We start from the raw sequence: 112,654 nt of genomic DNA, 5'->3' as shown, positions 1-112,654 counted from the left end.
AACGACTATCAGGAATATGGTTGTGCATTTAACAACCAGTTGCATCCAGCAGTGCTGGAACATCTGGTATCAAAACTAAGGGCCTTTGAGTAAGTTGGATTATCCAACCAGCCGAGCCTATTGCGGTTCGCCGGTTTTATCGTATTTCAATTCAAGATAGCGGCCACGGATCGACAGATTGTCGATATCGCCTTTGGCTATCTGTTGCGTCACACCGGAAATTTCCCTTGCAATCAACGACAAGCCACTGATCAGCTGTTCATCGGGTGAGTTGCCGCTGTCGTTGCTCTTTTTTCGCATTGGTTCTGGTATGGCGCGATAGCCGGAAATGAGTTCTGGCAGATGTTCGCCCATCAACTTGCGCACCTCATAAGCCGCAGGTTCACCTTCATCGAGTTTTTGCAGCTGCGGTGACAGCATATCCAGCTGGGTACCAATATCGTCAATGATCTTCACCGCCGGCCTGGGTAACGCAGGACGCTGGGATTCGAGCCAAATCTCAGTTTTGCCTGCCAAGGTTTTCAGGTCCGATTGAACCAAAGTGGAGGGCGTCGGAATCTTCATCTTGGGAAATTTCATAGCGGCCCAGATTCCACCAGCGATTAGACCCGCAGAAATCATGACGCCCCAAAAACCGATTCCGTTCAATATTCCGCCAACGACGCCAGCTCCGACCAACACCCCGACAGTGACCACCGCGGCACGGGCCAATTTCTTGCGAAAATGGCCACGTTTCAAGCCCTTGGACCGCTCGCCGATGGATTCTGCGAATTTATAACTGCGATAATAGTTCGCGGCATTGTCATAAATCTGCTGATTACTCTCGCTCATGCGTCTTATTCCTCAAGAGCGCTTAACGGGTTTTCGGATGGTGCTTCGAGAGCCGCCTTATCCTGCCCCTCGGCCCGCGCTATATACCCTTTTGATTTCTCTATCTCGCTAGACAAGGAATTCACGGTGGTCTTCATATTTTCCAGCGCCTTGATCTTGAACGTGTCGATATTGTCCATTGTGTCGTAAACATTCTGGAACGCGCGTTGCAGCGTTTCGAGCGGAATCGTCGCCGACGCCGCTTGCTCGTGGATCTGTGCCGTCTGGTTCTTCAACATATCGCCCGTGCTGTCGATGATACCAGCCGTCGTCGTGTTCAGCGCTGTCACTTGATCAAGCACCAATTTCTGGTTTGTCAGAGCCTGCGCGACGGTAACGCCGGTGCGCAGCGCGCTTACGGTCGTCGTGCTGGCGCGGTCCACACCCTTGACCAGCTCAACATTGTTCTTCTTAACAAGATCCAGCGCCAGATAGCCTTGCACGGTCACTGCCATTTGCGTCAGCAAATCCTGTGTCCGCTGACGTACGTAGAAAAGTGCGCTTTCCCGGATCGCTTTGGCCTTTGCAGGGTCGGTTGCATCCAGCTCGGCGGCTTTGTCTTCCAGACGCTGGTCCATCACTTTGGACACGTGGATCATTTGTTCCAGCCGGCCCATCGCCGCCCAGAGATTTTTGCGCTCCACATCAATGGCCGCGTTATCCATCAGCAGTTCGTCTTTACCGCCCTGCAGACGGTTCAATATCGAAGAAATATGCCCCTGCGCACTCTTATAGCCGTCAAAATAATTACGCAGCTTAGAACCAAAGGGAATGATGCCGAATAATTTGCGTGGCGCGAGCAGATTGCCGCGCTTGCCTGGATCCAGGTCTTCTACCGTCCGGCGAAGCTCGGTCAGATCGGCACCGATGCCGGATTCATCGTCCATGGTACGAATGGGACGGTCCAGAAAACGGTTGGATTGCCCAGCGGCATCAGCAATTTCTTTGCGGCCCATATTTGTGATCTGGTCAACTTTTTTACCAAATTCCGGGCTATTTTCATCCTGTGCGACAAGATCGTCGATAAAACCATCGACCTTCTCTTCCAGCTTGGACTTGATTTCATCGCCGACCGGAACAAGCCCAGCCGCCTTTGTTGGCGAAACGGCAACAACCGGATCAGGCGGAGTCAGGGTCAAATCTTCGGTCGCAGTAATCGTCTCGGTGGCCATTGGCTCAATCTCCATATAGCTGTCTCTAGCACAGCGCTCCCATCATAAATGGATGCAAATGCAGCACTTTTCAAGCGTTTCCCAACTGTATTATTAAAATAGTACAGTTAATGCAAGATTACACGACAGCCTTCTTGTCTTTTCAACGATTTGGCTTGCCCCAAACGATTATCCCTGCAGGGCCGTTTCCACAGCTGGCGCGATCCGTTCGACAATGATATCGATGCCCTCGGCATTGGGATGAATACCGTCAGGCAGGATCAGGTCTGAACGTCCCACGACGCCATCCATGAAAAAAGGATAGAGGCTAGCCTCATATTTCTTCGCAAGCGCTGGATAAATGACATTAAACTGGTCACTAAATTCTTTCCCGAGATTGGGCGGGGCCAGCATACCGGTCAGCATCACGGGAATGTCACGGTCGGACAGTTTCTTCACCATCGCCTCCATATTGGCCCGCGTTTCCGACGGTTTCAGGCCGCGCAGCAAATCGTTGCCCCCTAGTCCCAGCAATACCAAATCCGGTTTTCTGGGCAGGCTATCAAGTACGAAATCCATGCGCCGCAAGCCAGCGGCAGTTGTGTCACCTGACACGCCGGCATTGTGAACCTTTACATCCTGACCGGCTGCATTGAGTGCTTTTTGCAGTTCTGGTGCAAAGCCCTCGTCAGGGGCTAATCCATAGCCAGCATAGAGGCTATCGCCGAAGGCCAGAACCAAGGTTTTTGCTTCTGCTACCGGCTGATCAGAATTTTCACTGGCTGTTGGTTTTTCTTCAACTTCAACGGAATTTTCATCCAAGACCGGGCCACAGGCAATCAAAAGTTGAAGAATTGCAAAGCAAAACCCATATGTCATAAACCTGTTCAACATTCGGATACACCTTCCCACCATGTTACAAAAAACCGCCGCAACCAGCGACGCCGCTAATACCAAGCCTCATATTGCCATTGATGCGCAAAATGTCACCCTCTCTTTAGGAGAAGGCGATGCGCGCGTGGATATTTTGGGCGGTATCAATCTGGCGATTGAGTCCGGTACCACCGTCGCCCTCCTGGGGCCATCGGGCTCCGGCAAATCCTCGCTGATGGCGATTTTATCCGGGTTGGAACGTGCAACCGGCGGGACGGTAAACATCGCTGGTGCCGATTTTGGTGCAATGAACGAGGATGAACTCGCAATCGCACGCCGAGGCCGGGTTGGCATTGTCTTGCAAGCTTTTCACTTGCTGCCAACGATGAGTGCGCTAGAAAATGTCGCAGTCCCATTGGAGTTAGATGGCCAGGCAGACCCTTTTTCCATTGCAGCCAAAGAACTGGAGGCCGTTGGTCTCGGTGATCGTCTCGGCCATTATCCCACCCAATTGTCAGGCGGCGAGCAACAGCGTGTTGCCATAGCCCGGGCCATGGCGTCGCGGCCTTCCATCATCTTTGCCGACGAGCCCACAGGCAATCTGGACGGAGCAACAGGGGAAATCATTATCGAACTGTTGTTCGAACGCCAGAAAGCCAGCCAGGCAACTTTGCTTATCATTACCCACGATCCCGAACTGGCCAAACGCTGCGACCGTATTGTCGAATTGCGTGACGGTATGATTGAGAAAGACAGCGCGCAAAAGCTTGCAAAATCATGAGTGCTAATCTCTCGAAAGCCTGGACCATTGCTCGGCGTGACTTGCGCGGACGCTTTGTTGGCTTGCGCCTGCTCATTGTCTGCCTGTTTCTCGGCGTGGCAACGCTGGCGGCGATTGGCAGTCTTACCAGTGCGATTACCGATGAACTCGCCAATCGCGGCCAATCGATTTTGGGTGGCGATTTGGAAATTTCGGTCGCCCAGCGCGAAGCGACGCCAGCAGAATTGGAAGCTCTGAAAGCGACGGGCGAACTGTCCGAAACCTTGCGCATGCAGGCCATGGCGCGATTGCCCGATGGCAGCGACACACAATTGGTCGAGTTGAAAGGCGTCGATGCCCCCTATCCGCTTTATGGCGATTTTACTTTGGAAGATGGCACAAATGCACCGCCACTGGGACCCAGAGAGATATATGTCACCCCTGCCCTGATCCAGCGACTATCGCTGGCTATTGGCGATGACATAGCCTTTGGCGAAGCGACATTCACAGTAAGCGGTGTGATCGGCGACGAGCCCGATCGGCTGAGTGAAGGCCTCTCTCTCGGGCCGGTTGCCATTACGTCACTGGAAGGCTTGCGCGCCACCAACCTGATTCAGCCTGGTAGCCTTTTTCAAAGCAAATATCGATTGAAGCTACCCGCAGAAGTCGATCCCGCCGAACTGGGTGAAGAGCTGGAAAAGCAGTATAAAAACGCTGCCTGGGAAGTCAAAACCCGCGACAACGGCGCCCCCAGCACACGGCGCTTCATTGAACGCATGGGGCAGTTTCTAACCCTCGTCGGTCTCGCATCCTTGGTCATCGCTGGCATTGGTGTTGGCAACGGTGTCGCGTCCTATTTGCGCGGAAAACAAGGCGCAATCGCAACGCTCAAGATATTGGGCGCGGATAGCGCTATGGTTTTCCGCATCTATATGTTCCAAATATTGGCCGTGGCCTTGGTTGCGATAATCGCCGGTTTGCTCGTTGGAGCGATTGCCCCCCTTGCCATCATTCAGATCGCCGGTGACGTTTTGCCGATCAGACCGGAATTTGCGCTCTACCCGCTACCGCTGATTGTCAGCGCTGCCTATGGTATATTGATCGCTATCATCTTTGCGCTGCCGCCACTTTCACGAGCCAAATTGATTCCAGCCGCCGGTCTGTTTCGGGGCGAAAGCCGGTCATGGCGAGAAATTGACAAACCGACATGGGTCGCCGTTACACTGGCTGTTGCTGCGATTGTCGCGCTGGCCGTCGGAACCGGACGCGAACCGATTTTCTCGCTAGCGTTTATCGGTGCAGCGCTGGGAATATTGCTATTACTCAGCCTGCTCGGTATCTTGATCCGCTGGCTCGCCAGCAAAGCCCCGCGCCCAAAACAGCCCCTGCTCCGCTTGGCATTGACCAATCTTCACCGGCCGGGAGCACAGACCGGGCAGTTGGTTGTCGCCTTGGGACTGGGCCTGACGCTCTTTGCTACACTGGCTGCGATCCAGACCAGCCTGACCAATGAAATCCGGTTTAGTGTCCCGCAACAGGCACCCAATTTCTTTGTTCTCGATATTCCAGTGGAACGGGCTGACGACTTCAAGAATCTGGTCACGGCGAGCGCGCCTGAAGCTGAAATCAACATCGTCCCGACACTGCGCGGTATTATTACCGAATATGGCGGGCAAGTGGTTGCTGAACTGGATGAATTGCCGGAAGGCGCATGGGTTTTACGCGGGGATCGTGGCCTGACCTATAGCGGCGAACTTCCCGAAGGCAGTGAAATTGCCTCCGGCAAATGGTGGCCCGCCGATTATAACGGTCCGCCACTGGTATCCGTTGACGAGGAACAGGCAACCGCATTGGGGCTCAAGGTGGGTGACAGCCTGACCGTCAGTTTGCTCGGCGTGGAGATCAAATCAACGATTGCGTCTTTGCGCAGGATTAACTGGCAGAATTTCGGTTTTAACTATGTGTTGGTTTTCCCACCCAATGTCTTGGCCAACACGCCGCATAATGTCGCTGCCACCATCCAGTTGGACGAGAGCAAAGAAGATGGTTTGCTAGGATCACTCCCGCGCGAATTCCCCTCCATCTCCATGGTCAAGGTAAAGGAAATCGCATCGCAGATCGGAACGATATTAGACCAGATGGCAACCGCCATTGCTTCCGCCGCGTCCATCGCGATATTCTCTGGCATCGCGGTCCTGATCGGTGCCATTGCGGCTTCCCGTCAATCCAGGGTTTATGACAGCGTAATCCTGAAACTGCTCGGGGCGACCCGATCACAGATATTGTCGGCACAGGCAATTGAATATGCTGTATTGGCGCTGCTGTTATCAGCCGTAGCGCTCGGGCTTGGTCTGCTTGCCGGATGGTTTGTTATCACGCAGATATTCGAATTTACCTGGCAGCCGGATTGGATGGTTGTAATGGTCACCTTGGCGGTCGGCGCGATCATGACATTGGGTATCGGATTGCTCGGATCGATACCGGTTCTATCGGCCAAACCGGCACGCGCTCTGCGCGAGCTCTAGCTTGTTTCGCCTTAAAGCTTCGAAAGGCGCACGGCCAAGGGAGCGGAGAGGATAAGGCTGGTGAGATGATAGAATAAGAGCGGGATCAGCAGCAAGCCCGCAGCTTCTGCCGGAAACAATATCGCAGCGAGCGGTGCACCCACGGCAATGCTTTTCTGCGCACCGCCGAATAGCAGGGCCTTGCGGTCATTGATGACAAATCCTGCAACGCCTCCCAAGAGCCAAGCACCACCAAAGGCAAAGATCAACAGCGCGGCAATTGCTAGGGCGACGATCAGGAATTGATCACCGGGCACCTGGTTCCAAATACCCGCGGCCACCGCACCGGAAAAGGCAACATAAACCGCCAGGCTGATGGCAATCTTGTCAGACCATCCAACCAGACCGGAATATTGTGCCACCCAAGGGCGGGCCCACTGCTGGATCAATTGTCCTATCACGAACGGTAGCAGCAGCATTGTCATGATTTTAATAAAAGAGGCGCCCGTAATCACGATGCCGACCGAACTGGCCAGCAATGCAAAAAATACCGGAGTGATAACAATAGAGGATAGATTGACCGTCGCAGCCGCGACCACGGACGCACCAACATTGCCTTTGGCAATGGCAGTATAGCTTGCTGCAGACTGGATCGTGGACGGGAGGCAACCAAGATACAGAAAACCCACTGCGATCATTGACGCAATATAGCCCTCCAAAATTTGCGACAGGACAAGCCCGGCCAAAACCATGGCACCGAAAACAAAGCCGAAAACGGCTGACTGCAAACGCCAATTGCGAAAACCGGCTATAACCTCCTGGCGATCCAGCCGTATGCCGTGGAGGAGAAATATCCAGAAAATACCGGCCGAAACTGCAAAGGAAGCAATGGGTTTCGCCGATCCGGTTACTGGAACCAATGTCGCCAGAAGCACAGAGCCGCTGAGCAGCCAGATAAACTTGTCGTTCAGTATCAGTCTTATGGTTTGCATTGCGCCCCTGCCAATGCTCCAGCCTGCTATAGGACGCAAGTCCAACCAGCGGATATTTTAGGAATGATCGCAAGAACATGCGCGTTTCATTCTGCCTGCGAATCCGGTAATGGGATCGAAATCCCGTCCATCTTGGCAGACATCGCCTGTTAACTTCGAATCCGATGCCAGATCGCGCGTATCAGATCCACCGCCAGCTTGGGGGATGCTTTCAAGACGGTCCAGGGATGACTGGCAAGAGCCTTGCCGAGTAATTTGACATCAAAATAATACCAGTCGGACAGGATCCTGTGCACCATTGCCTTGGCGCGCAGTGCCCGGTCATTAACCTGTTCCAGTTCCCGCATCAGCACTTTTGTTACCAACTGGCGGATTTGCTGGCTGCGCTGATCGGTAAGGCTTCGCGCATGTCGGCGGTACAGGTATAAGTCGGCTTCAACCGGGATCATCCGAAAATAATGCGCTGCGCGCATCCAGTAATCATAGTCTTCTGCGCCAAATAGCCGTTCGTCATATCCGCGAAGCTTCTCCGTGACCTCTCGTCGATAGAGAAAAGCAGCGCCGACAACATTGCCGAACCAACGCTCTTCAACCGGACGCGGCGGCACATAGCGCAGAATTTTCTCGTCATCATCAATCACGCTGTAGCCCGCGTAGACAAGGTCAACATCAGGTTTGCGAGCCAGTTTTTGAACCAGTTCGGTCAGCATATTGGGGCGCAATATGTTATCGTCGCTTGTCCAGCTGTGCAGCATCCCGCGCGCTTCTCCAAAGCCGCGGTTCAATGTGGCGGGCAATCCCAAATTCCTGTCGTTCGACAAATGTCTGACACGCGGATCAGCCGCTGCATGGCGGGCAATAATGGTACTAGACTCATCAGTAGAAGCATCATCAACACATATAAGCTCCCAATCCGAATATTCCTGCTGCAACACCGATCGAATCGCACTATCGAGATAGCGCGACCCGTTATAGATTGGCATCACGATAGTAACCGTCGGATTACCTGCAATAAATGATGAATCAGGCTGTGTTTTCATATTGCGGCTATGCTATAGTTATCGAGCCAAGAATTGTTGATAGCCCATCTATTCTAAGATAGAATTTCATTTTTCAAGTTCGAACGATAGACTTTATCAAAGCCGGTTTCTAATGTTGCGGCGCAGCACAAAACAGGTTAAGGGCGCAGCGAATATAAGGTTGGCGCAAACGCCCCCTTTCCTCTTCTTACGGCAGAATTTGATATGTCTCTTCGCAATATTGCAATCATCGCGCACGTTGATCACGGCAAAACCACCCTTGTGGACCAGCTTTTCCGCCAGTCCGGCACCTTTCGCGACAACGAGCGTGTCGAGGAACGCGCGATGGACAGCAATGACCTGGAAAAAGAGCGCGGCATCACGATTCTCGCCAAATGTACTAGTGTTGACTGGAAAGGCACACGTATCAATATTGTCGATACACCGGGCCATGCCGACTTTGGCGGCGAAGTGGAACGGATCCTGTCGATGGTCGATGGCGTTATCCTGCTGGTCGACAGTGCCGAAGGCGCAATGCCGCAAACCAAATTCGTGACCGGCAAGGCGCTGGCCCTTGGTCTGAAACCGATTGTTGTCGTCAACAAGATTGACCGCCCCGATGGGCGAGCAGAAGAAGTACTCGACGAAGTGTTCGACCTGTTCGTCAATCTCGATGCCAATGACGAGCAACTGGATTTCCCGACGCTCTTCGCCAGCGGCCGTAACGGCTATGCCGGCGATACTCCCGAGGTTCGCGAGGGTGATTTGTCACCATTGTTTGACAAGATTGTCGAGCATGTGCCTGAACCGGACGTCGATCCTGACGCCGATTTCAAATTTCTTGTCACATTGCTGGATCGCGACAACTTTGTTGGCCGCATCCTGACCGGCAAGGTCGAAAGTGGCAAGATCGACCTCAATGCTCCCATTCATGCCATTGATATGGATGGTAAAGTTGTTGAAACTGGCCGCGCCACCAAGATCATGGCGTTTAACGGTCTCGAGCGCGTTCCCGTAGAAAGTGCCAAGGCGGGCGACATTATTTCACTGGCAGGCCTGACCAAAGCAACTGTGTCCAACACGATCTGCGATCCTTCTGTGACGGAACCGATTGCGGCGCAACCGATTGATCCCCCAACTCTATCGATGCGCTTTGCTGTCAATGACAGTCCTGTGGCTGGCCGCGAAGGCGATAAGGTTACGAGCCGGATCATTCGCGACCGACTGCTTCGTGAAGCAGAATCCAATGTCGCCATTAAAGTAACCGAAAGTGAGGACCGCGACAGCTTTGAAGTCGCTGGTCGCGGCGAATTGCAGCTGGGCGTTCTCATTGAAACGATGCGCCGTGAAGGCTTTGAGCTGGGCATTTCCCGTCCCCGCGTGCTGTACCGCGAAGAAGACGGCAAACGCCAGGAGCCTTATGAAACAGTCGTTATTGACGTGGATGATGAATATAGCAGCACCGTTGTTTCCAAAATGCAGCGTCGCAAAGCGGAATTGACCGAACAGCGTCCCTCCGGCGCTGGCAAGACCCGTTTGACCTTCTCCGCGCCTTCTCGCGGTCTGATCGGTTATCATGGCGAATTTCTGTCCGACACACGCGGCACTGGCCTGATGAACCGTCTTTTCGAAAAATATGGCGAATATAAAGGCGTGATCGAAGGGCGCCCGGTTGGCGTCCTGGTATCGAACGGCACCGGCGATACGGCGGCTTATGCGCTGAATATGCTCGAAGAGCGCGGCGTCCTGTTTATCGGCGCGCAAACGCCGGTCTATGAAGGCATGATCATTGGCGAAAATGCCAAGCCCGGCGATCTGGATGTCAATCCAATGAAGTCAAAGGCGCTCACCAACTTCCGGGTTTCCGGAAAAGAAGACGCCATTCGCCTGACCACACCAAAGGTCATGACGCTGGAACAGGCCATTGCCTATATCGACAATGACGAGCTGGTCGAAGTAACACCAAAGAATATCCGCCTGCGCAAACGCTATCTCGATCCCAATGATCGCAAGAAAGCAGCGCGCAAAGCGGAAGCGGCCTAAGACGGCAGACTGTTGCATCATGCGCTGAGATGGATCATCATCAGCGCATGACAGCAAAAATAAAACGGCTCCTAAGTTTGAGCTGCCTGGTGGCAGCCTCAATATCGCTCACAGCCTGTTCTGCCGATATGGCAGCCGATACCAGCGCTGCAGATGGCAGTGATGCCTGCCGTGATCATCCGCTGGCCTTGCAAGTTCTCGGCTCCGGTGGCCCGATAGCGGACGATCACCGCGCCGGGTCCAGCAACATAATATGGGTTGATGGCAAAGCCCGACTGCTGATTGATGCAGGCAGCGGTACGTTTGTCCGCTATGGCGAAGCTGGGATCGACTTCAACGATCATGATGCCATCCTGCTCACTCACTTGCACGGTGATCATGCCAGCGGTCTGCCTGCTTTGCTCAATAACGGCGCTTTTTCGAAACGGACAGCTGGCCTTACGATCGCAGGGCCAACCGGAAATGGCCAATTCCCATCAACCAGCGAATATCTCGATGCGCTGATTGGCAAAGAGGTCGGCGCTTTGCGCTATTTGCATCCTTATCTCGAAAAAAATGAGGCCCTGCCCCGTTTGACGATCCGAGACATTGATACGGGCAAAAGCGGCCTTCAAACCATTTGGAACGAAGGCGGTCTGCAGGTGAATGCGATTGCGGTTCATCATCTTGATGTCCCTGCAGTCGCCTATGTTGTTCGTGCCAATGACAAGACGATAGTGCTTGCGGGAGACCAGAGCTTTCTCAGTGAAGATTTTGTTGCCGCGCTGTCCGATGCCAAACCAGATTTGCTGGTGATGCACAATGCCATTACCATGGCGGATGGACAACCACGCGGTTTGCACCGCGATCCGAAATCTATCGGAGAAACCGCAGCAGCGCTTGATGCGCAGACCTTGTTATTGACCCATCATATGCAGCGGGCCGTAACAGCCCAAAACGAAGTGAATGCAGCGATTGCGGATAATTATGGCGGGCCCGTTTTACTCGCAGATGATTTGTCTTGCTATCCGCTATGACCGGGAAATTCGATGAGGCAATCAGAGCCCCGTTCTAACCGAAAAATGGGATCTAGAATCCTGACCATGACGCGGTTCAACTTTGCTCGAATTTGGGCTTTCCTACATGCCAGAAGTTACATATGAGGAACTATGGAATTTAAATTGTTTTATATGAACGTTGTAGGCGTAGTTTTTAACCATGGATATGAGAGAAATTTTTGATCGATTCTGTGTAGAAGCTGTATAATGATGCATGGCCTTGTAAAGTTACTCAGTCCAAAACAAGCCAGTACTGCCGGTCGTATGGCTGCGAGAGGTAAAATAGAAGCTTGATTTTCGACTTGGGCTGCCTAGGCTTGCAATCGATAAAAAGGAGGGGAAGAATGATGGAATGGATGTTGATGCCGCTGAAACGCTATGCGGAGTTTAGCGGTAGATCTCGGCGCAAAGAATATTGGATGTTTTTTCTGTTAAATGTCATTGTTTTATTCGGATTGGCGATAGTCGGCGGCATCCTGGGGGCATTCACTCCCGACGCGTCCGGCGAAATGGGATTGGGCGGTGGACTCGTGCTGGGTCTGTTTGCCCTCTACGCGCTCGCCATTTTCATTCCTTCGCTGGCCGTCCAGGTTCGCCGCTTTCACGATCAGGACAAATCTGGTTGGTTCGTGCTGCTTGGCTTCATTCCCTATGTTGGGGGTATCATTGTCCTCGTCTTTATGTGCCTGGAAGGAACCAAGGGCAAAAATCGCTTTGGCGATGATCCGAAGATGAGTGACAATGTCGGTGACGTATTTAGCTAAATATTGATTGGCTTCTGCCAGATTAAGCTCAGTATAACTTGAATTTCGATGGGGTTGTGGCAAAGCGCCACAACCCTTTTTTGGAGAGATAGAATAATGACCGACACGCCCGATCAACCGGAAAATGAAACCAAATCCGGCCCGGACACCCCCCCAGACCATCTCGCGATCAATCCACGCAGCAAATATTATGGTGGCGAATTGCTCGAGCGAGGCATTGGCATTAATTTCCGTGGAGCCCGCAAACACAATATCGAAGAATATTGCGTGTCAGAAGGTTGGGTCAAAGTTCAGGCCGGCAAAACCATGGATCGCAAAGGCAATCCGCTTCTGATCAAATTGAATGGCGAAGTCGAAGCCTGGTTTGAAGACCTTGGCGACGATGCACCAAAGATCAAAAAGGGCGCGTAGGCGCAGGTAGGCGATCAATGACACCCCAGCGCATTCAATATCTTATCGCGCTGGTATTCTTCATACTCGGCGGATGGGCTATGCTCTTCCCGCAGCATGTCATTGATACGGTATTTCTGCCTGAATATCGTATCGGCGGGCGCATATTGCCATTTATGATGGCCTGTTTTGGCGCGCAGGCTCTACTGGCCGGGCTTTTTGCCGCTTTTGCCCGCTTCACTGCAACGACATTTCTGGTTTACGGCATCGCTCTGCTGCCCTTTTTCGGGTTCAATTATTACTTCACCTTTCATGACCCCGTGTTCACCAGCATGGGGTTGATTGACGCTTTAGGTAATATCGTCATGCTGCTGCTCTGCTATGCCGGATGGCGAAAACTCAGGGCGGCCGAACAGACCGACAAGCAAAGGAATTAAGCAATGGACTTTACCGACAAGACAGTCTGGATCACCGGTGCATCGTCAGGGATCGGAGAAGCGCTTGCTAAAGCTTTTGCCGAACAAGGTGCCCATATCATTCTCTCTGGTCGTAGGGTTCAAGCCTTGGAAACCGTTGCAGCAGACATTTCGACTGATACACTGTTGCTGCCGTTTGAGACGACAGATTATGACGCCCTGCCTGCCAAGGTTGCCGAAGCGAAAAAGTGGAAAGGCCGCGTTGATGTGCTCGTCAACAATGCAGGGATCAGTCAACGCAGCCTGGCGCTTGATACCGACCCCAACGTTCACCACCAGATTGTCAATGTTGACCTGCTGGCCCCTATTTGGCTGACCCAACTTTTACTACCGCATATGATCAGCGCAGGCGGCGGTCATATTGTCGGGATCAGTTCGGTCGCTGGACGTATTGGTGTGCCGCTTCGCACCGCCTATTGTGCCGCCAAACATGGCTTGATCGGATATATGGACGCTTTGCGGGCGGAAACGGAGACGCGGCACAATATCCATGTCACCAACATATTGCCGGGCTCTATCCGCACGGACGTCTCCCGTAATGCCCTGACAAAAGATGGCTCCAAGCGCGACAAATCCGATGCCGTGATCGACAATGGCATGGAGCCGGCAGAATGTGCGCGGCAAATACTCGAAGCTGTTGCAAACAAGGTACCTGAGCTGATTATTGCCGAAGGTCCGGAACTGATGCTGGCCCAATTGCGACATAGCGATCCGGAAAAACTGTTCGAGATGACTGCTGGTCTTGGCGCGCAAATTGCCGAGAAATATGAGGCCGGAGACGACGACTAATGGCTTTGGTTCTGCTCGAAAAAGCGGATGGTATCGCGACGATAACGCTTAACCGGCCCGAGGCTATGAACGCGTTATCCCATGCCTTGCGCACAGAATTTTTCAACGCCTGCGAAAGCGTAAAGGCGGATAAAAATATCCAAGCTGTAATCGTGACCGGCCAAGGCGATCGTGCCTTTACTGCGGGTCTGGATTTGAAGGAACTGGGGGTATCTGGCCTCGGCGCTGCAACAGATCAAATGCCGTCCAGTAATCCGTGCAGGGCGCTGGAACAGCTTGAGATCCCGGTCATCGGCGCCATAAATGGCGTCGCCATTACGGGCGGTTTCGAACTGGCGCTGGCTTGCGATATTCGCATTGCTTCGACCAATGCCCGCTTTGCTGATACCCATACACGTGTGGGCGTGATCCCCGGCTGGGGCCTGTCACAAAAGCTGTCGCGCCATATTGGTTTATCGCGCGCTTGTGAGCTTAGTTTTACCGGCCAGTTTGTTGATGCCGATACCGCCTGTAATTGGGGCCTCGTCAATCATGTCTATGAACCGGATGAATTGATACCTGCGGCGCGGGCCTTAGCGGCCGATATGACAACGATTGATCCGGAATTTCTCAAGACTTACAAAAAGCTTATTCTGGATGGCTATGACCGCAGTTTCAAGGATGCCATGGCTTTAGAGAAACAGGTCACCAACGCCTATAACGACGATGTCAGTGCTGAAGCGGTTGAGCAACGGCGGTTGGCTGTCATCCAGCGCGGTCGGTCTCTGAAGAGCTGACCATTGCTTCATGCATGATGAAGGATATGATCTGCGATCGTGCCAGTTTCGCTTCCCTGATCGGTAACAGCATCCAGACATGCTGCATCTGGTCTCCAACGTAAAGGGTTAGGGGAATATCCTGCTTGTCAGCCTTTGCCTTCAAGCGCAGCGCATCGGCATAAAGCAAGTCATGGCTGCCTGCAAAAATGGCGATTGGCGGTAACATGTCAATGGCTGCAAATAGCGGACTCACTGGAAAAGTCGCTGGATCTTTGCCCTCACCTGCCCAAAACTGGCCAGCGGTTCGCGCACCTTGTACCGATAGTAAGACATCATGCTTCTCTAGTTCTGGCTGCAATGGATCACTGGCCGTCGCATCCAGCCAAGGCGAGAGGAGGATGATCTTGCCCGGCATCGGCTTCCCCTGATCGCGCAGCATCTGGGTCAGTCCGAGACTATATCCGCCACCGGCGCTATCACCCATAATCGCGATATTCTCTGCGCCATATTTAGTGACTGCCCGATCATAGGCCTGCATAACCACAGGGTAGCTTTGTGACCAGTCATGTTCTGGCGCTAGCGGGTAGAGAGGAACTGTAGCGCTCGCTCCAGTGGCCTTGATCAGCCTTTTGATCATCATCCAATGGACGAACACGATATGAAACGCATAACCGCCGCCATGCAGATAGAAAATATGGCGTTTGCTAGCGCCTTCCTTCGGTTCAATTTCATAAACCTTATGATTATCGATCTGATTTTCAATTATTTGGCAGTGTTTCCTGATCCACCTGCCCGGGCGAGCCGGACCGTGTCTCCGGTCCCGCGCCAGGAATTTCATGCCGGTATCATAGTCTGCCAAACGCTCCTGAACCTTCAGCAAGCGTAAGATGAAATTGATCAATCGCGCGCGTTTACTGATCACCCGGCAGCAGCCTCAAGATCAGCATTGATGAAAGCCGCAATCTGCTGGCGCGCTTTCTTAGCTTCCGGAATTGGGAATAGCATCCAGACATGCTGCATCGCTGGATACTCGAAATAGTCCAATGACAGGTCGGCGGCTTCCGCTTTCTCCTTCAGTTTTCTGGCATCGGGCCAGAGCAGATCAAATGTCCCGGTAAACACAGCAATCGGTGGAAGACCTGAAAGCTTTCCAAATAGCGGACTAACCGGAGGTAATTCGACGTTACCGCTTTTGCCTGCCCACCATTCACCTGCTGCACGAAGGCCATCAATGCCCAATATGCGATCCTTCTTCGATAATGCCGGCTGCATCGGATCGGTCATGGTGACGTCAAGCCATGGCGAGAGCAGGACCATTTTATGCGGCGTCGCCTTGCCCTCATCCCGCAGCATTTGTGTCAAGCCAAGCGCAAAACCGGCACCAGCACTGTCGCCCATGATGATGATATTATCCGCGCCGACCTCTTCAACCAGCTCGCCATAAACTTGCATCATCCAATCATAGCTTTGTTGCCAATCATGCTCCGGCGTTAGTGGATAGCAAGGTGCAACAACCGCCGCGTCCGTGCGATGGACCATCTCCCCCAACAATGTCCAATATCCCGGCTGCATGTCCAGAACATAGGCGCCGCCGTGAATATAAAGAATACGGCGATGGCTTCCGGATTTTGGAGACAATGTGAAGATGGGGTGCCGGTCTTTGACGGTTTCAATGACATCGAATTTGCGGCGCAAAGCCTTACCCGGTACAGCGACCTTCTTCGTGCGTGCTTTCGCAGTGCTAGCCCGTAGCTTCGCCTCATCGGAAAACACCGCCTTTAAACCGGTCAGCGGAAGGACCTTGGCAAGCAGCCGCGCTCTTATGCTCGTCATGGCGCGGCTCTAACCCGGATTGCCTTCCATTTGAGGGACATTGGGGTCGATCGTGACCCAGTTTTGCGAACTTTTGGTCCAGAAATGCACTTGCGGGTTGAGATCGCCGGTATCATCCAGAGTTCCTGCTTTTACAAAAGTCATGCCGGGTTGTGTTGGTAGCGTGGAAAACAATGGCGAGCCACATTTCCCGCAGAAATGGCGTTCAACGATGTTTCCCGTTTCGCTGGTATCTTCGTAGGTTGTCAGGTCGCCCTGAATGCTTAGTTGATCATTAGCCACACCGAATAAAACCGAGTAAGCGCTACCCGACTGGCGCTGGCAGTTTTTGCAATGACAGACACCTGTCATTTGCAGCTCTCCACTGACGCTATAGCTGACCGCCCCGCAAAGACATTTTCCTGTCATCGTCATTTTAATCTCCCCTTTATGCGGCTTTTCGTACGAAAACCGTTCCTGCTGAATATCCTGCGCCAAAAGAGCAAATAAGTCCAATATCGCCATTGGACAGGTCTTCGCTATGTTTATGAAAGGCGATAATTGATCCCGCCGATGACGTATTGGCATAGGTGTCCAGTACTGTTGGACTTTCATCATCATTGGCTTCGTGGCCAAGCACGCGCTGCGCGATAAGCCGATTCATCCCGGCATTGGCCTGATGCAACCACATGCGTCGCAGGTCAGAACCTTCGATGCCCAGTTTCTCGGCCTGATCCATAATCATTTGCGCGACCATCGGAACCACCTCCTTGAATACTTTGCGCCCTTCCTGAACAAACAGTTTGTCCGCATCATCCCGTGTCTCCGGGCTGGTCCGATTGAGGAACCCGAAATTGTTACGGATATTGTTGGAAAATTGTGTCTTTAATTTGGTCCCTATAATTTCCCAATGCTCTGCCGGTGCGATGTCTTTCGCTTCCACCAATATGGCGGTCGCCACATCACCGAAAATGAAATGGCTATCACGGTCCCGCCAGTTCAAATGGCCTGAACAAATTTCCGGGTTAATCACTAAAACCGATTTGGCACTGCCCGAGCGGATATAATCCGCGGCCGTCTGGATTCCAAATGTCGCGGATGAGCAAGCCACGTTCATATCAAAACCAAAGCCATCGCCAATGCCCAGCGCATCCTGAATCTCTACAGCAATCGCGGGATAGGCGCGCTGAAGATTGGAGCAGGCGCAAAGCACCGCATCGACATCTTCCGCTTTGCGCCCTGCCCGTTCCAATGCTTGCTCGGCCGCTTTCACGCCGATTTCGGCTAGAATCGATATCTCTTCATTGGGCCTTTCCGGCATTTGCGGGCACATGGTTTCGGGGTCAAGGATCGGATCTTTTGAAAGCACAAAGCGCGATTTTATCCCTGACGCTTTTTCAATAAACTCAACCGAGCTATGCTGCAGTTCAGCGACCTCGCCGGCAGCAATGGCATCTGCATTTTCGCTATTGTGCAAATCTACATAGGTGTTGAAGCTAGAGACCAGCTCTTCGTTGCTGATGCTATCCGTTGGGGTAAACAAGCCGGTGGCAGAAATTACGGGAATGTTAGCGTTAGACATAGGGTGATATTCTCTTAAACTTAAAGGGCAGATAGATTGTTAGATTAACCAATATCGTAAAGTCCCGATGGACAACTAGCAAGCGCTGTTGGTCGCTGATTGCCTATTGCGGGTTTGTTGCTATTTGTCAGACATGACCGACGCTGATCGCATCAAATTACACCAGAGCTGGAAAACGCCACTCGCACCTGAGTTTTCCAGCGATTATATGACCAACTTGCGGACGTTTCTGATTCAGCAGAAACAGGCTGGCAAGGACATATTCCCCAAAGGCAGCGAGTATTTCCGGGCTCTCGATCTGACGCCGCTGGACAAAGTGCGTGTCGTTATCCTTGGGCAAGACCCCTATCATGGCCCGGGACAAGCGCACGGGCTGTGCTTTAGCGTTCAGCCAGGTGTTCGGCCGCCGCCCTCGCTGATCAACATCTACAAGGAACTGGAGAGCGATATCGGTATGCCGCGCCCCCAACATGGTTTTCTGGAATCCTGGGCCAAGCAAGGGGTCTTGTTGCTGAACAGCGTTCTGACAGTCCAGCGCGCAGAAGCGGCATCTCATCGGGGCAAGGGATGGGAACAATTTTCCGATGCCATCGTCCGCCTTGTCGCAGCAAAGAAAGAGCCCGTCGTCTTTCTGCTTTGGGGTAGCTATGCACAGAAGAAAGCGGGATTTGTGCAAAGCGTGGAGCAAGGCGGCAAGCATCTGGTTTTAAAGGCACCGCATCCGTCGCCGCTGTCGGCTCATAACGGCTTTTTCGGATGCCGGCATTTCAGCAAAACCAATGCCTTTCTGGAACAAAATGGTTTGGCGCCGATCGACTGGTCTTTGCCGCCAGCTTAGCATATGATCGCTGAACAGGCACAAGAAGGACAAGGCCAATGACGGCGAACAGACAAAAAGAGCATCAGAGTTTTGATACATTCTGGCCTTTCTACTTGCAGGAACATGCCAAGCCGGCGACCCGCAATTTGCACTATATCGGCACCAGTCTGGTCGTTCTGATCGCACTTTATTCAGTGCTTACTACCAACTGGCTGCTTTTGCTCGCGATGCCGCTGGCGGGTTATTTTTTCGCGTGGATTGCGCATTGGCGAGTTGAGAAAAACCGCCCGGCGACGTTCACCTATCCGCTCTGGTCGCTGATCGCCGATTTCAAAATGTGGGGGCTTTGGCTCACGGGAGGGTTAAAGCCGGAGCTGAAAAAGGCTGGCGTTGAGGACGCCTAACCCACCTCTTCCAATTGTGCTTCCTGCCTGCTTGCCTCTTGTTCGCTCATGGCTTCGGTTCCCTCTATCCAGGTGCCGATATCCCGTGCCACCTGATCGGGCGTTTCTTCCATCGGCAGATGTCCGGCATCTCTATAGATGATTAGCTTTGACCCCGGGATTGCCTCTTCAAAGGCCTTGGCATGGGACACAGGGATAACTTTATCCTGTTCACCCCAAAGCAGCAGAACAGGCATATTCAGACCACCAATCTCGGCCCATTTTTCCGGTTCGCGCGCGGTCTTTCCACGTGTAACCGACCCCTGCCGATTGCCGGGAAAGCGCAGCAATTCCCAATAGCGTGTGACCAATTCATCGGTCAGTCTTTCGGGTTGGGCAAAATTTTCTTCCAGTGAGGATCGCACCAAAAATTTCGGCGTAATTTCCGGCAATAGCAATTGCCCAATGGACGAGCGCGCCAGTCGTGCGCCTAGATAGGGTTTGATTTTCTCGTCTGTTTGCGCGCCAGAGGCGTCGATCAGAACAAGCCCTGACACCCGGTCTGGTACCGCCAGACCCGCACGCCATGACAGCCAACCGCCCATGCTGTTACCAACCCAATAGGCTCGCTCCACATCAACCGTATCGAGTACTTTGACCGCGGCGGCAATATACGCATCAGCACTGTAATCATCGTTCGGATGTGGACCTGTCAAGCCATGGCCATACAGGTCAAGCGAGATCAATCGATATTTGTCACCCAGCCGGTCCACAACAGGTTCCCAGGTCTGCAGCAAACTGTTTGAGCCATGGATTAGCAGAATCGCAGGTCCATTTTTGTTGCCTTCATCGCGATAATGGATTTTGCCGCCTAGACCATCATCGAGAAATTGCGACGCCTCATTGCTATATTTGGCGATCATCTCGGTCCGATCAGTATCGGGCGTACGAAATATGAAAAACGCAGCGACCAGAATGACGATCAAGGCCAATAATATGCGAAAACCGGTTTTCATGATGGTGCCCCAGCGATGTTCAGAAGAGGATGATACATATCAACACGCCTGTAGGACAGACAAAAAAAGGGCGGGAAATGCCATTGCAATCCCGCCCTTTCAAAATTTTAGCCGGTCGGCTTAAGCCTGCTGAAGATTTACAGCGGCTTTTTTGCCATTGTTGCCGGTTTCAACGTCATATGACAAACGCTGCTCTTTTTCGAGCGTCTGCATACCAGCAGCCTGAACGGCTGTGATGTGCACGAAGCTGTCATCGCCGCCATCTTCAGGAGCGATAAAGCCATAGCCTTTGTCGGCGTTGAAAAATTTTACTGTGCCTGTAGGCATATTCTTATTCCTATTCATAACTTAATTATGCTTGGCCCAAGCGGATTTGCCTGAGTCAAACGGGTTGGCCAACGTCGAGAAAAAGGAAAAAAGAGTATGCGACCCAAGAGGGCGCGAAACCAGAATTTCGTCGTACGCGATTATTAGCTGTTGCGGCCCATAGCAGCCTATTTACAACTTAGCAAACCGTGTGACTGTCGTGATACGCCAATCCGAGCCTTTAAGGCGTCGAAACCAGTACAATGGCCGCCATTGTCAAAGTTAAAAAGCCCAATCCCAGCGACAATATCCAACGCAGCTTTAGCATCCATGCGGATTCTGCTCCTGCCATAACCAGCCGTTGGTCAATCAGCGGCGATCCTATGATGCACAAACCCAGTAGCAGCATTGACGGACCCGGCCATGACAGGCCCAATATCCATGGCACATATGTTATCAGCGCTATCAGGCTCGGCAAAACGGCCGCGATATAAATCCATCCGGGCGCGTCTTTATGGGCCGCGGCTAGTCCCCACCAGATTCCGCCAAGAAAACTGAAAATCAACGCCGCATAGGCATAAGCGATTGCCAAAGCACTCCATTGCCATTCCGGCGGCCCCCATAATGTAGCGAGCGCCAAAAAGAGTGGTGGCAAAAGGCCGGCAAGACCAAGCAGGCGCGGAGCTTTCGGGATATCAGTCAACATATGCCGCAATTAGCCGAATATGTTTGGCAATGCCACCGTTCCGGCTCTTTCCCTTCCTACCAATAAAGTGTAGCGCTTTATGCTATGAAACAGACACTTAAAACGACCGTCCTGCTATCCGCCGCCATATTCACCCTGACTCTATCCGCCTGTGAGCCGGGCGATCCACCCAGCGCCCCTGAGCCGTCTGCGCAGGATGTCTATTTTGAACGCCTATCGATATTGTGCGGCAAGGCTTATCCTGGGCAGCTTGTGTCTGATCAGGAAGCGGACGCCGAGATGATGGGACAACCGATGATCATGCATGTCGCGACCTGCGATCAGAAACAGATCCAGATTCCCTTTCATATTGGCAATGCCGACGGAAGCTGGAACCGGTCACGCACATGGATTATCACCCGAACCGAGAATGGTCTGCGCCTGAAACACCGTCATCGTCACGAGGATGGCTCGCTTGATGCCGTAAGCAATTATGGAGGCGATACCAGTTCAGAGGGAACCGCAGAACGTCAGGAATTTCCCGTCGATGACGAGTCCATCACATTATTCAAGGCAGAGGGTCTCGATCAATCCGTGACCAACACCTGGGCGGTAGAAGTCAGCCCGCCCGGCCAACGGGACGCACGCTTTGCTTATGAACTGCGCCGCCCCGAGACGGCCGGTGGCCGCTTCTTCCGGGTCGAGTTCGACCTTGCCAAATCTGTCGAGACACCACCACCGCCATGGGGCGATTGAACACAAAGATGGCTTGACGCGGCCATCCATAGTTGCGCACAGTCTCTCCATGTTGCCCGCTCTCCTCGTCAGCACCATCATGGTTCTATTGACCGTTACCATTCACGGCGCAGGCATATTCGCCCTTGCCCGCTTTTTGAGAGTCGAGGCTCGCGAAGAAGCCGAAGAGCATATCCACCCTATGTCGCTACGCGGGATATCCGTGACATTGTTGCTGGTGCTAGGACTGTTCGCTCTGCACGGTCTAGAGATTTGGCTCTATGCCTTTGTCTTTCTCTTACTCGATGCCTTGCCGACACTATCTGACGCGGTCTATTTTTCGACCATTACCTACGCGACTACCGGCTATGATGATGAAGGGATTGCCGAAGCCTGGCGGATGGTCGCCGCGATTGAAGGCGTCAACGGCATCATATTGCTGGGCTGGTCCACAGCCTTCTTTGTTACCGTCGTTGCGCGAATGGGGAGAAGCCGATGAGCAGCCAGATTTCAAAAACTCTCTGGCGAAAAGGCTTTCGGATATTGCTGGCTGTTTTCTATCTCCTCGCGGGCATCGCCCATATCAGAAGCCCCGGCGGCTTTTTGGCGATTACGCCTGATTGGGTCCCATTTCCGGAACAGGTTGTTTTCCTGACGGGCGTGGCAGAAATAGCCGGCGCGATCGGCCTACTCATACCGCCCAAACTGATCCCGCATATCCGCTATGCTGCGGGTATTGGGCTGGCACTCTATGCGCTGTGCGTCTATCCGGCGAACGTCAACCATGCGGTCAACAACATCGCTATTGGAGGAGAGGCTGCGAGCTGGGCCTATCACGGCCCGCGATTGCTATTTCAACCTGTCTTTATCTGGTGGGCACTGATCGCCGGCAATGTCATCAACTGGCCCTTTAAGGCGAGAAGCGTTTAATCGGCAGACGCCCGTTCTCTCAACTGGCGCAGATTTTCTTCATGGCCCGCACGGTCTAGCTTGTACATGCTGATCACCGCGATCATAGTCATCCACAGTGCGAGGATCAGGGGAACATAAACTGCGCCGAGGCGCCAGAGCGTCTCTACAGACACATCTCCCTGCCCCGCACCGGATTGCAAACCCACAATTCCCAGCACGGTACTTGCCAGGACGATCCCGACGCCGACACCGCATTTGCGGATGAAGGTTGTCGCGGCAAAGAATATCCCTTCCGAACGGCGCCCGGTTTTCAGTTCTGCCTGCTCAACCAGATCAGCGATCATTGATGAGGCCAGTATCTGGTAACAGATGATCAGGCCGACATCGATTGTTGTAGCGACCAGAACAAACCAGAAGACAAAGGGCGATTCATTGCCCGGCAATATGTCGAAAACCCGCAGCATGATCGGGGTAGGCGAGCCGATGAAGGCGATCAGTCCGACAATAATCGCACCCCGTTTCTTGCCGATTGTGCGGGTCACATAGGGCGCCAGAAACAGTCCGATAAAGGTGGAGAATGTGACGCTGATGGAAATGAGCCCGATCTGCTCTGGAGCAAAACCCCAGAAATAGGTGGCAAAATAGAAATTCAATCCGCCCGCAACACCGGAGGCGATGAACCCCAAAAGACTTGCAAAGAACAGGGCCGCAAAGGACCGGCTTGATAGTGTCTCAAAAATCTCCCGAAACATCAGGCCCGGTGTGATCTTGCGTTTGGCCGGTGGTGCCCGCAATTTGGGAATGAGATGATGGGTTCCCATCGCCGAGATCATTATCGCCGAAAACATCACCAGCGAAGCGATGAACCCATAGAGGGCATAAGCGTCCCGGTTGAATTGGCCATTGCTGATCGCCGCCGTCACGAAGGCGGGAAAGATCAGGATGAACATCGCAATCGCCATGGTATTGCCGCCAAGCCAACCGAAGAACCAGCGGAAACTGATCACCGAACTGCGCTCATCATAATCCTGCGTCATCTCTGGTGCTAGCGCCGTGCTGGGCGTTTCATAAATGGTGATGAAGGTCCGGATGAGGATGGAAAGCAACAAGACGTACCAGAAGAGCTGCGTATTGCTCCAGCTTTCGGGGGGATTCCACAGGAAGTAATAGCTGATCGCCACGGGTACAGCCGCGGCATACATGAAAGGATGACGACGTCCCCATCTGGACCGGAAATTGTCCGACCAATAGCCGACAATCGGATCGCTGAGCGCGTCTGCAATCAATGCTATCATGATCGCCAGCCCGACCAGCTGGGCATTCAGGCCAATGACCTGGGCGTAAAATAGCAGGAGGAGATACTGAAACCCGCCGTCTTTGATACCGTAGGCGACAGACCCAAAACCATAAGCCAGTTTCGTCCCAATCGATGGCTTCCTATCCATGGCAACCGCTGATGCGTTCATAATCCCCCCTCAGCTTGACGGCGCATTATTGGTTGCGCTCTGATGGCAGACCCTAAACAGGTTGGACCTATTTACAAGCGCTGGCGTACCCGAACAAATCTCTGCAGCGCGGCCTGAATCGTGCTATACTTCAACGCGGAGGGCAATTTTGGAAGGAAGGCCCAATGGAACGCGATGGAGATGAAATACTAGTCACAGAGAAGGAAGCCAGCAACAAGACCCGGCCGCAAGGGGTGCGATGGGTATTGGCGGTTTCGCTGCTTGCCGCACTGATCGCGATGTCCTTTGTCTGGATCATACCGGCCCTGTCATAATCGCTTTGGGAGCGCTTGCGTGCGTGTTGACCCAAGTCAATTGATCCTCTCTCGTTCCGGCATATAATCGCGAGACGGATCAACAGGAGAGCGACGATGACCGATGCCCCCGAGCCACCGGAAACCACCAAGCGGCACGGCCATTGTCTGTGCGGCGCGGTCCAGATCACCGCGCATCAGGCCAGCACAGAGGTTGGCGCCTGCCATTGCGGCATGTGCCGGCGCTGGGGCGGTGGTCCGGCTTTTGAGCTGGATTGCGGCACCAATGTCACCATGACCGGCGAGGATCATATCGCCATCTACAACTCCTCCGAATGGGCCGAGCGCGGCTTCTGCAAGACCTGCGGCACCAATCTGTTCTACCGGTTGAAAGAGCCCGGCCAATATCTGATCGCCAGCGCGATATTCGACAATGAAGAGGGCCTGAAATTTACCACACAGGTCTATATAGATGACAAGCCCGACTATTACAGCCTGGCCGAGCAGACCAACAATCTGACCGGCGCAGAGGTCGAAGCCCTATACGCGCCGCAACCGGAATAGTCGTTCAACGCGCTAGCGGATCGCCACCGGATTGATCACCATCTGCACCGCGCCCTTGAACCGCGGCTGACCCAGCACAAACATGAATTCGGTCGCGCCGTCCTTGGCCAGTTCCGCCGTGTTGATGCTTTCCAAAATATGTACGCCATGTTTGGTCAGCAGGGTCTGATGGACAATAAACGGCTTGGTCGGATCCTCGAACGGGATCGCTTCCAGCGCCGCGGTATCCGCACCAACCATCACGACATCCAGTGACGCGAGATATTCCGCACCCTCGACGCCCAGCCCTGGCTGCTGCGCAATAAAGCCCTGCGGATCGCTCTCGCTTTTCGTCATCCAGCCGGTGTGGAACAGCACGACATCGCCCTTGCCTATCGTTACGCCAGCCGCCTTGGCTGCCGCATCGATCTCCGCTCGGTTAAACGCCGTGCCGGGATCGAGCATCGCCTTGCCATAATATTTCGTCATGTCGAGCAACACGCCTCTCGTGGCGGTTGGCAGGATCGTCTCCGTGCCATAATTCGTTACGCCGGCAGGCTGATATAGCTCGCTGCCCTTCACGCCGTTATAATATTTATGGTCGATTCCGATATGCGCAAAGCCGTCAATCTGTGTCCCGATTCCGACCCAGCTGTGAATAATATCATCATGCGCAGTGACCTTGTTCGCACCCATTGATCCGCCCTGCCCGTCATTGCTCTGCAGCACCGTTACGCTATAAGATCGCGGCGGATAGGCTGGAGTCGTGGGACCAGTCACCACGCCCAGCGCATAGGTTTTGCCGGTCTTGACCAGCTTCGCCGCATTGACCGTGCCCTCTTCCGACAGGTTGTTCATCGCGCCCTTCGTATCGTCCGCGCCATATTTGCTCGGATACCAGGTTTTTTCGGCCTCTTGTGCCAGTGCCGGTCCCGCCAGCGTTGCAGCTGCCGCTAAAATCAATCCCAAAGCCCGCATATTCTCTCTCCCTTTTTCGATCCCTAGCATTGTCAAAACCTATTCACCAAACAGACCATGTTTTCGCCACGAGAAATTCTACAAATTAGACGTAAAATGGTGGTCAAATTCGGTTGAATGGAGCGTTGAGAGCGACAAACCGTTCCGCCAAAGCCAAGGACGAAATTGATGAATCGAGATGATCATGGCGAGAATATAACAGACGGGCATAGCTGTAGGAAAGCGGATTGAGTCATCTCCGCTTTCGTCGTTGGCGTGACAACTCGGTCAGGGCTACTCAGCACCGGCAGCTTGTTCGATAGTTATCTTATGCGTTTCTTCATCATCGAAATATCCGTATTGGAAGTTACCTTTATGTCTTGCCTTTGGAAGGCATTAAGGCATTGGATGGGTCAGCTTTGGACATATTTTGAAAGAACAATATCGGGTGAAGACAAGATACGCGATTATCGGTGCCGGGATGATGGGTCGCGAGCATATTAGCAATATTGCTCTGTTGGATGATGCAGTTCTGGTTGCGCTGTCTGACCCGGATAGCGGATCATTGAGAGATTCCCGCGAACATGCGCAAAAATGCGGCGCCGATCCGGTCTGTTATGCCAATGCACAAGAGATGCTGGCCCATGAAGCTATCGATGCCGTCATCATTGCTGCGCCCAATCACAGGCATTTTCAAATCATGCAGGAGGTGATGAAGCACCCCGTCGCGATCCTGCTTGAAAAGCCCATGTGCACAACGGTCGATGATGCCCGTGCATTACACCATGCCGCGCAGGACCATCCGCACCTGTTGTGGGTCGGTCTTGAGTATCGCTATATGCCGCCGGTCACCCGGTTTATCGAGCAAGTGCACAGCGGGATGACCGGTCCGGTCAAAATGCTGTCCATCCGCGAGCACCGCTTTCCCTTCCTGCACAAGGTTGGTGACTGGAATCGGTTCAGCGAAAATACCGGAGGCACATTGGTCGAGAAATGCTGCCATTTTTTCGATCTGATGCGGCATATATTGCAGGACGAACCTGTCCGAATATTTGCATCCGGCGGGCAGGATGTGAATCATCTCGATGAAAGCTATGACGGCAGAACGCCGGATATTCTCGATAATGCCTATGTGATACTGGAGTTTTCCAGGGGAACCCGTGCGGTATTGGACCTGTGCATGTTCGCCGAGGGCTCGGAGGAACAGGAACAGATTTATGCACTCGGTGACAAGGGCAAGCTGGAGGTCGGGATCCCTTCGGCCAATGTGACCTGGTCACCGCGCCATGGGTCTGCGCCGGTAATTGAAGCGGTTGCAACACCAAAACAAGCCTTGGAAGCGGGCGATCATCATGGTGCAACCTATTTCCAATTGCTCAAGTTTCACAAAGCTCTATCCAGCGGTGCAGCGCCGGAAATATCAACCCATGACGGATTGCGCTCGGTCGAGATCGGTGCCGCAGCGCATGAATCCATCGAAACGGGTTTGCCGGTACAATTAAGCTCCGACCTTGCCAGCAAAGGATAAGCAATGAAGCAGCAAAACTGGAACGACAGTGCGTTCCCCGCAATCATCACATCCGACAGTCACGCGAGTCTGGCCAACTATCTTGCCAGCCAGCGGGATGACGTAGACGCGCAACTTGCGCAGAGTGGAGCCATATTGTTTCGCGGCTTTGTTGTCCCTGCGGTGGACGATTTCGATGCGGCGGTTGAATCTTATGGAGCCGAGAATTTCCCTTATGAGGAGTCTCTATCCAATGCGGTACGGATCAATCTCACGCCCCGTGTCTTTACGGCCAATGAGGCGCCTCCGGAAACAAGCATTTTCCTCCACCATGAAATGGCGCAAACCCCAATCTATCCGTCCAAACTGTTTTTCTATTGCAATATCGCCGCGGACCAAGGCGGTGCAACGCCGCTGTGCCGGTCCGATATATTATTGAGCAAGCTGGAAGAGGCAGAACCGCAACTGGTCGAGGCATTTGCAGACAAGGGCGTTCGTTACACCAATGTCATGCCGCCGGCGGATGATCCCGGTTCCGGCCAGGGGCGCAGCTGGCAAAGCACGCTGAACGCCAAAGACAAGGCTGCGGCGGAGAAACGGCTAGGCGCGCTCGGCTATGATTGGGAATGGCAGCATGACGGAACGCTCCGCGTCACATCGCCGAGGCTGGACGCAGTGCGCACGCTGCCAGACGGGCGCAAGGTGTTCTTCAACCAGCTGATTGCTGCTTATCGCGGCTGGGCGGACAAGCGCAATGATCCCTCGAAATCTATCTGTTTTGGCGATGGGTCACCGATTGAAGCCGAGAATATGGCGAGCGCAATCCAGCTCGCCGATGCGCTAAGCTACGACCTGCAATGGCAGGATGGCGATGTGGCGTTGGTTGACAATTTCCTGGTCATGCATGGCAGACGGCCTTTTAACGGCACGCGCAAGGTGTTGGCATCGCTTATCAAATAGCATGTTCCGGAGCAGCCGCCCTTGTCGATCTGGCCGCCCAGCTCCAATAGATGATATTGGCCAGCACTATGGTCAGCATCAGCGAATAGAACAGCGTGCCAAGACCGCCGCCTGAGGCAAGACCGATCTCCGAGAACAGCAGATAGAGCGCCACTACGCAGGAAAAGAGCGTCGCTGCCAGCGGTTTCGCAAAGCGCCACGGTTTCAGGTCGACCTGCGCATTGACGGTGAAATTCCACGGCGTTTCGCGAGGGCGGAGATATCCGGCGACCAGCATGATGATCACCTCGATCACAAACAGGATGGCATATTGGTGGAGGAAATGCAGCGTGATTGCTTCATCAAATACGAAGCGCAGCAGCGCATAGGCCGTGACATGAAACACGATCACGATCTTCGCACCAATTGCCGGCACATGCCGGGTAAACAGGCCCATGATGACAATCACCACGGTCGGGATGTTATAAAAGCCGGTAAAAATGCGGATGATCTGCCATAGCCCTTGTTCGGCGAAATAGAGCAGTGGCGCGACAACGAAAGAGAATAGCGCAATGACAATACTGGCAATTTTGGCCACCCGCACTAGGTCTGCATCGCTCGCCGTATTTTTTCGCCATGGGCCGTAGACATCCAGACAGAATAAGGTAGCGGCGCTGTTGAGCAGGGAATTGAACGAACTGAACACTGCCCCCAAAAGAACCGCGAGAAAGAAGCCAGCCAGATAGACCGGCATGACGTCTTTGATCAGCCGCGGATAGGCCTGATCAATCGAACCGAGGCCGGGGCCGTAAAGATGAAAGGCGATAACGCCCGGTATCATCATCATGAACGGCACCAGCACCTTGAAAAACCCGGAGAACAGCACGCCCTTCTGCCCCTCTGCGAGAGAGGATGCGCCCAAGGTCCGCTGGATCACATATTGGTTGGTGCACCAGTAGAACAGATTGGCGAAAAGCATCCCGGTGAAAAGGGTACCGAATGGCGTGGGGTCATCCGCGCCGCCAATCGCATCGAGCTTCTCCGGATGATCATTGACCAGCTTGTCCAGGCCCAGCCCGAAATCGCCTTCCCCCAATGCGATCAGTCCCAGCACCGGAACCAGTATACCGATAATCAACAGCCCGATGCCGTTAATCGTATCAGACACCGCCACGGCCTTGAGGCCTCCGAAAATGGCATAGATGGAACCGATACCACCAATCGTCAGCACCGTTACCACCAGCGCCTCGAAATAGGATATGCCGAGCAGGCCGGGGACATCAAATAGCTGTATGACCGCGATCGAGCCGGAATAGAGCACCGAGGGGATGGTGATCAAACCATAGCCGAGCATGAACAAGACCACCGACATCCGGCGGACATCGGCATCGAAACGATCGGCAAGAAATTCGGGCAGCGTGGTGAAAGCTCCCGCGAGATAGCGGGGCAGGAATATCAGCGCCATCGCGATCGTCGCAACCGCCGCCGTTACCTCCCACGCCATGCTGCTGAGATTGAAGCCATAGGCTGACCCGTTTAATCCTATGAGCTGTTCCGCAGAAAGGTTGGTCAGCAGCAGCGATCCGGCGATAAACACGCTGCCCAGACCGCGCCCGGCCAGAAAATAGCCATCACGACTATCCACCCCGCCGCGCGTCTTGCGCCAAGAAATAAAGGCCACCAGTCCCATGAAAAAGACGCAGCTGGCGAGCGTGAATAGCAGATTCGCATTTTGCATGCTGGGTTACTGCGCACTATTGTAAGATATTGCAATATCGGGATATGTTCATCGTCTCTGCGCTGGCCTGCACCAACCCCCGGGAAACACGCCCTTATTTCTTAAACCCGTGGCTCAGCAATTTCACTGTCACCTTGGCCTCCGCGACTGTCACGCCATCGGCATCCTTGATCGGTATCTCAGCGAGATAGCCAGCCGAGCCCTTGCGCTCCAGATCGGCTTGCAGATCGGCAATTTCCGCATCACTCAAACTATATTCCGCCGTGACATCGCTGTTCGCCGGTTTGCGAAAATCGACGAACAAGTCCTTGATGATCGGGAAAAAGCGTTTCTTGTCGAGAAAATCAATCGCCGGCGTCGCGGCCGCTGCCTCGGCCAGCACGGTGAAGGCGCCCATATACATGACCCCGACATGATTTTCATTCCCGGCAAGCGGCATCAGCATATTCACAAAACCAGCCCGTTTCTCAAGCGGCCGCATGCCGGTCCGCTCGACAAAGGGCACGCTATATTTTTCGGTCTGGACGGTGTTTGTGTCAGTTTGCATCAGCGCATCCTCCTTTGACCGCCAAAGTTACACTGCGGGCGGCAAAGGGGAATGCGAGTTTGTGATAGTCTCTGACTGCTAGACCCTGTCTTCTTTGGCTCCGCGCAACAATAGTCCAAGCACGAGCGCGACCAGCAACAGCGCCGGAACATCGCCCAGCATATGCCCCATATGTTCTGGATTTTGCAGCGATTGCACCGCCATGATCCCGGCATGGACCACGCTCGACCATACGGTGAACCAGATGAGCGAGCGATGCGCCAGCGGATTGGCAGCCGCACGGATCAGGAATATCCCCAACGTTGCGTAAACCCCGACAATCATCATGTAATAATGCGAAGCCTGCGGCGCGCCTTCATGCCACATCCATCCCGATGGCCAAACCAGCGCGAGCGGATAGATCAGGCAGAAAATTGCCCCAAATAGCACCAAAGCGACCTGTAAATAGCTATAACGTCCGATCATATACGCCTCCCTCAAGGCGACCCTGGAGAAAGGCTAGGCCTGATGGTGGTGGAAAGCAAATGGGCGGCGTGACGTGGCGATATCGCTGGCGAAATCAGCGTTTCTAATTCCCGACCCTTCGTTCGGCCGGAACGCTATTCAAGATACAACGCGAGGGAAAGCCTGGGGACACCAACATTTCATCTTCAAATCTGGCGATCTGGCGATCTGGCAATCTGGCAATCTGGCAATCCAATTGCTCAGCCGCGTGCGGATTTTTCCATCATGCTATCTCCCAACCATGTGCCCAGAAATTCGTCAGATGAGACAGGTTTAGAGATATGCCAGCCTTGCCCGACATCACAGTGGAGACTGCTGAGCATATCCATGCAAGTTTGATCTTCAATGCCTTCGGCGACAACATTCAGTTTCAACGCCTTGGCCAGCTCGATGGTTGATTTTACCATCAGACGGTTGGAATCATGGCTCATCATGGTTTTGACAAAGCTTTGATCAATCTTGATTTCATCAATGGGCAGCCGTTGCAGATAGCTCATCGTCGATTGGCCCGTGCCATAGTCGTCAATCGACACGCTGATACCGGCCTCGCGGATACGCTCAAGCGCCAGAATAGACATTTGCAGATCAGCCAAGGCAGCGGTCTCGGTCACTTCAAATATGACATGTCCGCCTTGTATATTTGCCGCGCCGACCATTGCGATCGCTTGGTCAATAAAGCTGTCGTCACTCAGCAGCTGCGCAGAAATATTGACAGAGCAGCTTAGGCCCGGCTGCTGCGCGCTCCATATTGACAGATCATCCAGCGCAGTTTGCAGAACATGGAGAGTAAGTTTATCAATCCTGCCAGCACCTTCCAATATCGGTATGAATATTTCAGGGCTTATCATCCCTCTTACCGGATGCTGCCAGCGAACCAGCGCCTCGGCGCCGTCCAGCTTGTTTTTCTGGAGATTCCATTTTGGCTGGTAGACCAAATGGATATCACCACTCTCGACAGCCTGTTCCAATTCAACAAGCAGATTCTGTTTCTGACCAATTGCGCGGTCAGCCTCTTCATCATGCAATGCCCAGCGCAAGCCTTTGATGATTGCCTGCTCGGCGGCTATTTTTGCCTTGTCAATTGAATCCCCGCTAACGCCAAAATGGGCGCGCAACGTTATCTTCGTTTCTCCTGCCATGACGGGCGATTGGAACAGCGCAACAGCGGTGTCAAAATGACCCGCGATATCATCTTTATAATCCTCTTTTATCACCCAGCCGATCATATCAGTTTCCAGATGGAAAATCCGCTCGTCTTCAGCCAGGAATTTGAGACGGTCGGCAAGATTTTTAAAAAGATTGAAGCGCATGTCGTTGTTAGTCACGACCAGTAGTTCACGAAAATCGGACAGATATGCGACCGCGATGTTGCGGCTCCCCTGACCAGCAAGAAATTGCGACAACGCCGCCTCGTTGGGCAAATCGCTATCTGCATTGGAAAACTGGCTGCGGGTTAGAGCAAAGCTGGTTCTCAGGAATTTCTCGACTAGCAGAAAAATACCCAGAAAAAACATTGCCGGAAAATTGGAAAAAGTAAGCAAGCCCAGATATTCAGCGACTAAAATCGCGGCGAACAAACAGACGCCAAGGAGCGCAATAACAGGCACCATGCTTTTGTTATGGTCAAAATGTTTCCCTAACCAGACCAGCAACGCAGCAGCGACCAACAGCAGCGGAGGCAGAAATCCGATGTCTGCCATGTTGGTCCCTTGCACAAGTGTTTCGGCAGCCATTGCTTGAATCACAACGCCCGGCACCACTCCATAGCGGCTGATCGGATAGCGGTCGCCCAGCTCGATTGCCGTGGCCCCAATCATTATTTTTTTGCCTTTCAGGGAAGGATCCGGCTGCTCCGACTGCAGGATATCGACAAAGCTATAGCGCGGGATGGTCGCCGGATCGATCGACTGGTCGATTGCAAATGTCTTGTTGATATGGCCGGAGGCTTCAGCGACCATACTGGCCAGTGAAGGGCGCACCATATTGTCCGTTATCGTACCATAGCTGTAATCGTTCAACTGCCCGTTTTTGTCGGGATGGACATTTACCGACGCGAGAATGCTATGTTCACGCAGCAATTCTATCGGCAAGCTTTCAACATATCCGGCTTCTGTCGTGCTTTCTTTCTGTTTGAAGGTTGGCAAAATAATCGCTGTATTCGCGTTTTCCAGCGCCGTTGCAAATCTGCCATCCTGATCGGGCGTCGAATGTGACGAGAAATCGACATCAAACGCAATCTGCGCGACACCGGCTGCCGACAATTTATCAACCAGTGTCGCATAATATGTACGGGGCCATGGCCAGCTCTCCAGCGCCTGAATGGACTTTGCATCAATTTCGACAATGGCAATTTCGCCGGATGCCGGTTTTTCCAGCAGGTTGGCTCGCATATTCTGTAATTGCCGATCAACCTCGCCGCCAACGCCGGCAAGCGGCAAAGCCAGCGCTGCCAAAAGCGCAACCGCCCAGGCCAGAAAAACGCGCCATGAAGGATGGGCGCCAAAAAAGGTAAAAATGGCTTTCAAAATATCTCCACAAACAGATCTGAACTGTTTGTAGAATATATGCGTCTATTTTACGTTAACCTTGCAATGAGGAGGAAAAATCCGGCCGCATCTGTTTAAACACAGATGCTTTTTCTCTCAGCGACTGGCCGGATCGGTAATCCTATCGGTCAGCGTTACCCTGCCCCTTGCTGGCGCCGTTGCCATTGCCATTACCGCGTCCGGGAACGATGTCTTCAATGCTGTCAAGCTCATTGCCAGCCAGGCCATTGTCGATGCCGATGTCAATCTCGATATTATTGGCGCCATTACCGTTACCGTTACCGTTGCCGTTGCCATTGTTTCCGATGTCGATGTCGGCATCAGTTGCGCTATTGCCGTTGCCAACTTCGATACCGATGTCAGCGTCAGTGGCGCTATTGCCGTTACCGTTGCCGTTGCCATTGCCGTTGCCGTTGCCATTGCCGTTGCCGTTACCAACTTCGATACCGATGTTAGCATCAGAGCCGCTATTGCCGTTACCGTTACCGTTACCGTTACCGTTACCGTTGCCGTTGCCAACTTCGATACCGATGTCAGCGTCAGTGGCGCTATTGCCATTGCCATTGCCGTTGCCGTTGCCGTTACCATTGCCGTTGCCGTTGCCATTGTTTCCGATGTCGATGTCGGCATCAGTTGCGCTATTGCCGTTACCGTTACCGTTTCCGTTTCCGTTGCCGTTGCCGTTACCGTTGCCATTGTCGCCCGGCTGATTGATTAGATTGATATCTACCACTTTATCGGCGCCTTGGAAGCCTCCGCCCTGGGCTGCTTCGTTCTGGTTATCGTTGCCTTGACCCTGTCCACCCCGGGCTTCTCCACCCTGGTTATCATTGCCCTGATTATTGCCGCCCTGGTCTTCGTTGCCCTGAGCTTCTCCGCTCTGATTGTCGTTGCCTTGACCCTGTCCACCCCGGGCTTCTCCACCCTGGTTATCATTGCCCTGATTATTGCCGCCCTGGTCTTCGTTGCCCTGAGCTTCTCCGCTCTGATTGTCGTTGCCTTGACCTTGTCCACCCCGGGCTTCTCCACCCTGGTTGTCGTTGCCCTGATTATTGCCGCCCTGGTCTTCGCTGCCCTGAGCTTCTCCGCTCTGATTGTCGTTATTCCCGCTATCGTTATTTATTGTATTATCTTCGCCGCCGATATTGCCATATGCATTGTCGCCGACACCGACCGATTGCTCGGTATTTTCAATCAAGGCAAAATTGTTATAGCCCACGTCACCGCGAATTAGTCCGTTGGTAAGTCCCGCCAGTTCAACACCTGCTTCACCAATCGGAGCAGCAACCACGCCCGACAAGTCGGACGGTGCGGATTCCTCTCCGGCAGCAGCTGGTGACAATATCGGTTGCTTTAATGTGGTCGTCACATTGCCCTTGATCTCCGGCTCCGGCTTGTTTGGCGATTCAATCACGCGCCGTTCCTGATCAATGACCACGAGGCTAAACGGATCTTCAGCATTGATCATGCCGATCACGCCAGGGGTTACCAGTTCGGAAGCGCCATCATCCAATGTCGACACTTCAACAGCGCCCTCTGTTACCTGTACGGCCGTGCCTTTGGCACTTACGGACACGCTGAATGTCGTGCCTTTGACCACAGCAGCCATATAAGGTGTTTTCACTCCGAAATGCGGCGTCGCCTTTTTATCGATACGGAATAGTACATTACCCAGATATTCAATAATCTGCGTGACTTTGCCGTTTTTCGCTGGCTCCGCAATTTCGATATGGGTTGCGGGCGATACCACAAGATATTCGCCGCCCCGCGCCAACACAGCGCGCCCCTTTGGACCGGTTTTGATAACATCGCCCGGCACCAATGTGGTTTTACGTTGCGCGATTTTGACCACCCCTTGGCGCGCAACGGTCACATTTCCGCTAATCTCGGAGACTTGCCAGCCCGGCGTACCCGCATAGGCCGCAGTGCTCGACAATAGTGCCGCAATAACGATTGATTTGGTAATTGGATGGCTCATAACAACAACTCTTCACTAATATTGAACTTGGCTGTTTAGGGCCCGGGTTTGAAGATAAGAAAAACATAGCTAGTTAAAAACGCTTTAATTTTTGCTGTTGATAACCAACATTTAATACCTGTTGTTTAGACCGATATCGGGACCAAATCTTCTTGAGTATCGATATCACTGTGTTGCGTTTTCTATCCACTTCCTGCCTGTTGGCATTGTCGCTTCCGGCGTCAGCGCAACCGGTTGTATTGGCGCAGGACAAACAGTTAGTGGCGTTAGATACCGGCGTCTGGACGGCCGGATTCCCGGAACCCGATATCTCGGAGCGGTCCGTATCCCGCCCCGTCAGGCAAGCTTCACAATCCAGCGATATCGCCGTTCCAGCGCCCGAAACATCCAATGAAGCACAGTTGATCAACGAGGTTCCGGAAAATTTCCGGATCGGCGCGATCGGCATTGTCGGAGCGGATGCACTCGACATCGAGCTATTTTCGCCCGTGGTCGAAACCTTTATCGGTCAGGAAGCAACCGAAGAGCAACTCGCCTCCCTCACTCAGCAGATAGCTGATATTGCGCGTGAAAAAGGCTATATCTTTGCCTCCGCCTATATACCGGAACAGTCGGTCGAGATGGGCGTGCTCCAAATCAAGCTGATCGAAGGCATGATTGATGCGGTTCGGATTGTCGGCTCCGACAATCAGCATCTGCGAGCAATTTTATCCCCTCTGGAGGGCAAGGTTGCCCGTCGGCCGGAAATTGAACGCAGCTTGCTACTGGCCGGTGATATTCCCGACATCTGGGTAAGATCGACAAACTTCCTGCAGGAAGATGGCCGGAATATCCTGCAGGTCACCGTTCGCGAACGCGGCGACCGGGTGCGAATTCAGGCGGATAACTACGGAAGCGACAGCTTTGGGCCTGTAAGAGCCAGGCTTTCCGGTGATTTGCGCGGGGCAATTCATGATGCCGATGCGCTTGGCGTGGCGATAAGAACCAATCCGATTGAACCGAAAGAAATACTGTCCGTCAGCGGCTATTATGCGACCGCAATCGGTAAAGACGGGATGAGAGCGGGCATTGCCGGATCGGTAGGCGACACAGCGCCGGGCGGCAACGCGGCTGGCTCTGACATTTCGGGCGAAAGCCGCTATCTCGCGTTATTTGCGAGCTATCCTCTTGTCCGGGCAACCTCCGGTAGCCTGTGGGTCGAGACCGAAGCCGCCTATTTGTCGATCAACACTGAAGAAATGAACATGCTGATCCGCGAAGATACACAGGTCACCGTATCATTGGGTGTCCGCGGTGAATTGCCATTTGCTGGCGGCAGAGTCCGTGCCGGTGCCACTCTTGTCCAAGGATTAGACATTTTCGGAGCAACCCGGTTCGGCAATTCACTTGCGTCGCGGCTGGACGGTGACGGGGTGTTTACCAAGGGCGAATATTGGGCGGATTTCCAAACCGGGTTAACCAAAGACCTTAGCATCTATCTTGCCGCCCGCGGCCAGATCGCCAGTCGTCCTCTGCTCGCCGCTCAGGAACTGAGCATCGGCGGCGCCTATCGCGTGCGCGGCTATGATTTTAGCGAATTATCGGGCGATGACGGCTTTTATGGGCTTGCCGAGCTGCGATATGATGTAAAACCGCAATTGTCGTGGCTCAAACGACTGCAAATATACGGATTTGCCGACATGGGCTATGTCAATGATATAGCCAGCAACAGCAACGAAGGCACGTTGATCTCCGCAGGGCCAGGCGTTCGCGGACGCGTTGGTCCGCTTGACTTTGAACTGGAAGGGGCGCTGCCAATCAATCGCGATCGCGACGATAGTGACAATAAGACGCCCCATGTAAACGTTCGGGTCGGCATGGATTTTTGATAATGCCTTAAGTTGGTTGCTATTCTGTCAGCAAGCCGATGCAGCCTGTCACGTCATCCGTTTTTTCATCCAAAGCGGCCATTGGCTTCAACACGGATCACAGCCACAGCGCGTCCTAATCCATCAAATCGCTCCACCGCGCCATACCGGCATCGCCACCTCGCCCAGCGCCACCGCTATGGCAGCTTTGGCTTGCAGGCGGGTGCTGTCGAGGATTGGCAAAGGTGACATCTCCTGCGTAATCAGCAAGGGAATCTCTGTGCAGACCAGCGCAACGGCGTCGCAGCCTTTGCTTTGCAGATCGCGTATGATGCGGACAAATTCCGCGCGCGTGTCTTCCCTAAATTCACCGAGGCACAGTTCGTCGAATATTTTTTTATGGATAAACTCCCGATCGGCCCGCGCGGGGATTAGACGTTCCAGCGCGCGACGGGTCAATGCGTCTTTGTAAACCGGCCCGTCCATGGTCCAGTTCGTACCAAGCACACCGATATGCCGCCGCCCGTCCGCCTCGGCCTGGGTGGCCACGACCTCGGCAATATGCAGGCCGGGAATGGGAAAATCAGGCCCCGGCTGCTCGAGTGCAATATGCGCGGTATTGTCGGGCAGGATGAAGAAATCCGCACCCGCCGCGGCCAGCCGCCCGGCATCCTCCCAGAAAATCTGCCGCAATGCCATCAGATCGTCGCGTTCCCAAAGCTCCAGCGTTGGTGCCATTGCCCCGCCGCTCATCGTAATGCGCGGATGCTCATGCGCACCCATTTTACGAATGCCTTCTTGCCAGACCGTCCGGTAAGACAGCGTTGCGCCCTCTGCACTATGGGCAAGTATACCGACATGGAGGGGGTCGCTCATGGGGCTTCGGGGTCCAGCACAATCCCCTTAATTTCCGGAAAATCATCGCTCATCACATTGCCGCCGCCATCAACCTGTTGCCCGATGCCAAGCGTCACCGTGGCGCCACGCCCGATATAGGCCGCGGGCATTTCCTGTTCGGTAAACCAGTCGGCACAGATCCCGGTGCTGCACAGCGCCGTTTGCCGCTCGCCTGTCGGCCTGTCTTGTGGTCGATAGTTGAGATAGCAATTGTCGCCACATTCAAAGCCGGTGATGACAATATGTTCACGCTGCTCCGGTGGTGCCGTGGTGCTCCATGCTGGCTCACTGTCTGGCGATACACTGGAGGCACAGGCGCTTAAGGCCAGCAGGGCGGCTCCAGAGGTTGGTATTATGATCCGTCTTTTCATCAGCGCCGTTGTCCCACCGCTCTAATGGTTCGTCAACCGCATCGCTTGATCAAAGCGGCCTATGCAGCAAAGGGCACCGGATAGGTCGGCAGGTTCAACATCGCCGCCGCCTGCTCCGGCGTCGCAATCGGGCGGCCCAGATGCCCGGCCAGCGCGACAACTTCCTCGACCAGTTCTACATTGGTCGGCGAGCGCGGGCCGCCATAGGGTTCTATCCCGACCTGCACATGGCCACCGCGTTTAATCGCTTCTTCCGCGAGGCCACAGCCGACACAATCATCGCCAAAAGCGGACACGGACCACGGCAGATCGCTGCCCTCGATCATCTCCAGATAGGCATCGAGCGCCTTGGCCGTCGGCGGCAATCCGAACGACATGCTGTCCGCCCCGAAATAGAATTTCATGATCCCTCCCGGCGGCAGCTTTCCGGCCCGATGCAGCGACATGATGAACTTCACAAAGCCGGGTTCAAAGATCGAGATGCTCATCCCCAGCTTGAGCCGCCGGCACGCCTCGACATAATAGTGGCTGTCATGCGCGTCATTGCGATAGACCAGCTGGGTCGGCAGATAGGCGCCATCCTCGCCGGGTATCGACACGCTAAAACTGCCCGGATCACAAAGGCCCTGCGCGATCAGGCCCTCCTGCGCCATTGCCTCGATATGGGCAAAGCGCTCTTCGACCGGCACGCCTTCCGTGCCCGGCATGGTCGGGGTGAGGATGGCATCGGGGCGCAGCTTCAACAGCTTGCGCCACGGCCGCGCATAGGCCTCCGCGTCCATCACACCAGTGCCGCCAAAGACCGGATCGCGCGTGTGGTTGTGCACCAGCGCGGCCCCCGCCTCCATACAGGCCACCGCCTGCGCGACAATATCGTCATCCTCATAGGGCACGTTGGGATTTTGCTCCGGCTTCACCGTTCCGTTGAGCGAAACTTCGATGATGAGCGGGGTGTCAGATATCTGGGTCATGCCAGAACCCTAGCAAATAATAACGGCATTGGGAAAGCACCTTGGTTCCGCTCATACATGCCGCTGCACAGGCATTTTTTTCGCTCATTAACAATCTGTTATCCAAAATTGCATATGCAGGTTGCTGATTCAATCGTGGGGAGTCAAATGACCAACGCCGAGTATCAGGACAGTTATTCCGGCGACCCGGACATTGCCGCTATCGATAAGGCAGAGGTTGGACGCAAGCTGCTGATTGACGGGCTGGAGCGGCGGATTGCCGGGCAGTTCAGCGTCTTCATTCCGGTCGGGGTGATCGGATGGATAGCGAGCCTGACCGACAACCGCGCTTTATGGATTTTCCTGGGCCTGCAGATCATTTCACAACTGGCCATCACCGCCTCATCACAGTGGCTGCTTCGCGCTATCAAGGCGGGCCAGAAAAGCACGATCCGCAAAAACCTGTGGATGGTCGCAGAGGCATCCAGCGGCATCATATGGGCCGCGATGATGCTCGACGTCGGGACGCTTATCGGCGGATCGGATGCGGTGCTGACCACCTGGGTCACGATATTGGTGACCATGGTCGTATCCGTCCTGCTCGCCGCGCCGATTGCCGGCATCGCTTTTCCGCTGCTTGGCGGATTTACGGCGGCGGTCGCCGCGGGGATATGGCTGTTTGGCAAGGATTTCAGCAGTTTTGCCGAACTCGCACTGGCCTTCATGTGTATCGCCCTGTTCATCCTTGCCAAGGCGGTCAATCTTCAGGCGCATAAAAGCTGCCATGACGGGATCGAGGTCGAACGGCTGAGCCAGCGGCTGGCGGAAGAGCTGCGGCGGACATCGTGGCTGTCACAGCATGACAGAATGACCGGCCTGTTGAACCGCTCCGCCCTGCAGGAGCGCATTGCGGAACTCGGGGACATCCCGACCCCCCTGATCCTGCTCGATATCGACCATTTCAAGCAGATTAACGACAGCTATGGCCACGGCCAGGGCGACGAGGTGATCGCCGCTGTGAGCGCGTGTATCACCGAAACACTGGACAAAACGGCGCCCGACGCCTTGGCCGCGCGCTGGGGCGGTGAGGAATTTATTATCGCCCTGCCCGAATGCAATGTGCCCGACCATCAGGCAGATGCCGCCGAAATCGCAGAAAGCCTGCGCAGCGCGGTGGCAAAACTGACCCATCAGGACTGGCCCGCACGGCTGCGGGTGACTGGCTCGCTTGGTGTAGCATATGGACCGGCCAGCGCCTTTTCCGCCACGTTCAAGAGCGCGGACAGCGCGATGTATGACGCCAAGGAACAAGGCCGGAACCGGATTGTGTGCGCGGATGATCAGAACGGCAAAGTCATAAAACCTGCCCGCGCTGCTTGAGCATCGGCCAGAGCATCGGCGCGATCCCTATAGGCACCAAAACCCATATTCATAATCGGCTCACACGCGCCTAGCTATGTTGCATCGCTATGGAGACCATAATGAACCTGTCGGCCACACAAAAGCTCGCGCTTAGCCTGTTACCCTTTGCCCTGATCAGCGCCTGCGGTGGCAAGCCCGGCCCCGTTGGCAACAGCGCAGTGCCAGAGCCGGCCAAGGCGGTGGAACTGGATCGCTATCTCGGCAAATGGTTTGAAATGGCCCGCTATGAAGCGCCGTTTCAAAAAGGCTGCGACGGCGTGACCGCCGATTATTCCCTGCGCGATGACGGGAAAATCAAGGTCATCAACAGCTGCACCAAAGAGGGCAAGACCACCACCGCCAATGGCAAGGCGAAAATCGTCGAGGGCAGCCGGAATGCGAAGCTGAAAGTCTCCTTCTTCGGCCCCTTTTACGGTGATTACTGGGTGCTGGACCGGGCGGAAGACTATAGCTGGGCGATTGTCGGCGAACCCAGCGGGCGCTACCTGTGGATGCTCACGCGTCAGGCGCAGCCCGAACCCCAAGTGCGCGCCCGGATTGAGGCGCGGGTGAAAGAGCTTGGTTATGACTGGAATTTGGTGAGGGTGACGGATCAGGGTTGAGGGTGGTGGGCAAATCCCCAAGCTTAATGGTCATCAACATTTCTCACTTAACTCGTTTTCCGTGACCGCGATCACGCAACAACACTAGTCATGCCGTTTAGTTGCCTCAACTCTCAACAATCCAAACTAGGAGTTAAACAATGCAACTGATAACAGGTACTGCCGAGCAAGCCCTCGAAGTAATCAATCAATCGCTATATAATGCCGATAAGTACGATGAGATGGCCAAAAGCGTTTCCGGTCCGTTACAGAATTTCTGTTCTGGAATTGCCCGCTTCAATTTTAAAGGCGCACAATCGCACAATTTCTCATTCGATATTCCGTTCCCATTCAGTCCTGAACACGCAGTTGTTTCTCTCAGCCTTGGTGAAATTTTCAACAGGCATACTGCTAACAACCTTGACTATAAATTCGGCCCTTGGAAACTTAGTTATACAAATGACGCTGTGAGAGTTACTGGTTCAGTATATGTCGGGGATAGTGATGGATACTTACGCGGAATATCTTATTCCTGTGTAGCTGTCCCCGGAATTTAAGGCTGGTCAAAAAAAATAGCCCTGGGCGGTACTGAGCGTTAAACCGATCAGTATCGCCCGAGGTATCAAGCCGCCTGCCTAGCAATTCGTCCGGTGGTCATGTCCTCCAGCGTGATGGTAGTCAGCGTCTCGCCATCCGGCCCCAGAAAATCCGCCAGCCTGCCATCGGGCGCATCGAGGTTGAACAGCACCAGCGCGCCATCCGGCCCGCCATGTTCCATATGGACATCGCCCGGATCCTTCGCGGCATAGTCGCCAGCGGCGCGAATGCGCTTCTCCCCGGCCACGCCATTGTCATAATCCACCACATGCAGCTCCCCCGCCAGCACCGTCGAGGTGGTCGCGCAGACATGGCGGTGGAAATGGCAATAGCTGTTCGGCTCCCAGCGGTAGAGCAGATCAATATGCCCGCCCACACCATCCGCATCCGGCCGGACGGAAAGCACCGCGCCGTGATAGTCGATGGGATAGGCGAAGCGCTTGTCCGCGTCGGTGAAGTGGATCCATTTTAGGGCGGGGTTTTCGAGCAGGTTCATGGGGTTGCCTTATGCTGATACTTGTCACAAACTGATTATTGCTTTTCACCCAGTTCATTTCACAATCTTAGCGTCTAAATTATGCGGTCGAGACTAGCCAAATACCAACTTGATTGCTGCAAGGACTTAACTGCTAACCCATTCATTGAACGCCAATTCAAGTCGAAAAAATGGAAACAGCAAAAATTGCTGAAAGCACAATCGTCGCAAAACAGGTGATAAAGAACAAAACCAGGTATCTGTACATACCAGAAACTTTAAAACCATGGTCTGTAGCTCGATTGATGGAAACCCATCGCTCATAAAATACAGAGTCATCAAACAACCGTTTTTCCATAGAAAGAATCGAATCTTGAACAGCCTGAACTTGATAGCTAGCTGACCTAAAGGATCTCAACCAAAAGTAGTTCCAGACTATAGCCATCATTGGAAGGAATATAGCTCCCATCGACGATACGAGACCCGCAAGAACAAAATTCGTTTCCAATACCGATCCAGCACTTTCCAAAAGCAAATAGGAAGCTGCAAACAAAAGAGCAAAATTTACAATAGTGTTAAACTTTATATCTCGATTGAGCAGTTCCTCTCGCTTCGAAAGCTCATTGATGTAGCCGTTAAGCGCAGTCTGCTCATAGAGTTCCTTATCACGTTTTTCTTTTTGTCGTTCCCTCGCATTTCGCTCAACATCTTCATAGTTAGGATTGTTGCTCATTTTGCCCTCATCCTCAATGCAAGTTGCCTGATTCCTTCATCGATGTTTGATCTGAGGTTGCTATTTCGCAACGACCCTACTTCGTGAAAAACCTGAGCATTGACAAACAACCTGTTGATTTTAGATATTTGGTTGCCCAGCTTAGATTCAACCAAGGTAAGCATCGTACCATAGTCGAAATTTTGAATTTGATCGGCTTTGTTGGCGATTAATAATAGCGCTGTTACTTGTCTAGATTGAATCAGATTTTCTCCTAGCAATGCTTCTATTACGTCTAGAAAAATATCTAACCTCTTCGCCGCTTCATCAATATCATTGGCATCATAGAGGAAAATTATACCTTCAGGTGTGAGTTTTTGAAATTCCGGTTTCAACTGCTCTACAAATTCTCCCCTGAACCGCCCCGGGATTGCCGGAGGCTCCAACTCTTGAGTAGAAGGAGCTATTATGAGCAAGACCACAAACAAGTTTTCACCGGAGGTTCGCGAACGGGCGACCCGCATGGTGCTGGAGCACAGACAGGATTATCCATCGCGCTGGGCAGCGGTGGTGTCCATTTCTCAGAAGATCGGCTGCTCACCGCCGACACTGCATGAATGGGTGAAGCGAGCGGAAGTGGATAGCGGCACGCGCGCCGGGGTTCCCAGCGATGTTGCTGACAAGCTAAAAGCACTGGAACGCGAGAACCGCGAACTGCGCCAGGCCAACGAGATTTTACGTAAGGCATCGGCTTATTTTGCTCAGGCGGAGCTCGACCGCCCGTTCAAGCGATGATCACGTTTATCGACGATAACCGTGGATCTTATGGGGTCGAGCCGATCTGCAAGTTGCTGCCGATCGCCCCGTCAACCTATTATAGTCATGTGGCCAAGCGGCAAGATCCATCACGCATGTCAGCCCGCGCGCAGCGCGATATACTGCTGAAGCCGGAGGTGGCCCGAGTGTTTGCCGAGAACTTCGGGGTATATGGCGTGCGCAAGGTCTGGCGGCAGATGAAGCGTGAAGGCTATGATATTGCACGCTGCACGGTCGAACGGCTGATGCACGACATGGGCTTGGCAGGCGTGATACGAGGCAAGCCAGTGCGCACCACGGTCAGCGATAAAGCAGCGCCTTGTCCGCTTGACCATGTGAACCGGCAGTTCCACTCGCCAGCGCCCAATATGCTGTGGGTGTCAGATTTTACCTATGTCGCAACCTGGGCGGGCTTTGTCTATGTCGCCTTCGTGATCGATGTTTACGCCCGCTACATTGTTGGCTGGCGGGTGAGCCGAACCGCCCATGCCAGCTTTGTTCTCGATGCTTTGGAGCAGGCTTTACATGATCGCAGGCCCACGCATCGCGGCGGTCTGATCCATCACAGCGATCGCGGAAGTCAATATGTATCGATCAAATATACTGAACGCTTGGCCGAGGCAGGCATCGAACCATCGGTCGGCAGCGTCGGCGACAGCTATGACAACGCTTTGGCTGAAACAATCAATGGCCTTTACAAGGCAGAGGTAATCCACCGGCGCGGACCATGGCGGTCGTTAGAGGCCGTCGAATATGCCACACTGGAATGGGTAGACTGGTTCAACAATAAAAGGCTGCTGGAACCCATCGGCAATATCCCGCCCGTGGAAGCTGAGAAAAACTACTACGCCATGCTGGACGAAACCAACATGGCCGCTTAACTTAAACCAAATGGCCTCCGGCAATCCCGGGGCGGTTCACCCCGACCTCCACAATTTTTCTAAAGATGAGCCTTTCATATGAGGAGCCAGATAAATCTGTGGCAACGTTGGTCGCGGACAAAACTTTAGTGGGTTTCCTCTCATTAGAAATTTGACCTGTGTCTAAATAGCCGATTAACGTCGATTTTCCAGCAGCACGAGGGCCGTAAATAAATACATTGTGCTTGTTGAACAAAGTGACGATGAAACTTTTGATCCTATTAAAATCCACCACAAATAAGATAACCGTTAACAAAGCAGCAAAGATGCCGATTACGCCAAAGATTATTGTCCCCACATCCATCTTGCTTCCTTAAACCAAAGACCAACGAATGCCAATCTTCCATTAGTTTACCGAATTTTTTCCTTTGTTTACGTGCACGATGGTTAGGATTGCTGTAGCTTTTTACTCAATAAACTGAACGCAATTGGCCTGCCTTTCTTCCTCATCTGCTCACAAAAGCTAACCTACCCCCTCAAACCCCGTCCGAAACTCCGCATAAGCCGCCATCACATCCGCTGCCCCTTCGGTCTGCGGATAATGGCCCAGATGGTCCAGCCGCCACGCCGGAACCGCCGGGTTCAGCGCCGCGACCGCGTCGACCAGATGGCCGCCGGAGACCGGGTCCTGAGTGCCGTTGATCAGGGCGATCGGGCATGGCGGGTGGGTCAGCTGGGCCTCCCAGCGGGGGCCGTGGGTGCGGCGGTCGGCAATATAGTGGAGCAACCTGTGTTGCAGCCGGTGGCCGCCATGGTTGCAGATGACGGCCCAATAGGCGTCGAGTTCCGCTGCGCCGGGCTGCGTATCCTTGCCGAAAACCTCGCTAAAGCTTTTGCCGAAACGCTCCCGGTTCATCAGGCGCACGAACAGCCAGCCAAAAGGTCCGGTGAGCAGCTTTTGAATAGGCCGCGCGCGATGCTGCGCGGGGAGCAGGCCGCCGTTGAGAAAGGCGCAGCTCAGCAAATTGTGCGCCAGCTTGCCCTCGCCCTGCCGCGCGAGCAGTTCCTGCCCCGGGCTGACGCCATAATCATGGACGAGGAGATGAAAATCCTGACCCAATAAGGTCTCGGCCAGATGGGCCGCGAGATCGCTTTGTTCCTGCAGATCATAATGATGCCGCTTCGGCTTGTCGGAAAAGCCAAAGCCAAGAAAATCAAACGCCACCACCCGATAACGCACCGTCAGATCCGCCCACATCGGGAGCCAATCGAGGCTGGAGGTCGGAAAGCCGTGGAGCAAGAGCAGCGACGGCGCGGATGGATCACCGCCGGTGCGGACGAATATCTGGTGGCCGTTCCAGCCGACAAGCTGTCCATCCTGTCGCCATTTCTCTGCGCTTTGCGGGGTGATGGTCATGGGGTTATTGGCGGTGATTACGCTCATGGAAAGAAATGGAGCAAAATTTGGGGGTTTAGTAAACCGTCACCGCAATGCAGCCTCGATTCCAACGGTTCGACATTCACTTTTGCTCCCTCATTCGTCAGGCCGCCGACCAATGGCCAGAACGATCAGGCCCAATATGATCAAAACGACGGTAGTTACTCCGTACGCCGTGACCGCTTGCGCCTCGTAAACCACCCCCTGAGCAAGGTCGAAATAGCGACCTTCCTCGTTATAGGGCAAGCTTTGACGCTGCCAAAAGAGGACGCCAGGCGCTGCTGCGGCAATCAACAGGAATATCGCTATGAATCGCCTTAGCATCGTATCATTCGGCTGGCTCTTCCACCTCATCTTCGGGCCAATAGAGTCGATTACCCTTGTCCTTATAAACATTCGCCATTTCGTCCATTTACCCTTCCGTCGTTGTGACGTCACCAAACATCAATGGTAGGATTGAACTTGCCCTCTTTACTGCTGTGCGATGCCTCCATCAGTATGCGGCTGGGGATGAAGCTATCGCCCTTATACTCGGCATTCACTTCCAATTTATCGATCAAGCCTTCCTCATAATATCTAATCATGGTTCCGGTCAGCAAGTCCTTGGCCTCCGAGGCTTCCGGTGGAACATAAACAACATTGCCTGGCATTTCCTCTCCGCCAAACTCGGCCGGAAAGAGAAGGATTTTGACAAGCTTTCCTTCCTTAGCGAGCGCTTGTGCAGACTCGATCGAAGTTACATCGCTAAAATCGTGCGTCATCTGCTTCTCCGTTCCAGATTGCGCATATGCAGCTGGCAGAGGCATTGCCAACGCCAGAGTCACCAAAACCAAAAAACGCATTATTATCACTCCGCTGGTTCATCCACTTCATCCGCAGGCAGATAGAGCTCCTGCCCCTTGTCCTTATAGACCTTCGCCATTTCGCGCATGCCTTCTTCCGCTGCGGCTTTCGATGCCGCGGCTGTGTCGGCGCCCAGTTTTTCCGAGGCGATAAAGCCTTCGGCGCTCTGGTTTTGCTTGCTGGCAAAGTCGCGCACTTCCTGGCTGATTTTCATGCTGCAGAATTTCGGCCCGCACATGGAGCAGAAATGCGCGGTCTTGGCGCCTTCTGCAGGAAGCGTCTGGTCGTGATATTGCATCGCCGTGTCGGGATCGAGGCTGAGGTTAAACTGGTCGCGCCAGCGGAACTCGAAGCGCGCTTTCGACAGCGCGTCATCGCGGACCTGTGCAGCCGGGTGGCCTTTGGCAAGGTCGGCGGCATGGGCGGCGAGCTTGTAAGTCACCACGCCGACTTTCACATCGTCGCGATCGGGCAGGCCAAGATGCTCCTTGGGCGTGACATAGCAAAGCATCGCAGTGCCGTACCAGCCGATCTGAGCCGCGCCGATGCCGCTGGTGATATGGTCATAGCCGGGCGCTATGTCGGTGGTTAGCGGGCCCAATGTGTAGAAGGGTGCCTCGCCGCAAACTTCGAGCTGCTTTTCCATATTCTCCTTGATCTTGTGCATCGGGACATGACCGGGGCCTTCGATCATCACCTGTACGTCGGATTTCCACGCGCGGTGGGTGAGCTCGCCGAGCGTATAAAGCTCAGAGAATTGCGCCTCGTCATTAGCATCAGCGATCGAGCCGGGGCGCAGGCCATCGCCGAGGCTATAGGCAATGTCATAGGCCTTCATGATCTCGGTAATGTCGTCAAAATGCTCGTAGAGGAAGCTTTCCTTGTGATGGGCGAGACACCATTTCGCCATGATCGACCCGCCGCGGCTAACGATGCCGGTGACGCGTTTGGCCGCCATCGGCACATAAGGCAGCCGCACGCCGGCATGGATGGTGAAATAATCGACGCCCTGCTCGGCCTGTTCGATCAGCGTGTCGCGGAAAATATCCCAGGTCAGGTCTTCGGCGACCCCGCCAACTTTCTCCAGCGCCTGGTAAATGGGTACGGTCCCGATGGGCACGGGGGAGTTACGGATGATCCACTCGCGCGTGTCGTGAATGTTGCGGCCGGTCGAGAGATCCATCACCGTGTCGGCGCCCCAGCGGATAGACCAGACCATCTTGTCGACCTCATTGGCAACATCGGAGGCGACCGCGCTGTTACCGATATTGGCATTGATCTTTACAAGGAAATTCCGGCCAATCGCCATCGGTTCGGACTCGGGGTGATTGATATTGTTCGGGATAATCGCGCGTCCTCTTGCGATCTCGTCCCGCACAAATTCCGGCGTGACATAATCGGGGATTGATGCGCCAAAGCTCTCGCCATCGCGCTTATATTCTTTGAGCCGCTCGCGCCCGAGATTTTCGCGCTCGGCGACATATTCCATTTCGGGGGTAATAATGCCTTTGCGGGCATAATGCATCTGGGAGACGTTCGCGCCTGCCTTGGCGCGCAGGGGCCGCTTGACGACATGGGGAAAGGGATCAACGCCGCCGCTGCGATCCGGGCCGAGCTGGCCATTATCTTCAGGACGCATATCGCGGCCGTCATAGCTTTCGACATCGCCGCGCGCTTCAATCCATTCGCGGCGGAGCTGCGGCAGGCCCGCGTTGATGTCGATTAACGCATTTGGATCGGTATAAGGGCCGGACGTATCGTAGACCCGCACCGGCGCTTCACCGCCTTCAAGGCTGATTTCGCGCATTGCAACGCGGATGCCAGAGCCGCTATGCGCCGCCACATGCACTTTTTTCGAGCCACTTATCGGGCCAGTGGTTACGCCAATTTCGGTCTTTGCAGGTATGTCAGCCATAGTCTTTACTCCATTAGCGGAGTGAAGAGGCGGGATTTTTGTCTAACACCGCTCCCTCCCTCCGCCCGGGTTAACGGGATCAGGTTCAACGGGTCGCGGCTTATTCCGCTCTCAACCTGCGTTCACGCACAGGCTCCCCGGGGATGAGTCGCAAGGTAGTGCGGTCATCCCCGAAGGTCCAGCGAAGATTGGTAAGGGTAACGATAGAAGCTGCGTGACGAAGCGCGAATTTTCTACCAGCCGGGGACGAAATATTTTGGTGGGACCGCACAGCCCCAATAGAAACCCTGCCCGAAATCCGCACCCAGCAAGCGCGCCTGTGCCAGATGATGTTTGGTTTCAATACCTTCAATAACCGACCGCGCCTTGCGACTGCGACAAAATTCCAGCATCGAAGCCAGGAGCGAGATCGGAATATCGCCATCATAACAGGCATTGAAAATCGTCTTGTCGATCTTCAGTTCATCAAACGGAATTTTCGCAATCCGTTCCAGATTGGCGAGACCGGTGCCATAATCATCTATCGAAATGCCCAGCCCATGGCCGCGTAGCGAGTGACAAACAGCGGCCAGCCGGTCGACATCGACCACGCGGGATTCTTCTGTGATCTCCAGCATCAGCTGTCCGGGCTGAATGTCTGCATGTTTCAGCCGACTGATCAATGCATCGACAAAGCGTCGATATGTCATCATGATCGCGCTACAGTTGAACGAGACGGGCACCGGCTTACCGCGCTTGGCCAAAGCTGTCGCAAGCTTGATCGATTCATCGACCACCACCAAGGTCGCTTCGACTTCTACCGCTACATCGACCAGATCAGAAAAGATAATCGCGGGGTTTAGGGCGCGCCGGGTTTTTACACGCGTAAGCGCCTCGTAACCGACTATCTTGTCATTGTCCAAAGACTGTTTCGATTGAAACTCCACCGACAGATTTGGCAACAGCCGGTCGGTTTCAACCAGCGCGCAGACATAATCAAGATCATTGACAACATGACCGCTTACGTCCGCCATCCGCCCGATCAGATTACATAGAGTCGGCACAGCATAAGGTTTTTGAAGTCTTTGCACGACACTGGCCGTATCGAAGGCCAGCGCATCATCGCCATTATCTTTTGGGTTTGGCGTCAGGATGACCGGCATTGAAGGTCGTAAACCGGCAAAGCGTTCCAATAGCCCGTGGCCATTTTCGCGCATGGTTTTCGGATCGATAATCAGCGCATCCGGGCCGAAGACCAGACTGGCTTCCTCGTCCAGTTTTGAAAACACGCAGGCAACCGAAATATCATGCGCCTCCAGATCGTCCTGCAGGGATCTGGAGAGCGCGTTTTCTTCTTCAACAATTATGACTTTGGCAGTGGACATGGCAAGACCTCGATGGATGGGTTTCGCAGCCGACTCAGGGCCGGGCGAAAGGTTGGATTTGGATTTAGGTAGTGAGTATAATCAGGCGCGTTCACCTGAGGTGAAGGGCCCAATTGCGATTAAGCATGTACCTTCTGATCACGATATTCTTGCAAATGCGTGATGCTCAGGCCGTTCATGCCGGAGCGGTGAATGGCCTGCTGCCAAGAGATCAACTCTTCCAGCGACAGATTGTAACGCTCACACGCTTCATCTGTCGTCAACAGCCCGCCATTAACGGCTGCAACCACTTCGGCCTTGCGCCGGACAACCCAGCGGGTCGTGTCTGGCGGCGGCAAATCATGTTCAGCCAATGCTTCCCCAAGCGGACCAATCACTCTTGTTGCTTTTGGTAATGTAACGTCTTTCATATGGAACCTCAATTCTGCCTTTCGGCGTTGCCCTGTTCCTATGCCCACGAAGAAAATGCGCTGAGAATATTAAGCCAAATTAAATATTTGTGGTTAACAGCGCTTAATGCGATCAATTGATCGTAAACCGGCCTAATGGCATCGTGCTTGACTTCTCAGACACAAGGATACAGCCCATCCGGAAGGCAATTTTCCGATCAGGGAATGCCTTGCAAAAATTCTGGTATTTTTTGTGATTTATAGTTTGCGAACTGTGTCAGAATAGGTCGAAACAGCGTATTCTTCAGAAAGTATAGCCAATTCCGACCACACCAAAAAATTGATCGGCGTCACCGCGGATCGAGGTAATCGGAGACCGCTTGGCATCCTCCAGCAAACGCGAATAGCTGCCGAGCAATATCACGGAAAAACCGCCATTGGTTGCATCTCCGTCCAAATCGATTGCACCGAAGGCGGTAACACCGACATTTTTCCAACCGCCAGTGGCGCTGAAACCGGGTAGTCCGCTAGCTGCTGTACCCGCTGGTGATATGCTGAAATAATAATCGGCATAGTCATCATCGACACGATCCGCACTGATCGACAGACTCACTGCGGTGCCACGATTAATCGGTGTAAAATAGGTGAGACTTGGTGAAATGACCCTCCCGCTATGTGCCCCAGCAACATCCCAGCGCAAATCCACTTCTGCGGTCAGCGAGTCGAACGGATTGAGCACCCGGTTAACCTGAACACCGCCCACAGCACCGAGTTCAATCGCGACATCAAGTTCACCAAGGCTACGAACAACATCATCCCTGATGGAATTGTTGCGATCAAATCGCGCCCGTCCGACGGGGCCAAGAATAAAGTCGACCTTCGCACCATCCCGGTCCGGAATAAGGTCCAATGCCACACCCGGACCACGTGGTTCAAAATCAATGCCCGCAACGCTGCCCAAAACGACTGGCAGAGGCGATAAAACGTAATTATCTGAGCCATCATAGCTGGGCCCGACCGCGACACCCGCTCCAACAGTGACATAATCGCCGTCAAAAACTGATTCTCCGGCAGGAGGGCGCCCTTCCTGCGCATGGGCGACGACCGAAAGGGACAATGCCATGCCCATGCTAAGAGTGGCTATGGCGGGTTTTGCGTGGGGGAAATATGTCATACGCACATAATGCGATGATAGGTGAAAAGTTCCAAGTGAATTTCGACGATTGTCACAAAATATATTTCATTTTCACAGCATAGTTCAGATCCTTACCCTCAACTGTAAACTGCGCTGATTTAAACTTGGGTGGGCCCATGCCGATTTTGGGATTCCGTGTGAATCCAAAGCCCTCACGCGGCAGAAAAAGGCGCAAGTCCATCTTACCATTGGAATTTTCGTCATGAACCAAAGCCACTGCATAGGTGCCGGGTCTCACATTCATAATCTGCACAATATCTGCGTCTGACGCAGCGACCTTGATCTTGCGTGCTTCCTTGTCTTTGCTGCAGTCGGGAAAATATTTGGGATTGCTGCTGAGGCATACCAAAACATCACCCTTTTTTGAGCGCAGGTTTGAAATGGAGATATCCAGTGTGGCCGTTACTACTGGAGCAAGGGCAGCCTGGTTAGCGCCCGCGCTGCTGAACGGCAGTATTGCTAAAATCGCCAAGCCCGAGATCAGTGCCGCAGATTTTGTCCCAGAACCGAAAATATAATCCATAATTGCCCCTATACGCACTGTGATGTTTTTCATGGTGACTGGCTGTTATCAGGCCTTTTCCTAACGGGCCGTTAACCAACCAGCGCGGAAACATCTCCCACCCCATGTGATTGGTCACTCCCATGATTGTCATGATAAGCAGAACAAGACCCAGAATAGCGACATGGACGGGTATGATAAATACAAGCAGCGGAACGACCACCGCTCCGCTGATCGCCTCAATCGGGTGAAAACTCATTGCAGCCCAGGCAGTTGGCGGGCGACTTTCATGATGAACCGCATGTGCAAGCTCGAACCAGCCGCGCCGATGGAATAGCCTGTGGGTCCAGTAAAACCAGGTGTCATGCAGAAACAGATAGGCCAGCAGCGACAAAGGCAGATACCAAATCGGATACAGGCTGATATCCATGTAAATTCTTGTCCAGCCGGCATTTTGCCAGCCCCATGCGACAATGCCGGCCGGGATTCCGTATATCGCCGCCGAATAGAGCGACCAGCGAATTTCGCGCCCTATCTGGGGCCTTAGCCGGTCATATTGCCCAGGACGCGTGCGCTGCGTCAGCCAAGCGAAAAAACCGCTGGTGATCAGATAACGCACACCGACAATCAGCGTCATCGCTAGAGAGGAAAGGATAATCGCGGGCAGAAAACTCATCTCCCGAGGCTATGCCGCAAAATCCCTTCCGGCAAGGGCAAAGCGGTTTATTTTCTTACATGCTTTGGGACAGGCTTCCCTGCGCTCGCGCCATAGGCTACGGCCCTCCCATGGACGCAGAAAAAGATTTTGGTCTGGCAATAGCGGGCGGCGGACTGGCTGGTGGTCTGATCGCACTGGCTCTGCACAAGTTAAGGCCGGAACTGTCGGTCGCCCTGATTGAGGCGGAAGACCATTTTGGCGGCAACCACGTCTGGTCGTTTTTCGAAAGCGACATAGCGCCCGAGCATCTCTGGTTGGTGGAGCCTCTGATATCCCATCAATGGGATAGCTACGATGTCCGCTTCCCGAAATATGATCGCACATTGAATACAGGCTATCGGTCGATATTGTCGGAGAATTTCGACCGCGTGATCCGCAAGAAGCTGCCTAAGAAAAGCCTTATAACCAGCTCTAAAATAGATCATATTTGTGACAATAGTATCAATATGATCAATGGCAATAGGCTTACGGCGGATGCAATATTGGACGTCCGCGGTGGCGGGGATTTTTCCGCGCTCCAATATGGCTGGCAGAAATTTGCCGGACAGGTTTTGCATCTTTCCAAACCCCACGGATTGGAACGCCCAATTATCAAGGACGCCACAGTCGAACAGATTGACGGCTACCGCTTCGTCTATTCCCTGCCCTTTGGTGAAACCGAGATTTTTGTCGAAGATACCTATTATTCCAATGGCGGTGATCTTGACGTCGAAGCCAGCCGCCAACGGATCGCCGACTATGCCGAAACGCAAGGCTGGAAGATTGCCGATATCACCCGCAATGAAGCGGGTTGTTTGCCGGTGCTCTATGGCGGCGATTTTAATGCATTCTGGACCGCCCATGAAGGTGTCGAGGCGCGCGCCGGAGCCAGAGCAGCGCTGGTTCATCCGGTCACGAGCTACTCCCTGCCTATGGCCGTTCGCACCGCGATGATGATCGCCGACTTGCCCGATTTGAACCAGAACAGCCTTAACGTAATGCTACGCGAATATGCGGCAAAGCACTGGCAGGATTGTAATTTCTATCATATGCTCTGTGCAATGATGTTCGAGGCAGGAAAGCCCGAGCAACGCTATAAGACGCTGGAACATACTTACTGCAAGAATGAGGAATTGATTGCGCGCTTCTATGCTGGAACGACCACCAGACTGGATCAGGCCGCATTGCTCTCCGGTCGTCCGCCGGTGCCGATTACCAAAGCCCTTCCCATCATGATGAAATATAGATGAGCGCCAAAAACCATGAATGACGTAACCAGAAACCAGTCCGAATTGTTTAAGAAGGCCGCCGTTATCGGTTCCGGCTTTGGCGGCCTGGCACTCGCCATTCGCTTACAGTCAGCTGGCATCCAGACAACCATATTTGAAAGTCGCGACAAGCCGGGTGGAAGGGCCTATTATTGGGACAAGGATGGTTTTATCTTTGATGGCGGACCAACAGTCATCACCGACCCCGATTGCCTGAGCCAGCTATGGGAATTGACCGGTCACGACATGTCAAAGGATATCGAGTTGATGCCGGTATCACCTTTTTACCGGCTCAATTGGCCGGACGGAACCAATTTCGACTATGTCAATGACCCTGAAGAACTACACGCCAATATCGCTGCGATCGAACCGGACGATGTCGACGGCTACAAACGCTTCCTTGAATATAGCGGCGGACTCTATGAAGAAGGCTATGTCAAACTCGGCACCAAGGCATTTCTTGACTTCAAATCGATGATCAAGGCGGCGCCGGCACTGATGAAATTCGAAGCCTATCGGTCAGTTTATGCCAAGGTTTCGGGCTTCGTCAAAAACGAAAAACTGCGTGAGTTTCTTTCGTTTCAATCACTGTTGGTTGGCGGTAATCCTATGAAAACCAGCGCGATATATGGCCTGATCCATAAGCTGGAGCGGCTGGGCGGAGTCTGGTTTGCAAAGGGCGGTACAAATATGCTGATCGCAGCGATGGTGAAGCATTTTGAGCGGATTGGCGGCACAATTCGTTTGTCCGATCCGGTTACCAGCATTGACACCATGGGTGACAAGGCATCAGGCGTAACGTGCAAGTCGGGCTGGAGCGAGACATTTGATGCCGTCGCATCCAATGCCGATGTCATGCACAGCTATCGCGACCTGCTGAGCCACAAGCACCGCAGCGACAACGTCACCGCTTCGCTTAACAAAAAGAAATATTCGCCCTCGCTCTTTGTCGTTCATTTTGGCCTCAAAGGCACATGGCCGGGCATTCCGCATCATATGATCCTGTTTGGCCCGCGCTATAAAGGGCTGCTGGAAGACATCTACGATAATGGCGTGTTGCCAAGTGATTTCTCGCTCTATCTCCATCATCCGACGGTCACTGATCCGGAAATGGCACCCGAAGGACACAGCACCTTCTATGTACTGGCGCCGGTGCCACATCAGGGCAAGCTGCCGATCGACTGGAAAGAGATGGGCCCGATTTACGAGAAGCGTATTCTTGACGAGATTGGCCACCGCCTGATCCCTGATATCCACGACCGGATCGTCACCAGCTTTCATTACACGCCGCAGGATTTCGGAACCGATCTCAACGCGCACCTCGGCAGCGCTTTCAGTCTTGAGCCCTTGTTAACGCAAAGCGCTTGGTTTCGGGTGCATAACCGGGATGATGTGATCAACAATCTCTATTTTGTTGGCGCGGGAACCCATCCGGGCGCCGGTATTCCAGGCGTGGTCGGCAGTGCGAAAGCAACGGCAGAGCTGATGCTTGAGGATATCCTGCAAGACGCCTGATGAACCGCGCCAACCTCGTCCTTCATGCCAAAGCCAGTATTGATCGCGGATCCAAGTCCTTCGCGCTCGCATCCAAGCTGTTCGCCAAGCATACGCGCGAGCGAGTTTGGATGCTCTACGCCTGGTGCCGTGAGTGCGATGATCTGGCCGATGGTCAGGATCATGGTCATGGCATGTCGGCAACCCCGGCGTCGGAAAAAACCATTGCGGTCATGCGCATGCTGACCCGCCGGGCAATGGGTGGCGAACAAACCGGCAAGCCCGCTTTTGATGCTGTTGGCGTGGTCGCGCAGGAATGTCGCCTGCCCAACGCGCTGGCGAATGACGTTATTGACGGTTTTGCGCTGGATGCCAAATCATGGCGTCCGCAAAGCGAGGATGATCTCTATCAATATTGCTATCATGTTGCCGGCGCGGTCGGCTGTATGATGGCGATCGTCATGGGCATTTCTCCGCGCGACGACGAAACGCTCGACCGGGCTTGCGATTTGGGATTAGCCTTTCAACTTTCGAACATCGCGCGGGATACTGCGGAAGATGCAGCAGCGGGGCGATGCTACCTACCAAAAGACTGGCTGACGGAAATGCGGATCAATCCCGATGATTTGATGAATCCGACACGGCAGGGCGCTTTGATCGAGCTAATTGTGCGGTTATGCGATCTGTCGGAACGATATGAAGCATCCGCACGGATCGGAGCGGCTCGCCTGCCCTTCCGGTCTCGCTGGGCGGTTTTAGCAGCCGCAGGAATCTATGGTGATATTGCCCGCGCAGTAAAACAGAGCAACGGTGGCTCACTTAACCAGCGCATTGTGACCAGCAAGGCAGCAAAGACCGCATGGGTTGTAAAGGCGTTTGGTCAGGCGTTATTTAAACCGAAATGGACAGATCGCGAACAGCTATGGACGCGCCCGCGAAGACTAGCTTAGCTCTGCCCTTCATTCTCCGAGAGAAATTTGGCGATGCGGGCAACGGCCGCATCATGTATGCCCTGCGACGTACAAAGAACGCCAAAAGCCTGTCCATGCGTGCCGTTATAGCGGAGCTCTTTGCCATGTGCATCGGTGACAATTGCCCCAGCCTCTTCCGCAATTACATGGGCAGCAGCAATATCCCATTCGCTGCCCCAGCGCGTTGATACGACCAAATCCGCGCGATCATCCGCCACCATTGCGAGACGCAGCGCAATGCTATTGGGTTTGAAGACAGGTGTCAGATCGATATGATCCGGTAGCTCCTCGACCGGCAAACGTGCACCATTATAGTTACTGCACTGGCTGGCTTTGAGCAATTTACCGTTCACTTCGGTATGGCTACCGGCTTTTGCGGTCCAAATCTCATCCATTGCCGGGGCGCTCAGTACACCAAATATCGGCGCGCCATTTTTTACCAATGCTACTGATACGCACCAGCCGGGCTTGCCCTTCACAAAATCCTTGGTGCCGTCAATCGGATCGACCACCCACGCCATATCGCGGCCGGACAAAGACTTATCTTCTGCGGTTTCTTCCGAAAGCCATCCGGCATCGGGCAGCAGCGCTTCCAAATGTTCGCGAAGGAAGTGGTCCACTGCTATATCAGCTTCGCTGACAATCTGCCCGGGCGATTTTTCCCATGTATTTTCAGCGCTTTTGCCCGCTTGCCATTGCTGCATGGCCAGATGACCAGCGTTTTTGGTTATCGCAACAATCTGATCAAAATCTACCAACCCAAAACAACTCCATTAGCCCTAACCCCGTCCATATAGATCGGATAGGGTTGATTTTTGTCTGATAGATGTGGTTCGACAAGTTCACCACTAACGATTTAGCTCTGGCCGAAAAACTCAGCCACCGGCAACTGTCATGCTATCAGTCCGCAACGTCGGTGCATTAACCGCATAGCGATATTCCAGATCATCTGCCGGAATCAGACTTGCGAACATATCTTTGAGATTACCGGCAATGGTGATTTCCGATACCGGTGCTCCGATTTCACCATCTGTAATCAGAAAACCGCCTGCGCCGCGACTATAGTCGCCCGTGACCGGGTTAACGCCTTGGCCAATTAATTCAGTGATATACACACCATGTTTGATGTCTTTGATCAGCTCTGCTTTGGTCACCGATCCGGCATTCATGTGAAGATTGGTCACACTTACGCCCGGCGCACCGCCGACCCCGCGAGAGGCATGGCCCGTAGGCTGCATCCCCAACTGCCGCGCCGAAGCGCTTTCCATGATCCACTGCGTCAGACGCCCATTATCGATCAATTTTGTTTTGGCGGTGGGCAGACCTTCGCCATCAAATGCCTTGGACCGCAGGCCACGTTTGCGGTGCGGGCAGTCGATAATATTGATCGCACTATCAAATACCTGCGTGTCGAGCGCTTCCAGAAGAAAACTGGTTTTGCGGGCTATGCTACTGCCAGCAATGGCGCCGACAAAATGACCGAGCAGCGAATTACTGATCCGTGGATCAAACACCACAGGCATCGCGCCTGATTTGAAATCGACTGGATTCAATCGCGAAACCGCGCGTTCACCGGCTTCCTTGCCAATCGTTTCCGGCGTATCAAGATCTTCAAAATGGCGCGTGCTGTCATAGGCATAATCGCGCTCCATGCCGTCACCTTCGCCGGCAATCACGCTGGCATGGCAACTATATCCGCTTGTGGAATAGGCACCTGAAAAGCCATGGCTGGTGGCCAGCGCGACAATTGACCTGCCAGCACTTGCGCCGCCACCCTCGCTATTGGTCACGCCCTGGACCGCTCGCGCGGCATCTTCCGCCTTTAGCGCCATTTCCCTCAATAAGGCAGGATCAGGATCGGCACCGTCATCGCCATCGATGGGATAGGGGTCGGATTTCAGGATCAATTCTTCGGGCGCCAAGCCTGCATATTGATCTTCCGGTGCCTCGCGGGCCATGTCCATCGCTCGGCCAACCAGAGCCGAGAGAATTTCCGGATCCATGTTAGACGACGATACGGTCGCTGATCGCTTGCCAGCGAAAACCCGCAGGCCAATTTCTTCACCTTCTGACCGTTCCACATCTTCAAGATTTCCCAGCCGCATCGATACCTGCGTCGATGCATCACAGACGTAAATCGCGTCCGCGGCATCAGCACCGGCTTTTTTGGCTTGGGAGATAAGGGCGTCGGCGCGGTCTTGCGCTTCTTGTGGTTCTAGCATGGGCAGGACATAGGTATCAGCGGCGGCGAGGTCAACGCCGCGATCAGCCTTTGGTCATCGAACCGGCGATTTTAAACTATCGCGCCAACAGCCTTGATAATGGCAATGAATACGAAGGGCAGCCCAAAGGTCAATACCCATAGCGTTATCTGGTCCCGGCGAAAACGGGCCGCGATGCTTTGCGTGCTTAAACCGCTGTCGGCATAGTTTTCCCAGCGCTTTTCATATTTGCGGCAAAATGGGATGATAACCGCAACCAACAGGACCAGGCCAAAATAGGGGGCAATCGACATGCCTTTGGTTTCGATAAAACTGAGTACGACGAATATCTGCATCATCGTGTAAACAAGCAAAGCCGTCGCGCAATTATTGCTCATTTTCTTGTCCCATCGTATGTACGATGAGGATTTCAGCTCACGACTATCGCGATGCTTTGTGACTGATTTGTGAGATGTCGCTGCAACCATTTCCATTCCCCTTCAACACACTCTCTCTCCGCGCCGCCGATTTTTACCCCTCCGCTAGCGCTATCAACACTATATACGCTTTTTTCCAAAAGCCAAATCGGCGCATTTCAGGCTTAAAATGTCGTTAACGCGACATAAGACTTGCTAAAAATTGCGCTGTCAGACAGAATCAGTTTCTAATCGCAATGCAATTTTTGGGGCACATTCATGACCATTTCTCTCGCTGATCCACTCTCGTTGCCTTGTGGCGCGATCCTGCCAAACCGTATTGGCAAAGGCGCTATGACAGAGGGAATGGCGACGCCCGATGGTGTACCAACACCCGAACTGGAAAGGCTTTATGGTATCTGGTCCGATGGCGGCGCAGGCATGTTGCTTAGCGGAAATATCCAGATTGACCGCGACCATCTGGAACGCCCCGGTAATGTCGTGATCGATAAGCCTGCCGACGATGCGATGATGGCCGCACTCAAAAGTTGGGCGGCAGTTGCAACCCGGAATGGCAATCATTTCTGGGCACAGATCAGCCATGCCGGTCGCCAAACACAAAGTAACGTCAACAAACACCCGAAAGCGCCATCCGCAGTCAAGCTCGGCCTGCCCGGCGGTCAATTCGGAGAACCGGTTGCGCTAACCATCCAAGAAATTGAAGAATTGGTTGATCGTTTCGCATTAGCGGCCAAGACCTGTCAGGATACCGGTTTTACGGGTGTTCAAATCCACAGCGCGCATGGCTATTTGCTGAGTAGTTTCCTCAGCCCCCGCGCCAACCAGCGCACGGATGACTATGGCGGTAGTCTGGAAAATCGGGCGCGTTTCCTTCTATCGGCTGTCGCAAAAGTACGTGCAGCTGTTGGCCCCGATTTCCCGATCTCGGTCAAACTCAACAGCGCCGATTTCCAAAAAGGCGGCTTTGCGTTCGAGGATAGCTTGCAGGTCGTTCAATGGCTCGAAGCAGCCAGTGTGGACCTAATCGAGATATCGGGTGGTACGTACGAGCAGCCCGCGCTTATGGGTGCAGACGGTCTGGAAGAAAAAGAGGTACAGAATGTTGCGCCTTCAACACAGGCCCGCGAAGCCTATTTTGTCGATTTTGCCAAAGCGATGCAGGCTTCGGTCAAGGTACCGCTCATGGTTACAGGCGGTTTCCGGACGCGCGCTGCCATGGAACAGGCGTTGGAAGGCGGAGCGGCTGACCTAATTGGTCTCGGTCGTCCGATGTGCGTGATGACCGACGCGCCCAAACAATTGCTCGCTGGCCGTGATGAATTGCCGCGCTTTGAAAATACGCTGCAACTCATTCCCGATTGGCTGGGTTTCCTGAAGCGTTTTCAGATGGTCAAAGCGGTCGATGGTTTCGCCACGATCTATTGGTTTTACGAGCAGCTGTTCAACATCGGAAAAAGCGGAAAAACCGATCCCAACCTCAGCGTATTTAAAGCCTTCCGGGCGGTTGAAGCCCGAAACAAGAAACTATTGGCTGGGCGGAGTCAGCAATAGCAATCCGATAATATTTGCATAGCTATCCGTAAGCCGACAAAAACGCATCATGAGACCGCTCCTGAAAATCATGGCCGCACTGTTGCTTGTATTTCTGTCGATATTTCTCGCCGGACAGTTATTCGGCATATTGACGATAGACAAGGTCCAGAGCCTCTTGGAAACCGCACGGCAGATTGATCCAGCCTATATTTTCGGCGCGGTTGTTATCCTGCTCTTGCTCGACATCATCCTGTCCGTTCCGACATTGGCAACAACCTTGCTCGCCGGGTATTTTCTCGGCTTTCCATTGGGTGCGGCTGCAGCGTTCACGGGGCTGACGCTGGCCATGCTCGTCGGATATGGATTAAGCCGACAATATGGTCATCGGGCAATCGGTTTTCTTATTAAAGACGAAACCGAGCGCACCCAAATGGCCGAAGCCTTTGCCCGCAATGGCCCTGCCATGATCATGCTGGCCCGTGCTGCACCGATGGTGCCTGAGGTCACCGCCTGCATGGCCGGTGTTACCCGTATGCCGCTGCTGCGCTATTTGACTTTCTTTGCGCTTGGTACGGTGCCCTATGTCGGGATCGCGGCCTATGCAGGATCCGTCAGCACATGGGATGATCCACAACCGGCGATCTTCACGGCTTTGGGGCTATATGCCATCCTGTGGGTGGGCTGGGTTCTCTACCAGCGGAGAGAAAAGCGTAACAAACGCCTCAACCCATTTCCGTAATGGAACCCGTATGCGGGATATAGTCGGGCAGTGACCGGATAGAGGCGTTTGCACGATCTGCCAGGACGGCAGCGATTGGTCCGCCATGAGCGATGACGACTATTTCCCTCCCCTTTGGTAGCGCGCGCCAGCCATCGAGCGCACGGTCAACCAACTCGCGGGTTGTTTCGCCTCCGCCCGGCCTGAAACAATCGGGATCATCAAGCATGCCGTCCATGGCGTTGCCGTTTTCGCGATAAATACTGTTCCAGCTGCGCCCTTCCCAATTCCCGAAATCCCTTTCCCGCCAACGATGGTCGGGTAGTATCTCGGCCGACAACTGATCCGCCGCGCGCTGAGCGATGGTCCGCGTGCGTTTGCGATCGGAGTGGATGATCAGGTCGGGGGACAGCGTGACCAGCTCGTCCACCAACTCCGCCGCCATGCGCGCGCCCTCGCGGCTCAATCCCATATCGCTCGCGCCGTAGCAGCGCTTTTGCCAGTGCAGCGCCACTGGCGGATGCCGAACCAGCCAGATCATGTACCGACAATGGCAAGCACCGCCAACAGAAGAATGAGTTGCCCCGCATAAGCAGCGAAACCGAGGCAATCGCCAGTACTACCGCCAAGCCGGCGCAACAGAAGCGCGCGGAACCAGAATAGAAACAGAGCTGCTCCTGCCAATGCCAGCAAAGCCGGAACTATATGCCAGTAAGCGAAAAGGCCGATGACAGGCCCAGCGATCAGGCTGGCCCGGATCAAATCCTTTACATTGGTTCGATTGCCAACATCTTTTGCCAATCCGCCCTCCTGCGTCACAGCAGGAGCAACAAGCGCCATAACCGCAACCGCCAGCAACCGGCCGAAACAGGCGGATGCGATTATGGCGATGATGATAACTTCCTGCGGCAAAGCAATCAGCAGCGCAGCGCGCAGGCCGACGGCCAGAAACAGGCCCAATGCGCCATAGCTGCCAATCCGGCTGTCTTTCATGATTCTCTGCGTGGATTCACGATCATGACCGCCACCAAAAGCATCACAGAAATCGGCCACAGCATCTTCATGGAAGGCGCCCGTCAAACGCGCTTCTATTGCCAGCGCGATAATAACGGCAATGGCGCGTGGCCAGATATGGGCGCCGGCAACCAGAACCGCAGCAGTGATCAGGCCCACCAATGCGCCGACCAGCGGGAACCAGACGACCGAACGCGACAGACCATGTCTTGCTTGCTCTGCGGTCAATCCGTTCAAGCCAGGCACGGGTATGCGGGTCAGAAACTGCACGGCCAGAAGTAGCGGCATCCACCACTTGAGACTTTTGGTTATCTCACCGGTAGCGGTCATGGTAGAATATCCGCAAGCTTGGCAACATCATTGAGCAACGCCGCTGCGCTATCCAGCATGGGTAAAGCGGTTAGCGCTCCGGTGCCCTCGCCAAGCCGCATGCCCCAATCGAGCAGCGGTTCGAGCGCGAGATGATCAAGCGCCACCCGATGCCCCGGTTCTGCTGAGAGATGCGCCGCTATCATGCGTTTTGTCGTTCCGGGTGCCAGACGTTCAGCAATTAACGCCGCTGCCGTGGTGACATAGCCGTCCAGCAACAAGGTCGAACCCTGCTTCGCGCCCTGCGCATAATATCCCGCTATTGCGGCGATTTCAAAACCGGCAACAGCTGCTATGGCTGCGATGGGATCTTTGTCCCGCAACAGGTCTGCGCGCTGGGCAGCCTGCGTTACGATATCCCTCTTGCAATGCAATATCGCATCATCCGCCCCCGCCCCACGTCCCGTGGCAATATCGGCATCTGCACCAGCAAGCAGCACCGTGAGGCACGCGGCGGACGTCGTATTTCCAATACCCATTTCCCCGGCCAAGAGCAGGACAAAACCTTCCTCATGCGCGCGCGCCGCCTCTGCCTCACCCACGGCCCAAGCGTCCTGAAATTGTTCCACGGTCATAGCAGGCCCCAAAGCAAGATCCGCTGTTCCAGCTGCCACCCGAGCGCTTCGGAAATTCCCTCTTGGCTGGTCCAGTTTTGGCGGCGTGATACTGCCGACATCAACCAGCTGCAGATCAGCGGATTGTGCAGCAGCCAAAGCGGTGCTGGTCGCCCTTTGCGCGATGATCGTTTCCATCATGACTGTCGTAACGGCCGACGGCCATGCCGACACCCCGCTTTCGACGACGCCATGATCACCAGCGAACAATGTAATCCGGCGCGGCCTGGTGCGCGGGTGCAGCTTTTGCTGCGCAACAGCGAGCATGATCGCCAGCTCTTCCAAACGCCCCATACTGCCTTGCGGTTTGGCCAAGGCATTAAGGTGCTCGATTACCATTTCACGGGTCACACTCATCGCACAAACCGCATCTGTTTTTTCTCGATCCGGTCTTGCCGGCCATATGTGATCAGGTCTTCGCGAAAATCATCATTGAACAATGGGACACCAAGATGCGGGCATTTCTCAGTCATCCGGCTTCTTCCGCAATCGCAAGCAGACGGTCCATATCTACAACTTTCTCCAATGCAGCGGCCAGTTCGTCCAGTGCGTTGTCAACAATCACGCCCTGTTCGTCACCATTGGATGACACACCCAATCGCGCCAACCAAGCCTGCCTTTGCTCTGCAGCGTCAAACAGACCGTGAATATAGCATCCCGATATGCGGCCATCGCTACTAACCCTGCCGTCTTCACGCCCATCATCCAATCGCAGCATCACGGTGCTTCCCGAATCCCCCGTTTGAACATGGGTATCACCGACATGTATTTCATAACCGCTAAATTGCCGGTCGTCGGCGATGCTCTTGCCAGCAATGTTGGTCAAAGTCTTGGAAGGGGTCAGCACCGTGTTAACCGGCAGCAAAGCCAATCCATCAACCGTTTCGGCTGCACCTTCAATACCATCGGGATCGGCAATAGTCTGGCCCAGCATTTGATAGCCGCCGCAAATACCCAAAACATGGCCGCCACGCCGGACATGGGCGACAATATCAATATCCCATCCCTGCGCCCGCAGAAATTTCAGGTCTGCGATGGTCGCCTTTGTACCCGGAATTATGATGAGCGACGCACTGGCTGGTATGGGCTCGCCCGGCGGCACCATATGCAGCTGCACTTGCGGCTCAAGGCGAAGCGGATCAAAATCATCAAAATTGGCGATGCGCGAAAGCATGGGCACGGCAATTTCGATGGTAGCATCAGTTGCTTCCTCGGACTGTTGTAAAACGACCGCATCCTCCGCTGGCAATTTATGAATCATCGGCAGCCACGGAATGACGCCCAATCCCTTCCAGCCCGTGCGTTGCTCAATCGCGGTGTAACCGTCATCGAACAGACTCACATCGCCGCGAAACTTGTTGATCAGAAAGCCTCGGATCATCGCCGCGTCTTCGTTGTCTATCACCGCCTTGGTCCCGACAATGGACGCTATTACACCGCCCCGATCAATATCGCCGATCAGCACAACCGGAATGTTAGCTGCCCTTGCAAATCCCATATTGGCGATATCGCCAGCCCGCAGGTTAATTTCGGCCGGACTACCCGCGCCTTCCACAACCACGATATCCGCTTCCGCAGACAGGCGATGATAAGATGCCAGCACCGCGTCCAGCAGTGGCTTTTTCTGATCGCGGAAATAGCTCGCATCGCCTGTATCATGAACCTTGCCATGCACGATCACTTGCGCACTTTTATCGGATTGCGGTTTGAGCAGAACCGGATTCATATCGACATGCGGTGCCACTCGGCACGCTAATGCCTGCAAGGCCTGTGCCCGACCAATTTCGCCGCCCTCAGGCGTTACAGCGGCATTATTCGACATATTCTGCGGCTTGAATGGGCGAACAGTCATCCCCCGGTTGGTCAGCAGCCGGCATATACCGGCAACCAGCACCGACTTTCCGACATCAGAGCCTGTGCCCTGCAACATTACAGCGCCCATATCAGCGCCCCCACGATGACCCATAACAACAGACAGGCACGAACATAGATCGTAAGTGCAGCCGCCAGGTCTGCGGGTTTCGGACGCCGTCCGTCTCCCAATGTCTGCCGCGCTATCCATTCCCCTTCATAAGAGGCACCGCCGCCCATTTGCACAGCCAGAGCACCGGCCATGGCGGCCTCTGACCATCCCGCATTCGGGGAAAGATGTTTACGAGCATCCCGCAACATGATCCGCCACCCGCCCGGCGCGGCGACGCATATCAGGCAACCGGCAATCCGCGCCGGTACAAAATTCATAACATCATCGGCCCGTGCCGCTGCCCACCCAAAATGGCGATATCGCGCGTCCAGATGCCCGATTTGACTATCGGCCGTGCTAATCGCCTTGAAGACGACCAGGCCGGGCAAGCCAGCGATTAAAAACCAGAAGGCTGGCGCCACAATCCCGTCGCAAAAACTCTCCGCAAGACTTTCGGTGGCAGCCGCGGCAATGGCTTGTTCGTCCAGATCATCGGAATCGCGTCCGACGATCATCGACAGCGCTTTGCGCGCTTCAATTACATCGCCGTTCTTCAACGGTAACAATACCTCGCGGACGTGCAGATACAGGCTGCGCTGGGCTAGTCCCGTCGTGGCGATCACGATCAACAGCACCATTCCCAGCCAACCGGTCAGGGTAAATTCGAGCGCCAATCCAACTGCAGCGGGCAATGCGATCAGGATCAAAATCGTAGCTATTCCACTCCAACGTTGCATGAGGGCACTGCCCCTGTTCCAAGCTTTGTCCAAACCGCCGATCAAACGCCCAACCCAAACAACAGGATGGGGAATCCGGCGATGCAGCCTGTCAGGATATCCCAAAAGCGCTTCGACCACCAAAGCAGCGAGCAGCAAGAGGGCATTGCTCCCGTAAAACGCCCCGATAGTCGCTAGCACCATCACAAACGTCGGACCGGCACGACCAGAGGTTCGCCGGTGCTGCTCGTGGTGATCTGAACCTCAACGCCATAAGCCTGTCCCAGAACCTCTGCCGTCATCACTTTTTCGCGCGGGCCCGCAGCCAAAATAGCGCCCTCTTTTAGCACCATAATGTCATCGGCGATGCGCGCGGCCTGCGTGAGATCGTGGAGCACGACAATGACGCCATTTCCCGATTTGGCATAATTTTTCAAACGATCCAGAACATCAAACTGATGCGCAGGATCAAGGCTAGCCAGTGGTTCGTCCGCCAAAAGCCATTGCGGCTCTCCAGCTAACACACGCGCCAGTAACACCCTGCCCTGTTCGCCGCCGGACAGGCGCAGGGCCTGACGGTCTGCAAGATCAGTGCAATCGGTTGCTGCCATAGCCTTGGCGACTGCCTCACGATCCGTTGCGCTCATCCCCCAACGACCGGTGTGGGGCAGTCGACCCAGCCCGACGATGGTTTTCACATCAACGTTCCAGTGGATATCCGGACGCTGCGGCAATAGACCGATTAACCGGCCACGCTCCCTGCTTTCCAGTGACAAGAGCGGGCGGCCTTCTATTGATACCGATCCGCTTTGTGGTTCGCGGAGACCGACCAGACATGATAGCAAGCTGCTTTTACCGGCACCGTTGGCGCCCAATATGACGGTCACCCTGCCCGGCTGAAACTTGCCGCTAACGTCGTTCAATATCTTGCGCTCGCGCAGAGTAAGGGACAGGGCTTCGAACGAGAATGACATCACGACAGCTCCCGATGCATCTTGAACAGTAACACCATGAAAAATGGGGCGCCCAAAAGCGCCATGGCAATGCCTAACCGAAGCTCGCTCACACTGGGCAATATCCGGACCATGCTGTCGGCCACCACAATTAGCAAGGCCCCGGCCAGTGCCGAGGGCATCATGACCGCCGATGGCCGATGGCCGGCAAAGGGGCGAACCAGATGCGGCACAATCAGTCCTACAAAGCCGATAATACCGGCTGCGGCCACGGATGCACCAACGGTCAATCCTACACCAATCACGGCAAGCCATTGTAGCCGCAACACATTGACCCCCATGGACCGCGCCGCATCCTCTCCCAAAGTCAGCGCATCCAGCGAACGGCCGGTGGCCATCAGAAATACCATACCGATCACGATTAGCGGAACGGCCAGTTTGACATCATCCCAACTACGATCGGTCAGCGCACCCATTAGCCAGGTCACAATTTCCGTTGTCGCAAAGGGGGTCGGGGCCAAGCTGATCATCAAGGAGGTCAACGACCCTGCAAGGCTGGCGATAATTACTCCGGCCAGCGTGAATAGGATAAGGCTGCCCGAGCGACCAGCCAACAGCGCGAGCATGCCCATGCCGACACCGGCACCGATTAGCGCGAAGACCGGCAAGAGCCATGCGGTCATCGCAAAGCCAAAATAAAGGGATGTGACGGCCCCCAATGCGGCGCTGCTCGAGACCCCGAAGACACCGGGATCGGCGAGCGGATTGCGGAGATAGCCTTGCATGGCTGCGCCCGCCATCCCCAGCCCGGCACCAATGGCAGCACCCAGGATCATACGCGGAATGCGAAGCTCCATAATGATAAGTCCGCTCAAATCATCATTCCACCAAGTGGATGGCGCAACCCAGACTTTGCCAGCCGCCAGCGACAACAGCATCGCAGCCACCAGCCCGATGGCCAACAGACCGTTTAAGCGAACAGCTTTCATAGCCCTGCCTTCAACTTGCGCCGCGCAGCCGACAAGGTCGTTACTGCGTCAATCAGAGTTGGTCCGGCACAATGCAGCAACCGTGCGGGATAGTCCGCAATCATGATACGGTGCGATAACTTCTTCATGACCGGATGCGACAACATTCTGTCCCGTCTACCGGCTTTTGCCTCCATGGCGTTTGAAAACAGCAAATGCGGCGGTCGCGCCACCAAATGTTCGAGCGGCAGAACATCCCATCGGCTCAAACCATAAGTACTGCTTACATTCTCAAAACCGGTGCGCCTTAGTAACTCATCGGGCAAAGTTCCGTCACCGGGCACGAGTCCGCCGCTGCGCCAGATCAACGCTGGAATCTTCTCGTCATCAACCGGTTTGGCTTTGGCAAAAGCATTTACAATACGTTGATTGACCTTGATACCGCGCTGCTTGGCACCAACAATTTCCGCCAGCTGGCTGATCTGCTGCTGGCTTTCGGCAACACTCTGCGGGATCGACAGCTGGACCAGCGGGATACCCAATCGTTTCAGAGCCTGTGTGGTTGGCTGGGCCACTATCGAGCCAGCCACCACCAAATCCGGGCGCATCGCCAAAATCTCTTCTGCTGTTCCTGATGTCACAGGAAATTTCAGCGCCAAGTCGAGCGGAATGGAGGTTGCCCGCTTGTCATGGGAATAATGACTGATCGAAGCGATCTGCCCCTTATCCGCCAATTGCATCAGCAAAGCATCTGCGCAGGGGTTAATCGATACAATCCGCTTTGGATAAGCGGGTATTTTTGCAGCCGCGCTGCGCGTGACGACTTCTGCATCGACCACTGTCGTGGGCCAAACCAGCATTGCCGTTGCGGCCAAATAGACAGCAAATCGGCTCAATATTCAACGCCCTTTTGCGCTTTAAATCCGGCCTTAAACGGATGCTTTACTTCTTCAAATTCGGTTACAAGATCGGCCATATCCATCAATTCCGGCTTGGCGTTCCGACCTGTAATGCAGATGTGCTTTTCCATCGGACGCTGTTTCAGAAACGCGGTCACTTCGCCAATATCCAGCGTGTCGTCCCGCAGCACAATGTTCAGCTCGTCCAGAATGACAAAGTCATATTCCGGATCCATGATCAATTCCTTGGAGCGCTCCCAGGCAGCCTTGGCTGCGGCAATATCTTGTGCGCGATCTTGTGTGTCCCAGGTAAAGCCATCACCCATGACATCCCACGTCAACAAATCGGGATTGGCTTCGAAAAAATTCTTCTCGCCGGTTTCCCAACTGCCTTTGACATATTGGACTATCGCGACCTTCATCCCCCAACCGAGCGAGCGAATGGCCATCCCGAAAGCGGAAGAGGATTTGCCTTTGCCATTGCCCGTATGAACAATCAGCAACCCGCGCTCAATCGTTCGGCGCGCTTGAATTTTTGCCCGCGCGGCCTGCACGCGTTTCATCCGTGCGTTATGCTTTGCATGTTGGTCGTCCGCTTCGGTCATTGCATTTCTCTCCATTGGCTCAAGGCATCTTCCAGTCGCGTCCATTCCCCCTCGCAAGCTGGCAAGCCAAAGCGCAGCTGCGTGGCAGTATCAGAAAACGGCCGGACCAATATGCCCGACTGGCCCAGAATTTCAAATAATTCCCGTGCCTTATCATGAGAAGCTAAGCGAAACAGCGACGTTCCTCCGATGATATCAAGACCGGATTTCTCCAGCAATTTATCGAGCCGGTCAGCGGCCCTTTGCAGGCGGTGGCGCTGATTATCTTGCCATCGCTGGTCTTGATAAGCAGCCAATCCCACCGTCACCGCGATGCCCGAAACCGGCCAGTCACCGAGCAGCGCGCGTAGCCGCTCCGCCACCGCGATATCAGCAATCACAAATCCCAACCTTATGCCCGCAAGCCCATAAAACTTGCCAAAGGAGCGCAGGACAATCGCGTTAACCCGCTCTGGCAACAGGCTTACAACGGGCGCCACATCGGCAAAGGCTTCATCGACAATCACCTGTCCCTGCAGCGCCCGCAAGTGTTCTGGCTGCACAATCCGGCCATCAGGGTTATTGGGATTGGCGAGGACAATCAGGTCATATTCTGCCGCCGCCTCCAAGCTAATTTCCGCAGCCTCTGGCCAAGCGGCTTTGTGACCCCAATAGATCGGTGTCAGCATCGCGCTGCTTTGTTCCGCGAAAATAGTGCCGAGCAGCCGTATCGCCATATCGCTACCGGGCACGGCCACGATCTCAGCAGTATTATCTACGCCAAATATCCGAGCCGCCGCTGCCTCCAGACGTTCAAGCTCTTCCGGTTCCGGCAAACGGCTCCATGCAGCCTGCCCCAATTCTGGAACTGGATAAGCCCAAGGACTGATTCCCGTCGACAGGTCAATCCAAGGCTCGGGCGCACGATCAAAACGCGCAGCCGCAGCCGCCAATCGTCCGCCATGGAAGCGGAACGGATCGGTTGCTGGACTCATATTCATATTAGTAACGCAGCCGGATGCCGGCGAAGGCCGATCGACCCGGTGTACCGTAGCGAAATATCGTTTCATATTCCTCGTCGAACAGATTGTCGATACGGCCATAGAGTTCGACATTGTCGGTAACTGGCATGGCGGCGCGCAGATCAACAACGACATAGCCTTCTACCTGCCGCGTGTTTGACGTGTTATCAAAGTTGGAGCCTACATGTGTAACTGTCGCCCCGGTCTTCAATCCAAAAGACCAGTCATAATCGAGCGAAGCATTGATGCTATGCTTGGGACGCCGATTGAGTTTCAACCCGGTTTCGCGGTTTTCCGCATCGACCAAACCGTAATTGAGCGACCAGATCAGCGTTTCCACCGGGCGCACCAGTAACCCGAATTCCAAGCCTTGCGCGCGTGCACGACCGACATTTTCATAAGTTCCGCCAATAAAATTGATCAGATTACGACTGTTGCGCCGGAAGATTGTTGCACTCAGTTCAACTTTCCCGTCAATCAGCTTTTGAGTAATCCCTGCATCATAGCTTCGCGATGTTTCCGCTTCGAGGCTTGGATTACCAAAACTGCTAAACAACTGAAATAGCGATGGAACATTGAAGCCCTCGCCATAGCTGGCGCGGAAGGTCGTATTGCCCAGATTAGGGCTGAAAACCAAATCGCCGGCAAAAGTCGTTTCGCTGCCAAATGTGCTGTGATCATCATAACGCAGGCCCGCCGTAGCGGTAAATCCTTCGAGAGGTGTCACGCTTAACTGTCCATAGACGCTGTCAATTTCGGAGGTAAAACTCTGATCCGCGTCACCTGAACCCGATCGGTATTTCGACGCTTCGGTTTCCGCGCCAATGGTCGCCTGAAACATGTCGGATATGTTAAATATACCCTGATATTCAAACCGCTCGTTGCGGCCAAGCGCATCGAACGTCTGCACATCGAGATTGAAATTATCACGCTTTATGCTGGTGTAGGCAAAGGCGAACCGATTACGAAATCGTCCATCCATCAGGTTGATGTTCAGACCAGAATAACCCACAAACTCCTCGACATTGGATTCTTCCGCTGTGTCTCCGAGTAAGAAATCGGGTGGTATAAAACCATCAATGTCGGTCCGGCCATCGGAATAATAGGCGCGCAAATCCAGGGAAACTGCTTCGTTCAAGGTGACCTCAAATTTGCCGTTCGCGCCGAAATTACGATAGCCGTCGCTTTCCGTCGCGCCACGCTCTTCGTTAAAAGTTGAAAAGCCATCGCTGCGATAATAGCCTGCCCCGACACTGGCTGCGACCGGGCCGAACCGCCCGGATATATTTCCAACCACCTGCCCGGTATCGCGATAGCCATATTCCGCGCGGGCGTCGATGCTGAGGTCATCCGTTGGTGCTCGTGTGATGGTGTTGATTACACCACCAATGGCCTGACTGCCCCAGATCACCGACTGCGATCCGCGCAACACTTCAATCCGCGAAATATTCCCGGTAAGCAGATTGCCAAAGTTGAAGCCTCCACCAGGAGAGGACGGATCGTTGAGCTTGACCCCGTCGATAAGGGCGACGGTCTGGTCGGAATCGGCGCCACGAATAAACACCGAAGTCGCTGTCCCGATACCGCCATTGCGCGTAAAAGTAACGCCTGGAACATTGCGCAGCAAATCGACAACAGCGACGCTCTGGGTCCGCTCAATCCGGTCTTGGTCAATAACGGTAATCGAACGCCCGGTTTGTGACAAAGGCTGCTCAGACCGAGACGCGGTCACCACAATGACCTCATCACCATCCTCAGTCACCAAGGCAGTTTCCGCCAAAACAGGCTGGGCAACGGCCAGCGCAGTGGTGGATAATATACTACTGTAAAAACGCATGAATATTCCTTTTTGACAATCATTCAAAAAGGCCACGCATATTTGACGCCCATGGGATTCCCACATGCGCAGCCCGATGGTAATCGTCGCTACGCGAGGAATTCCTCGATCATATGGCACACCCCGTCCGCATGATAGAACGACAGCTACGGGCAGGTCTCCTGGCTCTCGGGTCATCGCTTGGTTCGTCCCCTTCCCAGACATAAAGTCCAGTGGGATTTGACGAAACCGCTCACCAATCACAGTTGCGGGGGCAGCTTCGGATGGGGAAATGATTTCCCTTCCGAATTCCCTTTTGATCCCGTCTCCGGGAACCTGTAGCAGAGGTTGCTCTACTCATCCCAATTCTGCGGAGCAAGACAAATATGCCTATCAAATCCGACAGAAGCGGCCATATCGCACTGGTTTTGGGTGGCACTCGTTCCGGTAAAAGCAGTTTTGCCCAAAACATGGCAGAAGAGAGCGGCAATCGGCTTGTCTATATTGCCACCGCCGAAGCATTGGATGACGAGATGAGCGACAGGATTGCCCACCACAAGCAGGATCGCGGATCAAGATGGACGACGGTTGAAGAACCGCTCGATATCGCTGCGGTTATCACCGCGCATAGCAATCAAGAAACTACATTGCTGATCGATTGCCTTACGATCTGGCTAAGCAATGTCATGCTTGCAGGCCAGGATGTTGCAACTGCAGTTGATGGCCTCGCCCAGGCGCTCTCCCGTGCATCGGGTTCTATGATCCTGGTATCTAACGAAGTGGGTTCCGGTATTGTCCCGGAAAGCCCTTTGGGGCGACAGTTTCGTGACGAAGCAGGATGGATGAATCAGCGTATTGCTGCTGCCGCTGATGATGTCGCTCTGGTTACTGCAGGCCTCCCGCTCTGGCTGAAGCGAGCCCGCGCATAATCAGGCATGGCCTTTCAGACTGTCGTTCGAGCACAGACTGCCCTGATCTATCCCGTCCTATCCTAATTCCTCAGCCCGAAGCGCTTTACGGTCGAGTTTGCCGATCATTGTTTTGGGCAGGCTGTCCCGCACCACCACATCACTAACCCGCTCATGCTTGCCGAGTTGCGGATTGAGCCAATCCTCTAACGCCTTTCCGTCGACATCCGCGCCTTCTTCCAGCGCGACGAAAGCCTTGGGGCTCTCCCCGCGATAATCGTCCGGGACACCGATGACGAGCGCCTCCTTGACCGCATCATGCTTGTAAAGCACTTCTTCGACCTGACTAGGAAATACCTTGAAGCCGCCTACAGCGATCATATCCTTTATCCGGTCGACTATCTTGATATAGCCATCCGCATCGATAACAGCGACATCGCCGGTACGCAGAAAGCCATCCACAAACACTTCATCATCAGCTTCCGGCAGGTTCCAATAACCTTGCATCACTTGCGGGCCAGAAAAGATCAATTCTCCCGGTTCACCTTCAGCAACCTCTTTTGTCGGATCTTCCTTGTCGACCAGTTTCACCAACGTGCCCGGAACCGGTTGGCCGATAGTACCCGTTTTATTGAGGCCGGAATAAGGGTTGGCGCTCACCACCCCTGAACTTTCCGTGAGACCGTAGCCTTCGACGAGCTTCGCGCCGGTTTTTGCCTCAAATTTCTTTTTTAGTTCCTGCGGCAACGGCGCACCGCCGGAAACGCATACTTTCAGCGAAGAAAAATTGGTCTTGTCGATATCGGGGTGATCGAGCAGCGCCTGATACATGGTCGGTACACCGGGCATCGCCGTAATCTGATTACGAGTAATCGCTTTCAACGTCTGTTTGGCGTCAAAGCGCGGCAGCATCACGATCTCGCCGCCCCGTTGCACCGTACGATTGAGTACGGCGCTGTTCGCAAAAACATGGAAGAAAGGAAGCACCCCCATCAGACGGTCGTCATCATCGATAAATGGATCTATGCTGTTAATCTGGCGCGCATTGGCGGTCAGATTTTGATGGCTGAGCATCGCGCCCTTGGGCGTCCCCGTTGTTCCGCCCGTATATTGCAACAAGGCAATATCCTTTTCGGGGTGGATATTGGGCGCGATAAATTTACCGTCATTATCCGTTAGATCCGCAAATGGTGTTATCCGGTCATCATCGGGCTGCGGGATGTTTTCCTTGCGCCGGAACAATCGGTAGAACAACGCCTTGGCCCCGGGCAATGCGCCCGCTACACTGCCGACGATCAGCCGCTCCAAACTCGATTGCTTCAACACTTCATAGGCTGTGGGAAAAACCGCACTGGCCGAGAGCGTGAACAGGATTTTGGTTCCGCTATCTTCAACCTGATGGTTTAGTTCCTCGACAGTGTAGAGCGGTGAAAAATTCACCACCGTCGCGCCAATGGCCATTGCGCCATAATAGGCGGTAACATAATGTGGAACATTGGGGAGGAACAGGCCAATCCGGTCGCCCTTTTTGACCCCTAGATCCTGCAATCCCTTGGCTACCCGGATGACGCCAGCAGCGACCTCGCCATAGCTATATTTCCGCCCCATGAAATCGAGCAGATTTGCATCACCCCGGCGCCCTGCAGAACGAAAAAACATTCCGGGCATCGACAATGGCGGGAAAAACTGATCCCAGTCGGTTGGATGATTATAGCGCGATTTCCAGATGGGAGCAGAATCGGCAGGCGAAATATTATCGGGGGCGTCAGTCATTGACATTAGTGTAAGTCATTGCATCGCCGGTGACAATGGCTTCGTCGGCTTTGGAGGCCAATTATCTTCATCCAAAAGGCAGATGCCCTTGGTCAGACCGCCTGACTGAATGTTCCTGTTGTTTGTCCGCGAAATTGATCAAATATGGCAGCAATGCTTCGCGCATATGGCCTAGCCGATGACCGCAACTTCATGCGGTCACCAACAATCTCGACCATGCCGCGATTTATATATGGCGACAAGGGACCGACAAAAGCCGCAGCACCCCCAAGCGCGGCTAGATCGGCTTCGCCATTGGATAAAATCTGCCCGATAATCGCACCATGGACTTGATGGCTATCGTTTCGCTTTATGCCCAGTGCTGCTGGTAGGTCGCCATTTGCCAGAGCGGCGCGATAGCGACCGGTATTTTTCGCATTCTGGACAATAAGGCTGGGAAATTCACTGATGGCCGAAGCTCCCAACCCAATCAGTATGTCGCTTTGATCGTCGGTAAACCCCTGAAAATTTCGGCGCACGGTGCCATTTGTCCCCGCCTGCCCCAAAGGATCATCCGGTTGAGCAAAATGATCGAAGCCGATTGGCTGATAGCCTGTGCGCGTGAGAAAATCATAACCGAAAGCAGCCATATCGAAACGCTGCCTCGCGTCTGGCAGGTTGCTATCATCAATCTGGCGCTGGCGCGGAATCAATGTCGGAATATGAGCATATCCAAACAGTGCGATGCGTTCCGGTGATAGCGCGACAGCTTGTTCAAGTGTTTCTCCTAAAGTGTCGATAGTCTGGCCGGGAAGTCCGTACATCAAGTCGAAATTGAGTGATTGAACGCCAGAACACCGCAACTGCGCCACCATGTCCGTCACCATTGGCAGCGGTTGCACACGCCCAATCGCCGCTTGCACCTTCGGATCAAAGCTCTGCACGCCAAGGCTGACATTTTGCATTTTTACATCGTTCAAAAGGTCTTGCCATTCTGCGCTATGGCTTCTGGGGTCGAGTTCGATTGAATATATCGCCTTATCGAGATGGAATGCAGACTGAAGGCGCGTCAGCAAAGACCTGAATATCACAGGATCGAGCGCATTGGGGCTGCCGCCGCCAAAAGCAATTCGGTTCACCCGGCCACGATGGTCTAGCTCCGCCGAAACGAGATCGATCTCGTCAAATAACGCCTGCATATAGGTGGTCAGCCGATGGGACCGGTTTGCCCTGCCTGTGTTGCAGCCGCAATACCAGCATATCTGGTCGCAATAAGGTATGTGTACGTAAAGTGATATCTCATCACACAAACGCACGTTGGCCAGTGCCTTCTCAAGCTCATTTGATCCCACATCATCAGTAAAATCAGCGGCTGTCGGATAGCTGGTATAACGCGGGACCGGACGTTCGAGCAGTTCAGGATAATATTTCCACATAAACCGATTTTTATGGGGCAAATCATGTCCCGTCTTTGCGCTAGATCAATGCGCGCTATACCAAGCGGTCCCGTCTTTCATTTCATGCACAGCGCGTCCGGTATATTCCAGATGGCGCAGTGTGGCCATCGCCTCTCCTGTCGCCATTCCGATGACATCATGACCGATGGGGCGAGAGAAAAGCAGCGGAAAACTGTCCACTACACGCATCGGTTCTTGTGCCAGCGCATCAGCCAGGTCATCCAACGCTTCATTGTGCCGCAACGCCAATGTGTCGAGACGCTGGTGCGCACCTTTAAACGGGCGGCCATGCGCTGGCAGGACCAGCAGGTCCGGATCAATCTCGGCACGAAACCGGTCGATACTGGCCAACCATTCGCCCAGCGGATCGGCGGTGGGTTCGCTAAGCATGACTGATATGTTTGACGTGATCCGCGGCAATATCTGATCGCCGGAAATCATCACCTGGTTTTTATCATCAATCAGGCAAGCATGTTCCGGCGTATGCCCGCGTCCAATCATCACCCGCCAGTCATTGGCACCGATCGTCAGGTTATCGCCCTCGTCCATTCGGATATGACCGGTGGGCAATCGCGATACAGCCCGAGCAAAACGCCCCCATCCGCCTTCACATTTCGCCTTAATGAGGTCCTCATCCCAGCCGGCAAATCGCCACTCGTCTACTGCTTCTTGCGGGACATCCGCGCTGACATCCGCTGTCAGCATGCGCGCCAGCAACCATTCTGTGCGGTTCATGTGCACCGGCGCCTTGAAACGGTTGGCGAGCCATCCCGCGCAGCCGACATGATCAGGATGGAAATGCGTTACAACCACTTTGGTTGCGGTTTTTCCGTTCAAACCCGTATCAAAAAGGTTTTTCCAGGATTCAATGACTTCGGGCATGAACAAGCCGGTATCGACAATGGCAAAGCCTGGCTCCCCTTTTTTCGGGCCTTCGCTATGCACATCGTCCAGCACCCAATTGTTGATATGCCCCAATGGTCCGGGAACCGGTGTGCGGGTCCAGCCAATGCCAGGCATCAGCTCAAAATACTCTCCATATTTCGGTTCATATTCCCCGAGCGGATAGGTCAGGCCTTCCGCTTCAATCGGGTCGAAGCCATGATCGGCAAGAGTTGCATCATAGGCAGGGGCTGTGGTTGGTGCATCCATCCGCTACCCTTAGACGCAGCGAGCAAGCGGAAGCAACCCGATTTAATCGAGCAGTTAAGGTATTTGTCAGATTCGTGACCGTGCGATCTTTCTCCGCCGCACATATAGAATAGTAATCGCCGAATATTCTAGGATTTAGCTGTCTTTAAACAAAGTCTCGGCGGTCAAATCTTCGGTGGCCACTTCGCCTTCGCCCGCTTCAGCCGCCAGAGCAGCTTCTGCATCGCGTTCAGCTTGCGCACGTTCTTCATGCAGTTCGGCAATCAGCGCTTCCTTGTCACCGCCCAGTTTCTTGTCTTCCGGCACTTCTGGTTCAATACCAGCTTTTTTCGCAGCCTTGGCTACGACCGCATCCAGTTCCCGCTGTGAACACAGGCCCAGCGTGACGGGATCTTTTGGTACGATATTGGCAATATTCCAATGTTCCCGGTCGCGGATCGCATTGATCGTGGTGCGCGTTGTACCGATTAACTTACCGACCTGTGCATCAGATATTTCGGGATGATTGCGCAGCAGCCAGGCGATACCATCGGGCTTGTCCTGGCGCTTGGAAACCGGCGTATAACGTGGGCCTTTGGTCCGGCGCACCTGATCAGGGCCTTTTTGCAGCTTCATCCGATATTCGGGATCGGCTTCGGCTTTCGCGATTTCCTCGTTGGTCAATTCATGCGCTTGCACGGGGTCGCGTCCGGTATATTTGGAACCGGCCAGATCATCGGCCATCGCATTGACTTCGAGAATGTGAATACCACAGAATTCAGCAATTTGTTCAAAGCTTAATCCGGTGTTGTCGACCAGCCAGCTTGCGGTTGCATGCGGCATGAGCGGAGTTGGGTTTTCTTGGGCCACGGCGGCGTCCTCTTTCAAAAAATAAGGGCCGCCCCTTGCGGGAGCGGCCTGTTGTTGACGCCTATGTAGGCTATATCGAAAGAGTCGGCAAGATATTTGGTCATATGATAGTTTTTTACGACATTTTTCGTTTCTAGGTTCGCGCCAATAGTATTTTCGCGACGAACCGGCGCGAAAAATGCGCCTTCAGCTGTGGCTCAACCGGCACCAAACCATCAAGAAATTGACGAGCACTCATCGTCCAAGCGAAATGGGCGGCACGTTTCAAACAATCGTCCGAACGCAAAAACTGTGCAGCGGCAATGGCCTGATTTAAATCTTCATCCATCGCGCCACTTTTTTCCGTCAATATATCAATCGGTCCGGTTACCGGGAATGCCGCAACCGGTGTACCGCATGCCAGCGCTTCGATCAGCACCAGCCCAAAAGTGTCAGTCTTGCTGGGAAACACAAAGACATCGGCCCCAGCATAATAACCTGCAAGCGCTCGTCCTGTCTTGCGGCCCAGAAAATGTGCCCCTGGATAGCGCTCACGCAATGAATCAAGAGCCGGACCGTCACCAACGATAACCTTGCTGCCGGATTGATCCGTGCTCAAAAAAGCCTCGATATTCTTTTCGACTGCCACTCGTCCGACATAAAGCTGAATGGGCCGCGGTAGCTCTGAAAATAGTTCCGGCACCGGTGCATCGGGTGAGAAATTTTCCAGATCCACGCCGCGGCTCCAATGATGAACTTGCGGCAGGCGTTCCTCAATCAGTTGCTGCCGGACGCTGTCGGTGGAAACCATGATCGCCTGTGAAGCCTGATGAAACCAGCGGATATAGCGCCAGAAAATACGCGGCGACAGGCCTGTTCGCTTGGCAAGATATTCCGGGAATTGCGTATGATAAGCAGTTGTGAACGCACGGTTATTGCGACGGCACCAACGCCGAGCAGACAGACATAGCGGACCTTCCGTAGCCAAATGAATGGCATCAGGCGCAAAGTCAGCGATCCGTTGACCAACGCTCCGGGCGCGAGTCAGTGCGAGGCGAATCTCCGGATAGCTCGGCGCCGCCAAGGACCGATATTGGTCAGGCGAAATAATCAATAGCTCATGCCCCCAGCCGCGCAATATCTCCGCTACCGTTTCCAAGGTTCTCACAACACCATTAACCTGCGGGTGCCAAGCATCCGTTACCAGCGCAATTCTCATGCCGCCTGCTCCAGGTCGCCCTTTATTGTCTCCAGCTTTACCGGTTGGTCGCGTCGCGCCTCTCGGGCGGCTATCTCATCGGCCCAGTGCAATATTTCCATCGTCCCGTCGTCACATTCGACGAGAGCCGTACAGCCCTCTACCCAATCGCCGTCGTTATAATATTCAATACCCTTAATCTCGCGTTTTTCTGCAGTGTGGATATGGCCGCAAACCACGCCATCAACACCACGATTGCCCGCAGCTTTGGCGACCAGTTCTTCGAAACGACCGATAAATTCAACGGCATTTTTGACTTTATGTTTAGCCACTTTGGACAGAGACCAATATGGCAATCCCATGCGGCCCCGGACCTTGTTTACCAGCCAGTTAAGCCGCATCAACAAAGTGTAAGCCGTATCTCCGATGAAAGCGAGCCAGCGATGGGCCAGCATAACTGCATCAAATTCATCCCCATGCAAAACCAGCAGCCGCCGACCATCCGCTGTCTCATGAATAGCGGAGCGACGGATTTCAACACCACCGAAATTTAGGCCAGTAAATTGCCGGAACATTTCATCATGATTACCGGGAATATAGACGATGCGGGTATCCCGTTTGGCGCGCTTCAGTATCCGCCAGATGATATCATTATGCCCATCAGGCCAATAGAACTTCTTTTTCAATCGCCAGCCGTCGATAATATCACCCACCAGATAAAGCGTATCGCTGTCCACATGATCTAGAAAATCGATCAGCATATCAGCATTGCAACCACGCGTGCCGAGATGGATGTCGGATATCCAAATCGTGCGGTAACGTGTCCGGTCCATCGGATTAACGCGCGGTTGTCGGGTCAACCGTGCTTCATAACGGTCCACATCGAGCAGCGGGATATCAGAGTCCGAAATTGGTAGAAATTGTTTGGCCATCACTTCGCTCCCAAGGAAACTATCCTGGAAGCAGCATGTAACCTGTCATTGTGACAGGATGATTCCCGTTTTGTGAACCTTTGTTTACAAAGGAGAGCAGAATTTAACGGGATTGCGTCAGATAATCGCGCAGACGCTCTTGCAAATGCGGTATCGCCTCATCGCTTTCTAGAAACTCTACAATCGCCATCATTTGCCAGTGCTGACCCTCATCTCCGAAGACAATCGCGGCCACTTGATCGTGCGACAGATATCCTACGAAAAACAATGCACGCAGGCTGTTCCCGCCACGCCAATTCTCATAGTGCTGAACATAATCCAGCTTTGCGACATCCACTCTAATACCAAATTCTTCATAGGTTTCCCGCACGACGCAGTCAGGACCACTTTCGCCGTTCTCACGGCCACCGCCCGGCAGATCCCACATATTGGGAAACGGAATGTCAGCTTTGTTATCGCGGCGATAGACGAGCAATTGATCATCGACAAATAACGCTGCTTTTGCACCGTGAAAGTCGATATTGACTTCCATAGATTACTCCACGGTTAGAACGATTTTTCCAATATGGTCCCCTGCCTCCATATGCGCATGCGCCTTGGCTGCGTCAGCCAATGGAAAGCTCTCATCCATCACAGGTTTTAGCTTGCCGGCTTCAATATCAGGCCAGACATAGCGATGGAGCTCATCCGCGAGCAGTGCTTTACGATCAGCGGATTGCGGACGCAGCGTTGATCCGGTCAGCGTCAGCCGTTTCATCATGATCTGCGCCATATTGAGCGTCGCCTGCATTCCGCCCTGCACGGCAATTGTGACATGGCGGCCATCTTCCTTAAGGCAATTGAGATTCCGCGGTACATAGTCACCTGCGACCATGTCGAGCACCACTTCAACGCCCTGCCCCCCGGTAATTTTCTGCACCTCTTCAACAAAATCCTGTGCTTTATAGTTGATGGCATGGTCCGCACCGATAGTTTTGGCGGCAGTACACTTTTGATCGGAACCACAGGTCACGATCACCTTGAGGCCAAATAGCTTGCCAAGCATGATCGCCATTGTGCCAATACCGCTGGTACCGCCGTGAACCAGCACGGTCTCATCTTCCCGAGCAAAAGCGCGATTGAAAAGGTTGCTCCACACAGTAAATAGAGTTTCTGGAAGGGCGGCGGCCTCCTCCATCGTCAGGCCGTTCGGGACCGGCAGACATTGGCCCGCGGGAGCCACGCAATATTCAGCATATCCGCCGCCGTTGGTCAGCGCACAGATTTTGCGCCCCATCCATTCTGGACCCAAGCCTTCGCCCAGGGCAACAACTGTACCTGAGACTTCCAGTCCCGGAAGCGGCGAAGCACCCGGAGGAGCGGGATAAAGCCCCATGCGCTGCACGATATCAGGTCGGTTGACCCCGGCAGCTGCGACCTTGATCAAAACTTCACCTGCCGCGGGCTCGGGCACCGCAACAGTCCGGGGCTTCAAGACATCTGGCCCGCCGGGCTCGCTGATTGCGATTGCCGTCATTTCAGCTTGTAAAACTTGTGATGCCATCTCTATTTCCCCAATTAGCCGCAATACCGACGAAAGTAGCGGGCTTTTCTCTATCACCCTTATTGACAGCAAAGCGGCACCGGTCAACATTACCGACACAAATGGCCGAAACTGATGGGAAAGATTTACATGAACGAGGATGATGATCTGCCGCGCAGCGCCAATGATCCGCTTGGCTTGCTGATCAAACAGGATTTGGATCCTTTTTCTGTCGATGAACTGGAAAAGCGGATATCAATCCTGAAAAATGAAATAAGCCGCTGTGAAGCCAAGAAAAGCTTTGCCGTTTCCCATCGCGCAAGTGCTGATAGCCTATTTAAAAAGACGTAAATACTAAGTCTTGGTAAGGATTTGTTAACCCTATCTCTTAATACTCAAATTTAATTTGATCCAGCCTGGACCGTTTAGGAGAATAGAACAGAAAACACGCTAGACCTTGGCCAGATGCTTACTCTTCTTGGTATATGCCCTTGATGTTTTTTGGGTTACGCATAGATTAAGAAAGGAGCCGAAAGGTTAAGGCCGCAGCAACGCCGGGTCGCATAGGCTTTCAGCTACCGGGACAATCTTCTGTCCCATCAAGGAGTAAATACATGCCTTCATTCGCAGAATCACTGGAAAAGACCCTTCATCAGGCGCTTAAAAACGCTGCCGATCGGTCTCATGAATATGCGACTCTTGAACATCTGCTGTTGGCATTGATTGATGATGGAGACGCCTCGCAGGTCATGAACGCATGCGGCGTTGATCTGGGCGAGCTGGAAGATGCTGTTGTGCTCTATCTCGACAGCGAACTGGACTCCCTGAAAGTAGAAAAATCCATCGATCCCTCTCCGACATCCGGTTTCCAGCGGGTCGTCCAACGCGCCATTTTGCATGTGCAATCTTCCGGAAAAGACGAGGTTACCGGTGCCAACGTTCTGGTTGCGCTGTTCTCGGAGCGAGAAAGCTATGCCGTCTATTTTCTTCAGCAACAGGATATGAGCCGATTGGATGCGGTCAGTTTCATCAGTCACGGTGTTGGCAAAGGCGGACAATCTGTTGATCCGGCGGAAATTTCTGGCAACGAAGATAGTGACGAAAAAGCCGAAGCGAAAAATAAAAAAGAAACAGCGCTCGATCAATTCACCGTCAATCTAAACCAGAAAGCCAAAGATGGCCGGATTGATCCGCTGATCGGTCGTCAGGCCGAGGTTGATCGTACCGTTCAAATTCTTTGCCGCCGTTCCAAAAACAATCCGCTTTATGTTGGCGAGCCCGGCGTTGGCAAAACCGCCATCGCAGAAGGTTTGGCTCTTCGGATCGTGGAAGAAACCGTTCCTGATGTTCTGAAACCGGCGATCATCTACTCGCTTGATATGGGCTCGTTGCTAGCTGGCACGCGCTACCGCGGCGATTTTGAAGAGCGGTTGAAACAGGTTGTTTCCGAACTGGAAAAAATGCCAGATGCAATCCTCTTCATCGACGAAATTCACACCGTAATTGGTGCCGGTGCAACAAGCGGCGGCGCAATGGATGCATCCAACTTGCTGAAACCAGCTTTGTCCGGCGGTATTATCCGCTGCATTGGATCCACCACCTATAAAGAATTCCGCAATCATTTTGAAAAGGATCGCGCGCTGCTGCGCCGGTTCCAGAAAATTGATGTCAACGAGCCGAGCGTCGAAGATACAATTAAGATCCTCGCCGGACTCCGCGGTGCTTTTGAAGAGCATCACAAGGTACGCTATGCCCCGGATGCTCTGAAATCTGCTGTGGAACTCTCAACCCGTTATATCAATGATCGCAAGTTACCGGACAAAGCGATTGATGTGATCGACGAAGTTGGCGCGATGCAGATGCTGTTACCGCCTTCGCGTCGCAAGAAAATGATTACGACCAAGGATATTGAAGCGGTTATTGCGACCATGGCGCGCATCCCGCCCAAATCCGTGTCGAAAGATGACAAGAAGACGCTCGAAAATCTCGACAAGGATCTTAAGCGCGTTGTCTTCGGCCAGAATGCAGCGATTGAAAAGCTTTCAAGCGCAATCAAGCTTTCCCGCGCCGGTCTACGCGAACCGAACAAACCAATTGGCAACTATCTGTTCTCCGGCCCTACCGGCGTCGGTAAAACCGAAGTCGCCCGGCAATTGTCATCGATCATGGGCATTCCGCTCAAGCGCTTTGACATGTCCGAATATATGGAGCGTCACAGTGTGTCCCGCCTTATCGGCGCGCCTCCCGGCTATGTCGGTTATGATCAGGGTGGATTGCTGACCGATGCCGTCGATCAGAACCCGCATTGTGTGCTGCTGCTCGACGAGATTGAAAAAGCCCATCCGGACCTTTTCAACATCCTGTTGCAGGTCATGGACAATGGCAAGTTGACCGACCATCACGGCAAGACTGTCGATTTCCGCAATGTCATCCTTATCATGACCACCAACGCCGGTGCGTCCGACATGGCAAAAGAAGGCATCGGTTTTGGCAATGTGTCCAAGGAAGATGCGGGCGATGAAGCGGTGAAAAAAATGTTCACCCCTGAATTCCGTAACCGCCTGGATGCGATTGTACCCTTTGCTTATCTGCCGCCAGAAGTCGTGGCGCGGGTTGTTGAAAAGTTCATCCTTGAACTGGAATTGCAGCTGGCAGATCAAAATGTTCACATTACGCTGGATGAGGATGCGCAGGCGTGGCTCACCGAACGCGGCTATGACAAGCTGTATGGTGCGCGCCCAATGGGCCGCCTCATTCAAGAAAAGATCAAACAACCGCTGGCTGAAGAACTGCTGTTCGGCAAATTGGTCAATGGCGGCGAGGTGAAGGTGCATCTAAAGGACAATGAGTTGACCTTTGAAGTTACACCATCTGCGCCCTCGGCAAAGAAAAAGAAAAAACCGGCGACCAAGAAAAAAACGCCAACCAAGAACAAGTAGCTTCCCTTGAATGGCAGGATCACCGCCTGCCGCCCAAAATACAAAACGGCGTGACTGGTCTCACGCCGTTTTTATTATTGGACCCTTCGATTTCTACGCAGGGAGTTTTTCCGGAAGCACGAATAGGGTCACAAAACGCTCGGCCAGTTCGCGATCGCCGGTGATAGCGAGCATATCAGCGTCTTCCAGTGTGGCGAGCGACTCCCCGCCATAAACTGCAGCGGCAATTGCGGTCGGCGCGCCTTTGAATAATAGCTCAGCCGTCTGAGCATCCTCACGGTATGTATCGATCACACCATCATGAATGTGCACCACAAACTGGTCAGCGCCCAATTGGAAACCAACCCGCACATCCAAATCCCCAGCGCGATTGGTATCCAGCATGGTTCGAAAAGACATCATCAGCGACGCAGCACTCAGCGGCAGGGTTGGATCGTGACCCGGGTGACGCGTAGCCCATTTGCCCAGCATCTGGATCAGGTCCTCCGCCTCATAGCCCCATTCTGTCAGTTCATAAATCTGGACCGACGCTGGCGGCGGCAACACGCGCTTACGCACGATCCGGTTCCGTTCTAGCCGGTCGAGCCGCTGGGTTAGCACATTGGCACTGACCCCCGGCAGGTCGCGGCGCAATTCACCAAAGCGGCGCGGACCGAACATCAGCTCCCGCATGATCAAAATAACCCAGCGTTCACCGATCAGTTCAAGCGCAAAAGCCGTACCGCACGCATCATCATACCAACGTTTTTTCTCTGTTTTTAGCATCTTAGTTATTTTTTATAACTCCATAGTTGTTTTTCATAACTACTTGGGCATGATTGTCAAACAGCGATTCGGAAAAAGGAGAGAAAAAATGGCATATATTGATGGCTTCGTTATCGCCTGCCCAACTGACAACAAACAGGCATTTGTCGACCATGCAAAAAAGGCGGATGAAGTGTTCATGGATCTGGGCGCCACGCGCATTTTGGAATGCTGGGGCGATGATATTCAGGACGGCAAGACAACCGACTTCCGCACAGCGGTAAAGGCCGAAGACGATGAAAGCGTGATCTTTTCCTGGATTGAATGGCCCGATAAGGCCACCCGCGATGCCGCTATGGCGAAGCTGACCGAGATGATGGAAAACCCGGAGAAAGCCGATCCCCGCATGGACCCGGAGAAGAACCCCATGCCTTTTGACGGCAAGCGATTAATCTTCGGTGGTTTTTCGCCGGTTGTAACGCTGGAGAGCAAAGATGCCCAATAAACATGGCGATTTTACTTGGTACGAATTGACGACTACCGATGTCGATCCGGCAATGGATTTTTACCGCAAAGTACTGGGTTGGACATGGGAGAAATCCGAAGGCCAGCCGGGCATGCCCTATTATTTGTGCTCCATGAACGGCACCCAAATAGTTGGGATGGTGGCGCTGACCGACGAGATGATAGCAAGCGGCGCGCAGCCTTGCTGGCTCGGTTATATCGGCGTCGATGACGTGGACAAAAGCGCGGAGGAGATAAAAGCGGCTGGCGGCTCGGTGCACATTCCGCCCACGGACATTCCGGGGATCGGCCGTTTCGCGATGGTCACGGATCCGCAAGGCGCATATTTCTATATCATGCAAGATAGCTCCGGTAACGAAAGCGAAAGCTTTGCTGCCACCGAACCACGCGACGGCCATTGCGCCTGGAACGAGTTGATGACGACAGACCCGGGCGCAGCGATGCAATTCTACACAGGCCAGTTCGGATGGCAGAAGGACGGCGAGATGGATATGGGTCCGATGGGTAAATATGAGATGCTGCGCCACGATTTCATGCTGGGCGCAATCATGCCAAAACCGGATGAAGTGCCGATGTCCATGTGGAGCTTTTACTTTCGCGTCGCGGATATCGACAAAGCCGTGAAGGCCATTCGCGACAATGGCGGCAATGTTACATTGGAACCGGACGAGATTCCTGGTGGGGATTATCAGATCAACGCCATTGATCCGCAAGGCGCGCCCTTTGCCCTGGTTGGAGCAAGATCATGACCAGCAACACACTTTGCTTATGGTAGGACACCGATGCCGATGAAGAAAATTGATATCGCTACAATTGAAGCTGCGGTGCGGGGCGATTGACGGACGCCAATCGTAAAACACTACTGACAATATGCTGTCAGTAGGCCTATGGCATTACTTGCTTGTCCCCAACACAGAAAGGAACAAGCATATGACCGAAGCTAAACATCACCGTCTCGTATGGACCGAAATTCCCGTTACCAACCTCGAAAAGGCGCGCGCTTTTTATGAGACGTTGCTGGAGGCACCTCTGATCAAGGATGATAACGGACCACAACCGATGCTGATGTTGCCCGATCTCCAGGGCGATGGTGCCGTCGGACATCTCTATGAAGGCAAGCCCGTCACGCAGGGCGATGGCATAACCGCACATCTGGCGGTAAATGGTAGCCTGGATGACGCCATGGCAAGAGTAGCAAAAAGCGGCGGCGAAATCGTGTCTGAAGAGATTACCATTCCTGCTGGCTCATTTTTCTATGCGAAAGATACCGACGGTAACTCTCTCGGAATCTTCAAATATTAGGCCATGCGCAGAGCCGACCGCCTTTTTCAGATTGTTCAATATCTGCGTGGCGGTCGGCTTGTCACTGCGGCCATGCTGGCCGAGCGTTTGGAAGTGTCCGAACGCACCATCTATCGTGATATTGCGGACCTACAGTCTACCGGCGTCCCGATCGATGGCGAAGCCGGTATCGGCTATATCATGCGCAGCGGCTTTGATTTGCCGCCGCTAATGTTCACACGCGAGGAGATCGTTGCTCTTGTCACTGGCGCCCGCATGGTGCGCGCCTGGGGCGGCACTGCGATGCGGACAGCGGCGGAAGAAGCGCTGGTGAAAATCGAGACGGTATTGCCGGAGAAGGAGCGCGACCGTGTCGGCGGCACCAAGATATTTGCTCCCGAAATGGGCCTTGGAGAGCAAACCAGAAATGTGATTGATCGTTGTGAGGCCGCTATTGAGGTGCGCGAGATACTATCCTTTGATTATCATGACGAAGAAGGCAAGGCGACAAGCCGCAATGTCCAACCACTGGGCCTTTGGTTCTGGGGCAAGACATGGACATTGGTGGCCTGGTGCGAATTGCGCGATGACTTTCGCATGTTCCGTTTGGATCGCATGGAAAAACTTACCAAAACGGGCCAAACCTTCGCGCCAGCACCGGAACGCTCGCTGGCAGAAATACTGCGGCAGATTGAAGGAAAATACGGGAAACAAATTTGACGAGCTATTCCACCGTCTCCACGCGCAAAGACCGAGTAGCATCACTGATCAGGAAATTGGCCTCGTCGGCTCGTATTTCGGCGATTATTGCAGGATCGGAGACGTGTTCGATAAAGGCGTCATAATCTGCCTGATGGGCAAACCAGATTTCGGTGATGACATCGAAGCCGGGTGCCACTTGATCTGTCCCAATGACGGAGTTGCCATAATCCAGATAATGGCGACGATAGCGAGCAAACATGGGCAACAAGCGTTTGATCAACGGCACATGATTGGATTCATAATAGTAACGAAATTCTTCGGCCGAGAGCTCTGGTTTTTTGGAAATAAGGAAAAACTGCTTAATCATTGCGCGGGCCCTCATCCTATTTCAAGCGTTTCACCTGACAAGGTGTAACCTCTTCATCATCCGCTGCGAACTAACAAATGTCCTTAGCGCAAAAGAGGCTTTCGATATGCTGTTCCGGCTGTTTCTATCCATCATCGCTTTATCCGTCTCCAGCACCGCGTGGGCCGCGCATGATCACTCTGGCTGGGATGCCCTGCTCAAGCGTCATGTCGTCGTCACCGGCGGCGGGACTTCGACGAAAGTCAACTACGCGCAGTTCAAGGCGGATCGGGCGAAATTGAAATCCTATCTCGATTCCACATCATCCGTCAGCCAGGCGACCTTCAACAGATGGTCAAAAAATGATCAACTCGCCTTTCTGATCAATGCCTATAATGCATGGACGGTTGAACTCATCCTGACCGAATATCCCAACCTGAAATCCATCAAGGATCTTGGTTCAATCATCCGGTCTCCCTGGAAACAAAAGTTCATTCCGCTTTTTGGCAAAACCGTATCACTTGATCATATTGAGCATACGCTTATCCGTGGTAGCGGACGTTATAATGAACCGCGTATCCATTTTGCGGTTAACTGCGCCAGTATTGGCTGCCCTGCGCTGCGCAAAGATGCCTATCGCGGCAGCACTCTGCCGGCACAGCTAAATGAAGCGACCAAGGACTTTTTGCGGGACCGCAGTCGCAATCGCTTGCAAGGCGGTCGGCTAGAGGTTTCCAGTATATTCAAATGGTATCGCGGAGATTTTGAAAAAGGCTGGCGCGGCGCGAAAAATCTCAATCAGTTTCTCGCCATCTATGCCAACGCCTTGGGCCTTACCAAGGGGCAGCAAGCCGCGTTGCATTCCGGCAAGACAAAGGTGAGCTTTTTAAGCTATGATTGGCGCTTGAACGGGAGCTGATTGACCTATGCAACCAACCGCCCTTCTTTGCTCTGCCCTTTTCAGCACCGCAGCGCTTATGGCGGCATTGCCGGACATCGCAGCAGCCCAATCGGGTGGGGTGCAACGGATCAGTAATTTTGCCAGCGGTACGGCCGGATGGCGAAGCGTGAAAATCGATCAGAAAGTACCAGCGACACGATTTACTGCCAAACGTATCCAAGGCGTTCCGGCAATTGAAGCCTACGCCCGCAAGAGCATGGCCCTGTTCACGCGACCCGTTATGGTCGATCTCACCAAAACACCGATCCTCTGCTGGCGCTGGCGTGTGAATGACGTAGTCCGCACCGCCAATATTGCCAAGAAATCCGGCGATGATCAGGCCGCACGTGTCTATATCGGGTTGGATCTGCCGAATAGTAAAATCCCGCTGAGTACACGAGCCAAACTGGCGCTGGCCCGAACAAGGGGCGGGAATGAAATCCCGGATGGCGCAATCAACTATGTCTGGGACAATCGCTTTCCAGTCGGGACCGCGCGCAATAATGTCTATACCAAACAGGCAAAGATTATCGTCGCGCAAAGTGGTTCGGCGCAGGCTGGCCGCTGGGTTAACGAACGACACAATCTTGCCGCCGATATCCAGAAACAATTCAAGACAGGAAAAGCGAAGGTGACCTCCATCGCGATATCCAGCGACACCGATAATAGCGGGGAGACGGTCACAGCGGCCTTTGCTGACATTCATCTCGTCGCAGCCAATGGACAGTGTCAGTATAGATAATCGCTTGCTGCGTTAGTGCGGCGAATTTGCTAAGTTCCGGGTCCCCAACGTCATTGGAGTCGATCATGTCCTCTTCGCCATCCACCCTCACCTTCTATACCAACCCCATGTCTCGTGGTCAGATCGCGCGCTGGGCACTGCATGAGGCGGGGGCAGAATATGATCAGCGGATTGTTGAGTATGGGGATGAAATGAAATCCGAGGATTATCTTGCGATCAATCCGATGGGTAAGGTTCCTGCAATCGTACATAATGGAAAAACAGTAACGGAATGCGCCGCCATTTGTGCTTATCTGGCCGATGCTTTTCCGGACGCGGGTCTGGCCCCAACACCGGAAGAACGCGCCGACTTTTATCGCTGGCTTTTCTTCACCGCAGGACCGATCGAGCAAGCTGTGGTGGATCGTAATCTCGGACTTTCTCCCACAGCAGAACAAGAACGCATGGCGGGTTACGGTAATTACGACCGCGCTATGGATGTGCTGGATCAGATGCTGCAATCTCGGGCATATGTCTGCGGCGATCGCTTCACCATGGCGGATGTTTATGTCGGATCGCAAGTCGACTGGGGTTTGCAGTTAAAAACTTTTCCCGCCCGGGATAGTTTTAACGCTTATGCCCAGCGATTGAGGGCGCGCGATGCATATAAAGAATCCAAGGCTGTAGACACTGCACTAATGCCCGAAAGCTAGAAAAGCCTGTGCACAAATCCAGCTTTTTTCTATCAATACTGCGCATTTGATCAAATTAGTCGATTAAAAAATGCAGCACCTGTAACCATATTCGTTGTCGGCGCGAAACCTTTCATGAGAGCAGCAAACAAACATATGCTGCAAAACATAGGAAGGTCGAAGTCATGAAAAATGCCATTATCGTTACTGCCGCTGCCCTTATCAGCATCACCGCGACACCAGCATTTGCTGACTCTGCCATTGATACCCAAAGCATGATCGAAACCGTTGCACCTCAGCAGTTTCAGGCGATCGACCTTCCCGTAAGCAGATTTGATCTCGCTGGCGTAACCGGGAGTCAGAATGACGGTTTCATGGCTACCATGATGGAGACATTCGAGCCCGGCTATCGGGTATCGGTGAACGCGGAGCCTATTCTTGCTGAACCCAACGCCGGCTTGACCAGTCTGTTCATCCCTCAGGAATTTTCATATCGCTCCACCGCCCAGGATAGCGGCGTAGATGCGATCAATCCCGGCCGCTTTCTCTCCAGCTCCATTCGATCAGACTTTCTGTCTGATACCGGGCCAGCCGCTTCCGACAAAAGCTCCGTAGGCGTCCGCTTCGGTTTCTGATCAACGCATTCATCCTACTTTCGGCACTCTCTCCTCCTCCCTCTTGAGCTGAAAGACAAAGGCCAGATGGTTCATCCCATCTGGCCTTCTTTTTCCATAGCCTCAGAGAGGTTGAGCAGGGTTTAACCGCCCTCGGTCAAACCGGTTGTATTGATCGTTTCGTCCGCAGCATCACGTGCCTGTTCCGGCGCATATTGCCGCCGCCATGCATCCAGATCCCGTTCATATTCTTCGTAGGCCAGATAGAAGTCGGTAAACGGTTTTTCGAGCTCCATCAGCGCCTGTGCCCCAAATATCTCCATCTCATCCGGCTTGGTAACGATGGCGCGTTGGCTTACCTGAACCGCCTGGTCGCAAAAAGGACGACGTAGCGGAGAGAAGGACCAATAGTTATACAGGCTGGTCTGATGGCGATCATGGGCCTGTTTGTACCCATTGCCGACTTCGCGGCGAAACTTGCTGATAATCGCATTATTGGCATTACGCAGGTAGCTCTTATTGTTACCAATCCAGGCATTGTAATCACTGACAATACGCGAATATTGCGAACCCGTACAACTAAGCGCAGCGACGTTTAGCGCTGCACGCACATGCCATATTGTTTCCAGTGGCCCAAGATCGCGATTGATTGTCTGGCGCAGTCCATCGGCACGAAGCATGGGGACGATGGTATTGACGCTGGCACCAAATGGAGTAGTCGGTGCACGAGGCGTATATTGAGGAACGACAACAGGCGCCGCTGGCGGGGGTGGCGCGGTTTGACAAGCAGCCAGAACAGACACCGCCGCTGCAGCAACAAACAAACGTAATTTTTTAATACCTTGGATCACTATACTCTCCCCTATAATGGTCAAATCACTATGCGCCGACTTTCCGATTGTCCAGCGATAGCGATGGAAAAACGATCAACTGCCAAAAGAAAAAGCCCAGCAGTTTTCTGCCGGGCTTTCTCATAATCCAAACTATATGAATAGACGCTTAGTCTTGGCTGCCCATGAAACTGAGCAGGAACTGGAACATGTTGATAAAGTCCAGATACAGGTTGAGCGCGCTCATGATGATCACCTTGCCGACCATGTCTGTGCCAGCGACATAGGAATACATGCTCTTGATCCGCTGTGTATCGTAGGCCGTCAGACCTGCGAAGACCAGAACACCAATGGCGCTGATGACAAAGTGCATCATTGTCGACTGCAAGAAGATGTTGATAACCATCGCTACCAGCAGACCAATCACGCCCATGATCAGGAAGCTGCCCCAACCGGACAGGTCTTTCTTGGTGGTGTAACCAAACAGACTAAGACCCAGAAAAGCAGCTGATGTGGCAAAAAATGTCTGGGCAATTGATGCGCCTGTATAGACGAGGAAAATCGTCGACATTGACAGACCCATTAAGGTCGCAAAGCCCCAGAACATAGCCTGCAGCGTAAATGTCGAAAACTTATTCTGACCAAAGCTCATCGCGAAAACAATCGCCAGCGGAGACAATATGATCAGCCATTTCAGCGGACCGCCGCCAAACATAATCTCTGCTGCCATGCCGGAATTGGCAAAAAGCATTGCAACAATACCGGTAAGCAGCACGCCGCTTGCCATGTAATTGTATACTTTGAGCATGTAAGAACGCAGTCCGGCGTCATAAGCGACATCGGATTGTGGCGTCGTGCCAACAGGTGTACGCGACATTGTCGCACGTGGGTCAGGCCAAGCCATTATATTCAAACTCCTCGGTTTATTGCGCCGCAAAACATAGATAGCGGCACTATCCTCTCCAATATCGGTTGATATTATGAATTTTTCAAGAAAAACCGGATGATCAATCGATAAAATCAACAAGCACAGTCATAGATAATATCAATCGATAAACGAAATGCTGTGACAAATGAGCGATCTGTGGCTCAAGCATGCTGCAAATTACTTTTATAATTATGCCTTGTCTCGGTCCGACCGCGCCGGAGGCCCTGTTGAAAGTCGGTCTGGAGTTCACATCAGTAAGCGCAGGCCGACCTTCTTGAGCAAACGACTGCTATTGCCTATCGGAGCTTGTGAACCAATGTCTTTGCTGCCGCAGAGACATCATCCCAGGTCTGATCAAAAGCCGCATCCGTTTCATAATAGGGATCGACAACATCTTCCCCTGCCCGGCCCTCAACATGGTCGAGCAGCAGGGTCAGTTGGGCGGAACCATCGGCGGGCTGTTTCGCAAGCAGATGGGCCATGTTATCGTTGTCCAAAGCGATAATATGGTCAAAATCGCGAAAATCTGACGTTCGTACCGCACGCGCCCGCAAGTGATCCAATGGCGCTCCGTTTTTCTCACCGACCGCTTGTGCGCGCTCATCCGGTGGCTGCCCCGCATGCCAATCATGGGTGCCGGCAGAATCAACGATTAATGCCTTACCCACCCGCGCGCATTCCATACGCAAAGCCGCTTCAGCCAATGGCGAACGGCAAATATTCCCCATACAAACAAAAAGTACTGAAATAGCCATGCGACCCCCCGATAGCTAATGTTTTAGGCCTAATTCGAGCCTCTACTTGTGACAGCGATCACCCATTTCGCTTCATTGTGCTGGTTCAAACCTCTGAATTTCAAAAATACCGCATGCGATCCGGCCACCGCTTTCGCCGGACGGATCCGTCTTCAAATCATCTGGCCCGGCGTGCACGACAAAGGCCGCACCGTCTTCGTCCATCAAAGCGTTGGGGCCCTCTTTCAAATTGGCTCCATCAATCTTGGCTTCGACAGAACCCGTGCCATCTTCACCAATCTCCAGATTGAAAAAGTCGCCCATATGCGCACCTTTGGGATTGTCAAAGCCATGCTCTTTTTCCGTTGGATTCCAGTGACCACCAGCCGACTTGAAATCCGGCCCATCGCATTTTCCTGTCTCGTGAATATGGACGCCGCGCGGTCCCGGTGACAGACCTTCGGCTTTAATTTGAACGATCAAACCGCCATCACCTTCACCGATAATTACTTCGCCATATTGTTTTTGGTCAGCACCCATCAGACTGGCGCGTGCAATGCTTTCGGCAGGATCAAGATCCGTTCCGGTACCACCGCCGCTGCAGGCAGCCAAAGATGTGATCAACCCCGCCAATATCGTTGCTTTGCCAGCGCGATTGGTTTGTCGGCTAACCATAATATGCTCCTCGGTTTGTCTTCTGCTGGAACTATGTTAGCAGCGCTTTCACACCCATGAAACTGTTAGTTTCAAGCTGTTTGTAACTATTTTTCCGAGGTTAGTGTTGCCGAATACCCGCTTCCTTATCGCCCTGGGATCTAACCAGCGCCATGTTCGCTATGGTTCGCCGCACGCCGTTTTGAATGCCGCGATTGAAAGACTCACGCAACAGGGCCTGTCGGTCCTCAAACATTCTACCATCATAGTAACACGACCAATTGGGCCATCGAACCGCGCCTATGCCAATGCTGCGGCGATTATCGAAACCGGACTTGAACCCGATGATCTACTCCACTTGCTGAAAGGCATCGAATCACAATTTGGCGCTCGACGTGGCCAAGCCTGGTCGCGCAGAGTTCTCGATCTCGACATCATATTGTGGAGCGAAGGCTCCTACTATAACGCAGTCCCAGCGCTAACCATTCCTCATCCATTATTACGCGAACGCCCCTTTGTTTTGCAACCAAGCGCCGAAATTGCGCCGGATTGGCGCGATCCAGTAACAGGCTTGACAATGGCCCATATAACCTACCGCAAGCGCCAGCGATAATTTCCTGCCAAAACATCCCAAAGCCGCTTGACCCCGTGGCCAAGCACCACTAGGGAGGCGCTTCACAACGGCTGTGTGCAGTTGTGGGCCCTTAGCTCAGTCGGTAGAGCAACTGACTTTTAATCAGTAGGTCGCTGGTTCGAACCCAGCAGGGCTCACCATAATACGTTGTAAATAAACGTTTTTCTAACAGAGTGATATTCAAAGTTGCAATATTTGCAACTTGGGTAGCATTTTGGGTAGCAAATGGGAAAACTTCAATTTTGCCTAGCTGGTGGATGAGCGATTCTTTAACGCTTGAAGGACAAAATAGTACAGGCCGACGTTGACGAACCTTCTCGCTCAAATATCGATCAATAATAAATGCTATCGATGGAGATGCTATCCCATTACGATTTCTCGTCGCGAGAAAATTCAGCGAAAGTTGCATCAAGGTCTTTTGCAAGTTGATTAAGCTCACGATAAGCGCCCAGCCGCTCAAGCCCGTCAAGACGTTTATTGCGGGAGAGAAGGTTCATACGGCTTCGAATTAGTGTCGCCACAGTTTTCAATGTTGTTGGATCTGGATCGCTCATTAAAGGATTGTATCACAATTCAAATCCGCATGTGAACAGGAGGATTATTCCTCAGTAAAGGACCACTTGAAATCTGAAGAAAAGGATGGGTTCGCGTAGTGGTTTTCTAAAGCAAAGAAGGTACTCTGATGGAAAAACCTTGGATAAACATGATCGGATCAATTCGAGCAGGCCTAACTGGGGGTTTGGAGTAGGAGGTTTGAATTCCCTCGTCCCGAGCAATTTTCCGCCATTTCTCAAAATGCTGGATTCTTATATCACTGCTGTAAGTGCAATCCGTCTAGCAGCAAGCCAAACCGCCATTGGCTCGGGCTTCCTGAATGGGAGGACAAGAAATGGTTCCAAACGAACAGAAAACACAGCAATCGCCTTTATTCGGGCGTAGAACCACAGCACATCCCTTGCAGTCGTAAAAGAACTGGCAAGCATCGGTTGGCATGGTTTCGGTTTCGGCGTGGCCACATTTTGGGCACGTGATCATTGAATGTAGTTCCATCATCGAAATCCCAACAGACGCAAAATATCGCCCTCAAAACTTGGTAAAATAAAAGCCAAAAAGACAATAAATGCGGAAAGACCAAACATTATGATTACCCGTTTTCCGGGTCTTCTACCGCCCCAAAACGATGCAATAACGCCCAGCGTGATCAAAAGGAGCGCCCCGATCAGGAAATATTCCGTTTTATCGGCAAAAAATATCAGATTGCCAATAACAGCAGAACCGACACCAATTTTGAACAATATGATTGGCAAGACACAGCAGGAAGCACCAATCAGGCCCGCAATTGCACTAGCCAGCCCGCCGCCTGCGGCCAGTTTCTCTCCCGCTCTCGGTTGCATCTGTTGCTCTGTCATCTCGCTCATGAAACTGTTATACGCCCTGTAGTAACTACAGGATCAAGAGATTTATCATGCAGCCCATGAAGCGCGGCAAACTGGCTAGGTCCACCGGATGCAATCTGGAGACGATACGCTATTACGAGAAGATCGGTTTGCTGCACGAACCAGACCGAACCCCAAGTGGTCACCGCATATATTCTGCGGACGATCAGCGAAGGTTGAAGTTCATCTTGCGCAGCCGGGAACTAGGGTTTTCAATAGAGGAATTGCGCGGACTGCTTGGTCTTGTGGACTCTGACAACTATACTTGCGGTGAGGTATTGGATGTAACTACCCGGCATATTACGGACATCAAGAGTAAAATATCAGACCTGAGGAAACTAGAACGAACCTTGTCAGCCATGTCTTCACAATGTGCGGGAGGCAAAGTTCCTGATTGCCCTGTGATCAATTCGCTGTTTGATGAGCAATCGCTGAAGTGAGTGGAAACTAATTTCGGGGAGCAAAAGATAGGATCGATTCTACTACCTGAACCGCCCCGGGATTGCCGGAGGCTCCAACTCTTGAGTAGAAGGAGCTATTATGAGCAAGACCACAAACAAGTTTTCACCGGAGGTTCGCGAACGGGCGACCCGCATGGTGCTGGAGCACAGACAGGATTATCCATCGCGCTGGGCAGCGGTGGTGTCCATTTCTCAGAAGATCGGCTGCTCACCGCCGACACTGCATGAATGGGTGAAGCGAGCGGAAGTGGATAGCGGCACGCGCGCCGGGGTTCCCAGCGATGTTGCTGACAAGCTAAAAGCACTGGAACGCGAGAACCGCGAACTGCGCCAGGCCAACGAGATTTTACGTAAGGCATCGGCTTATTTTGCTCAGGCGGAGCTCGACCGCCCGTTCAAGCGATGATCACGTTTATCGACGATAACCGTGGATCTTATGGGGTCGAGCCGATCTGCAAGTTGCTGCCGATCGCCCCGTCAACCTATTATAGTCATGTGGCCAAGCGGCAAGATCCATCACGCATGTCAGCCCGCGCGCAGCGCGATATACTGCTGAAGCCGGAGGTGGCCCGAGTGTTTGCCGAGAACTTCGGGGTATATGGCGTGCGCAAGGTCTGGCGGCAGATGAAGCGTGAAGGCTATGATATTGCACGCTGCACGGTCGAACGGCTGATGCACGACATGGGCTTGGCAGGCGTGATACGAGGCAAGCCAGTGCGCACCACGGTCAGCGATAAAGCAGCGCCTTGTCCGCTTGACCATGTGAACCGGCAGTTCCACTCGCCAGCGCCCAATATGCTGTGGGTGTCAGATTTTACCTATGTCGCAACCTGGGCGGGCTTTGTCTATGTCGCCTTCGTGATCGATGTTTACGCCCGCTACATTGTTGGCTGGCGGGTGAGCCGAACCGCCCATGCCAGCTTTGTTCTCGATGCTTTGGAGCAGGCTTTACATGATCGCAGGCCCACGCATCGCGGCGGTCTGATCCATCACAGCGATCGCGGAAGTCAATATGTATCGATCAAATATACTGAACGCTTGGCCGAGGCAGGCATCGAACCATCGGTCGGCAGCGTCGGCGACAGCTATGACAACGCTTTGGCTGAAACAATCAATGGCCTTTACAAGGCAGAGGTAATCCACCGGCGCGGACCATGGCGGTCGTTAGAGGCCGTCGAATATGCCACACTGGAATGGGTAGACTGGTTCAACAATAAAAGGCTGCTGGAACCCATCGGCAATATCCCGCCCGTGGAAGCTGAGAAAAACTACTACGCCATGCTGGACGAAACCAACATGGCCGCTTAACTTAAACCAAATGGCCTCCGGCAATCCCGGGGCGGTTCAACCAGCTTTCATTGGCTTTGCTCTCATGAAAGCCATCAACTACTATGCAGACTCTTCATTGTTGATCATTTTGCTCAGTTTGGAATTGAAAAACCGCTCGCTCCAAAGCTTCAAGGATTCTTCTTCTACCGGGCGTAGAAACCGCCGGACATCCTCAGCGGCCTCTTTCCAGTCAATCGATTGAATTTTATTCATCATGGCGGCTTCAAGCCAATTCGAGTTGACCGCAAGTTCGCTCTCCTCAGCCCATGGACCAAATTGACCTAGAGCTGCTTCAAGGTGCGGCAAGTTCGGGAAAACGCCTTTGGCAACATACCAGGAAAAATCGAACCAATCGCGTCCTTTTAGATATTCACGGCACAGCAGCGTATGAATCTTCAATGCGAAATTAGATGCCATGTCTTGGTGCCGCACTTCGTAATCCACCGGGAAGTCCAAAAAAGTATATTCATCATTAGAGCCTACAGGAGGTTCTACATCGATCTCGAGCTTAATCTTCAGCTTGCGGCGCGGGTTGCGATTGGGAAATGATAAATCCAGCTGATTTGCAATGGAATTATCCTTAATCACAGCTCGGCGGATTCGATTTTCCATCTGCTCTTTTGAAACAGTCTCGGGTTTGAGACCATATTCTTCGAACGTTTCCGTCAGGATTTTCAGATAGGGCGACCAGTCAAAATCTGCGTCGGGTTTGAGCAGCATAAAATCCAGATCTTCTGAAAACCTCGGAAGCTTATGAAGGATTCGCAGACTCGTACCCCCTTGGAAAACGGCGGCATCAAAAAACTTTGCGCGCCAAAGCCCATAAAGTGCGATTTCCTGAATGATTTCCTTCGTCGCATTTTCCTCCTCAATATCGTTTGTGGGTTTGTAGCTAGCCAAACGAGCCCGAATTATATCATTCATTTCATCAAGCCTTCGTCTTTTGGGTTCTCTTCTGCGCTTTCAAGGCAGCCACATGCTGGTCAAGCTGGTTTAGAAATTCCAGAACGGCTTTATGTTTGTAAACACGCCTCAAGACATGAAATTCCTTCCGAGGCGTTTGCAGCAGATACTCTGGATCAACGCGCATTCCGTTGACAATCCATCCCATTCCTTGCCATTTGTATTTTTTGAGAGCGACCAGATCGAATAGAGCGCGCAGCGGCTTTGCTACCAGCATGGTTTGATTGCTGATGGTCTGGCGTTCAACTCCTTCAAGAAATGCAACCTTGTTGAGTGCGAGGGGGCGAAAAGCAAATTTCCCAAAAACAGAGTGGTCGACATCAGCAGATTTGCGTCCCGGCGTCACACTAACCGTCGCAAATACGGCCTCGGGGATCCATCCGTGAAAGGCGAGCGCACTTTCCATTGAGACGTAACTGCCTGCGACTAATGCCTGTGCTAGACGGAATGGATGAATTGGATGCTTTCGGTATTGATCCGCCAGAACATATTGACCGCGTTTGATTTTTACCAGGTCGCCTGCTTGCATCGCCCGCTTTACCAGACCATAGCGGCTGTTGTCACTGCCGCCCAAAATGCGCGCTAGTTGCTTTTCGGTTAGAATCTGGTCTGCATAATTGGCATCAATTACACTTTGGATCAGCCTGTTCATAAAATTCCCTATACTGTCATATAATGACAGTTATACGAATTTTCTAAAATTTTCAATAATGAAGCGGTATCCGGCGGAAATAGAAATGCAAGAAACGCTTGGGACAGACATGTAACTCTCTACTCCCAAGTTTTTTCAACTCATAAAAGTAAAAAATAATCGGTAATCTCACTGCTCACGCAGTTTCCTTGTCTTTGGATAATCAGAGAGCGGTGGCCGTGCAACCTTCCCCAAAGGAATATATATCCAAGCCGGGTCGCTACCGAGACGCGCATTGAAATTGACGTTAAATGTGAAGGGATCGGGATCATCCGAAAACAAGTCGAAGCCATAGACTTCTTCAATATCGCTCTTCGCATACCCCATCGCACCCAGCAATGTCGGAAAAATCCTGTAATTGCTTAGCTGATCATGATTTGCTTTCGCTGCCTTGGCCCAGCGCGCCTGCTGCGAAGGCGGCCCTCCGATTACCACCAGTGGGACCACGCCCTCTTCAATCTCAGGATTGGATGTGCAATGCGTCGCTTCTCCATATTCACCTCGTTCATGGAATGTCTGGCCATGATCGGAAGTGTAAATGACCATGGCATCACCAATTTCAGATTGTGTAAAAAGCCGGTCAAAAAAGCCGCCGACATTCCAAAGCAAAGTATTCCGGTAGCTGTTACGATAAAGCACCCAGTTACCTTGCCGGCCATCCAGATTGTCTGGAGGTGCCTCGCTTACATCGGTAAACTGGCGCTTGAGCATAGGCGCATAACGGGCATGGGAATTCGGAAACTTGTCACTTACTGGAAAGTGTCCGCCAACTTTATTGACAAGAATGAACTGCTGTTTTTCGTCGTTCAAATAATCTGCCAAACGGCCTGCCACAGCCTGGTCGCGATACAGAACGGAAACATCGTCAAACTGGTCCCATTTGTCTATCAACGCGCGTTCGGCGTCATCCATCAGGTTTTGATAAGTGCCACCCGTACGCTGCGCATCGATATAGATTGTTTCAAGATTCGCCGCTTTAGCATAGGCCCAGATGGAAGGTTTGGATTTGATCGTCTCGCGGTAGTTGTCCCGTGTTCCGCCATATCGCAAGGTGACATTGGCTCCAGCGCTGCAATTGGTGATGGCGGCGGCGAGACCAAAATTGTGGACCGGCGCTTTGGTCTTGGGATTCGCCAATCCGGAATAGACACCCGTCTTACTATTGATGTCGAGATACGCACCGGCGATGCTTTCATCTACAATGAGCACGATATCTGCAGCCGGTTTTGCGCGCGCAGGTTTAATCGCTACCGCTTCGCGGGAGCTATGATCCTGAGTTAAATATTCGTAGCCATACAGTAATCCATAGCTCAATCCGCTATGCGAGGATGGTAGACCACTGGCCCCTTCCCCGCCTCGAAAAAATAGCATGAGAGCGAGCACCAGAATAATAGGCACTGACAAGAGTTTTAAAAGCATCGCAAATATACCCTGCGTAACAGCAGGTTTCAGGCCAATGCCAACAAGCAGGATTATAGATTTACCCACGGCTAAGGTTATCACCTCGCCATGCTGTCCTGCTGCCTCGCCGATATTTTCAGCACTTTGGATCATAGTGATGAACGCTTCATAGTCCATGAAATCACCAACGACCCATTGATAGCTATCCACCATCATCGACCCGGCAGCAAGAAATACGGCCAAAGACCAACGCAAAATTCCGTTACGGATTAAGCCTGCGCCAACAAGGCTGAGAAGACATAAGGCCAACAATATGCAAAATGCCGCCAACGCAATGAGTTGATTTCCGGTTTCGAAGAGCTGGGTCAACCGGCGCCCGATTTCCGGACCGCCTGCCAACGCAGTCAGCCCAATCAGAATTAACTTGAGGGCATTACCCATTGTCACGCATGGATTTGTTCTTCATCGCCTCCCGGTTGCGAAGCAATAAATATGCTACTGGAATAACAAACATCGACAATAATGGCGCGCTGATCATGCCTCCCACCATCGGAGCAGCAATGCGGCGCATGATTTCAGAACCTGCCCCTGTTCCTATTATGATCGGGAATAGACCTGCCAATATTGTTGCAACTGTCATCGCCTTTGGCCGAACCCTGAGCAGAGCCCCCTCACGCACGGCCCTCAGAATTTCTTCAGCATTAGGCCTGTCTCCGGCGTCGGCGAGGGCCTGCTTGAGGTAAATCAGCATGACCACACCAAATTCAGCGGAGACGCCTGCAAGAGCTATGAAGCCAACGGCTGTCGCAATCGACTGATTAAGTCCCATGAAATAGAGTAACCAGAGCCCGCCGGTCAAAGCAAAGGGCAAAGTTGCCATGATCAGCAGAGCCTCATCAAATCGTCGGAATGTAAGGTAGAGCAGAAAGAATATTATAACCAAGGTCGCCGGTATCACGACCATGAGCCGCGATTGCGCGCGTTCCAGATATTCGAATTGCCCGGTATAGGCCACACTGACGCCTGCTGGCAGATCGATTACACTATCAATCGATTCCTGCAGATCCGCCACAACCGACACCAGATCACGTCCGCGAGTATCGATATAGACCCAGGTAGACGGGCGGCCATTTTCACTGCGAAGCATCGGCGGCCCCGCGCTGGTTTCAACATCGGCCACGGTGCCCAATGTGATTTGTTCCATAGATGGTGTGAGAACTGGCAGGTTTCTGAGATCCTCCAAGCTGTTTCGGATGCCGCGAGGATAACGCACATTGATCGGATAGCGCGCTAGCCCTTCCACTGTTTCCCCAACATTCTGCCCGCCTATAGCGCTGGCGACAATCGACTGAACGTCAGAAATATTAAGACCATATCTGGCCGCTGTTTTTCGATCGATTTTAACATCGATATAGCTACCGCCGGTCAGTCTTTCCGCCAGAGCAGAACTGACACCATCTACCTTCTTGGCCTCGGCCTCGATCTCACGTGCAACCTTGTCAATCATATCAAGATCATCGCCTGATACCTTGATACCAATCGGGCTTTTGATCCCGGTTGAAAGCATTTCGATACGATTACGAATGGGCGGTATCCAAAAATTGGCTAGCCCTGGCACCTGAACCGCCTTGTCGAGTTCCTCGACAAGCTTTTCAGAAGTCATCCCAGGTCGCCATTCAGATTCCGGTTTGAAATGGATGGTTGTTTCAAACATGGTCAAGGGCGCAGGATCAGTTGCCGTGTCCGCGCGACCGGCTTTGCCGAACGCCGTCTCTACTTCGGGCACAGCCTTGATCATCCGGTTCGTCTGTTGCAACAGTTCGCCTGCTTTGGAAGGCGATAATCCTGGCAAGGCATTGGGCATATACAGCAGATCACCTTCATCCATTTGCGGCATGAATTCACCGCCAAGTTGACTGATCGGCCAAGCGCTGGTGGCAAAGATCAGGACCGCAATGACCAGCACCTTTTTAGGGCTCTTGAGCGACCAGTCCAAAGCGGGCTGATAAACTCTGGTCAAAAAGCGGTTGATCGGGTTCTTATTTTCTGACGGGATTTTGCCGCGAATAAAATAACCCATCAGAACTGGGATCAAGGTGATCGAAAGTATCGCAGCCCCAGCCATGGCATAGGTTTTGGTGAAAGCGAGGGGTTTGAATAACCGCCCCTCTTGCCCTTCAAGCGTAAATACTGGCAGAAAGGAGAAGGTGATGATGAGCAAGCTCAAAAACAAAGCTGGACCCACTTCAACCGAAGATTTGATAATGAGCTGCCAATGGTCGGTTACCGGCATTTCCTGGTCAGGATTTTCACGTCGCCATCTCTCGAGATGCTTATGCGCATTTTCAATCATAACAATCGCGGCATCGACCATGGCCCCAATAGCAATCGCTATGCCGCCCAAAGACATGATGTTCGCATTAATCCCCTGAAAGCGCATGATTATAAAGGCGATCAAAATACCGAGGGGCAAGGTCAGCACCGCAACCAGCGCCGATCGGGCGTGCCACAGGAATAGAGCGCAAACGATCGCTACAACAACAAACTCTTCACCAAGCTTAATCGACAGATTATTGACCGCTTCATTGATCAATTCAGAGCGATCATAGGTGGTCACGATTTCCACGCCCTCGGGCAAACTCGCCTTCAGCGCTGTAAGCCTTTCTTTGACAGCATTGATCGTTTCGCGAGCATTTTTTCCGGAGCGCAATATGATAACGCCGCCTGCCACTTCGCCTTCACCATTTAGTTCGGCAATGCCGCGCCTGATTTCCGGGCCTATTTGTACGCGCGCGATATCGCCCAAGGTAATCGGTACACCACCGGTTTCGGTTCTCAGAGGAATGGAGCGAAAATCCTCGAGGTTTTCCAAATAACCAGTGGCCCGGACGATATATTCACGCTCGGCGAGTTCCACTATCGAGCCGCCTACTTCCATATTGGCGTTTTTGATCGCCTTTATGGCGGTATCCTGGTCGATACCGAGAGACACCATCTTATCGGGATCAAGCACAACCTGATATTGTTTGACCATGCCGCCAATGGACGCAACTTCCGCTACTCCCGGGATTGTCTGCAACTCATAGCGCAAGAACCAGTCTTGAAGACTACGAAGCTGGGACAGATCATTTCTGCCCGTCCTGTCGACAAGCGCATATTCATAAACCCAGCCCACACCGGTTGCGTCAGGTCCAAGCGAGGGCACGACACCTTCCGGCAAATCTCCCTGCACCTGGCTCAGATATTCGAGCACCCGGGAACGCGCCCAATATAAATCTGTGTCATCATCAAACAAAACATAGACATAGCTGTCACCGTTGAAGGAATAACCGCGCACAGCCGTTGATCCGGGGACGGAAAGCATTGTTGTTGCCAACGGATATGTTACCTGGTTTTCAACGATCTGCGGTGCCTGGCCTGGATAAGCCGTCCTGATAATGACCTGGACATCAGAAAGATCAGGCAGCGCATCTACCGGTGTGGTCCGCACAGCCCAGAAGCCGGCTGCCACAATCGCGCCTGCCAATAGCAATATAAGCATGCGAGCACCGACGCTCGCGCGGATGACTGTTTCGATCATTTGGCAACCTTTGTCCGGCTAATTCCGGTAACCGTAAAAGCCATTCCCTTTTTTTGAAAATCGATCGTTACTTCATCGCCCTTCTTAAACCCGCGAACAATCCCCGGTTTTGCGAGCTTGAAGTCCATCGTCATGCCGGGCATATTCAGCGAAGTGATAGGACCATGCGTGAGGGTAATGGCGTCCTTTTTAATCGCTTCTATCCGTCCCGAAGCTTTGTGATCCCCCGCATCTTTCGGAGCAGGCTTTGCCTCGCCTTGGATTGGACGGACATCAATGCCCGACAAGTTGGCTTCGGAATCCACAAGGAACTGACCCGAAACGATCACTTTTTCACCCGGTGAGAGGCCTGCGAGTATTTCTGTTTGTCCGCCGCCTTCTCGGCCAATTCTGACTTCAGCCGGACGGTATCTGCCGTTATCGCTAGATAACATGACCAGCGTTCGCGTGCCGGTGTCTATGATAGCCTCGCTAGGGACCAGAATGGTTGGGCTGCCGATACTTCCAAAATCAACTGCCGCAAACATACCGGGCCTCAGCTTTCCGCCCTTGTTCGCAAGCTCAATACGTGCAGTCAGCGTTCGGCTGCCGGTTTCTGTTGTAGGCAATATCGCAATAACCTTGCCTCCAAAATTCGCTCCCGGGAAACTTTGCAACTTGGCGATCGCCGTTTGCCCAACCCGGATCTCTGGCGCTCGGGCTTCCGGAATGGCGGCATCGAGCCACACGGTTCCAAGTCCATTAATCTGCGCCAAAGGCTGTCCCTCAACCAATGTCATGCCCTGACGGACATCGAGACGCTCGACAACGCCGCTTACGGGCGTTGTAACCGTATAAACACTGTGCGGCCTGCCCGTGCGCGCTACCTTGCGGATCAAACTGTCCGGCATGCCCAGGAGGCGCATTCTTGCCTTGGCAGCATTGGCAAATTCGGTGTTACCGCTGCGAACAAGAGCAATATATTCAGCCTGCGCACCGCCCCAATCAGGCACCAGAATATCTGCAAGCGGCGCGCCTGCCGGAACCACGTCACTTGGCGCACGGCGATAGGTTCTCTCGACAAATCCGCCAGACCTTGCCTCTACAATCGCGATGTCCCGTTCGTTAAACTCAATGGTCCCGGTAACGCTCAGACTGGATTCAATCCTGCCCATTTTGGCTTCTGCGCTGCGAATACCCAGATTTTGAGCAATTGCAGAATCAATGGAAACGCCAGGCTCTCCGCCCCCCTCTTCTTCGCCCGCATATTTGGGCACAAGCTGCATGTCCATGAACGGAGACTTTCCCGGTTTGTCGAATTGTTGATTGGGAAACATGGGGTCGTAGTAATAGAGAATATCCCCTTCACCTTCGGCCACCTGTTCATGCCCAGCGCTCTTGGAGCCGCTGGTGCCGAGCCAATAACCGCCACCACCAGCGAGAACTATAGCAACAAGAACAACCGCGCCCCAACGCGTCTTCTGTGCGGATGTAAATGTCATGGCAAATTCCGATCATAGGTGAATTTAATGCGAACCGTATCGCGAACAAAAGTTCTCTCCCGGTCCAGTAAGTCGATTTCAGCTTCTGCGAAGACAACAGCTGCATTGAGTGCGGTGCCAAGATCTATCCGACCCGCCGCGTAGCTGATCCGGTCCATTTCAGCCTGTTTCTTGGCGAGCGGTAAAAGTGTATTTTGAGAGCGCAGCCAGTTTTCTTTATAAGCACGGTTGGATGCCAAATCAGATTGGAGTTCAGCAATCAGTTGGCGCCGCAAATCTTCCAGCCTGAGCCGCTCAGCTTCGGATTTCAGCATACTGGCTGCGATACGCGGATTTTGCCTTTTCTTGGCAAATATTGGCAAATTTATGGTGACGCCTACAGATACGTACTCGCCATATTCTGGCCGCCGATGAGCGTAAGACGCGTTAATGCTGTAATCGATATTTTTACCTGCTCGAGCAAGATCAACATCGGCCTCGGCGCGCTTCACCCTGGCTTCGCGAATTTGAAGCAGCGGCAGCAATTCCAAGCTTGTAAGCAGCGCTTCACGGTCCAATTCAAATTCTGGTGCCTTGCCCGCAATTTCGGGGCTTTCGATTCTGATCCAGCGAGAAAGCGAGGCTTTCGCGATTTCAACATCAGCCTCACGCCTGGCGCGCCGGTCGGCAAGTTCGGCCGTGAGGCGTTCCGGATCAAATGCCTGCGCAGGCCGCGAATATCCCGATTCAAGGCGTGATGCGACGGTGTTTGTCAAATCATCAAGACTATCCTGCAAAATTTTGAGAATGTTGAGCCGCCGGTGAGCATAATAGAGATCGACCCACGCAAGAGCAGAATAGAGACGGACATTTTGGATCTCATCCTTTTCCCCGGCTTCTGCCGCTACAATATCAGCCGAGGCCTGCTGTGCGCGGGCTCTGCGCTTTGCAATGCTCGGCACATCCTGGCTGATACCAATTCTTTGCCGCGGAAACCCGTTACGACCGGGACGCGGTGAAAATTCAAACGGTCCTGCTATCCGTGTGTCGAGAAGATCGACGCTTAGTTTGGGGTCCGGCAGTTGATCAGCTGCAATAGCTTCGCTTTGCGCTGCTTCTATCTGCAATCCTCTTGCCTGAATGCCGGGCGCTTTTTCTACTGCAAGGTCGATAGCTTCGGCAAAACTGACTGGCTGCGCATGGAGCGAAAAAGCCGGCAAGCTTAAAGCAAGAGCAGCTAGTGATATGTTGACCACCTTGATGCGGGGCTCTCCCTGGTTTGGTTTGTGCGCCATATTGTTGCTCGCCAATTCATTTAAATCCAGCGCTCGACTCTCTCGAGCGACGCAGGAATATTTGTCAATTTGTGATAAAAATATACGCGGCAGCCCCTGTTTTAGTAGCGGGCGGCAGAGTAATTTTGGTCAAAAGAATGATGCAGCATAGCTGTAATTGAAGTCAGCATATGCTTTTGCAGACTATTGTCAGATATTAATGGGAGGTCTGATCTCTGGCGTTCGCAGGACACCAACTGGATTGCCGATCGGCAACCGCACCTGAGCGCTGGATGTAACAATCCCAGAGAAAATTGCCGACCAGCTTCCCATAAAACTGACAGAAGCTGGCGAGCATGACTGCGTTGCGGCACAATCGGAACCGCAGCAATCTCCAGAATCGTTGGATTCATCCAGATCGCCAGCGGCGTGTTCCATTTCCATCTCGTTGCAATCAGGCATTTCTGAGTTACCGTCATGATTTTCTGTATGCGACGAACAGCTCGTGTCTGTAGCCACAGATTGGCTAGCCATGCCGATTAAGGCAAAGCCGAGTAAAAAAAGATAGAACGCTTGCTTTAGCACGCCCTGCTTGTCCAGAATTTGCTGAATACCGTCAAGAGTAAGTTCGCTTCTCGATTAAAAACTTCGGTTCAAACTTAATATATCGATATCCTTTGCGATGAAAAGAAAACGATCTTGAGTTTCCAGATGAGCAATTCCTATTAGAATTGGGCATCGGGTAACTCGCGAAATTGGATAGCGCGATCAACAAATTTCCGCATATGGGAAGCCGCATCTATAGTAAGTGGGTGCTGCGTCGATCCGGCTCTGGGGGATATAAAGTCAGCCATTTCCCGAATCAGTTCATGCTGCTCATCTGGCGCCTGCGTAAGCAGGGAAATAATGATGTTTTCCAAAGCAATCACCCGCACACGAAGATGGACTAGTTCCGTATTGGTAAGTTCGGGAATATCTTGAAGCTCGTCTTTCTGCCGGGCATCCGGTCCACCTTCATTTTCCCAGCGAGAAAGCGCTGCTTGCTGCCCGCTTGCTTGACGTTTGGGGGTTTTTTCAATCATCCTAAAATCCTTTCCGGCAGAGATCTGCCTAAACCATTATGCCGGACTAGTCTCGGTTTCCGTCATCAATATAAAAATCAGTGAGGCGGAACAGCTTATCAGCAAGAAACCGTTCAATGATTCCACGCCCGCCAAAAACCGCAAATGTCCGGTCGGATAAATATCTCCAAGGCCAAGGGACGTATAATTCACCAAGGAGAAATAGAAAATTTCCATCGATGATATATCTCTCGGCTTAAAGCCACCAAGGCCAGCATTGGATCCTGCTATAAACGCAATTGCATATAGGCCAGCCTCCAAGATATGGGCGACGGCTGCTGCATAAAGCCCAATGATCAATTTACGCGTTTTGCCCAGGTTTGTTGATTTGAGCCATCGGTGCGTCCGGTGGATAACCTGAAAGTGAATAAATCCAGTTATGCCAAACATCGATAGACCCAGCAAGATTGTCCAGATCAATGGGAATGCCCTTCCATGCCGGTTTCCGCCTTGTCGTCACTCCGCTGGTTTGACAAATAATATTTCTCGAAAGCGAAGAACCCGGCAATGCCAGCGAAAGAAATAGCAATGATCATTGGATCACTAGCTGCTTTCATGGTCAGGAACGCTCCAAGGACAATCAAATCCAGGATGATCGCGCTAAGCAAAACCCAACCTTTTGCTTCGACATCGTCTTTGAGATGGCGATACACGCCCCAATGAATAACTATGTCCATGACCAGATAAAATATAGCCCCCAAGGATGCTATTCGGCTCAGATCAAAAAACGCAGCCAATAGACCTGCGGCGATAACAGTGAAGACAAGCGTGTGTTTTTGCACGTCACCAGGCATTCCAAAATGGCGATGGGGGATCAAGTTCATGTCTGTGAGCATCGCAAGCATGCGCGATACGGCAAAGACACTGGCGAGAAGACCCGATGCTGTTGCGATGATGGCAACGGCAACCGTGAACCATACTCCATAGTCGCCAAAGGCAGGGCGCGCGGCCTCTGCTAGCGCGTAATCTTTAGCGGCAGCAATTTCACTGATACTCAAAGTGGACCCGACAGCGAGCGCCACTGTCATGTAGACCAGCAAACAAATTCCCAAAGAGATCATAATGGAGCGCCCGACGTTTTTCTCAGGATCCACAACCTCGCCGCCGCTATTCGTGATGGTGGTAAATCCCTTGAATGCCAATATGGCCAGTGCAATCCCGGCAATAAAGCCGGTCGGGGAAGTTGCTTCGCTTGGCGCAGCTTGCGTAAACTCGAACGTGAACCCGGATGCCCAGAGAATAGTGAGAGAGAAGATTAATATCCCGCCAATCTTTAATATCGCGGTGATCGAAGATACGGCGCCGATAATCTTGTTGCCGGCGATGTTGACGATAAACGCGAAGACGATCAGGCCTATGGCCAGTATCGGAACCAGCACGGAATCACGCCCAATGTCAAACAGTTGGAGCGTATATGTCCCGAAAGTTCTAGCAACAAGACTTTCGTTGATGATCATCGAAAAGGCCATCATTAAGGCAGCCGCACCTGTGACGGTCGATGGGCCATATGATTTCTTGAGTATCATCGCGATACCGCCAGCTGACGGATATTTATTGGATACTTTAATATAGGTATAAGCGCTAAACCCGCTGATCACGGCACCTATCAGAAAGGCAAGCGGGAAAAGCGGCCCGGATAGTTCAGCAATCTGCCCCGTTAGCGCGAATATACCAGCACCAATCATGACGCCGGTACCCATGGCTACCGATCCGGCCAGTGTTAAACTATTTTTGCTATATGAACTTTTTTGCATCTATTTTAGCCTTTGAGATATGCGGAGTTTATGGCCGCGGTTGCCGTCTGGCAAACCACAGGCTGATCAAAGGAATGACCAGCCACATTAGGATGGGAACAAAGCCGATATCGGTGCCAGGCACCAAAGGCATGAGCTCGCTATATTGCCAGCCCCATTCCGATTCATACGGCATATTGTTAGCTAACCGTTCGATAATTACCGTTATTCCGAGCCCAGTCAGCAAATAGATGCCAATCATCCAGTAGGTTGGGCGATGCATCCAGTGCCTGTTCCGGTTCAAAATAGAAACAACCGTATAGGCGAGCACCAATATCCCCACGTCGCCAAATGTTGCCCGCGTGCAACCTAGAGTTTTCTCCCAATAGGTTGCCGACCCGACATCAAAAAATGGCATTTGCAGGATTTCCCATATGAAGGCTGTGAAAAACCCGAACGTGGCTATGTGAACCTCGGGCTCTTTGTCGAATTTCACGACGCGAGAAACTTGGCTTTGAATAGGGAAATGGAACCCGTTGCTGTCGGGAAGCTTAGTGTTTTTTCTGTCAGATATCCCGGCGCTACCAATATTCGTTCCAATATACCTTCAGCATTATGTTTCGTGTCTTCGACACCATCGAGCTGCTGCACCGTCATTCGAAACGCAGAGCGCATCAGCGGTGATTTCTGCATTGCATAATCTGCAATGTGGAGTTCACCGCCGGGCATTAGCAAGCTGCGCATGATATCAACTATCTCGCTCTTTTTCAAAAGAGGCACCTGATGAAACATCAAACTGGATGTTATTTTTGTCGGCTGCCAACCCTGCGGCAAAGCTTCTTTTGATAAGAACCCCGGAATGAATCGAATATTGGGACCGTTTATTTTCTTGGATGCCCGTTCGAGCGCCTCGATATCGGGATCAAGCCCCATGAAATCCGCTTCCGGACAATGCTCCGCCAAAATAGCCAACAGGCTTCCGGTCCCACATCCCACATCCAAAATCCTGTCGCCTGGAACCGGATTGATCTGCTTAGCTAGCGCCGAACGCCACGCATTTTCCCGT

The 112,654-nt window shown here is 53.2% G+C and carries 121 protein-coding genes, 1 tRNA gene, 2 riboswitches and 2 other annotated features (2 of these 126 running past the window's edge); of the genes, 44 read left to right on the top strand and 78 right to left on the bottom strand.

The features are described 5' to 3' along the window. Positions 1-93, top strand: partial view of a PilZ domain-containing protein gene (locus ACO6S1_RS13565; protein ID WP_422343168.1) — the 3' end only. The gene continues 255 nt to the left of window position 1, outside the view; the window shows 93 of its 348 coding nt (coding positions 256-348); its start codon lies off the left edge, out of view; the stop codon is at positions 91-93. A 24-nt stretch (positions 94-117) separates the two neighbouring features. Here ACO6S1_RS13565 and ACO6S1_RS13560 read toward each other — a convergent pair whose 3' ends face one another. From ACO6S1_RS13560 to ACO6S1_RS13550, 3 genes are all read right to left on the bottom strand, one after another. Next, positions 118-831 carry a hypothetical protein gene (locus ACO6S1_RS13560; RefSeq protein WP_422343167.1) on the bottom strand — a complete coding sequence of 238 codons (714 nt, stop codon included), beginning with the start codon at positions 829-831 and terminating at the stop codon, positions 118-120. Positions 832-836: 5 nt separating this feature from the next. Next, complete coding sequence (locus ACO6S1_RS13555) at positions 837-2,042, bottom strand: toxic anion resistance protein (protein WP_422346194.1); 1,206 nt, start codon at positions 2,040-2,042, stop codon at positions 837-839. A 168-nt stretch (positions 2,043-2,210) separates the two neighbouring features. Further along, positions 2,211-2,843, bottom strand: coding sequence for an arylesterase (locus ACO6S1_RS13550; protein WP_422343166.1), 633 nt, complete (start codon positions 2,841-2,843; stop codon positions 2,211-2,213). Between the two features lie 91 nt (positions 2,844-2,934). Here ACO6S1_RS13550 and ACO6S1_RS13545 point away from each other — a divergent pair, with 91 nt between their 5' ends. Then, entirely contained in the window at positions 2,935-3,675 is a 741-nt protein-coding gene (locus ACO6S1_RS13545; protein ID WP_422343165.1) for an ABC transporter ATP-binding protein, read from the top strand. Continuing rightward, the gene (locus ACO6S1_RS13540; protein ID WP_422343164.1) at positions 3,672-6,179 is read left to right on the top strand and encodes an ABC transporter permease; all 2,508 of its coding nucleotides are present in this window, start codon (positions 3,672-3,674) and stop codon (positions 6,177-6,179) included. The genes ACO6S1_RS13545 and ACO6S1_RS13540 overlap by 4 nt, the downstream gene beginning before the upstream one ends. Before the next feature lie 11 nt (positions 6,180-6,190). Here the strand turns inward: ACO6S1_RS13540 and ACO6S1_RS13535 are convergent, their stop codons facing one another. Next, positions 6,191-7,150, bottom strand: coding sequence for a bile acid:sodium symporter family protein (locus ACO6S1_RS13535; protein WP_422343163.1), 960 nt, complete (start codon positions 7,148-7,150; stop codon positions 6,191-6,193). A gap of 149 nt (positions 7,151-7,299) precedes the next feature. After that, the gene (locus ACO6S1_RS13530; protein WP_422343162.1) at positions 7,300-8,190 is read right to left on the bottom strand and encodes a glycosyltransferase family 2 protein; all 891 of its coding nucleotides are present in this window, start codon (positions 8,188-8,190) and stop codon (positions 7,300-7,302) included. Between the two features lie 204 nt (positions 8,191-8,394). Between ACO6S1_RS13530 and typA the strand changes: the two genes are divergently transcribed. The 7 genes from typA (at position 8,395) to ACO6S1_RS13495 (ending at position 14,444) form a co-directional block, all read left to right on the top strand. Further along, positions 8,395-10,212 (top strand): translational GTPase TypA, encoded by a 1,818-nt coding sequence (typA, locus tag ACO6S1_RS13525; protein ID WP_422343161.1) that lies wholly within the window; start codon positions 8,395-8,397, stop codon positions 10,210-10,212. 89 nt (positions 10,213-10,301) lie between these two features. Next, positions 10,302-11,228, top strand: coding sequence for an MBL fold metallo-hydrolase (locus ACO6S1_RS13520; protein ID WP_422343160.1), 927 nt, complete (start codon positions 10,302-10,304; stop codon positions 11,226-11,228). Positions 11,229-11,596: 368 nt separating this feature from the next. Continuing rightward, positions 11,597-12,013: a DUF805 domain-containing protein gene (locus ACO6S1_RS13515; protein WP_422346193.1), complete on the top strand. Its 417-nt coding sequence runs from the start codon at positions 11,597-11,599 to the stop codon at positions 12,011-12,013. A 96-nt stretch (positions 12,014-12,109) separates the two neighbouring features. Continuing rightward, entirely contained in the window at positions 12,110-12,424 is a 315-nt protein-coding gene (locus ACO6S1_RS13510; RefSeq protein ID WP_422343159.1) for a DUF3297 family protein, read from the top strand. Positions 12,425-12,441: 17 nt separating this feature from the next. Further along, the gene (locus ACO6S1_RS13505; protein WP_422343158.1) at positions 12,442-12,840 is read left to right on the top strand and encodes a hypothetical protein; all 399 of its coding nucleotides are present in this window, start codon (positions 12,442-12,444) and stop codon (positions 12,838-12,840) included. Between the two features lie 3 nt (positions 12,841-12,843). Further along, on the top strand, positions 12,844-13,668 hold the full coding sequence (locus ACO6S1_RS13500; RefSeq protein WP_422343157.1) for an SDR family NAD(P)-dependent oxidoreductase: 825 nt from the start codon (positions 12,844-12,846) through the stop codon (positions 13,666-13,668). Then, on the top strand, positions 13,668-14,444 hold the full coding sequence (locus ACO6S1_RS13495; RefSeq protein WP_422343156.1) for an enoyl-CoA hydratase: 777 nt from the start codon (positions 13,668-13,670) through the stop codon (positions 14,442-14,444). The genes ACO6S1_RS13500 and ACO6S1_RS13495 overlap by 1 nt, the downstream gene beginning before the upstream one ends. Here the strand turns inward: ACO6S1_RS13495 and ACO6S1_RS13490 are convergent. From ACO6S1_RS13490 to ACO6S1_RS13475, 4 genes are read right to left on the bottom strand one after another with little or no spacing between them, the layout of a single operon-like run. Continuing rightward, positions 14,413-15,348, bottom strand: coding sequence for an alpha/beta hydrolase (locus ACO6S1_RS13490; protein WP_422343155.1), 936 nt, complete (start codon positions 15,346-15,348; stop codon positions 14,413-14,415). The two genes, ACO6S1_RS13495 and ACO6S1_RS13490, sit on opposite strands and share 32 nt — an antisense overlap. Continuing rightward, positions 15,345-16,259: an alpha/beta hydrolase fold domain-containing protein gene (locus tag ACO6S1_RS13485; RefSeq protein ID WP_422343154.1), complete on the bottom strand. Its 915-nt coding sequence runs from the start codon at positions 16,257-16,259 to the stop codon at positions 15,345-15,347. Before ACO6S1_RS13485 ends, ACO6S1_RS13490 begins: the two co-directional genes overlap by 4 nt. Before the next feature lie 9 nt (positions 16,260-16,268). Further along, positions 16,269-16,673 (bottom strand): GFA family protein, encoded by a 405-nt coding sequence (locus ACO6S1_RS13480; RefSeq protein ID WP_422343153.1) that lies wholly within the window; start codon positions 16,671-16,673, stop codon positions 16,269-16,271. A 13-nt stretch (positions 16,674-16,686) separates the two neighbouring features. Further along, on the bottom strand, positions 16,687-17,820 hold the full coding sequence (locus ACO6S1_RS13475) for a beta-ketoacyl-ACP synthase III (protein ID WP_422343152.1): 1,134 nt from the start codon (positions 17,818-17,820) through the stop codon (positions 16,687-16,689). Between the two features lie 133 nt (positions 17,821-17,953). Between ACO6S1_RS13475 and ung the strand changes: the two genes are divergently transcribed. Together ung and ACO6S1_RS13465 are read left to right on the top strand one after the other, a co-directional pair. Then, positions 17,954-18,658, top strand: a complete 705-nt coding sequence (gene ung, locus ACO6S1_RS13470) for a uracil-DNA glycosylase (RefSeq protein ID WP_422343151.1) — start codon at positions 17,954-17,956, stop codon at positions 18,656-18,658. A 38-nt stretch (positions 18,659-18,696) separates the two neighbouring features. After that, complete coding sequence (locus ACO6S1_RS13465; protein WP_422343150.1) at positions 18,697-19,044, top strand: Mpo1-like protein; 348 nt, start codon at positions 18,697-18,699, stop codon at positions 19,042-19,044. Here ACO6S1_RS13465 and ACO6S1_RS13460 read toward each other — a convergent pair. The 3 genes from ACO6S1_RS13460 to ACO6S1_RS13450 form a co-directional block, all read right to left on the bottom strand. Beyond that, entirely contained in the window at positions 19,041-20,039 is a 999-nt protein-coding gene (locus ACO6S1_RS13460; RefSeq protein ID WP_422343149.1) for an alpha/beta fold hydrolase, read from the bottom strand. The two genes, ACO6S1_RS13465 and ACO6S1_RS13460, sit on opposite strands and share 4 nt — an antisense overlap. Before the next feature lie 120 nt (positions 20,040-20,159). Then, on the bottom strand, positions 20,160-20,366 hold the full coding sequence (locus ACO6S1_RS13455; RefSeq protein WP_168818520.1) for a cold-shock protein: 207 nt from the start codon (positions 20,364-20,366) through the stop codon (positions 20,160-20,162). Between the two features lie 220 nt (positions 20,367-20,586). Next, positions 20,587-21,051: a DUF3429 domain-containing protein gene (locus tag ACO6S1_RS13450; RefSeq protein ID WP_422343148.1), complete on the bottom strand. Its 465-nt coding sequence runs from the start codon at positions 21,049-21,051 to the stop codon at positions 20,587-20,589. Positions 21,052-21,135: 84 nt separating this feature from the next. Between ACO6S1_RS13450 and ACO6S1_RS13445 the strand changes: the two genes are divergently transcribed. The 3 genes from ACO6S1_RS13445 to ACO6S1_RS13435 are packed head-to-tail and all read left to right on the top strand — an operon-like array spanning position 21,136 to position 22,695. Further along, positions 21,136-21,786 (top strand): hypothetical protein, encoded by a 651-nt coding sequence (locus tag ACO6S1_RS13445; RefSeq protein ID WP_422343147.1) that lies wholly within the window; start codon positions 21,136-21,138, stop codon positions 21,784-21,786. 49 nt (positions 21,787-21,835) lie between these two features. Then, entirely contained in the window at positions 21,836-22,264 is a 429-nt protein-coding gene (locus tag ACO6S1_RS13440; protein WP_422343146.1) for an ion channel, read from the top strand. Beyond that, positions 22,261-22,695, top strand: a complete 435-nt coding sequence (locus tag ACO6S1_RS13435) for a DoxX family protein (RefSeq protein ID WP_422343145.1) — start codon at positions 22,261-22,263, stop codon at positions 22,693-22,695. Before ACO6S1_RS13440 ends, ACO6S1_RS13435 begins: the two co-directional genes overlap by 4 nt. Here the strand turns inward: ACO6S1_RS13435 and ACO6S1_RS13430 are convergent. Further along, complete coding sequence (locus ACO6S1_RS13430) at positions 22,692-24,143, bottom strand: MFS transporter (protein WP_422343144.1); 1,452 nt, start codon at positions 24,141-24,143, stop codon at positions 22,692-22,694. The two genes, ACO6S1_RS13435 and ACO6S1_RS13430, sit on opposite strands and share 4 nt — an antisense overlap. Positions 24,144-24,307: 164 nt before the next feature. On the opposite strand from ACO6S1_RS13430, the gene ACO6S1_RS13425 reads away from it, so the two are divergent. Further along, positions 24,308-24,457 carry a hypothetical protein gene (locus ACO6S1_RS13425; RefSeq protein WP_422343143.1) on the top strand — a complete coding sequence of 50 codons (150 nt, stop codon included), beginning with the start codon at positions 24,308-24,310 and terminating at the stop codon, positions 24,455-24,457. A 96-nt stretch (positions 24,458-24,553) separates the two neighbouring features. After that, positions 24,554-25,000: a GFA family protein gene (locus tag ACO6S1_RS13420; protein ID WP_422343142.1), complete on the top strand. Its 447-nt coding sequence runs from the start codon at positions 24,554-24,556 to the stop codon at positions 24,998-25,000. Between the two features lie 12 nt (positions 25,001-25,012). Here ACO6S1_RS13420 and ACO6S1_RS13415 read toward each other — a convergent pair whose 3' ends face one another. Then, a complete protein-coding gene (locus tag ACO6S1_RS13415) occupies positions 25,013-25,957 on the bottom strand; it encodes a cyclase family protein (protein ID WP_422343141.1) in 945 nt (314 codons plus the stop codon). Positions 25,958-26,384: 427 nt separating this feature from the next. Between ACO6S1_RS13415 and ACO6S1_RS13410 the strand changes: the two genes are divergently transcribed. Then, the gene (locus tag ACO6S1_RS13410; protein ID WP_422343140.1) at positions 26,385-27,464 is read left to right on the top strand and encodes a Gfo/Idh/MocA family protein; all 1,080 of its coding nucleotides are present in this window, start codon (positions 26,385-26,387) and stop codon (positions 27,462-27,464) included. A 3-nt stretch (positions 27,465-27,467) separates the two neighbouring features. Continuing rightward, the gene (locus ACO6S1_RS13405; protein WP_422343139.1) at positions 27,468-28,403 is read left to right on the top strand and encodes a TauD/TfdA family dioxygenase; all 936 of its coding nucleotides are present in this window, start codon (positions 27,468-27,470) and stop codon (positions 28,401-28,403) included. Here the strand turns inward: ACO6S1_RS13405 and ACO6S1_RS13400 are convergent. The 5 genes from ACO6S1_RS13400 to ACO6S1_RS13380 form a co-directional block, all read right to left on the bottom strand. Continuing rightward, complete coding sequence (locus ACO6S1_RS13400) at positions 28,396-30,120, bottom strand: solute:sodium symporter family transporter (RefSeq protein ID WP_422343138.1); 1,725 nt, start codon at positions 30,118-30,120, stop codon at positions 28,396-28,398. The two genes, ACO6S1_RS13405 and ACO6S1_RS13400, sit on opposite strands and share 8 nt — an antisense overlap. A gap of 94 nt (positions 30,121-30,214) precedes the next feature. Next, positions 30,215-30,667, bottom strand: coding sequence for a PaaI family thioesterase (locus ACO6S1_RS13395; RefSeq protein ID WP_422343137.1), 453 nt, complete (start codon positions 30,665-30,667; stop codon positions 30,215-30,217). Between the two features lie 78 nt (positions 30,668-30,745). Further along, on the bottom strand, positions 30,746-31,132 hold the full coding sequence (locus tag ACO6S1_RS13390; protein WP_422343136.1) for a DUF6632 domain-containing protein: 387 nt from the start codon (positions 31,130-31,132) through the stop codon (positions 30,746-30,748). 239 nt (positions 31,133-31,371) lie between these two features. Continuing rightward, positions 31,372-33,696, bottom strand: coding sequence for an EAL domain-containing protein (locus ACO6S1_RS13385; protein ID WP_422343135.1), 2,325 nt, complete (start codon positions 33,694-33,696; stop codon positions 31,372-31,374). A gap of 142 nt (positions 33,697-33,838) precedes the next feature. Further along, positions 33,839-35,695: a FecR domain-containing protein gene (locus ACO6S1_RS13380; protein WP_422343134.1), complete on the bottom strand. Its 1,857-nt coding sequence runs from the start codon at positions 35,693-35,695 to the stop codon at positions 33,839-33,841. A 152-nt stretch (positions 35,696-35,847) separates the two neighbouring features. Here ACO6S1_RS13380 and ACO6S1_RS13375 point away from each other — a divergent pair, with 152 nt between their 5' ends. Beyond that, positions 35,848-37,563, top strand: coding sequence for a ShlB/FhaC/HecB family hemolysin secretion/activation protein (locus ACO6S1_RS13375; RefSeq protein ID WP_422343133.1), 1,716 nt, complete (start codon positions 35,848-35,850; stop codon positions 37,561-37,563). Positions 37,564-37,686: 123 nt separating this feature from the next. Here the strand turns inward: ACO6S1_RS13375 and ACO6S1_RS13370 are convergent, their stop codons facing one another. From ACO6S1_RS13370 to ACO6S1_RS13360, 3 genes are read right to left on the bottom strand one after another with little or no spacing between them, the layout of a single operon-like run. Next, a complete protein-coding gene (locus ACO6S1_RS13370; protein ID WP_422343132.1) occupies positions 37,687-38,418 on the bottom strand; it encodes an aspartate/glutamate racemase family protein in 732 nt (243 codons plus the stop codon). Further along, positions 38,415-38,810: a hypothetical protein gene (locus ACO6S1_RS13365; protein WP_422343131.1), complete on the bottom strand. Its 396-nt coding sequence runs from the start codon at positions 38,808-38,810 to the stop codon at positions 38,415-38,417. The genes ACO6S1_RS13370 and ACO6S1_RS13365 overlap by 4 nt, the downstream gene beginning before the upstream one ends. Positions 38,811-38,869: 59 nt before the next feature. Next, positions 38,870-39,781, bottom strand: coding sequence for a 3-keto-5-aminohexanoate cleavage protein (locus ACO6S1_RS13360; RefSeq protein WP_422343130.1), 912 nt, complete (start codon positions 39,779-39,781; stop codon positions 38,870-38,872). A gap of 147 nt (positions 39,782-39,928) precedes the next feature. On the opposite strand from ACO6S1_RS13360, the gene ACO6S1_RS13355 reads away from it, so the two are divergent. The 3 genes from ACO6S1_RS13355 to ACO6S1_RS13345 all read left to right on the top strand — a co-directional run bounded on the left by ACO6S1_RS13355 (position 39,929) and on the right by ACO6S1_RS13345 (position 42,320). Further along, complete coding sequence (locus ACO6S1_RS13355; RefSeq protein ID WP_422343129.1) at positions 39,929-41,140, top strand: GGDEF domain-containing protein; 1,212 nt, start codon at positions 39,929-39,931, stop codon at positions 41,138-41,140. Positions 41,141-41,241: 101 nt separating this feature from the next. Then, positions 41,242-41,784 carry a lipocalin family protein gene (locus ACO6S1_RS13350; protein ID WP_422343128.1) on the top strand — a complete coding sequence of 181 codons (543 nt, stop codon included), beginning with the start codon at positions 41,242-41,244 and terminating at the stop codon, positions 41,782-41,784. A 140-nt stretch (positions 41,785-41,924) separates the two neighbouring features. Continuing rightward, positions 41,925-42,320: a hypothetical protein gene (locus ACO6S1_RS13345; RefSeq protein ID WP_422343127.1), complete on the top strand. Its 396-nt coding sequence runs from the start codon at positions 41,925-41,927 to the stop codon at positions 42,318-42,320. Between the two features lie 65 nt (positions 42,321-42,385). Here the strand turns inward: ACO6S1_RS13345 and ACO6S1_RS13340 are convergent, their stop codons facing one another. From ACO6S1_RS13340 to ACO6S1_RS13330, 3 genes are all read right to left on the bottom strand, one after another. Beyond that, positions 42,386-42,856 carry a hypothetical protein gene (locus tag ACO6S1_RS13340; protein ID WP_422343126.1) on the bottom strand — a complete coding sequence of 157 codons (471 nt, stop codon included), beginning with the start codon at positions 42,854-42,856 and terminating at the stop codon, positions 42,386-42,388. Positions 42,857-43,013: 157 nt separating this feature from the next. After that, positions 43,014-43,568, bottom strand: coding sequence for a hypothetical protein (locus tag ACO6S1_RS13335; RefSeq protein ID WP_422343125.1), 555 nt, complete (start codon positions 43,566-43,568; stop codon positions 43,014-43,016). Next, positions 43,565-44,029: a hypothetical protein gene (locus ACO6S1_RS13330; protein WP_422343124.1), complete on the bottom strand. Its 465-nt coding sequence runs from the start codon at positions 44,027-44,029 to the stop codon at positions 43,565-43,567. The genes ACO6S1_RS13335 and ACO6S1_RS13330 overlap by 4 nt, the downstream gene beginning before the upstream one ends. On the opposite strand from ACO6S1_RS13330, the gene ACO6S1_RS13325 reads away from it, so the two are divergent. After that, a protein-coding gene (locus tag ACO6S1_RS13325) for an IS3 family transposase (RefSeq protein ID WP_422343068.1) occupies positions 44,016-45,244 on the top strand; the annotation gives its coding sequence in 2 pieces (ribosomal slippage) (positions 44,016-44,304 and positions 44,304-45,244; 1,230 coding nt in all). The genes ACO6S1_RS13330 and ACO6S1_RS13325 overlap by 14 nt on opposite strands. Further along, positions 44,297-44,413 (top strand) — a sequence feature (AL1L pseudoknot). (Overlaps the previous gene by 117 nt.) 1 nt (position 45,245) lies before the next feature. Here the strand turns inward: ACO6S1_RS13325 and ACO6S1_RS13320 are convergent. From ACO6S1_RS13320 to ACO6S1_RS13275, 10 genes are all read right to left on the bottom strand, one after another. Then, the gene (locus ACO6S1_RS13320; protein ID WP_422343123.1) at positions 45,246-45,587 is read right to left on the bottom strand and encodes a hypothetical protein; all 342 of its coding nucleotides are present in this window, start codon (positions 45,585-45,587) and stop codon (positions 45,246-45,248) included. A gap of 159 nt (positions 45,588-45,746) precedes the next feature. Beyond that, complete coding sequence (locus ACO6S1_RS13315; protein ID WP_422343122.1) at positions 45,747-46,640, bottom strand: alpha/beta fold hydrolase; 894 nt, start codon at positions 46,638-46,640, stop codon at positions 45,747-45,749. 117 nt (positions 46,641-46,757) lie between these two features. Continuing rightward, positions 46,758-46,985, bottom strand: a complete 228-nt coding sequence (locus tag ACO6S1_RS13310; RefSeq protein ID WP_422343121.1) for a hypothetical protein — start codon at positions 46,983-46,985, stop codon at positions 46,758-46,760. A 110-nt stretch (positions 46,986-47,095) separates the two neighbouring features. Next, the gene (locus ACO6S1_RS13305) at positions 47,096-47,503 is read right to left on the bottom strand and encodes a hypothetical protein (protein ID WP_422343120.1); all 408 of its coding nucleotides are present in this window, start codon (positions 47,501-47,503) and stop codon (positions 47,096-47,098) included. Positions 47,504-47,508: 5 nt separating this feature from the next. Continuing rightward, positions 47,509-49,419, bottom strand: coding sequence for a phosphomethylpyrimidine synthase ThiC (gene thiC / locus ACO6S1_RS13300; RefSeq protein ID WP_422343119.1), 1,911 nt, complete (start codon positions 49,417-49,419; stop codon positions 47,509-47,511). 39 nt (positions 49,420-49,458) lie between these two features. Beyond that, positions 49,459-49,569: riboswitch (TPP riboswitch) on the bottom strand. Between the two features lie 83 nt (positions 49,570-49,652). Continuing rightward, a complete protein-coding gene (locus ACO6S1_RS13295) occupies positions 49,653-50,783 on the bottom strand; it encodes an EAL domain-containing protein (RefSeq protein WP_422343118.1) in 1,131 nt (376 codons plus the stop codon). Positions 50,784-50,902: 119 nt separating this feature from the next. Beyond that, entirely contained in the window at positions 50,903-51,193 is a 291-nt protein-coding gene (locus ACO6S1_RS13290) for a DUF1153 domain-containing protein (protein WP_422343117.1), read from the bottom strand. Positions 51,194-51,476: 283 nt separating this feature from the next. Beyond that, the gene (locus ACO6S1_RS13285; protein ID WP_422343116.1) at positions 51,477-52,346 is read right to left on the bottom strand and encodes a MipA/OmpV family protein; all 870 of its coding nucleotides are present in this window, start codon (positions 52,344-52,346) and stop codon (positions 51,477-51,479) included. 52 nt (positions 52,347-52,398) lie between these two features. After that, complete coding sequence (locus ACO6S1_RS13280; RefSeq protein ID WP_422343115.1) at positions 52,399-52,839, bottom strand: DUF2141 domain-containing protein; 441 nt, start codon at positions 52,837-52,839, stop codon at positions 52,399-52,401. Continuing rightward, positions 52,796-53,545, bottom strand: coding sequence for a sterol desaturase family protein (locus ACO6S1_RS13275; protein ID WP_422343114.1), 750 nt, complete (start codon positions 53,543-53,545; stop codon positions 52,796-52,798). The genes ACO6S1_RS13280 and ACO6S1_RS13275 overlap by 44 nt, the downstream gene beginning before the upstream one ends. A 110-nt stretch (positions 53,546-53,655) precedes the next feature. Between ACO6S1_RS13275 and crtY the strand changes: the two genes are divergently transcribed. From crtY to ACO6S1_RS13260, 3 genes are read left to right on the top strand one after another with little or no spacing between them, the layout of a single operon-like run. Further along, complete coding sequence (gene crtY / locus ACO6S1_RS13270; protein WP_422343113.1) at positions 53,656-54,816, top strand: lycopene beta-cyclase CrtY; 1,161 nt, start codon at positions 53,656-53,658, stop codon at positions 54,814-54,816. Positions 54,817-54,828: 12 nt separating this feature from the next. Further along, positions 54,829-56,349, top strand: a complete 1,521-nt coding sequence (locus ACO6S1_RS13265) for a phytoene desaturase (protein ID WP_422343112.1) — start codon at positions 54,829-54,831, stop codon at positions 56,347-56,349. Further along, on the top strand, positions 56,349-57,278 hold the full coding sequence (locus tag ACO6S1_RS13260; protein ID WP_422343111.1) for a phytoene/squalene synthase family protein: 930 nt from the start codon (positions 56,349-56,351) through the stop codon (positions 57,276-57,278). The genes ACO6S1_RS13265 and ACO6S1_RS13260 overlap by 1 nt, the downstream gene beginning before the upstream one ends. Here the strand turns inward: ACO6S1_RS13260 and ACO6S1_RS13255 are convergent. From ACO6S1_RS13255 to ACO6S1_RS13245, 3 genes are all read right to left on the bottom strand, one after another. Then, positions 57,275-58,057 carry a 3'(2'),5'-bisphosphate nucleotidase CysQ gene (locus tag ACO6S1_RS13255; RefSeq protein ID WP_422343110.1) on the bottom strand — a complete coding sequence of 261 codons (783 nt, stop codon included), beginning with the start codon at positions 58,055-58,057 and terminating at the stop codon, positions 57,275-57,277. The two genes, ACO6S1_RS13260 and ACO6S1_RS13255, sit on opposite strands and share 4 nt — an antisense overlap. A gap of 117 nt (positions 58,058-58,174) precedes the next feature. Next, complete coding sequence (locus ACO6S1_RS13250) at positions 58,175-59,521, bottom strand: TldD/PmbA family protein (RefSeq protein WP_422343109.1); 1,347 nt, start codon at positions 59,519-59,521, stop codon at positions 58,175-58,177. A 71-nt stretch (positions 59,522-59,592) separates the two neighbouring features. Further along, on the bottom strand, positions 59,593-59,898 hold the full coding sequence (locus ACO6S1_RS13245; RefSeq protein ID WP_422343108.1) for a hypothetical protein: 306 nt from the start codon (positions 59,896-59,898) through the stop codon (positions 59,593-59,595). 297 nt (positions 59,899-60,195) lie between these two features. Between ACO6S1_RS13245 and ACO6S1_RS13240 the strand changes: the two genes are divergently transcribed. Both ACO6S1_RS13240 and ACO6S1_RS13235 read left to right on the top strand, forming a co-directional pair. After that, on the top strand, positions 60,196-61,488 hold the full coding sequence (locus tag ACO6S1_RS13240) for an NADH:flavin oxidoreductase/NADH oxidase family protein (protein WP_422343107.1): 1,293 nt from the start codon (positions 60,196-60,198) through the stop codon (positions 61,486-61,488). 49 nt (positions 61,489-61,537) lie between these two features. Beyond that, entirely contained in the window at positions 61,538-62,209 is a 672-nt protein-coding gene (locus tag ACO6S1_RS13235) for a TVP38/TMEM64 family protein (protein WP_422343106.1), read from the top strand. Here ACO6S1_RS13235 and ACO6S1_RS13230 read toward each other — a convergent pair. From ACO6S1_RS13230 to ACO6S1_RS13180, 11 genes are all read right to left on the bottom strand, one after another. Next, positions 62,193-62,729, bottom strand: a complete 537-nt coding sequence (locus ACO6S1_RS13230) for a histidine phosphatase family protein (RefSeq protein ID WP_422343105.1) — start codon at positions 62,727-62,729, stop codon at positions 62,193-62,195. The two genes, ACO6S1_RS13235 and ACO6S1_RS13230, sit on opposite strands and share 17 nt — an antisense overlap. Beyond that, on the bottom strand, positions 62,726-63,532 hold the full coding sequence (locus ACO6S1_RS13225; RefSeq protein WP_422343104.1) for an adenosylcobinamide-GDP ribazoletransferase: 807 nt from the start codon (positions 63,530-63,532) through the stop codon (positions 62,726-62,728). The genes ACO6S1_RS13230 and ACO6S1_RS13225 overlap by 4 nt, the downstream gene beginning before the upstream one ends. Next, on the bottom strand, positions 63,529-64,542 hold the full coding sequence (gene cobT, locus ACO6S1_RS13220; protein ID WP_422343103.1) for a nicotinate-nucleotide--dimethylbenzimidazole phosphoribosyltransferase: 1,014 nt from the start codon (positions 64,540-64,542) through the stop codon (positions 63,529-63,531). The genes ACO6S1_RS13225 and cobT overlap by 4 nt, the downstream gene beginning before the upstream one ends. Before the next feature lie 112 nt (positions 64,543-64,654). Continuing rightward, a complete protein-coding gene (locus ACO6S1_RS13215; protein ID WP_422343102.1) occupies positions 64,655-66,127 on the bottom strand; it encodes a cobyric acid synthase in 1,473 nt (490 codons plus the stop codon). Further along, positions 66,115-67,068, bottom strand: a complete 954-nt coding sequence (gene cbiB / locus ACO6S1_RS13210; RefSeq protein ID WP_422343101.1) for an adenosylcobinamide-phosphate synthase CbiB — start codon at positions 67,066-67,068, stop codon at positions 66,115-66,117. The genes ACO6S1_RS13215 and cbiB overlap by 13 nt, the downstream gene beginning before the upstream one ends. Then, the gene (locus ACO6S1_RS13205; protein ID WP_422343100.1) at positions 67,068-67,838 is read right to left on the bottom strand and encodes an ABC transporter ATP-binding protein; all 771 of its coding nucleotides are present in this window, start codon (positions 67,836-67,838) and stop codon (positions 67,068-67,070) included. The genes cbiB and ACO6S1_RS13205 overlap by 1 nt, the downstream gene beginning before the upstream one ends. Continuing rightward, complete coding sequence (locus ACO6S1_RS13200; protein ID WP_422343099.1) at positions 67,838-68,806, bottom strand: FecCD family ABC transporter permease; 969 nt, start codon at positions 68,804-68,806, stop codon at positions 67,838-67,840. The genes ACO6S1_RS13205 and ACO6S1_RS13200 overlap by 1 nt, the downstream gene beginning before the upstream one ends. After that, entirely contained in the window at positions 68,803-69,681 is an 879-nt protein-coding gene (locus ACO6S1_RS13195) for an ABC transporter substrate-binding protein (protein ID WP_422343098.1), read from the bottom strand. The genes ACO6S1_RS13200 and ACO6S1_RS13195 overlap by 4 nt, the downstream gene beginning before the upstream one ends. Further along, positions 69,678-70,289, bottom strand: a complete 612-nt coding sequence (cobO, locus tag ACO6S1_RS13190) for a cob(I)yrinic acid a,c-diamide adenosyltransferase (RefSeq protein ID WP_422343097.1) — start codon at positions 70,287-70,289, stop codon at positions 69,678-69,680. The genes ACO6S1_RS13195 and cobO overlap by 4 nt, the downstream gene beginning before the upstream one ends. Next, the gene (locus ACO6S1_RS13185; RefSeq protein ID WP_422343096.1) at positions 70,286-71,269 is read right to left on the bottom strand and encodes an aminotransferase class I/II-fold pyridoxal phosphate-dependent enzyme; all 984 of its coding nucleotides are present in this window, start codon (positions 71,267-71,269) and stop codon (positions 70,286-70,288) included. The genes cobO and ACO6S1_RS13185 overlap by 4 nt, the downstream gene beginning before the upstream one ends. 1 nt (position 71,270) lies before the next feature. Continuing rightward, entirely contained in the window at positions 71,271-73,127 is a 1,857-nt protein-coding gene (locus ACO6S1_RS13180) for a TonB-dependent receptor plug domain-containing protein (RefSeq protein WP_422343095.1), read from the bottom strand. 134 nt (positions 73,128-73,261) lie between these two features. Beyond that, positions 73,262-73,461: riboswitch (cobalamin riboswitch) on the bottom strand. A 31-nt stretch (positions 73,462-73,492) separates the two neighbouring features. Here ACO6S1_RS13180 and cobU point away from each other — a divergent pair. After that, positions 73,493-74,035 (top strand): bifunctional adenosylcobinamide kinase/adenosylcobinamide-phosphate guanylyltransferase, encoded by a 543-nt coding sequence (cobU, locus tag ACO6S1_RS13175; protein WP_422343094.1) that lies wholly within the window; start codon positions 73,493-73,495, stop codon positions 74,033-74,035. A gap of 57 nt (positions 74,036-74,092) precedes the next feature. On the opposite strand, the gene ACO6S1_RS13170 is transcribed toward cobU, so the two are convergent. The 8 genes from ACO6S1_RS13170 to ACO6S1_RS13135 all read right to left on the bottom strand — a co-directional run bounded on the left by ACO6S1_RS13170 (position 74,093) and on the right by ACO6S1_RS13135 (position 82,876). Next, entirely contained in the window at positions 74,093-75,793 is a 1,701-nt protein-coding gene (locus ACO6S1_RS13170) for a long-chain-fatty-acid--CoA ligase (RefSeq protein WP_422343093.1), read from the bottom strand. An 86-nt stretch (positions 75,794-75,879) separates the two neighbouring features. After that, positions 75,880-77,223 carry an oxygen-independent coproporphyrinogen III oxidase gene (gene hemN / locus ACO6S1_RS13165; RefSeq protein ID WP_422343092.1) on the bottom strand — a complete coding sequence of 448 codons (1,344 nt, stop codon included), beginning with the start codon at positions 77,221-77,223 and terminating at the stop codon, positions 75,880-75,882. A gap of 24 nt (positions 77,224-77,247) precedes the next feature. Continuing rightward, positions 77,248-78,375, bottom strand: coding sequence for an MBL fold metallo-hydrolase (locus ACO6S1_RS13160; protein WP_422343091.1), 1,128 nt, complete (start codon positions 78,373-78,375; stop codon positions 77,248-77,250). Positions 78,376-78,510: 135 nt separating this feature from the next. After that, a complete protein-coding gene (locus ACO6S1_RS13155; protein WP_422346192.1) occupies positions 78,511-79,197 on the bottom strand; it encodes a cell cycle transcriptional regulator TrcR in 687 nt (228 codons plus the stop codon). A 160-nt stretch (positions 79,198-79,357) separates the two neighbouring features. Then, entirely contained in the window at positions 79,358-80,422 is a 1,065-nt protein-coding gene (locus ACO6S1_RS13150) for a glycosyltransferase family 4 protein (RefSeq protein ID WP_422343090.1), read from the bottom strand. Continuing rightward, a complete protein-coding gene (locus tag ACO6S1_RS13145) occupies positions 80,419-81,333 on the bottom strand; it encodes a UDP-2,3-diacylglucosamine diphosphatase (RefSeq protein ID WP_422343089.1) in 915 nt (304 codons plus the stop codon). The genes ACO6S1_RS13150 and ACO6S1_RS13145 overlap by 4 nt, the downstream gene beginning before the upstream one ends. A gap of 103 nt (positions 81,334-81,436) precedes the next feature. Then, the gene (locus tag ACO6S1_RS13140) at positions 81,437-81,865 is read right to left on the bottom strand and encodes an NUDIX hydrolase (RefSeq protein ID WP_422343088.1); all 429 of its coding nucleotides are present in this window, start codon (positions 81,863-81,865) and stop codon (positions 81,437-81,439) included. 3 nt (positions 81,866-81,868) lie between these two features. Then, positions 81,869-82,876: an NAD(P)H-quinone oxidoreductase gene (locus ACO6S1_RS13135; protein WP_422343087.1), complete on the bottom strand. Its 1,008-nt coding sequence runs from the start codon at positions 82,874-82,876 to the stop codon at positions 81,869-81,871. A 129-nt stretch (positions 82,877-83,005) separates the two neighbouring features. Here ACO6S1_RS13135 and ACO6S1_RS13130 point away from each other — a divergent pair, with 129 nt between their 5' ends. After that, positions 83,006-83,206 (top strand): DUF1192 domain-containing protein, encoded by a 201-nt coding sequence (locus ACO6S1_RS13130; protein WP_422343086.1) that lies wholly within the window; start codon positions 83,006-83,008, stop codon positions 83,204-83,206. Between the two features lie 263 nt (positions 83,207-83,469). Then, positions 83,470-85,794 (top strand): ATP-dependent Clp protease ATP-binding subunit ClpA, encoded by a 2,325-nt coding sequence (clpA, locus tag ACO6S1_RS13125; protein WP_422343085.1) that lies wholly within the window; start codon positions 83,470-83,472, stop codon positions 85,792-85,794. A gap of 93 nt (positions 85,795-85,887) precedes the next feature. On the opposite strand, the gene ACO6S1_RS13120 is transcribed toward clpA, so the two are convergent. Then, positions 85,888-86,559: a winged helix-turn-helix transcriptional regulator gene (locus tag ACO6S1_RS13120; protein ID WP_422343084.1), complete on the bottom strand. Its 672-nt coding sequence runs from the start codon at positions 86,557-86,559 to the stop codon at positions 85,888-85,890. An 88-nt stretch (positions 86,560-86,647) separates the two neighbouring features. Between ACO6S1_RS13120 and ACO6S1_RS13115 the strand changes: the two genes are divergently transcribed. The 4 genes from ACO6S1_RS13115 (at position 86,648) to ACO6S1_RS13100 (ending at position 89,064) form a co-directional block, all read left to right on the top strand. Next, positions 86,648-87,043, top strand: a complete 396-nt coding sequence (locus tag ACO6S1_RS13115; protein WP_422343083.1) for a DUF1428 domain-containing protein — start codon at positions 86,648-86,650, stop codon at positions 87,041-87,043. Beyond that, the gene (locus tag ACO6S1_RS13110) at positions 87,033-87,812 is read left to right on the top strand and encodes a VOC family protein (protein WP_422343082.1); all 780 of its coding nucleotides are present in this window, start codon (positions 87,033-87,035) and stop codon (positions 87,810-87,812) included. Before ACO6S1_RS13115 ends, ACO6S1_RS13110 begins: the two co-directional genes overlap by 11 nt. Before the next feature lie 181 nt (positions 87,813-87,993). Continuing rightward, a complete protein-coding gene (locus tag ACO6S1_RS13105; RefSeq protein WP_422343081.1) occupies positions 87,994-88,365 on the top strand; it encodes a VOC family protein in 372 nt (123 codons plus the stop codon). Positions 88,366-88,368: 3 nt separating this feature from the next. After that, positions 88,369-89,064 carry a helix-turn-helix transcriptional regulator gene (locus tag ACO6S1_RS13100; protein WP_422343080.1) on the top strand — a complete coding sequence of 232 codons (696 nt, stop codon included), beginning with the start codon at positions 88,369-88,371 and terminating at the stop codon, positions 89,062-89,064. A gap of 4 nt (positions 89,065-89,068) precedes the next feature. Here ACO6S1_RS13100 and ACO6S1_RS13095 read toward each other — a convergent pair whose 3' ends face one another. After that, positions 89,069-89,413, bottom strand: coding sequence for an EthD domain-containing protein (locus ACO6S1_RS13095; protein ID WP_422343079.1), 345 nt, complete (start codon positions 89,411-89,413; stop codon positions 89,069-89,071). Between the two features lie 106 nt (positions 89,414-89,519). Here ACO6S1_RS13095 and ACO6S1_RS13090 point away from each other — a divergent pair, with 106 nt between their 5' ends. The 4 genes from ACO6S1_RS13090 to ACO6S1_RS13075 all read left to right on the top strand — a co-directional run bounded on the left by ACO6S1_RS13090 (position 89,520) and on the right by ACO6S1_RS13075 (position 92,380). Then, positions 89,520-90,311 (top strand): DUF547 domain-containing protein, encoded by a 792-nt coding sequence (locus ACO6S1_RS13090; RefSeq protein ID WP_422343078.1) that lies wholly within the window; start codon positions 89,520-89,522, stop codon positions 90,309-90,311. Positions 90,312-90,318: 7 nt separating this feature from the next. Further along, positions 90,319-91,074, top strand: a complete 756-nt coding sequence (locus ACO6S1_RS13085; RefSeq protein WP_422343077.1) for a DUF3047 domain-containing protein — start codon at positions 90,319-90,321, stop codon at positions 91,072-91,074. A gap of 65 nt (positions 91,075-91,139) precedes the next feature. Continuing rightward, positions 91,140-91,766 (top strand): glutathione S-transferase family protein, encoded by a 627-nt coding sequence (locus tag ACO6S1_RS13080; RefSeq protein ID WP_422343076.1) that lies wholly within the window; start codon positions 91,140-91,142, stop codon positions 91,764-91,766. 164 nt (positions 91,767-91,930) lie between these two features. After that, positions 91,931-92,380, top strand: coding sequence for a hypothetical protein (locus ACO6S1_RS13075; protein WP_422343075.1), 450 nt, complete (start codon positions 91,931-91,933; stop codon positions 92,378-92,380). A gap of 122 nt (positions 92,381-92,502) precedes the next feature. Here the strand turns inward: ACO6S1_RS13075 and ACO6S1_RS13070 are convergent, their stop codons facing one another. The 4 genes from ACO6S1_RS13070 to ACO6S1_RS13055 form a co-directional block, all read right to left on the bottom strand. After that, positions 92,503-93,210, bottom strand: coding sequence for a hypothetical protein (locus ACO6S1_RS13070; protein WP_422343074.1), 708 nt, complete (start codon positions 93,208-93,210; stop codon positions 92,503-92,505). A gap of 148 nt (positions 93,211-93,358) precedes the next feature. Then, entirely contained in the window at positions 93,359-94,093 is a 735-nt protein-coding gene (locus tag ACO6S1_RS13065) for a Bax inhibitor-1/YccA family protein (RefSeq protein ID WP_422343073.1), read from the bottom strand. 320 nt (positions 94,094-94,413) lie between these two features. Then, the gene (locus tag ACO6S1_RS13060; RefSeq protein WP_422343072.1) at positions 94,414-94,872 is read right to left on the bottom strand and encodes a low molecular weight protein-tyrosine-phosphatase; all 459 of its coding nucleotides are present in this window, start codon (positions 94,870-94,872) and stop codon (positions 94,414-94,416) included. Positions 94,873-94,944: 72 nt separating this feature from the next. Further along, the gene (locus tag ACO6S1_RS13055; RefSeq protein WP_422343071.1) at positions 94,945-95,526 is read right to left on the bottom strand and encodes a superoxide dismutase family protein; all 582 of its coding nucleotides are present in this window, start codon (positions 95,524-95,526) and stop codon (positions 94,945-94,947) included. 103 nt (positions 95,527-95,629) lie between these two features. Between ACO6S1_RS13055 and folK the strand changes: the two genes are divergently transcribed. Both folK and ACO6S1_RS13045 read left to right on the top strand, forming a co-directional pair. After that, complete coding sequence (gene folK, locus ACO6S1_RS13050) at positions 95,630-96,118, top strand: 2-amino-4-hydroxy-6-hydroxymethyldihydropteridine diphosphokinase (RefSeq protein ID WP_422343070.1); 489 nt, start codon at positions 95,630-95,632, stop codon at positions 96,116-96,118. 85 nt (positions 96,119-96,203) lie between these two features. Then, positions 96,204-96,279, top strand: a tRNA-Lys gene (locus ACO6S1_RS13045). A gap of 228 nt (positions 96,280-96,507) precedes the next feature. Here ACO6S1_RS13045 and ACO6S1_RS13040 read toward each other — a convergent pair. The 3 genes from ACO6S1_RS13040 to ACO6S1_RS13030 all read right to left on the bottom strand — a co-directional run bounded on the left by ACO6S1_RS13040 (position 96,508) and on the right by ACO6S1_RS13030 (position 97,557). Then, complete coding sequence (locus ACO6S1_RS13040) at positions 96,508-96,693, bottom strand: hypothetical protein (RefSeq protein WP_332042769.1); 186 nt, start codon at positions 96,691-96,693, stop codon at positions 96,508-96,510. A 280-nt stretch (positions 96,694-96,973) separates the two neighbouring features. Further along, positions 96,974-97,189, bottom strand: a complete 216-nt coding sequence (locus tag ACO6S1_RS13035) for a GDCCVxC domain-containing (seleno)protein (protein WP_414696388.1) — start codon at positions 97,187-97,189, stop codon at positions 96,974-96,976. Continuing rightward, positions 97,189-97,557, bottom strand: a complete 369-nt coding sequence (locus tag ACO6S1_RS13030; RefSeq protein ID WP_332042767.1) for a hypothetical protein — start codon at positions 97,555-97,557, stop codon at positions 97,189-97,191. The genes ACO6S1_RS13035 and ACO6S1_RS13030 overlap by 1 nt, the downstream gene beginning before the upstream one ends. Positions 97,558-97,604: 47 nt before the next feature. Here ACO6S1_RS13030 and ACO6S1_RS13025 point away from each other — a divergent pair, with 47 nt between their 5' ends. Continuing rightward, entirely contained in the window at positions 97,605-98,015 is a 411-nt protein-coding gene (locus tag ACO6S1_RS13025) for a MerR family transcriptional regulator (RefSeq protein ID WP_422343069.1), read from the top strand. A 100-nt stretch (positions 98,016-98,115) separates the two neighbouring features. Beyond that, positions 98,116-99,344, top strand: a protein-coding gene (locus tag ACO6S1_RS13020; RefSeq protein WP_422343068.1) for an IS3 family transposase whose coding sequence is annotated in 2 segments (ribosomal slippage) — positions 98,116-98,404 and positions 98,404-99,344 — 1,230 coding nt in all. Because the reading frame shifts where the segments join, the coding sequence is not laid out codon by codon here. Beyond that, positions 98,397-98,513 (top strand) — a sequence feature (AL1L pseudoknot). It overlaps the preceding gene by 117 nt. Before the next feature lie 81 nt (positions 99,345-99,425). Here ACO6S1_RS13020 and ACO6S1_RS13015 read toward each other — a convergent pair. The 12 genes from ACO6S1_RS13015 to ACO6S1_RS12960 form a co-directional block, all read right to left on the bottom strand. After that, on the bottom strand, positions 99,426-100,289 hold the full coding sequence (locus ACO6S1_RS13015) for a nucleotidyl transferase AbiEii/AbiGii toxin family protein (RefSeq protein WP_332042765.1): 864 nt from the start codon (positions 100,287-100,289) through the stop codon (positions 99,426-99,428). A gap of 4 nt (positions 100,290-100,293) precedes the next feature. Further along, positions 100,294-100,980 (bottom strand): hypothetical protein, encoded by a 687-nt coding sequence (locus tag ACO6S1_RS13010; protein ID WP_332042764.1) that lies wholly within the window; start codon positions 100,978-100,980, stop codon positions 100,294-100,296. 168 nt (positions 100,981-101,148) lie between these two features. Then, positions 101,149-102,861: a sulfatase-like hydrolase/transferase gene (locus ACO6S1_RS13005; protein ID WP_332042763.1), complete on the bottom strand. Its 1,713-nt coding sequence runs from the start codon at positions 102,859-102,861 to the stop codon at positions 101,149-101,151. Next, positions 102,854-106,000: an efflux RND transporter permease subunit gene (locus ACO6S1_RS13000; protein WP_332042762.1), complete on the bottom strand. Its 3,147-nt coding sequence runs from the start codon at positions 105,998-106,000 to the stop codon at positions 102,854-102,856. Before ACO6S1_RS13000 ends, ACO6S1_RS13005 begins: the two co-directional genes overlap by 8 nt. Further along, the gene (locus tag ACO6S1_RS12995) at positions 105,997-107,481 is read right to left on the bottom strand and encodes an efflux RND transporter periplasmic adaptor subunit (protein WP_332042761.1); all 1,485 of its coding nucleotides are present in this window, start codon (positions 107,479-107,481) and stop codon (positions 105,997-105,999) included. The genes ACO6S1_RS13000 and ACO6S1_RS12995 overlap by 4 nt, the downstream gene beginning before the upstream one ends. After that, positions 107,478-108,755: a TolC family protein gene (locus tag ACO6S1_RS12990; RefSeq protein ID WP_332042760.1), complete on the bottom strand. Its 1,278-nt coding sequence runs from the start codon at positions 108,753-108,755 to the stop codon at positions 107,478-107,480. Before ACO6S1_RS12990 ends, ACO6S1_RS12995 begins: the two co-directional genes overlap by 4 nt. A 189-nt stretch (positions 108,756-108,944) precedes the next feature. Next, positions 108,945-109,319 carry a hypothetical protein gene (locus ACO6S1_RS12985; protein ID WP_332042759.1) on the bottom strand — a complete coding sequence of 125 codons (375 nt, stop codon included), beginning with the start codon at positions 109,317-109,319 and terminating at the stop codon, positions 108,945-108,947. A gap of 140 nt (positions 109,320-109,459) precedes the next feature. Then, on the bottom strand, positions 109,460-109,816 hold the full coding sequence (locus ACO6S1_RS12980) for a hypothetical protein (protein ID WP_332042758.1): 357 nt from the start codon (positions 109,814-109,816) through the stop codon (positions 109,460-109,462). A gap of 36 nt (positions 109,817-109,852) precedes the next feature. Continuing rightward, positions 109,853-110,245 (bottom strand): ion channel, encoded by a 393-nt coding sequence (locus tag ACO6S1_RS12975; protein WP_332042757.1) that lies wholly within the window; start codon positions 110,243-110,245, stop codon positions 109,853-109,855. A 26-nt stretch (positions 110,246-110,271) separates the two neighbouring features. Further along, a complete protein-coding gene (locus ACO6S1_RS12970) occupies positions 110,272-111,609 on the bottom strand; it encodes an APC family permease (RefSeq protein ID WP_332042756.1) in 1,338 nt (445 codons plus the stop codon). A 28-nt stretch (positions 111,610-111,637) separates the two neighbouring features. After that, on the bottom strand, positions 111,638-112,006 hold the full coding sequence (locus ACO6S1_RS12965; protein ID WP_332042755.1) for a hypothetical protein: 369 nt from the start codon (positions 112,004-112,006) through the stop codon (positions 111,638-111,640). A 74-nt stretch (positions 112,007-112,080) separates the two neighbouring features. Beyond that, positions 112,081-112,654 carry the 3' portion of a class I SAM-dependent methyltransferase gene (locus ACO6S1_RS12960; RefSeq protein ID WP_332042754.1) on the bottom strand. It continues 80 nt past the right edge of the window, so the window shows 574 of its 654 coding nt (coding positions 81-654); its start codon lies off the right edge, out of view; the stop codon is at positions 112,081-112,083.

It is taken from the genome of Parasphingorhabdus sp. (genome assembly GCF_965233695.1).
Lineage (GTDB): Bacteria > Pseudomonadota > Alphaproteobacteria > Sphingomonadales > Sphingomonadaceae > Parasphingorhabdus.
The sequence above is the reverse complement of the archived record's forward strand: the minus strand, read 5'-3'. Positions and strand labels throughout refer to the sequence as shown.

Coding starts and splice junctions, on each gene's coding strand:
- ung (WP_422343151.1), top strand. CDS start 17,954: ATGACCGACGCTGATCGCATCAAATTACACCAGAGCTGGAAAACGCCA.
- ACO6S1_RS13475 (WP_422343152.1), bottom strand. CDS start 17,820: ATGTCTAACGCTAACATTCCCGTAATTTCTGCCACCGGCTTGTTTACC.
- ACO6S1_RS13310 (WP_422343121.1), bottom strand. CDS start 46,985: ATGCTAAGGCGATTCATAGCGATATTCCTGTTGATTGCCGCAGCAGCG.
- ACO6S1_RS13250 (WP_422343109.1), bottom strand. CDS start 59,521: ATGCTAGAACCACAAGAAGCGCAAGACCGCGCCGACGCCCTTATCTCC.
- ACO6S1_RS13085 (WP_422343077.1), top strand. CDS start 90,319: ATGCAACCAACCGCCCTTCTTTGCTCTGCCCTTTTCAGCACCGCAGCG.
- ACO6S1_RS13095 (WP_422343079.1), bottom strand. CDS start 89,413: ATGATTAAGCAGTTTTTCCTTATTTCCAAAAAACCAGAGCTCTCGGCC.
- ACO6S1_RS13115 (WP_422343083.1), top strand. CDS start 86,648: ATGGCATATATTGATGGCTTCGTTATCGCCTGCCCAACTGACAACAAA.
- ACO6S1_RS13440 (WP_422343146.1), top strand. CDS start 21,836: ATGTTGCCCGCTCTCCTCGTCAGCACCATCATGGTTCTATTGACCGTT.
- ACO6S1_RS13035 (WP_414696388.1), bottom strand. CDS start 97,189: ATGGAACTACATTCAATGATCACGTGCCCAAAATGTGGCCACGCCGAA.
- ACO6S1_RS13000 (WP_332042762.1), bottom strand. CDS start 106,000: ATGATCGAAACAGTCATCCGCGCGAGCGTCGGTGCTCGCATGCTTATA.
- ACO6S1_RS13480 (WP_422343153.1), bottom strand. CDS start 16,673: ATGACGATGACAGGAAAATGTCTTTGCGGGGCGGTCAGCTATAGCGTC.
- ACO6S1_RS13205 (WP_422343100.1), bottom strand. CDS start 67,838: ATGTCATTCTCGTTCGAAGCCCTGTCCCTTACTCTGCGCGAGCGCAAG.
- ACO6S1_RS13295 (WP_422343118.1), bottom strand. CDS start 50,783: ATGTCCACTGCCAAAGTCATAATTGTTGAAGAAGAAAACGCGCTCTCC.
- ACO6S1_RS13265 (WP_422343112.1), top strand. CDS start 54,829: ATGAATGACGTAACCAGAAACCAGTCCGAATTGTTTAAGAAGGCCGCC.
- cobT (WP_422343103.1), bottom strand. CDS start 64,542: ATGAGTGTGACCCGTGAAATGGTAATCGAGCACCTTAATGCCTTGGCC.
- typA (WP_422343161.1), top strand. CDS start 8,395: ATGTCTCTTCGCAATATTGCAATCATCGCGCACGTTGATCACGGCAAA.
- ACO6S1_RS13275 (WP_422343114.1), bottom strand. CDS start 53,545: ATGAGTTTTCTGCCCGCGATTATCCTTTCCTCTCTAGCGATGACGCTG.
- ACO6S1_RS13230 (WP_422343105.1), bottom strand. CDS start 62,729: ATGATCTGGCTGGTTCGGCATCCGCCAGTGGCGCTGCACTGGCAAAAG.
- ACO6S1_RS13380 (WP_422343134.1), bottom strand. CDS start 35,695: ATGAGCCATCCAATTACCAAATCAATCGTTATTGCGGCACTATTGTCG.
- ACO6S1_RS13240 (WP_422343107.1), top strand. CDS start 60,196: ATGACCATTTCTCTCGCTGATCCACTCTCGTTGCCTTGTGGCGCGATC.
- ACO6S1_RS13180 (WP_422343095.1), bottom strand. CDS start 73,127: ATGCGTTTTTACAGTAGTATATTATCCACCACTGCGCTGGCCGTTGCC.
- ACO6S1_RS13305 (WP_422343120.1), bottom strand. CDS start 47,503: ATGCGTTTTTTGGTTTTGGTGACTCTGGCGTTGGCAATGCCTCTGCCA.
- ACO6S1_RS13150 (WP_422343090.1), bottom strand. CDS start 80,422: ATGAGAATTGCGCTGGTAACGGATGCTTGGCACCCGCAGGTTAATGGT.
- ACO6S1_RS13075 (WP_422343075.1), top strand. CDS start 91,931: ATGAAAAATGCCATTATCGTTACTGCCGCTGCCCTTATCAGCATCACC.
- ACO6S1_RS13145 (WP_422343089.1), bottom strand. CDS start 81,333: ATGGCCAAACAATTTCTACCAATTTCGGACTCTGATATCCCGCTGCTC.
- thiC (WP_422343119.1), bottom strand. CDS start 49,419: ATGGCTGACATACCTGCAAAGACCGAAATTGGCGTAACCACTGGCCCG.
- ACO6S1_RS13355 (WP_422343129.1), top strand. CDS start 39,929: ATGACCAACGCCGAGTATCAGGACAGTTATTCCGGCGACCCGGACATT.
- ACO6S1_RS13015 (WP_332042765.1), bottom strand. CDS start 100,289: ATGAATGATATAATTCGGGCTCGTTTGGCTAGCTACAAACCCACAAAC.
- ACO6S1_RS13315 (WP_422343122.1), bottom strand. CDS start 46,640: ATGACCATCACCCCGCAAAGCGCAGAGAAATGGCGACAGGATGGACAG.
- ACO6S1_RS13535 (WP_422343163.1), bottom strand. CDS start 7,150: ATGCAAACCATAAGACTGATACTGAACGACAAGTTTATCTGGCTGCTC.
- ACO6S1_RS12990 (WP_332042760.1), bottom strand. CDS start 108,755: ATGGCGCACAAACCAAACCAGGGAGAGCCCCGCATCAAGGTGGTCAAC.
- ACO6S1_RS13335 (WP_422343125.1), bottom strand. CDS start 43,568: ATGAGCAACAATCCTAACTATGAAGATGTTGAGCGAAATGCGAGGGAA.
- ACO6S1_RS13530 (WP_422343162.1), bottom strand. CDS start 8,190: ATGAAAACACAGCCTGATTCATCATTTATTGCAGGTAATCCGACGGTT.
- ACO6S1_RS13005 (WP_332042763.1), bottom strand. CDS start 102,861: ATGGGTAATGCCCTCAAGTTAATTCTGATTGGGCTGACTGCGTTGGCA.
- ACO6S1_RS13425 (WP_422343143.1), top strand. CDS start 24,308: ATGGAACGCGATGGAGATGAAATACTAGTCACAGAGAAGGAAGCCAGC.
- ACO6S1_RS13390 (WP_422343136.1), bottom strand. CDS start 31,132: ATGATCGGACGTTATAGCTATTTACAGGTCGCTTTGGTGCTATTTGGG.
- ACO6S1_RS13415 (WP_422343141.1), bottom strand. CDS start 25,957: ATGCGGGCTTTGGGATTGATTTTAGCGGCAGCTGCAACGCTGGCGGGA.
- ACO6S1_RS13100 (WP_422343080.1), top strand. CDS start 88,369: ATGCGCAGAGCCGACCGCCTTTTTCAGATTGTTCAATATCTGCGTGGC.
- ACO6S1_RS13420 (WP_422343142.1), top strand. CDS start 24,554: ATGACCGATGCCCCCGAGCCACCGGAAACCACCAAGCGGCACGGCCAT.
- ACO6S1_RS13560 (WP_422343167.1), bottom strand. CDS start 831: ATGAGCGAGAGTAATCAGCAGATTTATGACAATGCCGCGAACTATTAT.
- ACO6S1_RS13450 (WP_422343148.1), bottom strand. CDS start 21,051: ATGTTGACTGATATCCCGAAAGCTCCGCGCCTGCTTGGTCTTGCCGGC.
- ACO6S1_RS13510 (WP_422343159.1), top strand. CDS start 12,110: ATGACCGACACGCCCGATCAACCGGAAAATGAAACCAAATCCGGCCCG.
- ACO6S1_RS13545 (WP_422343165.1), top strand. CDS start 2,935: ATGTTACAAAAAACCGCCGCAACCAGCGACGCCGCTAATACCAAGCCT.
- ACO6S1_RS13120 (WP_422343084.1), bottom strand. CDS start 86,559: ATGCTAAAAACAGAGAAAAAACGTTGGTATGATGATGCGTGCGGTACG.
- ACO6S1_RS12980 (WP_332042758.1), bottom strand. CDS start 109,816: ATGATTGAAAAAACCCCCAAACGTCAAGCAAGCGGGCAGCAAGCAGCG.
- ACO6S1_RS13290 (WP_422343117.1), bottom strand. CDS start 51,193: ATGAAAGACGTTACATTACCAAAAGCAACAAGAGTGATTGGTCCGCTT.
- clpA (WP_422343085.1), top strand. CDS start 83,470: ATGCCTTCATTCGCAGAATCACTGGAAAAGACCCTTCATCAGGCGCTT.
- ACO6S1_RS13405 (WP_422343139.1), top strand. CDS start 27,468: ATGAAGCAGCAAAACTGGAACGACAGTGCGTTCCCCGCAATCATCACA.
- ACO6S1_RS13160 (WP_422343091.1), bottom strand. CDS start 78,375: ATGGATGCACCAACCACAGCCCCTGCCTATGATGCAACTCTTGCCGAT.
- ACO6S1_RS13110 (WP_422343082.1), top strand. CDS start 87,033: ATGCCCAATAAACATGGCGATTTTACTTGGTACGAATTGACGACTACC.
- ACO6S1_RS13430 (WP_422343144.1), bottom strand. CDS start 24,143: ATGAACGCATCAGCGGTTGCCATGGATAGGAAGCCATCGATTGGGACG.
- ACO6S1_RS13395 (WP_422343137.1), bottom strand. CDS start 30,667: ATGCAAACTGACACAAACACCGTCCAGACCGAAAAATATAGCGTGCCC.
- ACO6S1_RS13215 (WP_422343102.1), bottom strand. CDS start 66,127: ATGGGCGCTGTAATGTTGCAGGGCACAGGCTCTGATGTCGGAAAGTCG.
- ACO6S1_RS13170 (WP_422343093.1), bottom strand. CDS start 75,793: ATGTCAATGACTGACGCCCCCGATAATATTTCGCCTGCCGATTCTGCT.
- ACO6S1_RS13500 (WP_422343157.1), top strand. CDS start 12,844: ATGGACTTTACCGACAAGACAGTCTGGATCACCGGTGCATCGTCAGGG.
- ACO6S1_RS13155 (WP_422346192.1), bottom strand. CDS start 79,197: ATGCCGCATGCAACCGCAAGCTGGCTGGTCGACAACACCGGATTAAGC.
- ACO6S1_RS13345 (WP_422343127.1), top strand. CDS start 41,925: ATGCAACTGATAACAGGTACTGCCGAGCAAGCCCTCGAAGTAATCAAT.
- crtY (WP_422343113.1), top strand. CDS start 53,656: ATGGACGCAGAAAAAGATTTTGGTCTGGCAATAGCGGGCGGCGGACTG.
- ACO6S1_RS13540 (WP_422343164.1), top strand. CDS start 3,672: ATGAGTGCTAATCTCTCGAAAGCCTGGACCATTGCTCGGCGTGACTTG.
- ACO6S1_RS13140 (WP_422343088.1), bottom strand. CDS start 81,865: ATGGAAGTCAATATCGACTTTCACGGTGCAAAAGCAGCGTTATTTGTC.
- ACO6S1_RS13080 (WP_422343076.1), top strand. CDS start 91,140: ATGTCCTCTTCGCCATCCACCCTCACCTTCTATACCAACCCCATGTCT.
- ACO6S1_RS13495 (WP_422343156.1), top strand. CDS start 13,668: ATGGCTTTGGTTCTGCTCGAAAAAGCGGATGGTATCGCGACGATAACG.
- ACO6S1_RS13030 (WP_332042767.1), bottom strand. CDS start 97,557: ATGAGCGAGATGACAGAGCAACAGATGCAACCGAGAGCGGGAGAGAAA.
- ACO6S1_RS13370 (WP_422343132.1), bottom strand. CDS start 38,418: ATGAGCGACCCCCTCCATGTCGGTATACTTGCCCATAGTGCAGAGGGC.
- ACO6S1_RS12965 (WP_332042755.1), bottom strand. CDS start 112,006: ATGCCATTTTTTGATGTCGGGTCGGCAACCTATTGGGAGAAAACTCTA.
- ACO6S1_RS13025 (WP_422343069.1), top strand. CDS start 97,605: ATGCAGCCCATGAAGCGCGGCAAACTGGCTAGGTCCACCGGATGCAAT.
- ACO6S1_RS12995 (WP_332042761.1), bottom strand. CDS start 107,481: ATGACATTTACATCCGCACAGAAGACGCGTTGGGGCGCGGTTGTTCTT.
- ACO6S1_RS13235 (WP_422343106.1), top strand. CDS start 61,538: ATGAGACCGCTCCTGAAAATCATGGCCGCACTGTTGCTTGTATTTCTG.
- ACO6S1_RS13130 (WP_422343086.1), top strand. CDS start 83,006: ATGAACGAGGATGATGATCTGCCGCGCAGCGCCAATGATCCGCTTGGC.
- ACO6S1_RS13090 (WP_422343078.1), top strand. CDS start 89,520: ATGCTGTTCCGGCTGTTTCTATCCATCATCGCTTTATCCGTCTCCAGC.
- cbiB (WP_422343101.1), bottom strand. CDS start 67,068: ATGGTGCTAGCGACTATCGGGGCGTTTTACGGGAGCAATGCCCTCTTG.
- ACO6S1_RS13200 (WP_422343099.1), bottom strand. CDS start 68,806: ATGAAAGCTGTTCGCTTAAACGGTCTGTTGGCCATCGGGCTGGTGGCT.
- ACO6S1_RS13260 (WP_422343111.1), top strand. CDS start 56,349: ATGAACCGCGCCAACCTCGTCCTTCATGCCAAAGCCAGTATTGATCGC.
- ACO6S1_RS13135 (WP_422343087.1), bottom strand. CDS start 82,876: ATGGCATCACAAGTTTTACAAGCTGAAATGACGGCAATCGCAATCAGC.
- cobU (WP_422343094.1), top strand. CDS start 73,493: ATGCCTATCAAATCCGACAGAAGCGGCCATATCGCACTGGTTTTGGGT.
- ACO6S1_RS13245 (WP_422343108.1), bottom strand. CDS start 59,898: ATGAGCAATAATTGCGCGACGGCTTTGCTTGTTTACACGATGATGCAG.
- ACO6S1_RS12975 (WP_332042757.1), bottom strand. CDS start 110,245: ATGTTTGGCATAACTGGATTTATTCACTTTCAGGTTATCCACCGGACG.
- ACO6S1_RS13065 (WP_422343073.1), bottom strand. CDS start 94,093: ATGGCTTGGCCTGACCCACGTGCGACAATGTCGCGTACACCTGTTGGC.
- ACO6S1_RS13435 (WP_422343145.1), top strand. CDS start 22,261: ATGAGCAGCCAGATTTCAAAAACTCTCTGGCGAAAAGGCTTTCGGATA.
- ACO6S1_RS13060 (WP_422343072.1), bottom strand. CDS start 94,872: ATGGCTATTTCAGTACTTTTTGTTTGTATGGGGAATATTTGCCGTTCG.
- ACO6S1_RS13010 (WP_332042764.1), bottom strand. CDS start 100,980: ATGAACAGGCTGATCCAAAGTGTAATTGATGCCAATTATGCAGACCAG.
- ACO6S1_RS13320 (WP_422343123.1), bottom strand. CDS start 45,587: ATGGATGTGGGGACAATAATCTTTGGCGTAATCGGCATCTTTGCTGCT.
- ACO6S1_RS13340 (WP_422343126.1), bottom strand. CDS start 42,856: ATGAACCTGCTCGAAAACCCCGCCCTAAAATGGATCCACTTCACCGAC.
- ACO6S1_RS13515 (WP_422346193.1), top strand. CDS start 11,597: ATGGAATGGATGTTGATGCCGCTGAAACGCTATGCGGAGTTTAGCGGT.
- ACO6S1_RS13285 (WP_422343116.1), bottom strand. CDS start 52,346: ATGACATATTTCCCCCACGCAAAACCCGCCATAGCCACTCTTAGCATG.
- ACO6S1_RS13105 (WP_422343081.1), top strand. CDS start 87,994: ATGACCGAAGCTAAACATCACCGTCTCGTATGGACCGAAATTCCCGTT.
- ACO6S1_RS13400 (WP_422343138.1), bottom strand. CDS start 30,120: ATGCAAAATGCGAATCTGCTATTCACGCTCGCCAGCTGCGTCTTTTTC.
- ACO6S1_RS13055 (WP_422343071.1), bottom strand. CDS start 95,526: ATGGTTAGCCGACAAACCAATCGCGCTGGCAAAGCAACGATATTGGCG.
- ACO6S1_RS13485 (WP_422343154.1), bottom strand. CDS start 16,259: ATGACGAGCATAAGAGCGCGGCTGCTTGCCAAGGTCCTTCCGCTGACC.
- ACO6S1_RS12970 (WP_332042756.1), bottom strand. CDS start 111,609: ATGCAAAAAAGTTCATATAGCAAAAATAGTTTAACACTGGCCGGATCG.
- ACO6S1_RS13040 (WP_332042769.1), bottom strand. CDS start 96,693: ATGAGCGATCCAGATCCAACAACATTGAAAACTGTGGCGACACTAATT.
- ACO6S1_RS13185 (WP_422343096.1), bottom strand. CDS start 71,269: ATGAATATGAGTCCAGCAACCGATCCGTTCCGCTTCCATGGCGGACGA.
- ACO6S1_RS13445 (WP_422343147.1), top strand. CDS start 21,136: ATGAAACAGACACTTAAAACGACCGTCCTGCTATCCGCCGCCATATTC.
- ACO6S1_RS13350 (WP_422343128.1), top strand. CDS start 41,242: ATGAACCTGTCGGCCACACAAAAGCTCGCGCTTAGCCTGTTACCCTTT.
- ACO6S1_RS13455 (WP_168818520.1), bottom strand. CDS start 20,366: ATGCCTACAGGCACAGTAAAATTTTTCAACGCCGACAAAGGCTATGGC.
- ACO6S1_RS13465 (WP_422343150.1), top strand. CDS start 18,697: ATGACGGCGAACAGACAAAAAGAGCATCAGAGTTTTGATACATTCTGG.
- cobO (WP_422343097.1), bottom strand. CDS start 70,289: ATGACCGAAGCGGACGACCAACATGCAAAGCATAACGCACGGATGAAA.
- ACO6S1_RS13360 (WP_422343130.1), bottom strand. CDS start 39,781: ATGACCCAGATATCTGACACCCCGCTCATCATCGAAGTTTCGCTCAAC.
- ACO6S1_RS13460 (WP_422343149.1), bottom strand. CDS start 20,039: ATGAAAACCGGTTTTCGCATATTATTGGCCTTGATCGTCATTCTGGTC.
- ACO6S1_RS13505 (WP_422343158.1), top strand. CDS start 12,442: ATGACACCCCAGCGCATTCAATATCTTATCGCGCTGGTATTCTTCATA.
- ACO6S1_RS13225 (WP_422343104.1), bottom strand. CDS start 63,532: ATGACCGCTACCGGTGAGATAACCAAAAGTCTCAAGTGGTGGATGCCG.
- ACO6S1_RS13365 (WP_422343131.1), bottom strand. CDS start 38,810: ATGAAAAGACGGATCATAATACCAACCTCTGGAGCCGCCCTGCTGGCC.
- ACO6S1_RS13555 (WP_422346194.1), bottom strand. CDS start 2,042: ATGGCCACCGAGACGATTACTGCGACCGAAGATTTGACCCTGACTCCG.